The organism is Alteromonas sp. KUL150 (assembly GCF_009811475.1).
Classification (GTDB): Bacteria; Pseudomonadota; Gammaproteobacteria; order Enterobacterales; family Alteromonadaceae; genus Alteromonas; species Alteromonas gracilis.
This window is the reverse complement of sequence record NZ_BLIJ01000029.1, coordinates 1-115,343: the sequence shown is the minus strand read 5'-3', so window position 1 is coordinate 115,343 and position 115,343 is coordinate 1. Positions and strand designations below refer to the sequence as shown.

Here is a 115,343-nt window from a genome sequence, read left to right as displayed (position 1 = left end):
TAAGCACTCGCTTACATCGTGACACCATGCTGGCTGATTTAACCAACCGAAACCTTCACTTAGTTATTGATATTGGCCGCGCCGTTGCAGCACCAATTTCCCATTCTCTATTACGTCGGGATACCTACAAGGTGCTTATGAATAAGCAAAACCCCTTAGCGCAGAATTTAGATAAGAAAAAGTACGTGGCTGCACGTCATATTACAGTATCTAACCGCGCTAAAGGCGCGTCGGTAGAAGAAATTGCGCTGCAACAATTAGGCGTAAGTCGGCCCTCTTTATGGCGTTGCCAAAATTACCGGGCGGCAGCAGATGTGGTGGCTAATACAGAAGCGCTATTAACCTTGCCGGGTTCTGTAGCCGATGCAGTAAGCGACGATAAACTGATAAGCACTAAGCTGCCTTATCAAATACCTGCACTGGAAACGCACCTTTACTGGCATAGCCAGCAAGAAGGCGAACCTGGGCTGATGTGGCTTCGCGATTTAATGCTACACTTGTTCGCTGAATCTGGTCTTACCAGATAGGTTCTGATAGGATTTGGTGTAATTATGAGCTCTAACCCGCTGCCAGTAGTAAACGGGTGTAATACGCTATGTAACCGTGTATCAAAAAGCGCCTAGAGAACAAATTCACAGTTGCAGCAGTTGTCACTGTTGGTAAGCTCGCACGTACTGGTGAACAGGAAGCAGTAATGAAAATTCATACATTATCAGGCTACATACAGCATATTTATCTTGTTGAAGACAGCAATGGCTTGCTGTTGCTTGATGGCTGTAGCCGAGCCGACGCAGACAATGTGTGCAAATACATTACCCAAACCTTGGGCCGACCGTTAACTGACTTAAAGCTTATTGTGGTTACCCACATGCATCCCGATCACGCAGGTGGTGCTATTAAGTTGCGTCAGCGCACAGGCGCGCAAGTGGCGTCTCATCCTAAAGCGGTCAATTGGTACGCTGGTTTTGCAGGGCGTACTGCTCACGGTATCGATTTGCTGTTAACCTGGTGGGTGGCAAATCGTATTGGCAAACCAAGAATGCCCATTTGGTATAACCCAATTTTAGCGCCAGACATGACGCTCAAAGACAACCAAACGTTGCCTGGTTTTCCCGACTGGCAAGTAATCTACACGCCGGGTCACACCGATCATGATTTAACCCTTGCGCACATTCCTACGCAGCAGGCTTACATTGCTGACGTGCTGGTGCAGGTGAAGGGCGAACTCGTTCCACCGTATCCGTTGTGTCATCCGAATCAATACCGTGAAAGCTTGAAAAGGCTGGCGCAGTCACAAATTGATACATTCTTTTGCGCCCACGTTCCGCCCACCAAAAAATCAGATATCGATTTTGAACACGTTATCGAAAATGCACCGCGCAAGCCAAAGAATCACTGGCATTCCAGTAAAAATCGCATAAAGAAAAAGCTCTTCAACCAAACCCGCGAGCATTAAATAAACAACGCGTTTTTTGTTTCACAGTGATAACTTAGCTGGCACTGCCCTTGCTTTTACCTCTTAATAACCACATTACTCTTTAGGTCGTACCTAAAATTAGGTGAGAGCAGTGAAGTGAGAGCAATCAAGCGAAAGGCGCGCTCTCAGAACGTTATTTTTAAGCTATAGGTTTAAGGGAACAGGAACTGCAAAGGCAGCAAACAAAAATAATGCAAAAGAATATCGCTACGCTTTTTGACAAAACTCGGGCAATGGCGTCGCTAACTGGCGACAAGCTAAGTAGTGCGTTTAATAAAGAAACCCACCGGTTCACTATTACCGGGCTTAGCCGAAGCGGTAAGTCCATGCTGTTTACCAGCCTTATCACTATGCTAAAAAGCCGCAGTGAAGAAGGCTATGCGTGTTTGCCCCTACTACGTTATTTACCGCCTTCTCAAGTGCTAGACATGCGAATAGAGCCCATTGAAGGCTATAAACCCTTTCCTCATTTGCAGAATATTACTGATCTTGAAAACGGCCAGTGGCCGAAAGCTACCGAAGAAGCATTTGGTTTTAAACTAGTAGTACGACTTAAAGAAACAGCCTCGCTAAAACGTCATGTACTGCCTCATAGCGATGTAGTGTTTGAGTTTATCGATTACCCAGGGGAATGGGTGACCGATATTCCTATGCTAAGTAAAACCTACGCCCATTGGTCAGACTCTGCGTGGGCGCAGTTAAGCAGCGGGCCCCAGCAGTATTTTGCCAGTCAGTGGAAAGCGTATGTTAATCAATTCGATTTCGAGCAAGAGCCTACAGAGCAGCGTATTAAGCTACTCGTTAACGCCTATCGGGATTACCTTATTGACGCCAAAGCGAACGGTATATCACTACTTCAGCCAGGCAGCTTTTTATTAGAGTCGAGCGATTTCGACTGGCAGGCGTTTGGTTTCACGCCACTACCGTCTAGCATTACCAGTGATGTATCGCACCCATGGTTTAAAATTTTTGATAAGCATTTTTCGAAGTTTCAAAGTCGATGGTTAACGCCGTTAAAACAGTCCATTTTTAAGGAAACCGATAAGCAAATTATTCTGGTGGATTTGTTTGAAGGGCTTAACCACAGCAGGCAGCACTTGTATCAGTTAAAGGAAACTTTAAGCCATTTGGCCGACACTTTTGTGTACGGGCAAAGCACGTGGTTTTCGCGCAATGTGCTGAAAAAAGAACAAATAGGCAAAGTGGCGTTTGTAGCGACCAAGTCAGATCTCGTGCCAGTAAGTCAGCGTGCAAACTTACTCAGTTTACTTACCCAAATTACTGAAGGGGCCAGAGCCCGGTTCGATGATAAGCCTATTCAATTCGAACACTTTTTAGTATCTAGCATGCAAGTGACCGATGATGGCAGTAACGAAGATGCTATTCGCTATCAAGACACCGATGGCCGCTATGTCGAATCTATGTTTGAACCCATTCCAAGCACGCTGAAAGAAATGGAAGAAGGCAGCCATTTTCCAGTACCTGATGTGACTGTGCCCAACGATTTTAAGGCGCGTATTTTAGCGGGTAAGGGCGTAGACAGACTGCTTCAGTTTTTACTGGGCAAAGGAGAGCAAGAATGAGCGATAAACCTTATAAATTTGATGAAAGCCCAGAGCCTACGCGCCCGTCTACACTTAAAAATAATGGGTTTGGCGAGCAAGACGGCACGGCTTATTCGGAACACGTGTCTCAACAACGTGATAAGTACGATGAGCAGCTAAATGAAACAACTGCTGATGACGGTAATGATTATCAAGATGGCGAGCCAATGCACAAATCAGGCTCCGTGAATAAACCGCAGTACAAAACTAAGGTAAAAACACAAACCTTAGATATTGCACAGCCTAAGACCAAGCTTCCACAGCAAGTTAGTGAAGACGTGTGGGAAGTAGATGTAAATAAAGATGGCATTTCTTTAGGTGCGGCAACCTTGGGGTTTGGTGTTGTTTCGTTAATTGGCTTTTTTGTATTTGAAGCCTATACCACCCTTGCTGCTAACGTTTCTGACCATCCCATTGGAACAGGCGTATTAGGTGCGCTACTGGTGGGGTTTGTTAGCTGTTTTAGCTTTTTAAGTTTCAAAGAGTGGCGCGGCTACAAGCAAGTGAATACGGCGATGGAAGATGCTGGTGTTATCCGAAATTTGCTGGCTAATAAGCGAAATGAAACTTCACCACAAAAAATAGACCGGGTGTTAAGTCAGCACGGAAAACGCTTTTCCCGGGGCTCTTACGCAGCGCACTGCTTCGACCGCTATAAACAGCAACTTCAAGACGATATGACAGGGCCAGAACGGCTTGGTCTTTACGAAGATACGGTGTTAAAACCTGTTCAGGAAAAGGCCCATAAGGTACTCAATAAAGAGTCGGTAACGGCTGGAAGCCTAGCGTTTATTAGCCCAAACAACCTTATTCAAACCTTTGCTGTGATTTGGATTAGCTTTCGAACCATTCGCCGTATGGCCCGTGTATATGGGCTCAGACCGAGCACAGCAGGAAACTGGAAGTTGCTAAAAGTGCTGGCTCAAAACATTGCGGCGCAGGGCGTATTTGACTTGGCTACCGATGAAGTTGCCAATCAAATTGGTGGCAGCTTGTCGGCCAAGTTTATGGAAAACTCGGCCGAAGCCATAGCAGCAGGCGCACTTAACGCCCGTTTAGGGCGTGCGCTAATTAAGCTGCTTAAGTAGCGCGACTTTACCATTTGTTAGGCTGCGCTATGGACGTTGTGCATCCTAACTGCCAGTGGTGCATTACGTAATTTAGCGCGAAATCTACTCGCTGTCGTAACAGTGTTATAGCGCCTTTTTAGTGGGTACAACCACGTTAGCAAAAATAAGCCCCGCTACTAGCGACATAAAAATAAGAAACACTTCCTGGCCTAAATGATCGGCCTTCACGAAGTCTTGGCCGGTCATAAACGAGTTCAAACCAATATAGGTTTTAGACCCCGGCACCAACACGATAAGCCCGTGCATGGCAACAATGGTAGCTGGTTGGTTGGCAATGCGAGTGAACGCATTAGCAAAAATACCTAATGCGAATGCACCCACGAATGCACCTAGCCCCGGGCTCATGTAATCTGAGCTCCATGCGGTAGCGCTGTAGGCAATAAACGCGGCTGCCAGCGCCCAAGGAATATGTTTAATACGCGTTCTGAATATCGCAACTAGGGCAATACACAGTAAGAATACCGCGAGCCACGTTGCCCAGTAAGGCAATGATTCTGCTGGCGTATACACGTTTTCACCGAACGCGCTAAAGCCCACAGATACACCCAGAAACGCGCCAAAGTACAATTTAAACAGCTGCATGATAGCGTCCATGGTGCGGGCGGTACCCGACACCATATTACGGGATGACAGCTCTGCAAGGCCCATGGTTAGGGCAAGACCTGGCACAAACACAATGACCGATGAAAGCACAACCAGCGGAATGTTGATGCCTGGGTCAACGTACTGACCGATAGCGCAGGCAAGAATACCGCCTACAAATGCGGTAACTGGCTCTAGCATTAAGTTTACGCGTTTAGACTGCTGTGCCCATAAGGTCCATAAATAGGCCACAATACCCAGCGCGCCCGACCAGCCAATTTCACTCCAACTAGCTCCCATCAGCATGGCAAATGCACCAGTAGCCATGGCAAAGGCTATGCCGGTTACCCATTTCCCGTAGGGGCTACCCATGGCGTCAATTTCGTCTAAACGCTTGTCTGCTTCACTTAGTGTTAATTTGCCCGATAGGAGTTCGCTGGCTAGTTCGTCGGTGAGGGATAATGCATTCATGTCTAGATCGCCAGGTAACAAACGGGCCGCATGATTGTATTCGTCTTCGTGACGGTCGCTCCAGATAACAAAAGTTAGTGACGTGGGCGTTGAAATAAATGAAGCGTGGACGCCCAAATATTTGGCGACTTCACCAAGGTAAGCTTCAAGACGGAACGCAGGGGTACCGTACTTGTGCAGCATTTTTCCTAGCTTCACTATAAATCTACGAATTTGAATAAATTCAACGGTATCCAACGCACTGCCCTTAAGTTTTGATAACTTTAATATGAGATAAATAAGACAAAAAAGCCAGACGCATAAGAAAAGGGTCTGGCTAAAATTTGTGCGGATTCTACGGAGGGTTTTACGGGAAAGCAAAACAAATTTTTTATTTATTTTGCCTTAAAAAAACTAATCGTTTAACCGATTGCAAAGCTGCCATTTTATTGCGCTTTGCATGCATGTATTCAAACAGAGTTGAACGGCTAGGCGCGGGCTTTAAAGGGCATCCAATCTTTCCAAACGGGCTCTAATCCTCTCGCTGCAATCGCGTTTACCACGTCTGATACCGAACGGTTGTCGTCTATATCAAACTGATTTAACGCCTGTGAAGGCTCGCTATAGCCGCCTGGCTGCGTTTGGGAAGCTGCACTCATTGATGTTATCCCCAGCGGCATTACGCCGTCTCGAAATGCGGCCGATTCGCGGGTAGAAAGCGATAGTTCAGCTTGTTGATTAAACAATCGGTGGGCGCAAATCAGCTGAAGCAAGTCACGTTCATTAGGTAGCTTGCTATTGGTAAGTGCGTTACCGCCAGTATCGTTACCCTCACAACTTCGAAGCCTAGGAAAGGCAATAGACACGCGGCTTTGCCAATAGTGCTGTTGTATCAACTTGCCGTGAAGAGCGGTCATAGCACTATCAACCCGCCAGTCACCTAAACCAAGTAGCGCACCTATACCTATCTTATCTATACCGGCTTGCCCTATACGATCGCTGGCTTCTAAGCGCCATAAAAAATCCTGTTTTTTACCCCGGGTGTGGAAGCTGGCGTAATGCTGTGGCGAATAGGTTTCCTGATACACTAAAACAGCATCTAACCCCTGGTATTTCAGGGTTTCGTATTGCTCCCTTTTTAGCGGCTGCACTTCCATCATAAGGTAGCTTACCTTGTCACGAATAGCGCTCAGGGTTCGTTCGAAATAGTCCATGCCCACTTTAGTTTCATGTTCACCAGTCACCAGTAACACCTGGGAAAATCCCATATCATTAATGGCTTCAATTTCGGTAAGCACTTCACTTATAGATAGGGTTTTGCGCTTTATTTTATTGCTCATGGTAAAGCCGCAGTAGGTACATTCATTGGCACATAGGTTCGACAGGTACAAAGGCACAAAAAGCTGCATAGTATTGCCAAAGCGATGGCGGGTAAGCGCCTGCGCACGACTTGCCATGGCTTCAAGATAGGGTACGCCAGCGGGGGAAATCAATGCCATAAAGTCGTCTAGCGATAGTGTATTAGCGTTTAACGCTCGCTCTACATCACTGTCGGTTTTACTGTTTATCGACAAAGCTAAATGCGACAAATCCTGCTGAATTAGCGCTTGCGCTACCTTCATACCGCCGGCTCCAAAAATGCAGTTAATGGGCTGGAAGCTTGTGCTTGATTAAACGTTGCGCCAAGCCCTGCTTCAAACGCTTTTCGGCCCGTTTCCACCGCACTGGCAAAGGCTTCTGCCATGGCCACAGGGTTTTGGGCGGTGGCGATGGCGGTATTTACCAGTACGGCATCTACGCCCATTTCCATGGCAGCCATGGCTTCACTGGGCTTTCCTATTCCAGCATCAACAATTACAGGAATTGACGCCTGCTCAACAATAATCTGTAAGAAAGGTTTGGTTTGTAAACCCTGATTACTCCCAATAGGTGCGCCTAAGGGCATAACCGCGGCGCAGCCTACATCTTCTAATCGCTTGCATAAAACAGGGTCTGCGCCGCAATAGGGTAAGACGTGAAACCCTTTTTTTGCCAAAATCTCAGCGGCTTTAAGCGTTTCGATAGGGTCGGGCAATAGATAACGCTGATCAGGATGAATTTCGAGCTTTATCCAAGGGCTACCTAATGCTTCGTAGGAAAGCTCAGCCGCAAACACAGCTTCTTGTGCATTTTTAGCCCCAGATGTATTAGGTAATAAAGTCACTCCTAATTCTCGAAGTGCTTTTAACGTTTGGTCTTGCCCGCTGCTGCTCGCTACGCGTTTCATGGCTAGCGTAACGATATTGCTTTGTGCGGCAGCCACCGCATTTTTCATGATGGTGGCGTTACTAAATTTCCCCGTACCGGTTAAAAGACGTGATGTAAACGTGTGGTTTGCTAGCGTTAGCATATTAGCCTCCTGCCACTAAGGTAAAGATATCAACGGTGTCGTTGTCGTTGAGGTAAGTAGTCGGCCACTCTCGTTTGCTCACGATGGCCGCATTTTTAGCGATGGCAGTGCCGTCTACGTCAATTTGCTTAAGCGCAATGAGTTCGCTTAACGAGATGGGTGCAATCACGGTTAAAGGATGATTGTTCACATTTACCTTAATTTGGGTCATGGCATACCTCACAGGTTGAAGAAGGGGGAAGTATGAAGCTTTGGAGCGAGCCTTGACTGGCATTCCCGGTTAGGTAATGGCCCCACTTTATGTCGGCGTTGAATCTTTTAGCTAAATACAGCAAAGCCTGTGTAGCTTGATGGCAGGCGGCCATACCTACTACTGGGCCTAGCACGCCTTTGCTTAGGCAGTCTTCGCGCACGTCTATGTGTTCAACAAGACAGGCGTAACAACCGATGCGTTTGTTGTTTTGAGGTAAGTTCAATGCCTGCCAGCGTAGTCCGCTTGCCGCCGCAATAAAAAGCGGAATAGAAGCACGATGGGTAACGGCATTAATGTGCTTACGCGTTTCGATGTTATCGGTACAATCAAGTACGCAATCGGCAGTAGAAATTAATGTTGGTAAGTTCTTACTATCAGCGTAAATGCTTTTAAATATGATGTTAAGTTTGGAGTCAACTTTGCGTAATTCATTAAATAGCGATTTGGCTTTAAGCTCGCCAAGGTGCATTTCATTGTAAGTCACTTGGCGCTGCAGATTACTTATATCTACGGTGTCGCCGTCAACTAATGTAATGGTTCCTACACCGGCCCCAGCTAAATACCGGGCGACTAAGCTACCTAATCCGCCAAGGCCAATTACCACTGCATGGGAGCTGGCAAGCTTTGCTTGTCCCTCATCTTCAACGCTATCAAGCATGAGTTGTCTGCTGTAGCGCCTTATGTCTTGCGTGTTTAATGAGTGCTCAAATACTTGGCCTGCTATATGGCTAACGGTTTGGCCTGCCGAGTAAGCAGTGGTCTGGGTGAATGAATGGCTATGCAAAACCCGCCTCCTTAGACAAAGCACAAAACGCGTGTAGGGGATCATCGACTTGGGTAATCGCACTGACTACCGCTATGCCGCTAACTCCTGTTTTAGCTACATCGGCAATGCGCGCTAGGTTAATACCACCTATAGCAACGGTAGGAATGCCTTCACAGAGTTCAACGTATTTGGATAAGCGTTCTATGCCTTGCGGTTTAGAAGGCATTTCTTTGGTATTGGTAGGAAATATGTGCCCAAGTGCGATATATGATGGCTTCAGTTGTCGCACTCGCTGAATTTCTGCAAAGCCATGGGTTGAGATACCCAGCCTGGTACCAGCCTTTCGAATAGCGTGCAAATCGGCGGTATCGATATCTTCTTGCCCTAAATGCACACCGAAAGCACCTAGCTCAATAGCCAGCTCCCAATAATCGTTAATGAATAATTGGCAGTGTGTGTGCTTTGTGAGTGCTATTGCCTCTTTTATCTGCTGGCGAATGTTTTCTTGTGTTCCCTGTTTTACACGAAGCTGAATGATATTAGTGTCGGTAGGTAATAATCGTTCTATCCACTCAACGCTATCGACCACAGGATATAAACCTAGATGCGTTTGGGTAAGGGTTTTGAAAGGGCTTATTACTGTATTGCTTTGAGGCAGAGGCGTTTTTTCTGCGTCTAATGAAAAGGTTTGCGTTGCCAGTGGTTCTCGAGGAGAAAATTTTACTAAAGGGAAGCTCGCTGGATTACGCAGAAAGCCAACGCAACGCCCAAAAGCAGGCGTATGTGCTGAGCTTGAGCAAGAGTCGCTTCTGATCTGGCTAACATAAGCGTTTGCCAGGGTGAGCGCATCCTCAATACAGTAATCATGTACAACAAATGCAGCAATAGCACTGGCTAACATGCACCCTGTACCGCGAAGCTTGCCAGTGTTTTTTCTTGGCTGAGTGAGCTGTATAGTTTGTGTTGGGCTCACAAAAGTATCACATGCTTGTGTTTGCCAACTTGCGTGCCCACCTTTCACATAAACAGCGTGTGCGCCGTTTTCAATAAGCTGGTATGCCGCCGCGCGCAGGCTATCATCGGTCTTTACTGGCATATTAGTTAACCAGGAAAGCTCTTGGGTATTAGGGGTAACCAAGTCTACGGTGTTTAAAAGTGCTTCTACCACTGGTTCAGAGAGCTCACTTAACTTTCCACCTGATGAGGTGCGCAATACCGGGTCCCATACGACAAACGGTCGTGGCATAGCCAGAGATTGAATGCGGGCACACAGTAATAACGCCTGCTCATCGTTAGCAATAGCCCCTATTTTTATGGCGCTAGCTTGAGTACTTTCACTTAGCACCTGCCACTGCTGATTCAGCGCCGAGACCGTCATGCTTTCTTTACTAAGCATCACCGTGTTTGACTGCGCCGTGGCCTGTGTAGTAATAACGCAGGCGTGAACCTTTAAGTCGGCAAGGGTAATGGCGTCGCGGGTTATACCCGCGCCGCCACTAGAGTCTATGCCGCCTATACACCATACAACTGGCTGTTTAACCGCCGTTTGCTGCAAAGCGTTGTCTGTCATGGCAATTCAACCTTGCTGTCGGCGGTATGATAGAGTTCAGCGCCAGATTCATTGAACGCGTTTGCCATGTCTTTCATGCCTTTTTCCTTTTCTTCTTCATGCGCATGATGTTCCGCCTGCTTAGCGACATCCCGTACCTCTTGGGAAATTTTCATGCTGCAGAACTTAGGACCGCACATTGAACAAAAGTGAGCAACCTTGCCGGAAGCCTGAGGAAGGGTTTCATCGTGATAGGCACGAGCCGTATGCGGGTCTAAGGCTAAGTTGAATTGATCTTCCCATCTAAATTCAAAGCGCGCTTTCGACATGGCGTTGTCGCGAATTTGTGCACCTGGGTGACCTTTGGCCAAATCAGCGGCATGAGCGGCGATTTTGTAGGTGATTAGGCCTTGTTTTACATCTTCTTTATTGGGAAGACCTAAGTGCTCTTTAGGTGTTACATAGCAGAGCATAGCGCAGCCGAACCAACCAATCATGGCGGCACCAATGCCGGATGTGAAGTGGTCGTAGCCCGGTGCGATATCCGTAGTTAAGGGGCCAAGGGTATAGAAAGGCGCTTCATGGCAGTGCTTTAATTGCTCTTCCATGTTCTCTTTAATCATGTGCATTGGCACATGCCCGGGGCCTTCAATCATTACCTGAACATCGTATTCCCACGCAATTTTTGTCAGTTCTCCAAGGGTTCGTAACTCAGAGAACTGTGCGTCGTCGTTAGCATCGGCAACGCTGCCCGGGCGCAGGCCATCTCCTAACGATAATGCCACATCGTACTTGGCGCAAATTTCACAGATATCGCGAAAGTGCTCGTATAAAAAGCTTTGCTGGTGGTGACTTAAGCACCATTTCGCCATAATTGACCCGCCGCGAGATACAATTCCGGTAACTCGTTTTGCCGTAAGGTGCACGTACTCAAGCAGTACACCAGCATGAATGGTGAAATAATCCACCCCTTGCTCGGCCTGCTCGATAAGCGTGTCTTTAAACATCTCCCATGTGAGGTCTTCGGCAACGCCGTTTACTTTCTCAAGGGCCTGATAAATGGGCACGGTGCCAAGTGGAACCGGACTATTTCGCAGAAGCCACTCGCGGGTTTCGTGAATGTTTCTGCCGGTGGATAAATCCATTATTGTGTCGGCGCCCCAGCGGGTCGACCACACCAGCTTTTCTACCTCTTCTTCAATGGAAGAGGTCACCGCTGAGTTACCAATGTTGGCGTTAATTTTCACCAAGAAGTTGCGGCCAATAATCATTGGCTCTAGCTCAGGATGATTAATATTGCACGGAATAATGGCGCGCCCTGCAGCCACTTCCTGACGCACAAATTCGGAGGTTATAGTCTCGGGTAAATTTGCGCCAAAGTGTTCGCCTTTGTGTTGCTGCGTAAGTTCTGCATCTTTAATTGCTTGGCGACCCATATTTTCGCGAATGGCAATGTATTCCATTTCAGGGGTAATAATGCCCTTTCTGGCGTAGTGCAGTTGCGTTACGTTTTTGCCCGCTTTCGCTTTTAACGGTTTGCGGTTGCGTATAAAGCGAAAATCTTCGGTAAAAATGTCGTTTTCACGCGCTTTAGCAAAATGTGATGAAACACCATCAAGAGCATGGGTATCGCCACGCTCTTCAATCCACGCTTTGCGCAAAGGCGCTAAGCCTTTGTGAACATCAATGTTTTCGTCGGGGTCGCCGTAGGGGCCGGAAGTGTCGTACACGGGAATCGGCGGGTTTGGTGTTAAAATAGGGTTGTCTTCGGTGCCACCGACTAAGCTGTCGTGCTGATGAATAAGGCGCATGGCAACGCGGATGTCATCTCGGCTTCCATTTTCGTAATGGCGTGTGGAATTGGGGTAAGCTTCGCCTGCTAGCTCGTTGATGAATTGTTGCGCCTGTTGGCGCTGTTCGCGTCTGTTCGACATAGCATTTTGGCCTTTTGAGTTTAGGTTTAAAAATGCTTGTCAGGAGTGAAGGAGAATACAATGTGCGAGGGTTAAGGTTTTAAACCCAGCTTTCAACTCGAGGGTAATAACAATTGTGTGATGAGCGTTATCGTTGCTTTAGCCTAGATGCTTGCGCCGCTGTCTGCGTTCGCTTTCTACGCTTAACCTATCCTAACTTTTTCATCACTCACTTTATTACACAAACGAGCAACAGTGTTGTAGGCACTGTGTGCATTGCATTTTCTTGTTCCCTTCGCAGGTATTAGCCTGATCAGGTTCTACGGATCCCACTTTCGCGGTCTCAGCTTACTGGATTACCAGTGAAGCACTCCGACAAGTAATTTATTTTATTCGCGCTTAAAACAAGGTCTGCTCACTAAAACTGAGCGTTTTTAAACGCAAGTTTGGAGCACGAATTTACTGTTCCTTTTTACTATATCTTCAATTTTACACATAATACAAGTACTACCAGCTAAGTTAAATGAAACGTCATCTAACCAGCTAACTGCTGACCCTCTTTATAAAGCTGAAGGGCTGTAGCTGTATCTTGTTGGCGCTCACTGATAGCAGAAAGCAACAGCAAGTCTTCTTTGCGCGATTTCATTTTTGTCGCTTTAAGCAAGGCTTTTTCAGCCAACACATCGTCGCCTGAGTTAAACGCAACTTGGCCTAGTGTTGAGTACAGTTCAACATTTTGGTCGTCTTGTTTAATCCAGCTTTCTAACAAACGTAATGACGGCGATGCATCAGGAATATTAAGCTGCGTGAACAGCGGGAACAAGGTGCTATTCGGGCCACGTTTTTGCCATTCAACCAACAGTTGCTGCGCGTCTGCATGCATGCCTTGGTCAAGTAACTGCTGAACATACGCAGCGCGATATGCATCGTCGTGACGCAGTTTGCGCGGCAGCGTATCCCAATATGATTTAAGCTCAACAGCACCTTGCTTACTGGCAATTTCTGCAAATTTACCTTTGGCAATACGCTGGCTCCACGCTGTGTAATCGTCTTTAGGTAGCGCCTTGCGCCAGGCAGAAAGATTGTCTTGCAATACTTGCCACTTACCCAGCTTGGCAAGAATACGCGCTTTAAGCTGAACAACTTGCTTGTTCTCGCGCTCTTTTTCTTCAAGTTCATCAAGCTTTTCAAGGGCCGCGTCGTATTTCTCTTCGGCCATATCGACACGGGCGTGCATGACTGTAGCGGCTACTCTTGCGTTGGGGAAATCAGAGGCCTGTACTAAGAAATAACGGGCCTTAGACAGGTCATTATTAGCAAGAGCAATTTGAGCTGATGCTAAATAGTTAACGCCTTCAAAATCTCCGTTTGTAGTTTTGCTTAACGACTTTTGAGCGCTGTCGAAATCACCAGACGCCATAGCGTGAAGGCCATCATAAAAAGCGCGTTTGCGCTTGCGCTCACCCAGTGTACCAAACCACTTGTGAGAGCCCGTTATCAGGCTTAACGCCCACACAATAAGTTTCGATAGTACATACCAAGCGATAACGGCACCAATCACCAAAATACAAAAGCTGATTACCGTCATTTCAATGGCAGTACTGCCAAGAGAAATAAGCACGTAACCTTTATCGCCAAGTAGCATTGGTCCAACAATGAGTGCAACAACGAATGCGGCTAATACCGCAAGGGCAATAGCTAACCATTTCATAGTGCGCTTGCTCCTTGTCCAAATACCTGTTTAACACGGCTATCTAGCAAACGCTCTAAAGGCTTTTGCGAGGCCAGCTCAGTAGGAATAGGACGGGAAATGTCAGTGGCAATAAGATTTTGTAGCGCTTCTACAAAGCCGGTCACTTGGCTTTTTTCTGTATCGTATTTTTCGATAATTAGCGTTTGGGCATATTGCAGTGATTGATTATATAAGCCTGCATCGCCTTGAAGCGCGGCAGTTTGTGCGTGCATGAGCTGCAGTCGAAGCTGCTCTTTCGCTAAAAATTGCGCTTCTAAAGAAAGTACTGGCTCAATAGGGCCCTCAATGGTTTTAACGGTTAAGAAATCATTAACCAAAGAGCGCCATACTTTAGCAAGGTTGTCTTGCCAATCGTCAGCAGATTCCGACAAGGTGGTGTCTTCGGCGCTCGCGTCCTCTGGTTTTTCAAAGGTATCAAGGGGAAGCTTGTCAATTTGTGCCATCATGCCGGTAAGCGCAAGGGCGACCGAACTCTGAGAGACAGGGTTAAGCTGCTGCAGTGTTTGAATGTCTTCCGCTAGGCTTGCGCGAACAGGCAGTACCGAAGGGTCTGCTAAAGACTTTAAGCGCTTATCTGCATTAACAAGAAGTAAAATGGCGGTGCGTACGTCGTTTTCCAGCCACAGCTTTCTGCCTGCCATACGCACTAAATAGTCGGCTTCGGCTATTAACCAGTCTGCGGGGCGGCGACCTTCCATATTGTTAAGTTGCTGCAGTGTAGACTCAGCTTGCAGAGAGAGTTGTTCGTTCTGCGTTTTCAGTTCGTCCACAGTGCTTTGTAAGGTTTGGTTTGTTCGCGCTACGTCTTGTAGCGTCGCTAAAATGTCTGCGCGCTCACGTTCAATGGCGTTCAATTTAGTCGCGTTACTTTGCTGGGTAGTGGCAGAGTCAGCGCTTGCCGATTGCTGCTGCATATAATACCAATAACCAGCGCCAGCCATGCCCAACACAATTAAAAATAGGATGATTACAACGAACCATAATAGGCCATTGCCTGATGATTTCTTTTGCTTAGCGCCAGACTTTGTCGATTCGCTCTGTGTGGCAGAAGACTCAATTACTTCTTTTTCAGCATCCACGTTTACGCGTTCCTCTACTTGTGGGCTATTTTCGTTATTATTGGCCATTTAATACTCCCAGTTATCCTTTACCCAGGCGATGAGCGCCTGATCGGTGGCTCGCTGACAAACGCCAACCTTTTTAATACCTTTAACAGTCAGGGTGTTGGCAATACGACTACTTACTGTTAACCATGGAAAGTCGAATAATGCGTCACCATAGTGTGCTATCAGCTGTAGTGCCATTGCTTCGCTTGTAGCGATAATGCCGCTAACGTCGCTCATTTTCCACCGTTTTGTGTAAATTGGACGGCTAAGTAGCTCTCTCTTATAAACGTTAAAGCAATTTACTAGAATTCCTCGTTCGTTTAATCCGTCGGCAATTGCACTTCGCCCACCTTCGCCTTTAATAATAACGACCTGTTGACAGTTTGCCTCATTGAGTTGATGCATTGCCAATATACCTTCCGATGTATGAACGTCAGGCGTAACAATTTTATCTAGCGGAAATACGTCTAGCTCAGATTGTAGTTTACGCAATGTCGCATCGCCCACTGCCACAATGAGCGGTGGGTTATCAAACGCTTTATTAAGGCCTGTTACTGCAGATTTAACTGCGTATACGCTGGTCACTACTACCACATTAACGGGGTTATTCCGCAGAAATTCAGCGGCAGCGCTACTTTCTGAAGAAACCGGCGTAATATCTGAGGTGGCTATGCCCACGGCATCTAAGCCAGCTTTTTCAAAAGCTATCGCACTGGCTTTTAATTTCGGTAAGGGGCGAGTAAACAGTAGCATGTAAACGAAGCTTCATCCTTTTTGGTTTTCGCCATACCGCGCGAAATAAAACAGCGCATGGGCAAATTAAACATAGCTTCCCAATGTGAGTAAAAAGCGCTTTAGTTGTAAAGCGCCTTAAGAATTTCTCCTGCACCTTGTTCTAGAAGGGCTTCAGCAACTTCAACACCTATGTCCTTGGCGTTTTTTCTAGACGCTGTCGCTGAGGCAAAAAGAAGCTCAGTGCCGTCTGGTTTACCTACCATGCCGGTTAGCGTTAGCACGTCACCATCAAGTGTAGCAAAGCTACCAATCGGTACTTGACATCCGCCTTCTAGTCGCTCGTTCATGGCGCGTTCTGCCGTAACTCGGGTATTAGTGTCGACGTGGTTTAAGGCTTGAAGTAAAGCGATTAGCTCTTCGTCATCGTTGCGGCATTCGATCCCTACTGCACCTTGCCCCACTGCGGGTAATGAAATATCCGCCGGTAACGGCATGCGAATTCGAGATTCCATTTCAAGGCGTATAAGACCAGCTGAGGCCAATATGATGGCGTCATACTCACCAGCATCCAGTTTTGCTAAACGAGTATTTACATTGCCGCGCAGGTCTTTAATGACAAGGTCAGGACGGTGTTTGCGAATTTGACACTGTCTGCGAAGGCTTGATGTGCCAACCACCGCACCTTGGGGCAGGGCGTCTAGACTGTCGTGATGATTGGATACGAAGGCATCGAACGGGTTTTCACGCTCGCATATGGCATGCAAACCAAATCCATCTGGAAACGCTACAGGTACATCTTTCATTGAATGCACGGCAATATCAGCGCGACCTTCAAGCATGGCAATTTCAAGCTCTTTTATAAACAAGCCTTTACCGCCAATTTTTGCCAAAGGCGTATCTAATATTTTGTCGCCCTGCGTACTCATGGGAACAAGCTCAACAGTCATTGAGGGATAATGCTCCAACAATTTAGCCTTCACATACTCTGCTTGCCAAAGTGCTAGCGCACTTTTTCTAGTAGCAATTCGAACGGTGCGGGTGGTGTTGAGGTGACTCATGATTATTCCAAACTAGTAAAAAAGATGAACTAAAGCGACGTATCACTGAACGTCATACGAGATACTCGTAGTATACGCATTTTCTGAATTAATGTTTGAAAATAGCAGTAGTTTTCTTCTTTGTTATTAGTAAGTAAACAGTCTATGCTAGGAACTGTCACGAAGTATTTGAGCAATTATGGAGAGCATTCTTTTATGGATAATGCATCGCTGAGGCAGCTTCTTAAAGGCGCCCAGCAAGATCAAGCAGAAAGGAAACGCAGAAGAGCAACCTTATACTTCATTTCCTATGTAGGCGGCACAATTATGGCCTTCATGGCGTGGCTCAACGTGGGTACGGATAACCCACTTTTAGTGGGCATGCTAGCGGGGTCTGCTGCGTTTGTGTACGCGAATGTCATGCTTTCTCACATATTTCCGCGCGCAGATATCTTTTACTACATTGCCGGGCTTGTGGTGATGTTTACGATAAACGGCTTAATTTACACGGGCGGGCTTAATAATACGGGCCTCTATTTTATCTTCCCTTTGCTTTTCGTTCAGATTGTCGTGGTGCAATTTAAACCTGCCTTGGCCTACGTAGCGATTACGGTGGGGATAGCCATTTTCATGCTTTATAACCAAAACCATATTCTGGCAGTCTATCCCGACGAGCATGTTTCACGCTTTCTGATTGCAACATTCTGTTTCATTTGCGTGGCATTTATAGGCGAAAATTTTTGGCATCAAAGCCGTAAAGAAATGCTACGTGAGAATTTTGAAAGAATGCGTCAGGCGAACACCGATCCGCTAACAAAATTACCCAACAGGCGTTTTCTTGAAGCAGTGTTTTTTGAAAAGGCGATGCAAGACCCAGCAGCATACTTTCCGTTGAGCGCTGTAGTGGTTGATATCGATTACTTTAAAAAGATTAATGACACCTACGGTCACGATATAGGCGACGAGGTGTTGATTCACCTTGCCAGCTTGATGAAAGAAACCGTTAGAGCGACCGACGTTGTTGCAAGAACAGGCGGCGAAGAGTTTTTAGTGCTCTTTCCCCATGCATCACTTAGTCAAGCCGTAAAGTTAGCTGAAAAAATGAGAAAAGCGATTGAGGCCAACCCCTTTGTAGAGGGTGACATCAATCACCCTATTACAGCAAGCTTTGGTGTAGCGACCGCACTCACTGACACCAGCTTGCATGCATGCTTAAAGCAGGCAGACGACAACCTCTACAAAGCTAAAAACGGAGGTAGAAACCGTGTTGTCGAGTAGCCCTATTTCAAACGGGTTTGAAGCCACGCGCTAATATCGTTAAGTTCTTGCATGCACACATTGTGTTGCATGGTATAGGTTTGCCACGTGGCATTAAATCCGCATTCGCTTAGCGTTTTAAACGCTGCATTTCCCATGAACACAGGCACTACTTCATCTTGTTCGCCGTGAGCCATCATAATCGGTGTGTCGCGATTGATATCTTTTGCTTCATTACTTAACAATGACGGCTCACACATATAAGTAGAGAGCGCAAGTACACCGGCAAGTTTGTGTGCAAACCTAGGCGCCAAATGAAGCGCGATAACTCCCCCTTGTGAAAACCCAGCAAGTATGATGCGTTCTGATGGTATGCCGCTTTCAATCTGCGCTTTTATGAGCTGTTCAACTTGCTCTGCTGATGCTTTAACACCTTCTAAATCTGCGCGGCTTTCGAAGTCTAATGACTTAATATCGTACCAAGCTCGCATACGCATACCGTTGTTAATAGTGATAGGGCGTTCTGGGGCATGGGGAAAAAGAAACTTAACGGACAAAGATTCGGGAAGTTTAAGTTCTGGCACGATAGGAGCAAAACCGTGACCTGAATCGCCAAGGCCATGAAGCCAGATAACACAGGCATCGGGCGCAGCAGATGGATTAATCTCAACGCACGGCAGAAGTTGCTGAGTCATTCTTTATTTCCTAGTTAAGTTTGTTGCTTTATCACCAATGGTTTTCCTTTCTCACAGGCAATCTCTATGTTTCTACGAATGGTGGCGGCAGAGTTATGATTCTGACCCAACCATGTAAAAACTTATTATTTTTAGTTATTTTGCTACTACCGTACTTCGATTTAAACGAAGGTATACATCTTCCATTGATGGATAAACTGAATAATCAGAGTTACGGCGCAATGGCTTAATATGCTATCATTGCCACCTGAAATCACCACATTTTGATAAATTTTAATATCCTATGGCTTCACTACTTGGCAACTTATTCATTCTTGCAGCTCCGTCTGGAGCAGGAAAATCAAGCCTTATAAAGGCACTAATGGAAAAGTACGAAGGCAATGAAAGCGCGCCTATGCAGGTGTCTGTGTCTCATACCACGCGTCAACCTCGTCCAGGTGAAGTTGATGGCGTCCACTATCACTTTGTCAGTCGTGAGCAGTTTGAAGCGCTTATTGAGCAAGGCGTATTCTTCGAGTATGCGGAAGTCTTCGGTAACTACTACGGCACATCTCGCGTGACTATCGAGCAGACGTTGCACCGCGGAATAGATGTGTTTCTAGATATCGATTGGCAGGGCGCACGCCAAGTTAAAGCACTTATGCCAGATACTTGCGGGATATTTATCTTACCTCCATCATTAGAGGTGCTAGAGCAGCGTTTAAATAGTCGCGGGCAAGATTCTGAAGAGGTCATCGCGGGCCGTATGGCACAAGCGGTGGCTGAAATGTCGCATTTTAACGAGTTCGATAGTGTAATTATTAACGACGATTTTGCTACCGCGTTAAATGACTTAGAGTCTATCGTTACAGCACGACGCCTTCGCACAATGAAACAGCAAATGCGACATCAAGTGCTATTAGACGAACTACTGGGTAACGCGTAGGTTTACCATATCGTGTATGGCGTTTGCTTGAAGGCCTTAAGATCAGCAATACGCCGCCTAGATCTGACTGCTTCAATTTCAAACAAAACACTAGGATCGCGCAGTGTGTTTGTGTATACTACGCGGCCGTTTTTTGAATAAATTGCTCAACCTAATTTCCGGAGAAATACATGGCTCGCGTAACTGTAGAAGATGCCGTAGATAAAATTGGTAACCGCTTTGACCTAGTGCTTGTTGCTGCACGCCGTGCACGTCAAATTGCCACTGGAGGAAAAGATCCTATGGTTGACGTTCAAAACGATAAGCCAACTGTGACAGCACTTCGCGAAATTGAAGAAGGTTTAGTGACTGCTGCTACGCTAGAACAAGCGGATCTTCAAGCTCAAGAACAGCAAGAACACGCTGAGTTTGCCTCTGTTGCGAACATTTTATCTGATCAGTAAAACTTACTTTCAACGGTTTTAGCTGTAATTTGGCGCCAGTGCTTTGAAAAAAGCACTGGCGCTTTGCTTTTGGTGTATTGGCTTATTGCACAATAAAACGTATTCTTAGTGTTATAACGTTTTGTAAAAGTGATTAGGGTAACGCTTCGCTGTGTATTTGTTTGAAGGTTTAAAGCAGAAAGTTTTAGAGTACTTGCCGGCCGAGCGCGTGCAGCTGGTTCAGGATTCTTTTGTGCTTGCGCAAGAAGCGCACGATGGACAAATGCGCTCAAGTGGCGACCCTTATATTACACACCCTGTTGCTGTTGCTGGTATTCTGGCGGATATGCACCTTGATCATGAAACGATCATGGCGGCGCTGCTTCATGATGTTATCGAAGACACCCATTACAGCAAAGAAGACTTGGCTGAAGCCTTTGGTGATACCGTTGCAGAACTGGTTGAGGGCGTAAGTAAGCTAGATAAGCTAGCGTTTAGTACCAAACAAGAAGCGCAAGCCGAAAACTTTCGTAAAATGATGATGGCCATGGTGCAAGACATCAGGGTTATTCTCATCAAACTTGCTGACCGCACGCACAATATGCGCACTCTGGGTTCGCTGCGTCCAGATAAGCGTAGACGTATCGCTCTTGAAACCTTAGAGATTTACGCGCCGATAGCCCATCGATTGGGTATACACGATATTAAAAACGAGCTAGAAGACCTGGGTTTCCAAGCCATGTATCCGATGCGCCATCGCGCCCTAAAATCGGCAGTTCGACAAGCGCGTGGTAATCGCAAAGAAATCATCGAAAATATCCGTGAAGAGCTTAATACCCGCTTAGACGCCTACGAAATCGACTCGAACGTGCTAGGGCGTGAGAAGCACCTGTATTCCATTTACCGCAAGATGAAAAACAAAGAACTGATGTTCAACGAGGTAATGGATATTTACGCATTTCGCATAGTGGTGGATTCGGTAGATAACTGTTATCGCGCACTCGGTGCTATGCATGGGCTTTATAAACCCATTGAAAATCGTTTCAAAGATTACATTGCGATCCCCCGAACTAACGGTTATCAGTCGCTACATACATCATTGATTGGACCCCACGGAATTCCTGTTGAAATTCAAATTCGAACACAGGAAATGGACCAAATGGCTGACAAAGGGGTAGCCGCACATTGGCTTTATAAAGAGCCAGGCGACAATGGCACTACTGCGCAGCTTCGCGCACGCAAGTGGATGCAAAGTTTGCTTGAACTTCAGCAATCGGCCAGTTCGTCTTTTGAATTCATCGAATCGGTGAAAACCGACCTTTTCCCCGATGAAATTTATGTTTTCACACCAGACGGCCGTATTATTGAATTACCAACTGGTGCAACTGCCGTCGATTTTGCCTATGCAGTTCACTCTGATGTTGGTAATACCTGTGTAGGTGTACGTGTAGAACGCAGAAACTTTAGCTTGAGCAAGCCGCTAGAGAACGGTCAAACCGTTGAAATCATTACTTCCCCTAAAGCAAAACCGAATGCGAACTGGCTTAACTTTGTAGTAAGTGCTCGTGCGCGTACGCGTATTCGTCAGTATCTGCGTAAACAGCATTCTCAAGAAGCGGTCAACATGGGGAACCGCCTTCTTCGCCATGCGTTAGGAAGCGTTAAGCTAGATGATATTCCGAACGAAGATATCGAACGGGTTGTTGCAGAGACTAAACACGACAGTTTTGATGATTTACTTGTTGATATAGGGCTTGGCAACGAATTGAGCGCTATTGTCGCTCGTCGTTTACTTGGCGAGAGCACAACTGATTTATCAGATAAGAAAGGCAATGTTGCTATTAGGGGTACCGAAGGCCTGCTTGTTCATTATTCTCGTTGTTGCCATCCTATTCCAGACGATGAAATTGTAGCGGTTTTAAGCCCAGGTCGCGGTATGACTATTCACCAAATTGGGTGTAATAATATTCGCAAACTAACACGTGAAGAGCCTCAGCGCGTACTGCCCATGCAGTGGGACGATAATCCACAAGGTGAATTTAAGGCGTCGCTTCGCATTGAATTGTTTAACCATCAAGGGACACTGGCAACATTAACGAACACCATTTCAGGGTGCGATTCCAATATCATTGGCCTGCAAACTGAAGAAAAAGAGAGTAACATCTACTTTATCGACCTTGAACTTACCACTCACAATCGTGTTCACTTGGCGCGCGTGATGAAGAAAATACGCACCATGCCGGAAGTTCAGAAAGTGTCTCGTCATAGTCAATCTCGACACTAATTACTACACTATTTAGGAACTACTATGTCTAAGTCTATTATTCAGACCGATAAGGCACCTGCTGCTATTGGTACTTACAGCCAAGCGGTAAAAGCGGGTACTACTGTTTACCTTTCAGGCCAAATCCCGCTGGTTGCTGAAACCATGGAAATGGTATCCGATGATTTTGAAGCGCAAGCTGTTCAAGTTTTTGAAAATATCAAAGCGGTGTGTGACGCGGCGGGCGGCACAACGAACGATTTGGTGAAAGTGAACATCTTCCTTATCGACCTTGGTCATTTTGCAACGGTTAATGAGATCATGAGCCGTTACTTCACGAAACCTTACCCAGCGCGTGCTGCCGTTCAAGTTTCAGCGCTGCCTAAAGGTGCGCAAATTGAAATTGACGGTGTAATGGAATTACCGGAGTAAGCCATGTCACCTGAGCGTTACCAGCGCATGAGACAGGTGCTGGAAAGAAGGCAAACCGATCTTACGGTTTGCCTTGAAAATGTGCACAAGCCGCATAACGTTTCGGCGGTAGTAAGAACGTGTGATGCGGTAGGCATTCATCGCGTTCATACCGTTTGGGAAAAGAAATACCAGTTTCGTCGCGGTACGGCTATGGGGAGCCAGCAGTGGGTGCGCCAAACCAACCACGACAATATCAACGATGCGATGGCTGAACTAAAAGGCCAAGGCATGCAGGTGTTGGTCACTCATTTATCTGAGACTGCGGTAGATTTTCGTGATATCGACTATACCAAGCCTACAGCAATCTTGTTTGGTCAAGAGAAGTATGGCGCAACGGATGAAGCAAAGGCTATGGCCGACCATGACATTGTTATACCTATGATGGGCATGGTGCAGTCGTTGAACGTATCGGTGGCAGCCGCTCTCGTACTTTACGAGGCTCAGCGCCAGCGCACTATTGCCGGTATGTATAGCACCCAGCAGTTGCCGGAAGAAGAATGTCAGGCATTGGCTTTTCAAAACGGCTATCCCCGTTTATACAAACTATGTCAGAGAAAGGGTTTGCCTTTGCCTCCTATCAATTCATTGGGCGAAGTTGATGCCGATGAAAACTGGTGGAAAGAGATGCAAATCACCCAGGCAGAAGCAAACGCACTAGAAGTTGACTAAGTCACTGGTTTTGCTTTTACTTTTGCTCTCACTTGTATAGGGGCCAGCCTAACAAACTGGCCTAAAGCGTACTCGCCAACCCCTCAACAATCCTTTACACTTCCTATCCAATAACACGTTGAATAACATTTGCTTGAGCTTTAAAGCGTTTAAGCAAGCAATGTTTAAAAGAAGGATGTCGCTTGATGCAAGCACTGGCCACTACACCCATAACTGCGCTTAAAGGCGTAGGCGCAAAGGTGGCAGAAAAGCTCAACAAAATTGGCTTGTTTACCCTTCAAGATATCTTGTTTCATCTGCCACATCGCTACGAAGATAGAACTCGTATATACAGTGTGGCCGAATGTCGCCCCTTTACTCACGTTAGCGTGCAGGGCGAGGTAATGAGCGCCGATATCCAGTATGGTAAAAAGCGCATGTTAGTGGTTAAGCTAAGCGACGGCACGGGCACTATTACGCTGCGTTTTTTTCACTTCGGTGCTGTACAGCGGTCGATGATGACACCAGGTAACACAGTGCGCTGCTTTGGTGAAGTGCGCACCGGGAAATGGGGCATTGAAATGATGCACCCAGAATTTAAATTGGTTGATGAGGATGCTCCACCTACCGAAGAGTCGCTTACGCCGGTTTACCCCACTACCGACGGGGTTAAGCAGTTAACCCTTCGCAATTTAACCGACCAAGCGTTAGCGCTGTTAGATAAAGGCGCACTTGCAGATTTATTACCTGAAGGCATTTATGACGAGCAGATAAGCCTCAACGAAGCTCTGCATTTAGTGCATCGTCCGCCACCTGATGTAGACGTACATGAGATGGAAGAGGGGCTTCACCCTGCTCAGTATCGGTTGATATTAGAAGAGCTACTGTCGCATCACTTGAGCGTGCTTAAAGTGCGTAAGCTGTCTGACGCTCAGCCCGGTATTCCCATTCAAGTGAATCAGCCACTGATAGATAAAATGCTAGCGCAGCTGCCATTTTCACCCACAGGGGCTCAGGCTCGCGTAGTACAAGACATTCAAAAAGATATGCAGCATGCGCGACCCATGATGCGCTTGGTTCAAGGAGACGTTGGCTCAGGTAAAACCTTGGTTGCCGCACTGGCAGCACTATCAGCCATTGGGGCAGGATATCAGGTAGCGTTAATGGCACCTACAGAGCTGTTGGCAGAGCAGCACGCGAATAACTTTCGCGGATGGCTAGAGCCTTTGGGAATAGAGGTAGGTTGGCTTGCTGGAAAGCTTAAAGGAAAAGCGCGCAATGAAGTAATGGCGCGCTTAGAAGCTGGCGATATTCAAATGTTGGTGGGCACTCATGCAATCTTCCAAGAAAGTGTTAACTATCAACAGCTTGCGTTGGTTATTGTGGATGAACAGCACCGCTTTGGGGTACATCAGCGTTTGGCCCTTCGCGATAAGGGCGAACAGCAGGGCCGCTATCCTCATCAGTTGATCATGACCGCCACGCCTATCCCAAGAACGTTAGCGATGACGGCCTATGCTGATTTAGACACGTCGATTATTGATGAACTCCCCCCCGGGAGAACGCCAGTACAAACAGTCGTGTTACCCGATACACGCCGAGCTGACGTTATAGAGCGGGTGCGACAGGCATGTAAAGATAATGGCCGACAAGCCTATTGGGTATGTACGCTTATTGATGAATCTGAAGTGTTAGAGTGTCAGGCCGCAGAAGATGCCGCAGTTACATTGCGCACCGCGCTACCTGACTTGCAGGTAGGATTAGTACACGGGCGACTAAAACCTGCGGAAAAGGCCCAAGTTATGGCTGACTTTAAAGATGGCAAACTCGACTTACTGGTAGCCACTACGGTTATTGAAGTGGGCGTGGATGTGCCAAACGCCAGTATCATGATCATTGAAAACCCAGAGCGTTTAGGGTTGGCGCAGCTTCATCAGCTAAGAGGCAGGGTGGGGCGAGGTGCGGTAGAAAGTCAGTGCGTACTTATGTATCAAAGCCCATTATCTAAAACGGCGACTCAGCGTCTGGGCGTGTTGCGTGAGTCGAATGATGGGTTTTATATTGCACAGCGAGATTTAGAAATTAGAGGCCCAGGTGAATTTATGGGCACCAAACAAACCGGAATGGCAGAGCTAAAAATAGCGGATTTAGTGCGCGACGCTGCACTTATTCCAAAAGTTCAAGAAATTGCGTATACGCTATGGGACAAATACCCCTCTCACGCTCAAGCCATTATAAATAGATGGATAGGGCACAAGGAGCAGTACGGCCATGCTTAATAGTGTGCCTTTAGTTCTTGCTGAAAATAGCAGTAGTGATGATACTGCGCTAGTGAATGCGGTAACTGAAAAGTGGAATTTCCCTGTTATCACTCATAGTGAAAAAGATAATGAAGGGTTCTACCTTCAGGTCAGAAATGGTGTGCTTGGTCTTGCTGACGCGAGTGATAAAAAGGTATTGCCAGTAGAAGTAGACTTTGCGTCACCAGCCAGTTTATACCGAAAGCAGCATGGCGGTGGCCGTAAAGAGCCTATTGTTAAAGCCATTGGCCTTAAAGGGAATGAAAAGTGGCATGTTGTAGATGCTACGCCTGGGTTAGGACGGGACGCTTTTGTACTTGTGAGTGTGGGCTGCAAAGTGACAATGATAGAACGTTCACCTATTGTAGCGGCGCTGCTTGAAGACGGCATCCGCAGGTTAGCGCTTAGTTTTCCAGAACTTGCTTCACAAATGACCTTACGGCATGGAAATAGTGCTGAGGTAATGCAATACTTCAGTGGTGAGAGTGTGAACGCTATTTATTTAGACCCCATGTTCCCACACAAAAAGAAGTCAGCCTTGGTGAAAAAGGAAATGCGGCTGTTTCAGCAACTGCTTGGTCATGATCCAGACGCAGATGCGCTGTTACCGCCAGCACTAGAGCTAGCCACGCACCGGGTAGTGGTTAAACGCCCAAACAGTGCAGACGTGCTGGCAGGAATGAAAGCATCAATGGCTATTGAAAGCAAAAAACACAGATTTGATGTGTATTTGTGTCAAAAAAATCTAGGAGAGTAGCATGATACAAGTTGGGGGCACTTTGCCTGAAGTAGATTTTAGCCTTTTAGAAAATGGCGAAATAACCAACCCAGGAACGAATGAGTTGTTTTCGGAAAAACGCGTTGTACTGTTTGCAGTGCCAGGAGCATTTACGCCAACCTGTTCACAAGCACACTTGCCGGGCTATGTAGCGCTTGCTGATAAAATCAAAGCGAAAGGCATTGATACTATTATCTGCTTAAGCGTGAACGATGCATTTGTGATGGATGCATGGGGTAAAGCGAACAATGCGGACGAAATTGTAATGCTCGCTGATGGTAACGGTTTCTTCACTAAACAAATTGGTTTGGATATGGGCACTGGAAATTTCGGTGGCTTACGTTCGCTACGTTATTCAATGCTAGTAGAAGATGGCGAAGTGAAAAAGCTGAATGTGGAAGACCCAGGTAGGTTTGACGTAAGCGACGCACAAACCATGCTAGATAGCCTGTAAGCACGCTTTAAAGCATAAACGTCAAGATAAGCCCGCAACCTAGGTTGCGGGTTTTTTTCGTTTAAGCGTTCGTGAATATTCATTAATTTACATATCCGTATACTTAGCATTGAAATTCATTAAAATGTCATCAGAGTATGATCTCCCACTTAACGAATAGCGTTAAATATCAACATGTTCAGCTAACATTAATCTGCTTTAGATTATGGTTAAGAGGGTTTCAGGCGCATGTCATTTAGGCGAGGACGCCAAGCTACATAGCGTGTGGACTCGTTCACTTACCTTTACTTGCTTAATGATAATAAGTATCATTTGCGCGAAAAGACAAACGTTTTAGGAATAATTATGACAACAACACTGAAAAAAATGGGTGCTTTGGTTCTGGCATCAGCGGTGACATTCTCAATGCTATCGTCTCAAGCATTTGCGAACGGTGCGATTGGCGATCACGTGAACAATCTTCACGCACACATTGGTGAATATACGGAAGAGGTGCATTGGCTAGAAGAGAAGTTTGGCGGTGTTGTTGATGCGTATGAAGCAAAAGACAAGTCTGTTAAGTCAGACGCGCTCATCGAATATTGGGAAGAGGTGGACTTCCACTCAGCTATCGAAACCCAATACGTGCCTATCTATGCTTCAATTTGGCAAGGTATTTATGGTGTAAAGGTAGCTATTGATGAAGGTAAGCCAGTTTCTGACGTGCGCGTAGAGCAAGAGAAGCTAAATCATGCCTTGTGGCAGGCGCTAGGCGCAGTTAAACTTGCAGCCCAGTATCAAAAGAAAGGGTTAGTGAACAAGGTTCAAACCACTGAAAAAGAACCGACCACTGGCCCTGAAGTAATCGATGATATTAAAACACGTCTTGATCGCGTGGTTGCGAAGTATGCAGAACAACTGCACGAGGTCGCAACAACACTTGTTCACGATACTTATCTTCAGCGCTTTGAAGGCGTGGAAGGTGACTTGATTGCAAAAGACGCAGCATTGGTTGAAGACCTTGAAAAAGACTTTAACGTTACGCTTCCTCAGGCTATCTCGAAAGACAAAGGCGTAGATGCTGTGCGTAAAGTAGTCGAGTCTATGCAGGTCAAGCTTGATCGCGCCCGAGCGCTGTTAGTCGAAGTAGAGCAAAGTCGCAAAGACGTATTTTAAGGAAGGTGTATGCAACGTAGAACATTCTTACAAGGCTTAGCTGCAGCGGGTGCTTTATCAGGCTTGCCCTTTGGCCTTGCTCAGGCAATGACGCAAACAGGTAGCGTGTCTGTTGAATCATTACCAAAATTAGAAGGCAAGCTTACCTTATATTTAGGTCGCGGCGAGGGCGGTCTATACGAGAATGTTCTAAAAGCTATTGAAAAACGCAACCCAAAACTTAACTTAAAGGTAAGAAGAGGCGGATCGGCAGCACTTGCAAATACCATTGTTGCTGAGACGAAAGCGGGCGTAAAGCGCGCTGACCTTTTCTGGGCAGTGGATACCGGTTCAATTGGTGTAGTCACCGATGCTGGCGCTGCCAAACCTTTGCCAAACGACTTGCGTTCGCAGCTTCGCGAAGATTTTCAGTATCCTAGCTGGTCACCGGTAACAGGTCGTGTGCGCACACTGCCTTATAACACAGAGCGTGTTAAGCCCGAGCAAATTCCAGAAAGCGTAATGGTGCTGGCCGATAGCGATTTGAAAGTGGGTTGGGCACCGGCTTATTCGTCGTTCCAGTCATTTGTAACAGCAATGCGTATTTTAGAAGGCGACAAGGCCACTAAAGCCTGGCTGAAAGGAATTAACAAGCACGCCAAAAAATATGCCGGCGAGCTTGGCGTGGTGATGGGCGTAGAACGTGGAGAAGTGGACATTGGTTTTGCCAACCACTACTACACGCTTCGTCTTAAGTCGGGTAAACCCAACGCCAATGTAGCCCTCGCTTACAGTAAGGGTGATGCGGGCTGTTTGGTTAACGCTTCTGGTATTGTCGCGTTAAGTGAAGGTGACTTACCGGTTAACTTTATTCGCTATTTGCTGTCACAAGAAGTGCAGTCGTATCTTGCTCGTGAAGCTTACGAAATACCTTTAGTCCAAGGCGTTGAACAGCCACAGGGCTTAGCAAGTTTGAGCACGCTCTCTCCGCCAGAAATGGACCTTCGCAAACTGGCTGATTTACGCCCCACCCTTAATCTTATGAGGGAAGTCGGCGTACTGTGACAAACTGGCCAAAGTCGTATCCACTGGCACTACTTATCGCGCTGATGGCTTTATTGCCCGTCGGCGTTTTGTTTTCTTTAGCTCAAGATAGTGCGCAGCTTTTCGATACTCATAATCTAAGGGTTTTAGGCAACACTGTTTCGCTGGTGGTACTTACCATAATTGGGTCTGTGCTTATTGGTGTCCCTCTAGCCTTTCTCACGGCCTATGTGCAAATGCCGTTTAAGCGTTTCTGGCTTATTCTACTCGCAGCCCCTCTAGCTCTACCTAGCTATATTGGCGCGTTTGCGATGTACTTTTCTTTTGGTCGGGGCGGAGAAATAGAAAACATTTTAGGTATTTCAACGCCGCCCATTAGCGGTTTGTGGGGCTCTGCATTAGTAATGAGTCTGTACACGTATCCTTTCGTGATGATGACAACCCGTTCCAGCCTTTTGAGTTTAGATGCTAGTTTAGTTAATGCTGCCCGCACGTTAGGTTTATCCCTAGGCGCTAGCCTTTGGCGCGTTGTGTTGCCGCGTGTCGTTAATAGTGTTGCGGCGGGCGCTTTACTTGCTGCGCTTTATGCGTTGTCTGACTTTGGTACACCAGCCATAATGGGCTTCGACACGTTCACCCGCGTAATTTTTGTTGAATACAATGCGTTCGGATTGAGCCAGGCGGCCATGCTAAGCCTGCAGCTTATGGTTATTGTTGGGCTAATTCTATTTATAGAGAGCCGTGTAAGCGGCGCTCAAGAACGCCCAGGCAGGCATTTATCGTTATTTCCAGCTCGCTGGCAGCGCAACCTGATGCTGCTATCCACCATGCCGGTGGTATTTATGGCTATTGTACTTCCACTTGCTATTTTCACGCTGTGGTTAGTGCGAGAAGGTACAGGTGGTTTTGAATTTAGCTATGCGTGGAATTCTGCCCATGCGTCATTTTTAGCCGCCATTGTTGCCGTCTTACTCGCTATTCCCGTCGCTCATGCTGCGATTGCCGGTAAAGCGGGGCGACTTATGGAGCGTATCACCTATTTTGGCTTTGGTGTTCCCGGTATTGTTATGGGAACAGCCTTGGTTTACGTTGGTCTTAAATATCTGCCAGCCCTTTATCAAACGCTAAGTTTGCTGGTGATGGCTTACGTGCTGCGCTTTATACCCCTTGCTGTTGGTAGCGTAAGAAGCACTGCCGAAAATATTGATTCAGGGCTAGTGAAAGCCGCCCGTGTACTCGGTGCCAGCCCACGGGAAGCGTTTATTCGCGTTACGCTACCGCTAACCCTACGTGGTATGATTGCAGGCGCTGCGTTAGTATTTCTAGAAGCCATGCGTGAGTTGCCGGCCACGCTAATGCTGGGACCTACCGGGTTTGAAACATTAGCCACATACATGTGGCGGGTTTATGAGGCAGGCTACTTTGGTCGTGCCGCTGTGCCGGGGTTATTATTAGTTTTATTATCAGGTGTGGGATTAATACTCATGCTATCGGGCGAAAGAAAAGCCCAATTTACCGTTACTGAGGATGATCGTTCGTAATGCTAAGTGTTAGTAATTTGTCAGTGAATTATGGGTCTACCCGCGTTGTCGACAAGTTAAATCTTGAGCTTGGTCAAGACGAAATCCTCATGCTAGTGGGGCCAACCGGCTGCGGTAAAACTACTATTTTGCAAGCACTTGCAGGGCTTATCCCCATCTCCGAGGGTTCCATGAGCTTGGGTAAATGGCAAAGCACGTCTAGCAAGCATGTTCCGCCTGAAAAACGTAACGTGGGTATGGTGTTTCAAGATTTTGCGCTTTTTCCACACCTTACCGTGCAGCAGAATGTGTGCTTTCGTTTAAAAGATACGAAGCTGGCTGATCACTGGTTAGAACTTTTAGGGCTGGATAACTTTCGAGATGCCAAACCCGCGCGTTTATCTGGCGGACAAAAACAACGGGTAGCATTAGCAAGAACGTTGGCCCACGAGCCGGCTTATGTATTGCTTGATGAGCCGCTTTCAAACTTAGATGCCGCGCTTAAAGATAGTTTGCGTTGGGAAATTCGCGATGCGCTTAAAAAAGCAGGTGTGCCCGCTATTTGGGTCACCCATGACCAAGAAGAAGCGCTTAGCGTTGGCGACAGAGTGGGAATTTTAAATAGAGGCGTGCTAGAGCAATTAGATACGCCAGAAGCCTGTTACTCTTCGCCAGCTAGCCGTTTTGTAGCGCGCTTTATGGGAGAGGCAAGTTTCTTAAGTGCAACTTTCGACAACAGCGAAGCAAATACTGATAAAACGGTTGTTACAGAAATTGGCAAGGTGCCAGGCACGCCGCTTCAAGGTGCCAACGGTAATGTTGATTTGCTGGTTCGCCCTGATGATTTAAGCTTAGACGCTACGCTTAATGAAACTAACTGCACCATTGAGTGGGTACGATACGAAGGCGAAAGCCGACTGTACGCAGTGGGGTTAGATAGCGGCGACGAGCTAAAAGTACGTGTTAGCCACGAGAATGCTATAAAGCCGGGTAACCGCGCTTTCGTTCAGCTTATTACTACACACCCGCTAGCGGTGTTTCCAAAGGACCACCGTGATTAAGCGCGATGTGATAGTTATTGGTGCAGGTGCTGCAGGGCTTTTTTGTGCGGCCCAGGCTGGGGCTCGCGGACGTAGCGTAGAAGTGCTCGACCATGCAAAGAAAGTGGGGCGTAAAATCCTTATGTCTGGCGGCGGCCGCTGTAACTTCACAAATATGTATGCCAGCCCCGAGAACTTTCTATCGCAGAATCCACATTTTTGTAAGTCAGCACTTAGCCGCTACACCCAATGGGACTTTATTAGCTTGGTTGCCGAACACGGTATTGCCTATCACGAAAAGACCTTGGGCCAATTGTTTTGTGACGACAGTGCCAAAGATATCGTCGACTTATTGCTTAAGGAATGTGATAAAGCCAACGTGACTATCACCACGCGCTGTGAAATATCGACGGTAGAAAAAACTGAAAGTGGGTACTTACTTTCTACTACAAATGGGGATTATGAGTGTGAGTCGCTGGTTATTGCGACTGGCGGCTTGAGTATGCCAAAGCTTGGTGCTACCCCATTCGGTTACAAAGTTGCTGAACAATTCGGACTTAATGTTTTACCTACCCGTGCTGCTCTCGTTCCATTTACTCTGCACGATAAAGACAAAGAAACGCTGGCTGAACTTAGCGGAATTGCCGTAGACGTTTATGCGAGCTGTAATGACACCACGTTTAAAGAGGCTATGCTTTTTACCCATCGGGGGTTAAGTGGCCCAGCTATGCTGCAAATTTCCAGCTATTGGGAGGCGGGGGACAGCTTAAGTATTAACACGTTGCCCAATGACGATGCCGCTAAACTTTTGCAAAACGCGCGCACAGAAACGCCAGATGCGCTGCTGGCTACCTGCCTAAATAAAGTATTCCCCAAGCGAATGGTCCAGAGCTTTATTGAGTATCATAACTGGCGCAACGTACCGGTAAAACAGCTTACTCATGGGGAATGTGACGCCATTGCTGACACGCTTGAAAATTGGCAGGTAAAACCCAACGGTACAGAAGGATATAGAACCGCCGAAGTTACTATAGGTGGTGTAGATACTAATGACCTATCATCAAAAACCATGATGGCTAAAAACGTAGAAGGCCTTTACTTCATTGGCGAAGTGGTTGACGTTACCGGCTGGCTCGGCGGGTTTAACTTCCAGTGGGCGTGGAGCAGTGGCTGGGCTGCCGGGCAAGTGGTTTAAAACGACATACCAATAGCAAGCCCTGCAACCACTGCGCTTTTATGGTTGCGGTGATAATCGTAATGAAGCTGTGGTGAGATGGTAAAGCCAGACACTTCAAACTCGTACAAAAAGCCTAATCGAACCACTTCCATTTTATGGCTGCCATGAAATTCTACGCCAGGGCCAATTTGTGCAATAAAATTGTGAGTAATGTGAAGGTCTGCGACCAATAGATAAGTATACGCATCCAGGTCTTCATAAGCGTACTCTGCGACAATCCCCACCCCTAAAAAATCGCTCACCCGGTATTCGTAGTCTATGCCTAATGTGAACGCGTTCCCGTGATCTTTGGTGTAGGTTGTACCTACCAGTGCAGACAAATGGTGGGGTGCTGACTGCCAGTGATGTCCCGCGTCTTTGGCATAAGTAAATGGGGAGCATGACAAAACAGCTAACAGAATTATTACTTTAATTTCTTGCATAACGCGCCTCATTTACCTTCTCACCGTGACTTCATAGAGAGCAGTCGTCTCTAACCCTAAGGTGGACTGGCTGATGTGAGATTAAGCATAGGATTCGTGAGGCTTTTGTGGTAATGAACTTTAGTCGAAAATTATTGAAACTAAGGATGTTTATGGTGTTATTTTATAGACGTTGTTATCTATCTATATACGTTGAAACTCGCTAGAGTGGAGTTTTTAGCGTCTGTTTTAAAGGAAAAGAATGATGTCGAGCCATGGTGAAAAAGCGCGTTTTATTGAAGCATGCACAACACAACTAATGCGACTATATTCGGCAAGTAAAGCGGGTAAAAACGTGGATGCAGACAAATACAGAGTGCAAGGCTTTATGCACGCTGGTGAATTAATGGGGCTGCTCACTAAGGAAGAAGGAAAAGCACTCATCGCCGACTTGCACATTGAAGTGTTTGGAGAAACCATTGATGCGCGTGCCGACAGAAAACGAAAGCTCAATGCGTTAAAAGAGTCAGACCCTGACGCCTACTTAGAAATTCCTGCTATAGAAAGACGCTAAATACCATCCTCACAGCCAAAGACGTTTCGATTCACGTTGGTGAGTTTTTAAGTAATGTCTATACTGAAGTAGTGTCGTTAACATTAACTCTGACGGCATGCCCTTTAATGTATGGCAAATCCACCACATGGAAAGTAGCAATCTTAAGTGAGCGGGGCATTAGTGCTTAAACAGCTAATTTATAGAAGCAAAGCAACGGCAAACTTTAGTGAGGATGACTTACTAAAGATCACATCAGACTCTCTACCTTTTAATCAAGAAAACAACATTACAGGTATCTTGTTATTTGATGGTGACTATTTTTTTCAGGTACTTGAAGGGAAGAGCGAAGTTGTTCAATCGCTTTTCGAACACATCAAAGAAGACAGCCGGCACACCAATATTGCAAAAGTGACTGAACTTGTCGTTCATAAAAGAGATTTTGGTGAATGGTCGCTAAGGACTCTGGCCGTGAACGAGGGCAGTCGTTGCTACTGGCTACCACCAGACCTCAGCCTTAGTAGAGAAGGAAGAATGTTTGCGTTATTAAACAGCTTTGCCTCTGGAAAATGGCGCACCTGTTTGAGCAATGAGGAACGCAAGCGGGTAAGTGCTAAAGTCATCACTAAGGCTACCTCGATTGCTCAGTTTGAGAGCTCACACATCCAATTTGCATTCCAGCCAATCATCGACACCTTTAAAGGCAAAATCACGTCATTAGAAGCCTTGATAAGAAGTGACGATGGCAAGTTTCCTGAAGCGATACTCGATTGCTTAGACGGTGAAGAGAAGTATAAGTTTGACCTTGAAAGTAAAGCCATTGCTATTGCTCAAGGGGCGAAGTTACTCAACCCAACTCAGTCACTCTCTATTAATTTATGTCCCGGCGCAATTACTTACTTACCTGATGTGGGCGAATATTTATATAAATTATTGAAGCAAAGCGGACTCAAGCCAGATCAGTTAGTGTTAGAGGTAACCGAAACAGAAATAATCAAAGAGAACGACGCTTTTTTCGAAGCTATTGAGTGCATTCGGTCTCGCGGTATCAGAATTGCCATAGACGATTTTGGCGCCGGCTACGCAGGGCTATCGCTGCTTGCTGACTTTTCCCCAGACAAAATAAAGCTAGACAGAAAAATTACCACAGGAATTCACGAGAATGGCCATCGGCAAGCCATTACTGAAGCGGTATTAGAGTTTGCTAATGCAATGGGGATTCCGCTTGTCGTTGAAGGGGTAGAGACAATAGAAGAGTGGTTGTGGTTACAACACATTGGCGTGCAAAGATTCCAAGGTTTTTTATTTGCAAAGCCTTGTCTTAACGGTATTGCAGAGGTCAAATTTCAGGTGGACGGCGAAACTCTCTAGCAGGAAGCTGTATCAAACCTGGCCGCTGAGTTAATCTTCGGTGAGATTTTGCTGTGTTTTCTCATTTCTCAACTACGCTTTATAGGTATAAAATTTTTATCATTAACACCCGCGGTGCATAACACTCGTTATGTGATGCTTTACAGGGATATGCTTGCTATACGGATTTGGCAGTAGTACCGGTAGGAATTCATTTATGACAAGTAATGTCTCAAACGTTTTTTCCCGCTTATGGCTTTGCCTCGGACTATTAGTCGTTAGTTTTCAAGCGGTCGCTGCATGTGAAATGGCCGGAGAAGATGGGTTTGCTATTACCGCTAAGGTGCCAGTAGAGGCGGGGCAGCAACGTTTTTCTTTTGTCTGTGATATTGACTCGCCCCACATACTTTATTTTTCTGATAATTCCATCTCGTTCAATCAGTTATATGATCAAGATATGCGCAAAATCTCAGCCCTCCCCGGCGCTTTTCAAGCTTACCCGCTCGACCCATCAAATAAGCTATTTTACTTAGACTTAAGCTCTCAAGTTGAAAGGTTTTTAACGTTAAATGTCTCTACGCTAGCCGATTATCAAAGGTTTTCTTCTGTTCACACCCTTACCATGAGCTTGTTTATTGGTTTTTGCCTCGCGCTCGTGCTTTACGTAGGCATGTTAGGAAGCAGCATGCGCAACTATGGCTTTTATTCCTACAGTTTTTACGTGTTCAGTGCGGCCATTTTTTTTTCCCTTCAAGAGGGACTGTTAAACATTGTTTTCCCCGATATAAGTCTTTTTTCCAATTTTAAGCTTATTTTGTTGTTTGCTGGGCTCACTGTTTTTGCTGCTGTTAGATTTCTTGATCAACTACTCGATTTCAAAGTGTTATTAATGGGTTGGCAGCGTCATTTCTTACTTGGAATGGCGAATACAGCTTTAGCGTTATCTCTGTTGCAACTTGTACTTCCTTACAGTGGGGCAGCGCTCGTTAATCACATGCTAAGTCTGATAACGCTAATTACTATGACAGGTACGCTATCAAGTTGCGTATATGCCACTTATCGAAAAGTTCACTGCTCAGCCCTTGTTATGACTGGCATTGCGGTAATGGTGCTTACCATGCTTTTCCGTTTGGTCTTCGTAGACACGTCAGAATTTATGTATCGATACGGACTGGTTGTTAGTATCACACTGGAAGCGTTTATATTTGCTATGGCGACGTGCAGAAAAGTAAAAAAACTAGACGATGATAGAGTGGGGGCTTTTAAGCGAGCTTCGACAGATGCTTTGTGTAACGTGCTCAATCGCAGCGGATGGGAAAGCATGGCGAATACTATACTGTCTACCTACAACAAGGAGCGAGGGTATCTCACGCTTCTCTTTATTGATGTTGATCACTTCAAGGAAATTAATGATCAATATGGTCATCATGCCGGTGATAAAGTGCTTCAGGTAATTGCCAAGATTTTAAAGAGTCGGTGTCGAGAACAGGATGCAGTTGGTCGTTTGGGTGGGGATGAATTTGTGGTGTTGAGTCATTGTTACAGTGAAGGGCAGTCGGAGCGTTTAGCGGCTCGCGTAGAAGCGAGTTTGAGCGACAGAGACATCAGAACAGATAACTATGTTATACCCGTAACAGCCAGTGTTGGCGCCTATATCACACAAGAGCGATGTAAGGATTTAACCAGTTTGCTGGATAGAGCGGATAAAATTATGTATCACGTTAAAGCGCAGAAAAAAGACGAGGCCCCCTTGGTCTCTTAACCAGTTTCTATATTAATTGAGCTTTAGCTATGTGTTTAACCGCTCTGGTCAAATCGGCAAGTGCAGCAGACTCAAGCGTTGTCCAGTGCCAGAATAGAGGCACGCCTAATTCCTGATCAGGGAATAGGGGAACAAGTTCACCTTTTTCTACCTCTTGCGCAACTTGTAGTGTTGGAAGTAGTGCCCACACCACGCCATCTAACGCCATTTTTACAAACCCATGAGAAGAGGGGTACCAATGACAGGAGGTAAAGGTTGGCGCAATGTTATGGCATTCCCTCTGATAGTCAGCAAGTAAGGTGACGTCATACTCATCGTAAAGTAACCCTGGTGTAGCCATAACATGTGCTGGTGATATACCTTTGCGTAAATAGCGGTCTATGAAGCGGGGAGACGCGTAAAGTTGATAGCGCATAGTGCCCAGCCTTACTGACTGGCCGCCGGTGATCGGTGTGCCCGTTTGGCTAATGCAGGCCATAACGCGCCCCTGCTGAAGGATATCACGGGTTTGTGTTTGGTCTGCATTAACGATATGGACGGGGTTAGCGCGTTTATCACAAAATGCAGCCATCACTTGGGAAAACCACGTCGCCAATACATCATTGTTCACCGCTACACTTAGCGGTGCTGCGGATGCTTCAAGCCCGCTTTTAATATTTAACGCTTCTTCTAACACACTAACCTTTTGTATGTGCGCGAGTAGTTCTTTTCCTAGTGGTGTTGGCTTTAAGGGCTTTGTTCGCACCATAACCGGGCCACCGACGCTTTGCTCTAGCCGTTTAATCTTTTGCGAGACTGCAGATTGAGTAAGGTTGAGGGCCTGAGCACCCTTCTCAAAGCCACCATAGCGAAGCACTTCGTGAAAACACCGCAACGCATCATAATCAAGCATAAAAAAGCCACCTGTGAAAAGAAGGTTATAAATATTAATTTTGCTTATCAAAAACAAATATCATTAATTTAATTTAGTCCTCCAAGGTGTATAAAATCAAGACAATTATTTGGTTGTACAGCTTCTTTGCTTTTAAAGCTTCACCAGCCAGTGCGTTTTAAATTTTATAATTGTTTTACTTAAGAGGCAGGTAACATGTTAGCGGCAGTAACAAGTGGTTTCGTGATGGGCGGTACCCTTATCATCGCGGTGGGTGCGCAAAATAGCTTTCTTATCGAGCAATCAATGAAGCGACAGTGGACAAGCTTATTTGTGCTGCTATTTATCTTAAGTGACGCAATATCCATAAGCTTGGGCGCTATGGGGTTTGGCCTATTACTGCAGGAATACCCTATGCTGGTGACCATTACAAAATGGGCTGGCGTGGCATTTTTGTTATGGATTGCCTTCAACAAGATTAAATCCTCTATGGCAAATGATGCGTTAGTTTTGCAAATGGCAAAAAAACAGCTTTCGTTCAAAAAAGCCCTTTTAATTGCGTTAGCAGTCACTTGGCTTAACCCTCACTTTTATTTAGATACCTTGCTGCTAATGGGTAATTTGGCAAGTCAGTGGCAGGAAAACAAATGGTGGTTCGTTGGCGGCGCCATTGGCGCATCAATTGTTTGGTTTATTGGTTTAAGTACGCTGACTGCACGCTTTGCGCATCATATGCAGCGTCCGAACTTTTGGCGCTGGTTCAACCGGTTAAATGCGGCAGTTTTGGGTATGGTCAGCCTTCAATTGGCTAGTCTGTAAATAAAAAGGTTAGGTAACCGAATTTCAAGACGCGTAGAGTGTTCATTTGAATCTTAACGGTTACCCTAGTGCTGATATGTACAGACGTAAAAGGATAGAATTGTGAGCTGGATGTATTTGATTGTTGCTGGCCTACTTGAAATCGGCTGGCCTTTTGGGCTTAAAATGTCGCAGGAAGCGGAAACCCGAGTGATGGGGATTTTACTTGCGATTGGGTTTATGGCTGCAAGTGGCTTTTGCCTGTGGATGGCACAAAAACACATTCCTATTGGTACTGCCTATGCCGTATGGACGGGAATTGGAGCGGCAGGTACGTTTTTAGTTGGCGTCATGTTTTATGGCGACCCTTCGTCGTTAGCGCGTTATTTTGGCGTCGCACTTATTGTTGCGGGCGTGGTGGTGTTAAAACTTGCGCATTAAAGCCTTCTGCAACGTGGTTAAAATTGACCCACAAATTATTGAGTAAAAAAAGCCCGACAGAATCGCTGCCGGGCTTTTTCGTTTTGTTTGCGCCGCACACAAACAGGCAATGCGTAAAACTTAGTTGTAGCCCAGCTGGTTTCTAAGCTCGGCCATAAAGGTTTCGATACGCTCTGCATTTTTACCTAAATCACTTTTTCCTACTCGTGATTTACTGCGCACATCAACCAGGGTGTCATCGCTTTTCGCCGTGAGCCTTATCACCACGTCATCTTTAAATCCAAACCACGTGGTAGTGTCGGTCGCTTCAAGGGTATTTGGTAAAGCACCTTCGGTGACTTGCTCCCAGCCTAGCGCCGCAATCGCGCTTTCGGCTGCAACATAGACTTCGTTAATTGGTTGAGGAAGAAGCTGAGTTTTGATCTCAGGGTATGCTTCTAGCTGTTGTTTGGTTACATCACCGCCTTCATAGGCAACCGAATTAGGTGCACCTTCTCGAAGTGGAGCGATGGCCACGAATTCTGGCGGGTTCGTAACATCGGTGGTGATATCATGAATTGGCGGAACAGCGCTCGCTTTACTCATCATGCTAACGGGCATGGCAACCGCAACTAAAGCCAAGATGGCACATATTAATGTACTTCCCCAACTCACGTTTTTACGATTAATTAATACCTGCAAGATGATCAATATTATGGCGGCTCCGCCTACATAAACGCCAAAGCGCAATGAGGTAAACGCTGTGCCAAGGCTCACGCCGGCGTATTGATAAAGTGGGCCGGGCAATACGACCATGAGAAATCCAACGATACTGGTAAGGGCAATGAGTGCTTTCAAGTGAACTCCAAGGTTGTTATTTTAATTTGACCAACCTACTTTAACAGTCAATCGGGTCTTTTGGATTAGTTTCTTATAATAAATGTCGTCGCCGCTACTTATGGGGCAACATTTTGAGATGCAGCCAGAGGAGCCTGTCTTTCAAGCAGGAGAAAATGAATTTGCACGCAAACACCGACAATGAAAGTATAGGTACTCAGCAAGCTGACCTATTATTCGATGTATTGTCGACGCAAAAAGCGTTATTTAGAGAGGGATTAAGCGAATACGCTCTCATTGAATTATTAAAAAAAGTACCTTATCAATTTTTCGATGAAGACGCACTGCGAGACCCTCTGGTACTTTTTAAAACACATTTTGTTTTGTTTCATGTGCTCTATAAGCTCAAACATTATTGGCGAAGCCAAAACGAGGGTGAACTCAGTATTCACGCCCTCAATATTAAGTTAGTAGCTAAACAATCGGTGGTAGAGAAAAAACGCGATGGCACAGTTCACAGCGCTCAGTTAGATGAGGTCGATACCCTCGCTGATTACTATTTGGATTGGTCTAATTTTGAGAATGCGGACCGCAATAGCGTTGATAATTTACTCGATGAATTCTGGCAGCGAATGGCCGGGGAAAAGGTCACGGTTGTGCAGCCGGGGGAAATTGATGAGGCTCACCAGTTGCTGGGCTTGTCTCAAGAAGGAACCATGACGCTCGCTATATTGAAGCGCGCATACAAGAAAAACCTTCAGTTAGTGCACCCTGACAAGGGTGGTGAGCAAGAAAAAGCCCAAAATGTAATTCACGCTTACCAAGTGCTTTTAAAGTATTATTCGTTTAAATAGGACGCCCGTACCTTAATGATTTCGTATTATTCGTATAAAGTACAAACCCTCCGGTGATTGACCGACAACATCGGTAACTTCAACTTCATTCTCTTTTATTGTGATGTATAAATGCGCACAATATGAGCTATCTACGTTTAGATTCGTAATAAACAGTGCTTATTTATGCCTAGTCTCCTTCGAGCCTTCTTATTGAGATTTCAGTAGGCTCAAAAAGATTCGGCATATCACAAGCAAAAGTCACTGAGTTTATATTGGAAGCACAGAGCACGTATCGTGCTCTGTAATTGTTATTGGGAAATAGAAGATTTATGGGTCGCATTTTTTATGTTACTGCAGCACTGATAACACTAATTGGTGTTGTTGGATGTTCAAACGAAGGTGAGCAAGCACAGGCGGGCGCTCAGCAAGGTATGCCAGCGCCGTCGGTATCGGTGGTTACACTGAAAAAGCAACCTGTAGTACATGAAATGGTGTTGCCTGGGCGGGTAAGTCCTTCTCGACAGTCGCAAGTTCGTCCTCAGGTAGACGGCGTTATTACGGCCCGTTTATTTGAGGAAGGTGCTCAGGTAGAAAAAGGTCAGCAGCTTTATCAAATTGACGAAGCACGGTACTTAGCGCAATTAAATAGTGCTAAGGCCGATCTCAAGAGCGTGGAAGCAAACCTTAAAACGTTGGAAGCGAAGGCCCGTCGTTACGATGACTTAGTGGCCCAAAATGCCGTAAGTAAGCAAGAGTATGATGATGTTATCGCCCAAAAAGACCAAGCGCAGGCAGCGATCAGTGTAGCAGAGGCCGCTGTTGATGTGGCTAAAGTAAACATGGGTTATACCAAGGTTTATGCACCTATCAGTGGCCGTATCAGCCGTTCGTTTGTTACCGAAGGTACCTTGGTTACTACAAATCAAGCGCAGCAATTAGCGACCATAACTCAATTAGACCCAGTGTATATCGATATGCAAGAGTCTGGTTCTTCTATCATTACCCTTCGTCAGTCTATGCGAAAGCAGGGCTCAATGGACGTTGAAGTAACGGTAGACGAGGTGACAGGTGAGCGTTATGACCAGACGGGCAGCGTGAAGTTTTCTGAAGTTACCGTAGATGAAACCACAGGCTCAGTTACCCTTCGAGCTGAAATGCCGAACCCCGACGGTGTTTTACTTCCAGGTTTGTTTGTGAAGGGCCATGTAATTACAGGTCGCGAGAATGCGTTGTTAGTGCCTCAACGGGCCACAACCCGTCAGCCAGATGGCTCGCTGTCAGTGTATGTAGTGAATCAGAATAATGAAGTTGTAGGTCGCACCCTAGACATTGGCAAAATATATCGCGACCAATACGTTGTGAAAAGCGGTGTGAGCGAAGGTGAAAAGGTTATTGTAACCGGTTATCAGAAGGTTAAGCCTGGCGCGAAAGTGAATCCATCAGAGTGGCAACCTTCATCACGTGGCTCTCGATAGCAAACAAGGAATTTAAGTAATATGGCTCGTTTTTTCATAGACAGGCCCGTGTTTGCATGGGTGCTCGCAATTATCACTATGATGGCTGGTGTTTTAGCCATTACTTCACTGCCAATTGAGCAGTATCCAAAGGTGGCGCCACCGTCGGTAACCATCTCTGCATCTTACCCTGGAGCGTCAGCCGAGACCGTTGAAAATTCCGTTACACAGGTTATTGAGCAAAGCCTAACCGGTATTGATAACTTGCGTTATTTCTCGGCAAGTAGCTCGAACAGCACAATGTCGATTACTTTGACATTTGAGCCTGGCACAGACCCAGATATTGCGCAGGTACAAACACAAAACAAGGTGCAGGGTGCGTTGCCGCTGCTGCCTACACAAGTACAACAGCAGGGTGTAACTGTTACCAAAGCGAACAGTGCATTTGCGCTGGCCGTGGGATTCTACTCAGAAGATGACACCATGACACAGTACGACTTAAGTGACATGCTGGTGTCTAGTTTCCAAGATCCTATCTCGCGCGTTAACGGTGTGGGTAATGTGCGTGTCTTTGGTGCACAGCGCTCCATGCGTATTTGGTTAGATCCTGACAAATTATATAGCTATAACCTAACGCCTACCGACGTACAGGCCGCCGTACAGGTGCAAAATACTGATGTTTCTGCGGGGCAATTAGGTGGTATGCCGGCTATTGAAAACCAACAGATTAATGCGACCATTCAGGCGCAAAGCCGCCTGCAAACTGTCGAAGATTTCGAAAATATTGTTCTTCGCGTAAATACCGATGGCTCCCAAGTGCGTGTGCGTGATGTAGCTCGCGTTGAACTTGGCGCGCAGAGCTACGACGTTATTGTTCGCTACGACCGCAAGCCAGCCTCCGGTATGGCTATTAGTCTAGCCTCTGGCGCGAATGCGCTAGACACCATCAAAGCGGTGAAAGCACGCGTAGAAGAGCTGCGCTCAAACCTGCCTGATACGGTGAAAGTCGTGTATCCCGTAGACAGCTCACCGTTCATTGAACTGTCAATTGAGTCGGTAGTGCACACGCTGATTGAAGCGGTGGTGCTGGTGTTCTTAGTCATGCTGCTTTTCTTGCAGAATTGGCGCGCGACGCTCATTCCTACCATTGCGGTACCAGTGGTATTGCTTGGTACGTTTGCTGTGCTGCTTGCTTTTGGTTTTAGCATAAACGTGCTTACTATGTTCGCTATGGTGCTTGCTATCGGTCTGTTGGTCGATGACGCCATTGTTGTGGTAGAAAACGTTGAACGAATTATGGAAGAGGAAGGTTTATCGCCTGCCGAAGCCACTAAGAAGTCAATGACACAAATCACAGGCGCACTGGTCGGTATTGCTGCGGTGTTATCCACCGTGTTCATTCCCATGGCTTTCTTTAGCGGTTCAGCCGGAGCCATTTATCGCCAGTTCTCGGTAACTATTGTGTCAGCCATGGCGTTTTCCGTGCTGGTGGCTATCGTTCTTTCCCCGTCTTTATGTGCCACATTGCTGAAAAAACACCCGGAAGATCATGATAAGAACAAAGGCTTTTTTGGCTGGTTCAACCGAACGTTCAACAAGGGCCGCGACCGCTATCAACGCACTACCACTCATATGGCTAAACGGGCGAAGCGCTATTTCGTTGTGTACGGCTTATTAGTAGGCGGTATGGTGTTTATATTCAGCCAATTGCCGGGTGCATTCCTTCCAGATGAAGATCAAGGCCGCATGATGGTACTTGTTAGTACGCCGCCGGGCGCGACCGCTGGTCGAACCCTTGAGTCTATCAAACAGGTTGAAGACTATATTCTCGAAGAAGAGCAGGAAGCGGTAAACGGTATGTTCGCTGTGGTCGGCTTTAGCTTTGCTGGTCAGGCACAAAATGCGGGTATGGCGTTTTTGAATTTCAACGACTGGAGTGTGCGGGATGAAGATAATTCAGCCTTTGCGGTCACGCGAAGAGCATTCGGCGCTTTCAGTCAAATTCAAGATGCATCAGCGTTCCCAATTGTGCCTCCGCCAATTATGGAGTTAGGTAACGCCACAGGTTTTGATATGCAGCTGGTGGATAGAGGCGGAAATGGTCATGAAGCCTTGATGAATGCTCGAAATCAACTTTTAGGTATGGCCGCTCAAAACCCTAAGCTCTCGGGCGTTCGACCAAATGGGTTAAGTGATGTACCTCAATTTAAAATAAATATTGATAGCGAAAAAGCGTCAGCGCTAGGTCTTAATCTAAGCGAGATTAACAACGCGCTGCAAATTGCGTGGGGCTCTAGCTACGTTAATGACTTCATTGACAAAGGCCGAATAAAACGGGTTTATATGCAGGCAGACTTGCCCCATCGTATGACCCCTGAAGATTTAGATAAATGGTTTGTTCGTAACAGTGACGGTGAGATGGTTGCTTTCAGCACGTTCTCAACGACAGAGTGGGTATACGGCTCGCCCAAGCTAGAGCGTTTTAACGGTATATCTTCAGTAAATATTCAAGGTAGTGCAGCCGAAGGAGTGTCTTCGGGTGAGGCAATGGCCGAAATGAAGAAGCTTGTGGAGCAGCTACCCCCGGGCTTTGCCATTGAATGGTCTGGTTTGTCTTTTGAAGAGCAAGAAGCGGGCTCTCAAGCGCCTATGCTTTACGCGCTTTCTATCCTTATCGTTTTCTTATGCCTTGCGGCGCTATACGAGAGTTGGTCTGTTCCCTTTGCGGTAATGTTGGTAGTACCGCTGGGGATTTTAGGCTCCGTAACGGCGGCATTTATCTTCAACTTGCCCAATGATGTTTATCTTCAGGTCGCGTTTTTGACCACGGTGGGTCTTGCCGCAAAGAATGCGATTCTTATTGTCGAATTTGCAAAAGAGCAGTATGAAAATGGTGAAGATTTGATGACTGCTGTTTCTAATGCTGCGTCGCAACGTTTCCGCCCTATATTGATGACGTCCATGGCGTTTATTTTAGGGGTAACACCCCTCGCATTGGCGAGCGGCGCTGGTGCGGCAAGCCAAAATGCGATCGGTATTGCGGTGATGGGTGGCATGTTTGCAGCCACGTTCTTGGCTATCTTCTTTGTGCCTATGTTTTACGTAATGGTAGAAAAACTGTTTCATAAACAAGACAAGCAATAAGTAAGTGCGCTAGAGTGAGAAAAAAACGCTTATTTCAAAAATAGGGATATTGGTAATGACCACTGTAGTATTTTCTCACGGCAAAGAAAGTGGCCCTTGGGGCAGTAAAATCACCACGCTTTCAAACGTGGCGAATGATATGGGCTTTGGCGTAGAGAGTATCGACTATCAAGACCTCGACTGCCCTGAAGCCCGTTTAGAACGTTTGAAAGAAACCATTGCAGAAAAGTGCAATGACGTTATTTTAGTTGGTTCGAGCATGGGCGGTTATGTCTCTTTGGCCGCGGCAAGTCAAATATCAGCAAGAGGCGTATTTCTTATGGCGCCTGCTCTGTATCTGCCGAACTATAAAATTCAGCGGTTCCCCTATGATGGTTATGTGAGCCTGGTACATGGTTGGAATGATGATATTGTGCCAATTGAAAACAGCCTGAAATACGCCAGACACCAAAAAGCTCAGCTTTTACTATTAAACGACGGCCACCGACTGGCAAACAGTAAGTCTGTCATATCACCCTTTTTCAGAAATTGGTTGGAAAAGTTCCGATATCAGTAAACGTGCCTTGTAAATTTGCACGGGTGCGCTTGATGTTAAGTTAAAGAACCTGTGGCGAAACTTAGCCTGGACATTTCAGAGGCCTAGCAGTGAATACTGCTGGGCCTTTTTTGTCGATTTATATTGCCTATGTCTACGACCAATCGCTTATCTATGCGGATTGGTATAATGCAGGAAATCGTTTGTTTTTGTGGCATGATGAGATATTGCGAGAAAAAGGGCGGATGGATATGGCATTTAGTTTACCTCAAGCACCACAGTGGTCATCATTAATAAAGTCTGGCTGTCGCGTCTTTGTGGGCGGCAATGCGTCGGTTCCTCATGCACTTGTACAGCATCTAATTGATAACAGCGAAGGCTTTAGTGACATAGAGCTTGTACATATGCTGGCCTTAGGCGATACCCGCTGGGTTAAAGAAGAATATAAAAACCTGTTTAAGGCGAATACTTTCTTTATCGGTGGAGAGGCCATGCGTAAAGCTGTCGATGAGGGACGCGCCGACTATACTCCGGTTTTTCTATCAGAAATTTCAAGCTTATTTAGTGATGGTACTCTAGCGTTAGATGCTGCCTTAGTAAATGTTAGCCCACCTGATGAGTTTGGCTATTGCTCACTAGGTCCAGCGGTAGATATCGCTATGTCAGCAATCAGGCAAAGCAAGAAAGTTATTGCTCAAATTAATCCTCAGGTTCCCAGAACCGCCGGACATTCCTACATTCATATCAGCGAAATTACTGCCTGTATTGAAGCGGAAGAGCCTTTGGTGGAAGTAACGCCGCCCCCGATTGATTCGGTTGCCGAGCGTATCGGTCAGTATGTATCAATGCTTGTTGATGATGGCGCAACGCTGCAATTTGGTATCGGAAAAATCCCAAGCGCTACCCTTAAATATCTGTGTAATCACAAGGATTTGGGGATTCATAGTGAAATGCTCACAGACAGCATTATTGAGTTGCTAGAGTCGGGCGCTATTACTAATAAAAAGAAGACCTTCCACCCCGGTAAAATTGTGACCAGTTTTGCCATTGGTACCCGTAAGCTCTATGACTTAATTGACAGTAACCCGCACATTGAGTTTTACCCTAGTAGCTATGTGAACAAACCCACCAACATTGCCAAAAACGATAACATGGTTGCAATAAACAGTGCACTTGAAGTTGACTTGACGGGGCAAGTGGTGGCGGATTCGCTGGGGTACGATTTCTATAGCGGCATAGGCGGGCAGGTAGACTTTGTCACCGGTGCGTCTATTAGTAAGGGCGGTAAAGCCATTATCGCACTGCCGTCTACAGCAAAAAACGAAACGATTTCTCGTATAACCCCGCGTATCAGCGAAGGCGCAGGGGTCGTCACCTCACGAGGAAACGTTCAGTATGTTGTAACGGAATACGGCATAGCATCGCTAAAGGGAAAAAGCATTCGAGAGCGAGCGCTCGAGCTTATACGTGTGGCGCATCCTAAATTTCGTGCAGCACTGCTTGAAGATGTTCGCCAGCACTATTGGGTGCCTCATTACCAAGAAAAGTACCCGACTGACATTCCTGAATTGGGCGTAATTCAGTTAAAAAAGCTAAATATTCAGGGCGAGACATTCTACATGCGGCCTTTGAATCCAGCCGATGAAAGACGCCTTCAAGAGTTTTTCTACTCTCACACCAAGGAAACGCTCAGACTCAGATACAACTATGATCCTAAGCAAATGTCGCGTGAGAAGTCGTGTAACTTGGTCTCGGTTGATCAAAGTTCAGATGCTGCGTTATGTATTGTAAGACAAGAAGGCTCTCGAATTACTATTCACGCGGTAGGGCGTTTTTACTATAACCCTCACGACAATACGTGCGAGGCAGCTTTTGTAACGCGAGAAACCCAGCAAGGCAAAGGTATGGCGAGCCGGCTTCTAAACGAATTGATTAATGTTGCAAAGGTGCGTGGCATAGCAAAGATGATGGCTTATGTCCGCGGTGACAATAGTCCGATGATCGCCATTTTTGAACAGGCGAAATTTAAAAGAAAGTTCACTGGCGACCCCAGTGATATAGAGTTAGTTTTAGATGTGGCATCATTGACATGACAGTAAAAATATTTCGAGGCAAGCACGGTACAAAACACGATTTAGGTAAAGACCACCCAGAATCACCCGACCGGTTGTTTGCGATAGATGACCAGCTGCTTTCCTCTGGTTTAGACATGGTGTGTGAGCACGCTGATGCTACACCGATTGCTGAAGCTCACCTGTCGCTAGCGCATGATCCTTACTATGTAAAAAGCGTGTTTGAGCACGCTGCGCAGGCAATGTTTAGTGATCACGAAAAAACGCAATATTCAGAAAATAAAGACACTGTGGCTTGGCTTGATGAAGACACTGGTCTTATGCGCCACAGCCTAACGGCTGCGCTGGAATCGGCTGGGGCAGGCTGCAATGCCGTAGATTGGGTTATGGATGGTGACGATAGGCAAGCCTTTTGTGCTACCCGACCACCCGGGCACCACGCCACCTACGACAGCGCTATGGGGTTTTGCGTCTTTAATAACATCGTTATTGCTGCTCGTTATGCCCTTCAAACCTATGAGTTGAAACGGGTTGCCATTATTGACTTCGATGTTCACCATGGCAACGGAACTGAACAAATTGTAGCTGGTGATCAGCGCATAATGTTGTGCAGTAGCTTTCAACATCCCTTTTATCCACATAGTGGCTCACCAGTATCAGCAAGTAATATTTTATCCGTTCCCCTAGAGGCTGGGGCCACAGGTGATGTGTTTAGAGAAAAAGTGCAGCATTGGTTTGATGCACTTCGCAACTTTCAACCAGAGCTCATTTTTATCTCTGCAGGCTTTGATGCTCATGCAGAAGATCCTATGGCGCATTTGCGCTTAGTTGAGGACGATTACTTCTGGATAAGTGAGCAATTGCGTTTCATCGCCGATGAGTGCTGCCATGGTCGCATTGTTAGCATGCTGGAAGGGGGCTATGACTTAAGCGCACTGGGTCGCAGCGTTGTATCGCACATCAAAGGAATGAGCCGCCCTTCGTCAGTGACCGCATAAAAGCGTGGTGTTATCTGCTACATACTGGCTGCGCTAGAGAGCTAGCCAGTTCAAAAGCATATATGAGCCCGCGCCAAACATTGCCAGATTCTCTGTTAACGAAATAAAACCTAGCGGCAGGTCTGAGTTACCACCAACGCATGCACATTTAAGCTCTCGTTTATCTATATAGACCGCTTTTATAACGGATACAGCGCCGATTGCTCCGATGAAAATAGAAATGGGTGACACCATAAGTGCGGGCAAACCCGAAAGCATACCTAAACCAGCGTAGGCCTCAGCAAAGGGGTATACATAAGCGTAGCGGACGTGTTTCATTGCTAACAAGTCATAAGTGATAAACTGATTTGAGAAAGCAACGATGTCCTGCAGTTTTTGCAGAGCAAGTATCACCATAGTGATACCAATAAAGTTCATGATAAAAGACGTTGTATCGGCTGCTATACCGCCTTTTAGCATAAGCGCACATACTATCAGGGCGGCTAATGAAAAAATAACGAGAATAGGCGTGTAGCGAGAGCCAAATTCGCTTTCCTGCTTTAAATTAAAGTAATCTCGCAAGTCGTCATAACCGCCAATGCGCTCATCTTCAATAAAGGTTTGGGGCGTGGTTTTCACCTCATACTTTGCTTTAAACCTGTCGGTTTCGCTGCGGCTTGTCAAATGATAATCGTTAACGACAAAACCTTGTCTTTCTAGTAAGTCTTTTGATTTTAGTCCGAATGGACAAATATGACTGGGCGTGACCATACGATAAAGTGTGGCAGATTTTGACATTATCGACTCCTTGTAAACCTTGCCCGCGTTTAAAGGGTGTGCGTAAAAAATACACACATTTCGTTGCAGGTTTAGCGGTAATTAACATTACTAGGAGAGATTACATAATTTGTGCCAGTCGTTAGCAAAAGCAGCCTTCAGCATCGGCATTAATAACTGCGCCTGTGTATGGAGATTGACGGGAATAGCTCACTACTTGATCTACGAGGTCCTCGCCGGTAAAGCAACCGTAACCCGTTGCATAAGGGCCTAAATATCGCAGATGGTTGAGTTCGTCCACCACAATCAGTGCGGGTACAGCAGGAATTATGTTTTGTAATTCTGGAACATCTTCTATGTTAAGGCGCACCATTTCATAATTGGTACCAAGCTTGTTTGAAAGCTGGCTTTGGTGAGGTGCAGTCAAAGATTCACAATAGCAACGAGAGGACGTGCCGACGTGCAAAATGGACCCCGCTTCGATACTTGCATCATTGAGTATTGCTACAAGTTGCGTATCAAACTCTGTGGCGGTAGTAAGGTGAAGGAGCTTTCCGTCTGGATCAAATAGCGACAGTTGACGTTGCCCATAAACTAAGAGGGCGGTAAGTAGACTCACCGCCCATAACATTAAGAGTACCCAGCCCCAACGGGTGCGCATTCTGTCTAAGGCCTTAATGCAAGGCTACACATTACAATCTGAAACGCTCAATGGCGCTTCGCATGCGTTTTGAAATCTCAGACAGTACATCAACTTCTCTAGCAAGACCTTCTGCAGTTGCAAGCTCTTCAGAGGTAAACTCGCTTAATCGAGCTGTACTCTGTGCGATAGAAGCCGATGCGGTTTCTTGTTCTACTGCCGATGTTGCAATTTCTGTCATGCTCTCGCTGGCATCTCGAATTTGCCGCATGATTTCGGTCATGGCAGACGTAGCGTCATTGCTGGATATGACCGCTTCATCAACAAGCTTAATGCACTTCTGCATTTGTTCAACAGAGCTTGCTGTCTGAGTGACCAGTTGTTCAGTAACGCTGGTAATCTGGTCGGCACTTTCTTTAGAGCGAATTGCCAAGGTGCGAACTTCGTCTGCAACTACGGCAAAACCGCGACCATGTTCCCCCGCACGCGCTGACTCAATAGCTGCATTCAATGCTAGAAGGTTCGTTTGCTCCGCAACCGCAGTGATTGAGCGCATCGCTTCTGAAATATGAGAGCATTGTTCATTGAGCGCTGAATTTGTCTGCGCCGCCGCATTCAGAGTGTTGCGCAATGAGTCGATGGTATGACTTGTATTAGAAATGGTGTCACGTGTGCTTCTTGAAGACGCCTCAGCAGATGATGCCTTATCACTTGCGAGGGTTGTTTGTTCAGTAGAAAGCTGCATAGTTTGTGCAATCTCTTCAGACGATGCAGACACCATCGCGATCTCTTGGTCAGTATTGCGACTTATCTCGAACATGTTATTGGCGGCGTGCTCCATTTTTCCACATCCGCGGACAACATCTTCAGTGAGGTTTGAAGCTAATTCTACGAGCGCTCTCACTTGGTCGATAAGATCGGCAAACGGTCTTATGATTTTATGTTCGCGGTTGAGCGCAACGCCCAAATCAAGCTTGCCATCGCTTTTCTGCATGGTTTCAATGGCTAAACGCAGTTCCGCTGCACCAGCACCCTCTTGGTGGCTTTGTTTGGCTATGTACATTAATACGCCACCTTCAGCGAGTGCAAAGGCCGCATGCATCAGTAGAATAGAAAAGCTAACGTGACCCTCTTCGAATATGAAAAGCGGTGCGCCACCGGCTTGTAGCAAGAAAAAAGAGATATGATGAACAGCAACTACTGCGGTACCCGTAGCCACGACTTTCCAATCTCTAAAGCAAGATAAGAAGGCGAGCAACACGAAAATTTCAAAATGAACTTCAATCAAGCCAAATGACTGGTGTATGTGCAACGCCGTCAGCAACTGCACGCCTATGGCCATGGCGTGGCGACTCAGTGACGAGTAAGGGTCTTGGAAGCTTAACATCAAGGGCACAGCGGCAATCGGAATTCCAAAAATAAATGCGGCAAGGAGTTCCCCGGTAAAGAGCCCAATTGCGACAGCAATAATTAGCTGCACAACGATAACAACTCGGAAAATCTTGTGTCCATCAAGAAGCCAAGGGTACTGCATGTCAATCTCCGACGAGTGTTTGAACTGAAATTGTAGGTTAGAAGTTCAAACTGTGCTAATTTTCGCTATTTTACGAAAACTGACGTTTTTTAACCATTTAACTTTTGTCTAGTCGTCTTTATTCTAAAAGGCCCAGCGCTATTTTTTTGAGGGAGAGTTACATGCCTTCGGTTGCTTTTCTTTCCACTGACAACCTCGAAGATTTCTTTGTTTATGACGAATTACTTGTACCCTATTTCAATCAAAAAGGTTGGAAAGTAGAAACCGTATCGTGGCATACGAATTCGGAAAACTGGGGGCGGTTTGACTATGTTATCGTGCGAAGTACATGGGATTACCAGCAACACGCCGAAGCATTTCTCGCCTGTCTAAAACAGATAGATGCATCAAGCACGACGCTGTTAAACCCGCTGAGGCTTATGCAATGGAATATAGAAAAGTATTATCTGAAGGACTTGCAGCATAAAGGTGTTCCTATTGTAAAAACAATATGGGAAACAACGTTTGATAACGGTGTTATTGATAAGGCCTTTGATGAATTTAGCAGTGATGCGATTGTCATAAAACCCGTCTTAAGTGCTAACGCTGACGACACGTTTAAGCTTGAACGCGAAACCTGGAAAGAAAGCGCTGGTGTTCTAAGCAACACCTTTGAGCACCGAGGCTTTATGATCCAGCCTTTTCTATCTAACATTGTGGAAGAAGGTGAATACTCATTGTTTTATTTTGGCGGTGCGTTTAGTCATGCCATTAGGAAAGTGCCACAAAAAGGAGACTTTCGCGTGCAAGAAGAGCACGGCGGAAGCTTGCAAACGGTTAGTGTAGATAATGTTCAACTCGCCATCGCTGAAAAGGCGCTTTCGGCTATGCCCTGCAATGCGCTTTACGCTCGTGTTGATTTGGTGCGACAGGATGACAATTGGGCCATTATGGAGCTTGAGTTAATTGAGCCCTCTTTGTACTTTAATTTAGATGAGGACTCCCCGGTGCGCTTTGTTGAAGCACTTTTGACATTCCATGAAGCAGCAACCAATAAGTAACCATGTAATTGCGTCTGAGGCTTATATCTTAAAGGAGGCGCTGGTTGCTAGCTAGCGCTTGTGTCTTAGCTAGCGGCCCCATAGAAGTTCTAACGCTTTTCATAGTTTCTTTTAGCAACACTTCGCTCACCCCGCATAACCTGTTTTTGCGAGTTACCATTTTGTTTTGATGACCGTGTATAGGCATTGCTAGTTCGCTCAATGCGCTTTGGCTCACTACTTTCTTTGGCCACAGAGCGAGGTTGCGGGCTTGCTCTCACCACTCGTTCTTTGTTGGTGTATTGTTTTGGCAAGCGTGATTCCTTAATGTTTTGCTCTATCCGTTTTGGCGCTTTCGCATCAGACGCTATACGGACAGGCTTATCTTTTTTTAGCTTTGTTAAGGTGTTTTCCTTCGTTGGCTTGTTAATTTTCGCCACTGCCTGATTACGCTTTAACGCGTGCTCAATAGACTGTTTGCGGTTTACTGTGCCTTGCCCATTTTTAAATCGACTTTCCCTAATAGGCGTTACTGTTTTGGGCTCAATAGTGCGCGTTGAGGGAGTCTTATCAACAGTGCGAGTAGCTAGCTTGCCTGCCTGTTTTTCCCCTTGGCGACTAGGTGAGTTCATTGTTCTAAATTGCTTATTCGATACATATTTTTCTCGCCTTTGCCCCGCTTTTTCATAGCGTGACGGGGCGCTATGAACCACATGATTAGAGTAACGTGCTCGACGATGTGTCGTATTATGTTCCCAACGACGATACTCTCGATTGATCACGCGTTTTCTCGGGCTCCCGTGATAATAGCGACGCACGGGTTCACGGTGTATGACCACGTGCCGATTGTGCCAGTGAACACTTCCGAAAAAGAAGAACGTTGAAAGACGAATACTGGGTGACCAAAATACATTGCTATGATGGTGATAGCTCACATTATGGCGCCATTGCACTGGCGACGTAGCATGCCACCAATGCCCATACACTGCGTGTGGATTGTAATAAGGTACGTAAACGACTTCGCGCTGACGAGGCTCTATATAGATAATTTCCCTTGTGTTTTCTCGCTCGGTTTCCACCTCAATGTAGTCATTGGTTACTAAGTTACCCGTATTGTGTGCGTGTTGACGCAATACTTGCACACGGTCGAGCACGCGGCCTTGATTAATAAGTACGTTATCGCCAAGCTGTTGCAACCAGTCAAGATCACTGGCCATGGTGTTTAGCAACTCGGTAAAAGGGGCGAGTGCTTTCACACTGGGATCCCAAGAAACACTGGTCAGTACGTTTTCTACTTGCTCAGGTGTTAAGTGCTTGTTGCTTTGACGCCAGCGATCGGCAGCCACCACATCTAGAGGATAGGTTGAGGCAATCAATATATGGGTAAGCAGAGTGTCTGGATAAAGTGCAATAGGGGCAAGTATGCTGTCTAGCTGAGCATCAGAGTATTGCTCGGTGGACGCTGTGGCTTGCATTAAATTCGTGTTTGATTGCGCCAGCGCGGGAAGTGCGGTAGCACTAGAAAGTGCCACTATCACGGTTAGGGCTATGTTTTTCATACATTCTCCTTACATTGCGCAGCGAGAAAAAGCCATTCGTAATGCGCAATGTGGTTAGTCTGTATACGTTATAACCGCTTTATGATTAACCGAAGCTGAATAGAAAACGCCCACTTGGAGGTGGGCGCTTTAACAAAGAATATGGGGAGGACCTGATTTACAGGCAGATTATTTAAAAACGTGAGGGTCGAATGCGTGACCTAATTTCTCTGTTTTTGTTTTCAGATAATGCTTGTTGTCTTTGGTAATGCCGTGGTCGATTGGCTTTCGTCCTACCACGTCAATACTCAATGCCTTAAGCGCGGCCAACTTTTTAGGGTTGTTAGTCATTAGCTCAACGTGTTTCACGTTAAGCGTATCAAGCATAAGTTTGCAGATATCGTAGCTTCTTAAGTCGGCATCAAAACCAAGGTGCTCGTTTGCTTCTACCGTGTCCATGCCGCTATCTTGAAGGTTATATGCGCGTATTTTATTTAGAAGGCCTATACCGCGCCCTTCTTGTCGTAAATACAGCAACACACCGTAACCGTTATCGACAATATTCTGCATGGCTTTTTCTAGCTGGAAACCACAGTCGCATCGAGTGCTAAACAAAGAGTCGCCAGTCAAACATTCCGAGTGAATACGAATAGGAACAACGTCATCTTCTTTCCATTCACCATAGGAAAGCGCGACGTGCTCTTGTCCGCTGGCTTCTACAAAGCCGTGTATTTTAAAGTCACCCATACGTGTGGGTAATTTTGCGGTACTGACATATTCGTATTTAGGCTGTTTGCTACTCATGTTACTTCTACACTTTGAACAGTGGGCATTAAGTGGGGATGACTTCTCTTTTTGCAAGTCTATCATTTTATTATACGCGAGTAGACGCTTGTGCTATCACTTTTTTCGTATAAAACCTATCAAGGATGGTTATCACAAAGGCTGAAAGTCACGCAATGGAGCTGGTTTGGCGACGCCATACCCTTGGGCGAAATCGATCCCCATTTTTCCCAATTGGGTCATTGTGCTTTCGTCCTCAACAAATTCGCCAACGGTCTGCATACCCATCGCTTTCGCAACATCGTTGATTGAAGCGACCATAGCCGTATCGATGCTGTCATTCAGCATGTCCTTAATAAACATGCCGTCAATCTTAACCTGACTAACGGGCAAACTTTTAAGATAGCTATAAGAAGAGAATCCGCTGCCGAAATCGTCCAGTGCAAAGGAACAACCCAAGCGATTAAAAGTACTCATGAAGTTAAGTGTATCTTCCATCTTAATGATGGCGACAGACTCAATGACCTCAAAACAAATTTTGTCATAGGGAATTTTAAACGTTTCAAAGGCGTTCAGAATAAATAACGTAAAGTCTCTGTCAGCGAGAGAGTGGCAGTTTAAGTTAATACTGCATCGTCGCAATTCAGCGAGGTGTTCAGGGTTTTCTGATAGCCATTTAAATGTGTTTGTTACAACCCACTTGTCTACACTCACGTTCATCTCGAAACGCTCTGCAGTGGGCAAGAAGTTAGCAGGCTCCACCAAGGTACCGTCTTTCTCTCGTAGTCTTAATAATACTTCGTAGTAATGACCGTCGCTGGTTTTATTTAAAGGACGCAATGATTGATAGTACAGCTCGAAGCGGCCTTCTTCTAAGGCGTTGTTAATGGACGAGACCCAGTCTAGTTCGCGCTGGTAGCGCTGCATACTTTCGTCGTCTTTATTGTATCGGTGAACCTGATTCCTGCCTTGCTCTTTCGCGAAATAGCAGGCGGCATCTGCCATGCTCAAGTACTGACCCGGACTGACTTCGGTGTCGTCGCATACTACCATGCCTATGCTTACCCCTAGATTGAAAATGCGGTTGTCCCACATAAATCTATAGGCCTGCACAGCGTTCAATATTTTGACAGCGTTTAGGTATACTTCATCAACGCTAAGTTTCGTATACATAATGCCAAATTCATCGCCACCAAGTCGGCCTATTTGTGCATCAGAAGTAAGGGTGTTCTCAATTAAGCGCGATATGTCTTTTATCAGCACATCGCCCGCTTTGTGCCCGCACGTGTCATTCACCACTTTAAAACGATCTAAATCTAAGAAAAGTAAACAAACAGGGGAGGCGCTTGGTGCGGTTACCTTCTCTTTAAATAAAGTTTCAAACTGACGCCTGTTGTATACCCCTGTGAGCGAGTCGTGGGTTGCCAAATATTGAAGGCTAAGATCAGACTGCTTTTTCTCGGTAATATCAATAATAGAGCCATACAGAAAATTACCTTCTTCGCTTTCCCGCATCTGACATGACAGAGAAAACCAAAATTCGCTGCCGTCTTTGCGTCTTCCACGAATTTCCTTACCTGTGACATGGCCTTGTTGGGATACCTTACCTAATAATACTTGCCTGTCTTCGGGTGATGCATAAAACGTTAGCGTACTGGCCGCTTTCAGAAGCATTTCATCTTCGCTTTCATAACCAAACACCTTACACATAGCGGGATTGACAGATATTAATTTGCCATCCCACGTCGAGGTATAGTGTCCCTCCGCCGAGTTTCTGAACAAATCGTAGAAATGATTCAAACTCGCAATGGTCTCTGCCTGCGTTGATAGCTTGCGCTGATTCTTTGCTTGCTCTCTGGCGATGACAGAAAACCCAAAACATAAGAACCCGAGAGTGACGAATATCAGCATGCCTGTAGCGACTTCAATCGTGTAAATAAGGTCGCTGAAAAGGGTGAGCGTAACTAATGCGTAGAAAGCGAAAAACGATAGCCACGCGAGTATATATGTGGTGCTAACTACGCGGGTGTTTTTGTCTTTGAAAATAAGTGCAAGAGCGACGTGATAAAGCCCCATGGCAGCAGTAAGCAGTAGTAACGAGATAGTGGTGTTATAGGCGTTGGTCGTTAAGCAATAGACGGTAGCTGCGATTGGAACAGCGTAATTAACCAACCGCAACAGGAGTGGCACGGGTGAAAAGAGGTGATGATTCACTTTCGCAATACAAAGAAGAAGCATACCTAGACATACCGCGTAAAAACGTTCACTGGCATTAGTCAAATTAGGCCAGAGCGCAAGCCCCCCTTCTGTAATAAACAACAGAGCAATGATTACGAGGGTGGCCATGGTGAGCCAAAAGCGAGTAGGGATGCGCTGTGTCAAATAAGAGAATAAATAGTAAAGTGCAATGAGTGTTAGCGCGCCGAATACCGCGCCGAGCAACACCAACATGTTCGTGTCATGCTGTGCTAGCAAGTCTCTTTCCCATAGGGCAATGGGGAAATATTCAAGACCATCATCTTTTACGGAAATCAAAAGTTGAGCATTTTGATAGGGCTGCAGCGTAAATCCAAGCCGTATGTTGGGAATGGGTTGTTTTAACGAAAAGTCGCCCTTACCTGCTTGGTAGCGATAAGACTTGATAATACGTTGACTGCTATCGAGTAAATAAATTTGTAAATCATCGACGTTTAGTCGTTCCATATTAAGCACTAGAGGGATAGGGCTATAGCCAGAGTGAGTTAGCTTTGTGGAATACCAAATTTGCTCACGCGCTTTTGGGCTTGCCAAGGACGGCTTAGACGCATTGCCGTTTAAAATATCAAAATAGGTAGCACTGTTTGGCGCAAGAGAGAGCTCTGCATGTTGGTTGATGATGGCTCGCTCAAATGATTCATTGATAACAAGTTGGCTGCTAGCCAGCGCGTTACAACAAACCATCACCCAACCAATGATTATTGCTATTGCATACTTTGTTAGCCGGGCTATTACCACTTGTTAATTCCTTAGAGCACGCTTTTTTGGGGTCTTTGGTTTGGAAATGCGATTAGCCGCTAAGTCTACTAACCCCAAGTGTTTTTCTAGAATAATACTAGTCAGCGTAAAAAGCCAAGCACAAAGCAAATCACCCTAAGCGTGGGTAAGATAATCAAAAATAGCGCGAGTAGACTGCTGCGTGCCAATGGGTTCTAGCCAGATTGCTTCGCACAGCCACTCTATACAAAGCATGCATTGAAATGCAGTATCGCTAGATTGTGTTGTGATGATGGCTTGAAAGCGATCTGCTCCCCAGTCAGTTTCAGATATCGAGAAATTAAATAGCGAACAGAAGTGCGATACCCACTGTTGGGTTTTTAGTGGTGTGGCAGGTAGTTCAAGGCAAATTTCGACGCTTTGTTCGCTAATTCTGGTATGTTGTTGAACATCTTGAAGAGTAAAAGGTTGCATAGTTCTGTCAATTTATTGGTTTATGTAAACCTGCTAGCATTAATAAGTGTATATAGTACAACACAATAACAACAGCGTTAATTCAAGCGCATTAAGGACGGGGTATGCTAACACTACATCATTTAAATAACTCTCGCTCACAGCGAATACTTTGGCTACTTGAGGAGCTGGGTGTAGAGTATAAAATAGAATTCTATCAACGAGATAGCCAAACTAATTTGGCGCCAGACTCGCTGCGGGCAGTACATCCGCTAGGTCGCTCACCTGTTCTAACCACGCCCCACGGCCCGATTGCTGAATCTGGCGCTATTGTAGAGTATCTCGTGCGCTATCACGCGAGTGAGTCGTTTGCTGTTCCGCAAGATCCAGAAGCACTTCAGCAATATTGGTTTTGGCTCCATTTCGCAGAAGGCTCGCTAATGCCGCCTCTTGTTGCGAATCTAGTATTAGAAAAAGCACGCCAAAAAGGGTCTAAGCCATTTTTTATAAAGCCGGTCACTAACAAACTGATAGACGGTATTTTAAATGCTTATTATGGTCCTAATTTAGCGCAGAGCTTACGTTACGTAGAATCTTATCTATCGAAAAATACCTGGTTTGCCGGCAATGAACCCACCGGGGCAGACGTGCAAATGATCTTTCCATTGGAATCTTTAGTTGCGAGCGGTAGAGCCAAGGATTTTAGCGCAATTCAAGGCTATGTTAAGCGCGTCCATGCGCGAGAAGCATACAAAGCGGCGTTAGAAAAAGGCGGCGAATACGCGTACGCTTAAATGCAGCGCTTCTCTTTAAGGGTTTAACAGAGGGGTTAGGAGGGAAATTTCCCCTAATGCTCTCGGTTAATATAACCATCGATTAACTGAATAAACGCGTCGCCATACCGCTCTAGCTTGGTTTGACCTACGCCGCTCACGTCTAGCAATGTGTTGCGTGTGGTGGGGAGTTTGCAAGCCATATCAACGAGGGTGGCGTCGCTAAACACGACGTAGGGCGGCACCTCGTTTTCTTCTGCAAGAACTTTTCGCAAATGCTTAAGGCGAGTGAATAATGTTCTGTCGTAATTAGCTGGAGCCTGCTTGGCTTTTTGCTTATCAGGCTTGAACTCCAACCGAGGTACAGCAAGTTGAACAGCAACTTCGCCTTTTAGCACCGGGCGGGCGGCTTCAGTTAGACGCAATGCCGCGTGTGCTGTGATGTCCACACGAATAAGCCCCTTGTGTACCAACTGATTGATAATATTGTGCCAGTAGCTATCAGACTTATCTTTGCCTATGCCGTAGGTGGAAAGCTGATGATGACCTGCCTCTTGTAGGCGTCGCAACTGCTTTCCTCGCAATACATCGATAACATATTGGCTAGCAGCTTGTTGAGAAAGCCGAAGTACACAGGACAATACTTTTTGCGCAATCACTAAACCGTCAATCATCTTCGGCGGGTCGAGGCAAATATCACAGTTACCGCAGGCGCTATCGCTGAACTGCGAAAAATAGTTGAGCAATACTTGACGACGACACGTTTGTGCCTCTGAAAATGCCTCCATGGCAGCAAACTTTTGTAGCTCGATTTGATTTCGCTCGGCAATCTCGCCTTGTTCAATCCATTGCTTTACGCGAGCTGCATCTTTTTCATCAAACAATAGTAGCGCTTCAGACGCCAAGCCGTCTCGCCCAGCACGGCCTGTTTCTTGATAATAACTTTCCACACTGCGGGGCACATCGTGGTGAACAACGTAGCGAACGTTTGATTTATTGATGCCCATTCCGAAGGCGACGGTAGCCACCACAATGTCGACCTTGTCGTTGAGAAATTGGCGCTGAACCAACTCTCGCTCATCACTGTCCATGCCTGCGTGATAGGCCGCACAGCGAAAGCCTTGTCTGAACAGCTTTGCATGTAGGTCGTCTACTTTAGCTCGGCTATTACAATAAATTATGCCGCTGCCTTCTTGCTGTTTTACATACGCAACCACCTGGTCGAAAGCTTTATACTTACTCATAACGCGGTAGCGAATATTGGGCCTGTCAAAGCTTCCCTTATAAACCAACGGGTCTTGCAGGTTCAGTTGGGTAAGTATGTCTGCTTGAGTTGCAGTGTCTGCTGTGGCGGTTAGCCCGATAACTGGGATATGAGGAAAGCGAGACTTTATTTGACCTAGCGCGCGGTAATCTTGCCTAAAGTCATGGCCCCAGTGCGACACACAGTGTGCTTCATCAATGGCAAATAGGCTAATGTCAGCGTGTGAAAGTGACTGCTGAAAGTAATATTGCATGAGCCGCTCAGGTGAGACGTAAAGCAGCTCAAGTTTACCGGCTTGTAATGCATCGTTGATGCGCCCTTGCTCATCAATGTCTAGTGTAGAATTGAGATATGCCGCCTTTACACCTAAGGCTTTAAGTTGTTCTACCTGATCTTGCATTAAGGAAATTAGGGGAGAAACAACAATGGCCGTGCCGCTTCGCACCAGAGCAGGAATCTGATAGCACAGAGACTTACCACCGCCTGTGGGCAGTAGTACAAGTGCGTCTTTACCTTCACATACTTGGTGAATGACTTCGCCCTGACCGTCGCGAAATGCGTCGTAACCGAAGACATCTTTTAAGATAGTTTCAGGTGTTTTTGCGCTTCGCGATTGAGGCTCGGATTCTAATGAAGCTATTGCAGTAGTCATGGCGCTGGATTTTACGCGTTTTTGGCGATGTCTTCACGGGGCAATTGCAAAAACTAGACGAAAATTCAGTGTAAGCATGATTCAGCAACCGGAAGGCGGTTATAGGTGTTTGGATTTTGAGCAGGTTGGGAGTTCTCACGTTTTGTAAACTCACAGGCGGATCAAATCGTATAACTTATCTTGATTAACTAACATTGGTTGGATGAATTTCCCTTCTCGTTATCTTCAATAGTAACGTTATTGATACTTTGACAATAAAGGGATTCAGCATGTCTCTCAGTGAGCATACTAAGGTTAGTAAAAAAATAGACCACCAAGTTATGATCAATCATGTGATTGCGCTTTTTCGTGATAATATGCCGTTTAACCAGTTGTTGGGCTTAGAATTTATTACGCAAGGCACTGGGGTAGAAACGCAGATTTCTTTGCATCTTAATTGGCAGCCCACGCTTACCGGCAACCCAATGCAAAAAATTCTACACGGTGGTGTAACAGCGACTATGCTAGACACCATCGGCGGTTTAGTTTCGATTGTAGAAACCATCAAACAAACCGCACTTGAACACCTTGCGGACCTTCAAGTTAGATTGCCTACCATGGGCACGATTGATATGCGCGTTGACTACTTAAGACCGGGAAGAGGTGAGCGTTTTATCGCAACAGCGGCGGTCATACGCAAAGGCAGTAAACTAGTGGTTTGCAGAATGGAATTGCACAATGAAAAAGGCGATCATATAGCCTTTGGGACAGGTACTTACATGCTCGGGTAATATGCTTGAAAGTAAGCTTTCACCAATCCCGTATAGCGGTACTTGCGTTGTGTAAAGGAAGTGAGTGGTATTAACGGGAGGTGCAGCATGGCAGAGCCATTACCAGATTTAATTGAAGAGATTGTTACTGACAGTATGAGTGATGATCCAGCAACCTTGTTGGCCGCTTTAGCAGGACAAGACGAGGTATACATTGCGTCTCTTTTAGAATCACTACCCGTAGAGAAGCGTTTGACGGTGTGGGAAGGCATACCGCGCGACCGCAAGCTCGATGTATTGGTTGAGATGCGTAGCGACCCTCGTGAAATTCTCATCGACAATACACCACATGACGAGTGGGCATCTATTTTTAACGGCATTGACGCCGAGGACTTACTAGAGCTTCTCGATTCACTCCCAAAACGCTTGGTCGATATGGCCTATGAGTCTCTTGACTCTAAAGAACGTAAATATTTTAGAGAAGCCACGCAGTTTCCTGATAATCAAATTGGTCACTGGGTAAATCACGAGCAGCTAGTTCTGCCGTCCAATGCAAAAGTGCGTGAGGGCTTGCGTTTACTGAGAAGAGAGATACCACAGCATTGCGACAGTATTTTTCTGGTCAACCGCTCGGGGCAATTTTCTGCACTGGTAAAAATTAGTCATCTCTTTACTGCCCAAGATCACGTGTCGTTGTTTGATTTATCCGAAGAAAACGTAACAACTATTCAAGGCGCCGACGACACCATGAATGCGTCGCTTCTTGTTCAACGCTCTGGGTTGGCATCATTGCCGGTGGTTGATGAGAACAATAAGCTGCTTGGTCGCTTGGATGTGACGTCGGCTAGCGAATTAGTGAATGAATTTTACGAACGTCAGGTGATGGCGTCTGCAGGTATGGATGAGGACGAAGATTTGTTCTCGCCAGTGGCGAAAAGCGCACGCAACAGAGCACTGTGGTTGGGCATTAACTTACTCACAGCATTTCTAGCTTCGTGGTTTATTGGTCTGTTCGAAGGCACGCTTCAACAGGTTGTTGCCCTTGCCGTACTAATGCCAGTAGTGGCGAGTATGGGAGGGATTGCTGGAAGCCAAACGTTAACGCTAATTGTGCGGGGGCTAGCGCTAGGACAGGTGACCCCAGCTAACTTAAGGGCGCTGATGGTGAAAGAGCTCAAAGTCGGTGGTGTGAACGGCGTTATCTGGGCGTTAGTGATAGGTGTTGTTGCCTATTTTTGGTTCACTGATGCCATGTTGGGTCTGGTTATTTGCTTAGCTATTTTATTCAATATAGTGGCAGCAGCGTTGGCTGGTGTATTTGTGCCCGTAATTCTTGATAAACTCAAAATAGACCCTGCCTTATCGGGCTCGGTTATCCTAACAACGGTTACAGACATTGTAGGGTTTGTGGCTTTCCTAGGTTTGGGTACCTTGTTTTTACTTTGAACTAGGTTTCTTTATTAGGCCGTAAACAGCAGGTTTGTCAGAACATGCGTAAACGGAGCGCCGAGTTAGCGAGGCATGCCTAAGCGGACTAGATTAAAAACGGCAGGCAAGAGTGGTTAATCTTCGTCTAATGCCTGCTTATCTCTTTTGGAAAGCGGTAAAGGTTGTGTATTTCTTGAAGCTGATAAACAATACGCGCCTTGTTATCTTGACAGTCTATGGAGCCAGCCTTGTCTAAGCAAGCCAGTGCCGCTCAAGTCGGTGTAATATGTGCTATTGCCGCATACAGTATGTGGGGCGTAGCGCCTGTTTACTTTAAACAGCTTATGGTATTGCCGGCTGCTGAAATATTGATGCACAGGGTGATATGGTCAGTCATTTTATTAGTTGGTCTTATCGCCGCGTTGAAACAATGGCCCAAAGTGGGCGCCGCGTTTCGCAACAAACGGGTTATGCAAATATTATTTGTTGCTGGACTTCTGCTTGGTGCAAATTGGCTTTTGTTTATTTGGGCCATTAATAACGACCATATTCTTGACGCAAGCTTAGGCTATTACATCAATCCCTTAATCAATGTTTTCTTGGGTCGATTGTTTTTAGGCGAGAGGCTGCGCAATCTACAGCGTGTAGCCGTTGGGCTTGCCGTTATTGGCGTTGCTATTTTAGTCTTCTCTTACGGGCATGTACCGTGGATTGCCCTAGTGTTAGCCGGTAGTTTTAGCGTATATGGTTTGCTTAGGAAGCAAGTTGCGGTCGATTCTCTACCTGGTCTTTTCATTGAAACTCTTATGCTATCTCCGCTAGCCGTTTTTTATTGGGTGTTTTTTGGCTCCGAGTACAGCAATTTACTCAATAACGATGTCTCATTGAACATGCTTATTGTGGCGGCAGGCATCGTAACTACCGCCCCGTTGCTGTGTTTTACTGCTGCGGCAAGGCGAATTATGTATTCAACATTAGGCTTCTTTCAGTATATTGGGCCAACGCTGATGTTTGTGCTGGCTGTCTACTTGTACGGAGAACCTCTTGAGGAGTCGAGACTTGTGACGTTCGGCTTCGTATGGGTAGCACTTATCTTATTCAGTGCCGATTCTCTAATAAATTATCGCAGTCAGCGTCAAGCTCGTAAGCTCGCAGTAGAGCAGTAAATCAGTTTAAAATGTCCGTACTATGTACTATTTGTTGTTTCACTTTGATATAGAACCACTATACCTGTGGCAACACGCCGCGATTACGAACATTTTAACTCTCGCTGAGAGGGTAATTATCTATGCGGACAGGTATTACATAGCGGTTCGTGTGGTTCGAGGTGTAGGGCGGGGGGCCATATCGTCGAGGGGTTAAAGCAGTGTGCCTTGTTCTAAGTTGGGCGCGTCAGGTGGTTCGCACTTGACCTGATTACGGCCGCTATTTTTTGCTGCGTATAGCTGCTTGTCAGCAAGGCTTAGCAGCTTATCGACCCGCTGCGTGTGGGCGCCGCTTACCCCAATACTGCACGTCACTTTAATGTTCGTTTTAGGAAGCTGTATCACTTCGGCTTCGACGACCTTTCTGAAGTCTTCTAAGCGTTCACAAGCTTCGGTAAGCGAAGTTGATGGCATATAAATGCAAAACTCTTCGCCACCAAATCGAGAAATGATCTCGTCAGGAAAATAAAATTCAATCAGCGCTGCGACTGCTTTTAAAACAATGTCGCCAGCGTCATGTCCATAAGTGTCGTTTATCGATTTAAAAAAGTCTAAATCGATAAGAGCAAGTGCGTGATCTTCTGATAGGTTTTGATGCTGAACCGTAAGCATGTAGAAAAAGTGACGCCTATTGGGTAAGCCTGTCAAATAATCCGTATTGGCAACCCTGCGAATTTCCTCAACACTCTCAATATACTCAACATTTTGCATTACGCGGCACAAAAACTCCTCATGACAGTAGGGCACACGAAGGAAATCGTTAGCTCCACTTTTAATAAAGTGGGCAGACATGAGCATGCCTTTTCCTCCCGCTATGCCCATTATCGATAGCTGTTCTTTTGAAAAAGCCTTTCTTAAACCCGCCACAAAATGTGTACCAGTCATATCGGGAAGCGTGTTATCTGTAATAACAAGGCGCACGTTTTTATTTTCAGATAAGCACTGCATAGCATCGGTGGCAGTTAAGCACTCGAAAGCGATAAAGTTATGGCGCTGAAGTAGAGATACGGTTCTTGTACGAAGCACTCGGTTTGTGCTGACTACGACTACGCCGGTGGACTTGTTTTTCTCAAGCCGACTAATAAGACGATTTAAATAATCGTAATTCTGAGAGTTTTCTTTCGGAATATAATCGACAACATCCCGTTCTAGTACTTTATCGCGAATAGTGTTGTCTAGGCTTTCCGTAGTAGCTATGGTGGGAATGAAAGACTCAACTGCAAAGTCGATAGCCTCGCCTTTAGGCGCATCAGGAAGTGAATAGGCAACAATGGCGCATAAAAAGGTTTCGGGCATGTTTTGCGAAAATCGTGCTTTTCCCTCTATCAGCGACGTTGCACCAACAGGCGTAAGGCCTGCACGTCGCACGAGTTTCGCAATGAGTTCAAGGTTGCCTTCACCATTTTCGATGATCAGCACATGTTGCTGCATACATTTCAACTAAGGTTAAGGCTGCCTTGCCACATTAATAAATTACGCCTTCTCCAGCTTTGCGTAAGCAAGTACCAGCCACTTGCTGCCAAATTCATCGAAGTTTACTTGAACTCGGCCGTGCTCACCACTACCTTCGTAATTAAGCACTATACCTTCGCCGAATTTACGGTGTACAACGCGTTCGCCTAAACTAAATCCGGTTTCTTCAAAACTCGCATGTGAGGTAGCCTGGCTGAATCGGTTATGTACCGGGCGCGAGATCGTTGACTTTAATCTCACCTCTTCGACGCAATCTGCTGGCATTTCGCGAATAAATCGAGAGGCAGTGTGATACTTGTCCTGCCCATATAATCGACGACTTTCAGCATAAGTGATATACAACTTTTGCATAGCCCTGGTCATTCCAACATAGCAAAGCCTGCGTTCTTCTTCCATTCTGCCAGGCTCATCGTTGGTCATTTGGCTAGGGAACATGCCTTCCTCCACACCGGCCAAAAATACCAGTGGAAATTCCAAACCCTTCGCGGTGTGAATAGTCATCATTTGCACGGCATCTTGATCTTTGTCTGCTTGTGTCTCGCCGGCTTCTAAAGATGCGTGAGCCAAAAACGCCGCAAGAGGCGTCATTTCCTCAGCTTCGTCAGGCACGATAAAGGTTTTACATGCGGTAACCAGTTCTTCTAAGTTTTCCAATCGAGCTTGCGCTTTTTCACCACGTTCGGCTTGATACATCGCGTAAAGACCCGATTGTTTTATGGCTTTATCCGCTTGTTGATCAAGCGATTCATCCAAGGTCGATTGTTCAAGCTCTGTAATAAGTAGCACGAAGCTTTGCATTGCATTCAATGCTCGACCTTTGAACCCGCCTTCGTTGATAAGCAGTTGGCAGGCCTGCCACATAGAGCAGCTGTGCGCGCGAGCTGTTTCGCGCACCTGTGATAGGGTTTTTTCACCAATCCCCCGACTTGGGGTATTTACCACACGTTCAAATGCGGCGTCGTCATGCGGGTGGCTTACCATGCGCATGTAGCCTAGGGCATCTTTAATTTCTTGACGTTCGAAGAAGCGCAAGCCGCCGTAGATACGGTAGGCTAATCCCTCGTGGAGTAACGCTTCTTCTAGAACTCGGGACTGAGCGTTGTTTCTGTAAAGAATTGCGGTATCGCTTAGGGCATTGCCTTGGTTAAGCCAGTTTTTAATCTTCGAAACAATAAATCGCGCTTCGTCTAGTTCGTTAAAACCTGCATATACAGAAATTAGCTCGCCCTGAGCGTCTTCGGTCCAAAGCTCTTTCCCTAAACGGCCCGTGTTATTGTCGATAACCGTGTTCGCCGCTTTCAGGATGTTGCCGGTTGAACGATAGTTCTGTTCAAGACGAATGGTATTAGGTTCATTAAAATCTTTGAGGAAGTGCTGAATATTATCGACATTTGCACCACGCCAGCCATAGATAGATTGGTCGTCGTCTCCAACAATCATAATGTTGTTATTACCGCCACTACAAAGCATGCGAAGCCAAGCGTATTGAATATTGTTGGTATCTTGAAATTCGTCGACCAGCACTGCGCGGAAACGGCGTTGGTAGTGAGCGAGTACTTCTGGATTTTTAGCCCACAGTTCATGAGCCCGTAATAGCAACTCGGCAAAGTCAACTAAGCCAGAACGGTCGCAGGCATCCTGATATGCAGCATATACTTCACGCATGGTTTTTTGGATATGATCGCCATGGGTTTCTATGTGCTGAGGGCGTAAACCCTCGTCCTTATTGCCATTGATATACCATTGGATTTGGCGGGGAGCCCAATGTTTTTCATCTAGGTTCATGGCTTTAAGAATTCGACGAATTAAGCGGTACTGGTCGTCAGAATCGATAATTTGGAAATTTTCCGGAAGATTTGCCTCTGCGTGATGGGCACGTAGTAAGCGATGTGCTAGTCCGTGGAAGGTACCAATCCACATATTGTGTAGACTGCGCCCCATAAGCGATTCGATACGGCCGCGCATTTCTTTGGCCGCTTTATTCGTAAAGGTTACTGCTAATATCGAGAAAGGCGCGATGTTTTCGACTTCCATCAACCACGCAATACGATGCACTAATACGCGGGTTTTACCACTACCTGCGCCGGCAAGTACTAAAGCGTTAGACAATGGGGCTGCTACAGCTTCACGTTGTTTGTCGTTAAGCTCGTCTAGCAGTCGAGATACATCCATAATGTGGTACCTGTTGGTTGATAATTTTATACATTCAGCAGCCGATTATTATGCCATCTGACTGTGAATTTATACAGTCTAGTTTTCTACACACCCTTTATCGTAATGTTTTACCTTTTAACGTTTATTACCAAGCAGTAACACAACAAATTACAAAAGAGGGGAAGGGGCTATATTCAGTAGCAACGGTTAGATCTTGTAGGCCTTTGCTATAACAAATTAATCAGATAGATTGATCGATTTTAACGCTAAGGCGGTATCACATCGGTATTGCACCACACCAAACTCAGGTAAACTTTGTACCTGAATCGATATGCTTTACTTTGCAGCACTCAATCGTAGATTGATATTGTTAAGCAGTGGCTAACAGACCGAATCTACCATACGTGATACTTATACATTAACGGAACATGCTCATGACCGCACTTTCTACGCCAATCGACTTTTGGTCGACGCTAAAACAAGAAGCGCAAGTTGTTGCAGAAAAAGAACCTTTGCTGTCTAGTTATGTGCATGCCAGTGTGCTTGCTCATCATAACTTCGAGTCATCGTTGAGCTTTATCTTGTCGAACAAAATGGCAGATGACGTTATGCCTGCCATTGCGATCCGCGAAGTATTTGATGAAGCCTACCTGCTAGAGCCTGGGATAAGTGAAGCCGCTACGGCAGACATTCTCGCAATTAAAGCGCGAGATGCAGCAGTAAATGATTACCTTACTCCGTTACTGCATTTTAAAGGCTTTCACGCTGTACAAGTGCACAGAATGGCGCACTACCTTTGGATGCATGGTCGCCATCAACTCGCACTGTTTTTGCAAAGTCGTAACTCAGCAAGTTTTGGGGTCGATATTCATCCCGCAGCGCGCATTGGCAAAGGCGTTATGTTCGACCACGCAACGGGTATTGTAGTGGGTGAAACCGCAGTGGTTGAAGATAACGTGTCAATCTTGCAAAGCGTTACCCTTGGTGGGACCGGCAATGAATCGGGCGACCGCCATCCTAAAATTCGCCAAGGCGTGTTAATTGGCGCTGGAGCGAAGATTTTAGGCAATATCGAAATAGGTGAAGGCTCTAAAGTTGGCGCAGGCAGCGTGGTACTTAATAACGTACCAGCCCACGTTACCGTGGTGGGCGTTCCCGCTAAAGTGGTCGGCAGACCGGTTTGTGAAAGCCCCTGCGAATCTATGCGCCAAAACGTACTAGAAGATAACTAAGATTTGCGGGTTTGAGTTCATTTCGCCTTCACCCTTCGTCAAAGGTTAATGTACCCTAGCCCCAGATTTAAACGGTTAAAGTACTCTGACCCCCCAAATTCATAGGAATTGGGTGAGTTCGTTGAGGTTGTCTAGCGCTACGTGAGGAAGCACGCTTACAGGTTCATTCGCTAATTTCATCGGTCTGTTACAGGCATACCAAGCTGCCTGATAGCCAGCATTAATCGCCCCTTTTACATCCTTAATAATATTATCCCCTACGTGAAGAATATGGGGGGGCGCGATACGCAAGCATGTGGCTGCTTCATCAAACATATCTCGAGCCGGTTTCATCGGTCGCGTGGTGCTGGCGTGTAGTATGGTCTCGAAATAACCATCAATACCTATTTTTTGGGCATTAACATTGCCATTCGTGATACCGACTAACGGCAGTCTATCGCTCAGCTTTTTAAGTGCTTGATGTACATCTTCAGCCAGCTCAAAGTTGCTCCTAGCGTCATAAAAGCAGTTGAAACAGGCTTCTACCGCTTCCCTAATATCATTACTTTTGCTTACGTCAATCTCGACTTTATCTGCCGAGGTGCCTGAAAGGGCGGCGGTCAAAACAACACGTCTAAGCTGCCCCATATCTGAGGCTAAACGTCTATCCTTAGCAATCGCAGCACGTTTAAGATGTTGCCAATCGTTTGGTGTGAGGGCCGCCGCTTTTTTGTGATGCTTCGCAATATGCGCCTGCAGCGCCTGCTCAGCCCGGCGAATGATAGGTTCATTATCGTAGAGCGTGTCGTCAAGGTCGAATGTCATGGCATCGACGTGGTTGATAGACCTAAAAAACTGCATGGATAACCCTTAGTATAGCTTTACTTCTTGTGCGCGCGTGGATGAGCCGCATCATAGACGTTGGCGAGATGCTGAAAATCGAGATGGGTATAAACCTGTGTGGTCGACAAATTAGCGTGACCCAATAACTCTTGAACCGCCCGCAAATCACCGCTTGATTCTAATACGTGCGTGGCAAAAGAATGGCGCAGTTTGTGAGGGCTAACTTTTTGTGAAAGCGACTGCTCTTTTGCCATTTTATCAAGACGATTAGCAACCTGTCGGTTTGAAATGCGGGTTTTGCGTTTACTTACAAATACCGCACTTTCATAGGGTGATGCATAGGCAGGACGCACTTTTAACCATGAATTAAGTGCTCTTTGTGCGTGTCGACCTAGTGGCAGAATGCGTTGTTTGCTGCCTTTCCCCATGACTTTTACTGTGCCGTCTTTGAGGCAGTCTGCTAGGTTTAAGCCGGTCAATTCGCTTAAACGCAATCCGCAGCCATAAAGAAGCTCAAACATGGCGATATCTCTGAGCTGCATACCTTCATCATCTTCACCACTTGTTGGTGCGGCGTTGAGCAGCTGCTGCATTTCATCAACACTAAGCTGTTTAGGGAGGGGTTTTCCTTGCTTGGGCGCTTGAATTCCTTCTACGGGATTACTGAAAAGCTGTTGGTGATCGATTAAATACTGACAGAACGTTCTCAGTGCTGACAATCTCAGTGCAATGCTGCGGGCGCTGTGCCCCGACATTTTCGCATCCGCCATAACGCGCTTTATATCGCTTGGAGTAAGTCCAGACCATTCATAAAGGCCAAGTAACTTGGCAACCTCAGTGAGTTGGCGCTGATAGTTTTTGATAGTGTGGAGGGATAGACCTCGCTCTACCTGAAGGTGGAGTAAAAACTTATCTAGCCACGCCTGGCAAGACTCACTTACAAGCGCGTCCGCAGACACTGACGTTAATACCCCATCATTTCAGGCAAGATAATATTAAGCACTTGCTGAAGTTGTTGAAGCAAGAGGGTATCCATATCTGGCGTAAAGTGACTTGCGTCGCTGCTGCTTATCCCCAAGATACCTAACTCTCGATTATCGCCAAGCAACATCAGTGCAACAGACTCAGCGGGACTTTCTCCGAATAATAGCTGGCGCTCGTGCTGGGACAATCGACCAAAAAAGAAATTGGTATTTTTAAAGCGTTTCTCTGTGAATAAACGCTGCTGTAGCTCCGGAATGGCGTGTGGACCCTTGAAGCTTTTTATCACGGCTGAAGAGAGTTGCAAACGTTCTTGAAGGACATCTTCTAGCGTAAACTGTACTTCGGCTACGCTCTCACAGCGTAAGAGTTGTACGTTTAAGTCGGTATAAACCCGATAAATTTTTTCGTTTTGCTTGGCAATACTCACTAACTGGTTAAGTTTGAAGTTAAGTTGCCTTACTTTCTGTCGCAGCTGCTCACTTTGTATTTCTACCAGCGATACGCTACCTTTGTGCTCATGAGGAAGCTTAATTTTTTCCAGTAGGTCAGGGTGTTGGGCAAAGAACTCGGGGTGTTCTAGCAAAAACCTGCGCACATCTGAACTCGACAATTCAGATGTGTCGTTAAATGGCTCAATTAATTGCGTGGCGTTAGACTGCCCCGATAAGTCGCTCATATATTTATCTGTCCGTCATATACGTGTTCGGCAGGCCCTGTCATTTTGAGTACGTTATCTGGGCCGGGCCAGCGTATACGTAAACTGCCCCCGGGTAAGTCTACCCTTACATCTTTTCCTAATTTACCCTGTATTTGACCAATTGCAACTGCCGCGCATGCGCCACTGCCACAGGCAAGGGTTTCGCCAGAACCCCGTTCAAAGACTCTAAGCTTTATGTGAGATTCATTGATAACCTGCATAAAGCCTACGTTTACGCCTTCGGGAAAGCGCTCGTGTCTTTCAACAAGAGGGCCAAGTTCTGCGACATTTGCAGTATCAACGTCGTCAACTTCCATCACACAATGTGGGTTGCCCATTGAGGCCGAGCCGATAAATAAGGTGCTTTCACCTACGCGCAAGATATAGGTATTTTCTTGTTTGTTAGCTTTTAAAGGAATATTGGCCGGTTCAAATTCTGGTTTACCCATATTAACGGTTACTTGACCGTCTTTTTCTAGGTAAAGCACCATTTTTCCCGCTTTGGTGCTAACCACAATTTTGTTACGGTTAATCAATCCCTTCTGTTTGACAAAGCGCGCAAAACAGCGTGCTCCGTTTCCACACTGTTCTACTTCTGAGCCATCCGCATTAAAAATACGGTAGTGAAAGTCTTGCTCTGGATCGTAAGGCGGTTCAACCATCAACAGCTGGTCAAAGCCAATGCCGAAATTACGGTTAGCCAATTGCTGAATTTTTTCTTTAGAGAAAAATACGTTTTGAGTAACGTTATCAATAACCATGAAGTCGTTACCCAAACCGTGCATTTTTGAAAATTGGACCTGCATTAAACGCGCATCTTTCTTGTTAGTTTGTCTCTAGTTTACGGAAGTTTATGCTCACCTTGCCAGAGATCTTTTTGTTTTTCTCTTTCGCGAACCACAATTGCCTTTTCACCATCAACCATGATTTCTGCTGGACGACAGCGACTGTTGTAGTTTGACGCCATGACAAAACCATAGGCACCCGCACTGCGAACAGCAAGTAGGTCGGTGGGTTCAATGGCTAATTCGCGGTCTTTGCCTATGAAATCGCCGGTTTCGCATACGGGGCCAACGACATCATAAATGCGGGGTGTTGCCGAGCTTTCCTGCTTCACAGGAATAATTTTTTGCCAAGCGGAGTAAAGCGCTGGACGCAATAGGTCGTTCATTGCTGCGTCGACAATCGCAAAGCTTTTCTCTTCACCCTCTTTAATAAACTCAACCTCGGTAACCAGAATGCCTGCATTAGCGGCTATAGCGCGGCCAGGTTCTAGAATAAGCTTCAGGTTTTCGCGGCCAACCATTTTTTCAGCCATGGCTTGAGCATAAGCTTTCGGATGAGGAGGCTGTTCGTCGTTATACGTTACGCCAAGACCACCACCTACATCTAAGTGTTCAATAATGATATTGCGCTCGGCCAGCTCATCAATAAGCAGAAGCAGGCGTTCTAGTGCATCAACAAACGGACCAATTTCCGTTAGCTGTGAGCCGATGTGGCAGTCCATACCGACTACATTTAAGTTGGGCAAAGACGCAGCCAGTTCATAAGTTGCGAGGGCGCGCTCCCGGGCAATGCCGAACTTATTGGCTTTCAAGCCGGTTGAAATGTAAGGATGCGTTTTGGCATCTACATCAGGATTAATACGAAGCGATATTGGCGCTTTAACGCCCAGTTCACCAGCCACCTCGTTAATACGATGCAGTTCAGGCTCTGATTCTACGTTGAAGCACATGATGCCCTGTTCAAGGGCATAGCGGATTTCGTCGTGCTTTTTACCCACGCCGGAAAATACCACTTTACTGGCGTCACCACCTGCCTCGATAACACGGGCTAGTTCACCAGCAGACACGATATCAAAACCTGAGCCTAGCTTAGCGAGAACGCTTAAAACACCGATGTTTGAGTTAGCTTTGACGGCGTAGCACACAAGATGAGGATGCTCACCAATTGCATCGTTAAACGCATGCCAATGACGTTCTAACGTAGCACGTGAATATATATAAACGGGTGTTCCGTATTGCGCTGCAATATCAGAAACAGCCACTTTTTCAGCATGTAGCTGACCTTCGCTGTAGGCAAAGTAATCCACTAGTTCTGTTCTCCAGAGGTAGGTGCGGGGGAAGTGTTGTTATCGCCAAGTGAAGTGTCGGTTTCTAGCGTGCTAGAAGACGCTGGTTCAGCCGACGTGTTTTGTGCAGGCGCTTCAGGAATATAAAGCGCCCCTTTGTAACCACAGCCACACAATGCTATGAGTGTTAGCAAGAAAACTACTGACTTTTTAAGCACGAAAAATCCCGCGAAGAATACGACAAATGCCGCTATCATCGCATTGCGGTATTAAATTGCAAGAGCCAATAAGCGTTCTTGCGTTTTATCACCGTATCGAACGTTTTTCCATAGCGCATCACATAGGCTCTGGGTATCAGAAAAGTCTTTGTTTTTAAGCCAATCAATCAGAATGTGGGGATTGTCTGGGAAAGCAATCGCTTCGTTTCCGGGCGCCTCAAGCCACTCTTCCACAATGTCAGTGTCTAATTGAAAAAGGGTTTGGCATAGATCAAGTTTGTCTAAGGTAAGTACATTCGACAACTGCTCAAATTGACCGTGCAATGGCTTTATGAGGAGTTTTTTGCCTAGCTGCAATGCCTCGCTAGACAGTTCAAAGCCCCCATTTGCAATTACACCATTGCAATGCTGGAGGGATTTCTGAAAATGTTTTTTAGACGTCGGGTGCCAATGTATATGACCCACTTCTCTTGCTTCGTCGATATCAGGATGAAAGCAGTGAAAGATTTGATCGCTTAGTGGCTCTAGCATTTGTTGGACATCGTCTATGTCTTCAAAGGGTAAGTATACTAATACATGCCCATTACCCGGAGAAAAAACCGGCTTTTCAGCCACAAACGGAGGGATGATAGGTTGATTGAAGTGATACCAATGTACACCTAATTGAAGTTCAGTAGGTGCGAACACTTTCATCAACAATGTATCAAAAATGGTATTGCCACTTTTAGGTACGTCATAGGCGAAGGCGGCTTGGTGACTAATAGAAATAGACGGCAAACCCTGCCGTTTGGCGGCCCACGCCGTCACTGGCTCGAAATCGTTAACCAGCAAATCGTAGCCGCTGGTATCAAAGGCCTTTACGTCTTTGATTAAACGGCTGACGTTAGCCTCCTTAACGGTAGCCCACTTATCCACGCGGCCGGCTTTTGTTATGAAGCTCAACCCAGTAAAAGTACGGTATTCTCCAAACACTTCCATATCGAAGTATTTTTCTGGCGCGCGGCCAGTAAAAACAAAGTCTACGCTAATGTCGTCGCGCTCTTCGAGCGCTGACGCCATTATACGAGCTCTAGCAATATGCCCATTTCCGGTGCCTTGCACACCATATAGTAATTTCATGCTACCCCAGAATTGAAATACTCAGTGTTGCAATTGTGGCACCAAGAAGTGAACCTGCTACCACATCAGATGGATAGTGAACGCCCAATAACACCCGTGACAACCCAATTAGCGCTGCCCAGCAATAGGCAAGTACCGCAAACGATGGGTAATAATGCGCAACAATACATGCCATCAGTGTGGCTGCGGCAGTGTGACCGGATGGCAGTGAAAATTTGTCTGACGGGGTGACATGTGCCGTTAAATTCATTAGAAAATCGCAAGGGCGCGGGCGCTTGAACATTTTCTTAAGCAGCACATAAATGGGTAACTCAAGCGCGTAAGCCATCAGCGCTGTGTAAAGGAAGAGCTCACCATGTTCAGGCTCGAAAGCCCAAAGCAGCATACCGATAACGAAGTACAGGTATCCGTCGCCTGTTTTAGAAAGCCAAATAATGCTGCGGCAGTCTCTTTTTAGCGTCAGTTTGTACAGGCGATAAAATAAGTCAGTATCGTATTTGGTCAAGGATTTCATTAGCATCGCCTTGTCCCCTATCGGTTAATTACTGCACAGGCTAAAGTTAATCTGTGACCAGTGGGTGACGAAAAAAAGAAACTTTTTTGACAGCAAAATGGGTTCACGTCGCCCTTCGGGTTCAGATGGTAAAAATGGCTAAGTGGACTGAGAATTTATCAATGATCTTTAAGGCCTAAAAGAGACGTCATATACATGCTATTTGTGCCCGCTAATCCAATTAGCGTTTAACGCGTTATTAAGGCAAAAGTTAAGCAAAATACGTGCTCAGTGATGCACAGGAGTGAAAAGAAAAAGATTAAGTTTCACAAAATAATAAAATAAGGCGAAAGGCACTAAATCAACCGTTTGCAACGCTTCGTTTAATGCTATGCTAGATTGAACTGCACAGAGAGCTTTATCCCTCTTCTCAATTTTTAGTAAGGCAAAATCATGGAATACAACACATCTGAATTATGCGATTTGTTTGCTGATAGCGTTGACGTGGTAGACCCAATTTTCGCGAGCTTTGGTGGCCGGTATTCTTTCGGTGGTGAAATAACCACTGTGAAGTGCTTTGAAGATAGGGGTCTTATCGATCGCGTTTTAGCACAGCCCGGCGCAGGCAAAGTGCTGTTGATAGACGGCGGTGGCTCTAATCGTCGAGCCCTATTTGATGCGTCTTCTGCACAAGTGGCCATTGATAACGATTGGGAAGGGGTAGTGATTTACGGAAGTGTGCGTGAAATAGACAGCCTTGCCGAATTAGATCTTGGTGTGCTGGCGGTGGCGGCTATTCCTGTAAACGCTGAAAGCGAAAGTATTGGTGAAGTAGACGTGCCGGTGAACTTCGGTGGCGTTACGTTCTTACCGGAAGATCATTTGTACGCTGATAGTACAGGGGTCATTCTTTCACCTGAACCACTTGACTTAGACTAGGTTGCGCTAGGCTCTGACCCTGTGACGAAAGCTTAACAGAAAAAATAAAAAACGGAGGTTTAGCCTCCGTTTTTTATTTATATTGTGGCTAATGCTAATTGTTAGCCTCATCGAAGACCATATTTAAGTACATCGCAATGCGTATACCGGCCATTTGAAGGCGCTTTTTGGCAGTAGGAAGATGGTGATATAAATAGTCATAGCTCATGTTATTCGCATCTTCTGGATAAATGGTATCGCGAATAGTGGTGCTTTCTTCAATCCATACCAGAGGGTCGGTGGTTGCCCAACTGCGAATATCCTTCGCCGCTATCGTTTTTGTTAGCCATTCAGTCCACTCAGAGTAAGACAAGTCGCGCTGGTCCAGCATTTGAGAGTCCCAAACGCGGTGAAGATTAGAGTCTTGCCAGAAAAACCGCACTTTTACGTCATTACCACCACGATCAGTGCCATTGCCTGCATGTAGGGGTTGATGAAGATCACCAATAATGTGCACGATAAACTGAAGGGCTAAACGCTTTTCCTCAACACTGGCTGCATCGCTTTTTAGCGTTTGGGTAAATTGCTTTAAAGCGGTAACCGCGTCACCTTGCTTAGGTGCGCTTACTTCGTTATACGCTTTGCCTTCAGGCACAGTCACATAATGCCAAGGGCTTGCTGTTTTCTGCCAAAATTCGCTGGGATTTGAGCGCATTTCATCTGCATGGGTAGAAGCTTCAGCGAGTGAGCCATGCGGCAATAGTTCCATAAGTGCGGCTTGTGAGAGTGGGCTCAGGTACTGCTCAGCGATAGCGCCGGTTACTCGGTGGCCCGTTTGACCCCACCCAAAGGCGGGAGAAGCAATGCATAATGTTATAAGTGTGCTTAGCGCAACTGCGCATGTCCTGTTTTTAAGCGCGAACATGGTTAATCCTTAGAATGTTTGGATGATTGGTAGCCCCACCTAGCAACAAGAGATTGTTCAATGCCAAGATGGTCAAGTATGCGCGCCACGACAAAGTCAACTAAGTCATCGATAGTCTTGGGGTTGTGATAAAAGCCTGGCGCGGCGGGCATAATAGTAGCACCCATTTGTGACAGCTTAAGCATATTTTCCAAATGTATAGAAGAAAGTGGCATCTCTCGCGGAACTAAAATAAGTTGGCCTCTTTCTTTTAACACCACATCTGCCGCACGCTCTATAAGGTTGTCACTCGCACCGATACTGATGGCAGACAAGGTGCCGGTAGAGCAGGGGCATACCACCATTTTGGCAGGCGCAGCTGAACCAGACGCAACCGGGGAAAACCATTCTTCTTTACCAAACACTTTTATTTGGTCGGGTTTGGCACCGCAATGCTCGGTAAAAAATGCGGCAGCGTCCTCAGGACGCCCAGGTATTTTTACATTTTCTTCAGTGGCAAAGACTACCTTGGCCGCGGAAGAGATAAGTACGTAAACTTGATAATCTGCATTAACCAGCGATTTCAAGAGTGTAAGTGCGTAAGGTGCGCCAGATGCACCTGTGATAGCAAGTGTGACTTGCTTGTCATGTTTCATTACATTGCCTCTGTAGACACTATGTCTTAGTGTTAGCTTTTTAGCTGTGGCTAATTTTAAGACTGGTGCTTTTTATAATTTAAATTTCGATTCTAAGGCATCTAAAAGTCGGCCGTGGATCCCTTCGAAGCCGCCGTTACTCATTACAAGTACGTGATCGCCTGGTTGTGCTACGTTACAAACACCTTGAACGATCTTCTCGACTTCTCTAAAGCAATGAGTCGGGGCGCTGCTATGGGCAACGGAATCAACAAGTGACCAATCCATTCCCTCTGGCTCGTAAAGATAAACCTCATCGGCTTTCTGCCACGAATTTGCTAACGTATCTTTGTGAACGCCCATTTTCATCGTGTTTGACCGAGGTTCTAGCACAGCCAGAATACGTGCATTACCCACCTTTTTGCGCAGTCCATCTAGTGTGGTTGCGATAGCGGTAGGGTGGTGTGCAAAGTCGTCATAAAGGGTGATGTTGTTTACTTCACCTTTTACTTCCATGCGGCGTTTAACATTCTTAAAAAATGATAAGGCTTCTATGGCATCCGGTAAGGTGACACCAGCATGGTGAGCTGCGGCTATGGCCATTAAGCCGTTGTCTACATTGTGCTGACCTACCAAAGGCCATGAGACGGTTCCTGCAGTAACGCCGTTATGCACTACGTTGAACGCACTGCCGTCTTTTTTGAGCAGTTCAGCATGCCACTCTTTGCCTAGTAATTGGCGCGACGACCAGCAGCCTTTCTTGAGCATATCTTCTATAGCAGGTGTATTGTTTGGCGTAAGAATAAGTCCGTTTTCAGGTACCATTCGCACTAAATGGTGGAACTGGGTTTGAATAGCAGCAAGGTCAGCAAAAATATCCGCATGATCAAACTCAAGGTTGTTGATAACCAAGGTTTTCGGGCGATAGTGCACAAATTTCGAGCGTTTGTCGAAAAATGCGCTGTCGTACTCGTCAGCCTCTATCACGAAAAAAGGGCTTTCACCCACGCGTGCTGATACGCCAAAGTTTTCTGGCACGCCGCCAATTAAATAACCGGGATTAAGACCCGCGTGCTCTAAAATCCACGCGACCATGCTGCTGGTGGTCGTTTTGCCATGGGTACCAGACAGCCCAATTACCCAACGATCTTTGAGTAAGTTATCAAGCAGCCATTGAGGGCCGCTGGTGTAGGGTAAATTGCGATTTAACACGTATTCAACGGCGGGGTTACCGCGCGACATGGCGTTACCAATGACCACAATATCTGGGGCTGGGTCAAACTGGCTCTCGCCGTAACCTTCGGTAAGCTCAATGCCTAATGCTTCGAGCTGGGTGCTCATTGGCGGATAAACGTTTTTATCTGAGCCTGTAACTTTGTGGCCGAGTGTTTTGGCAATGGCGGCAATGCCACCCATAAAACTTCCACAAATGCCTAAAATATGTACATGCATAGCGCATTCCCAATGAATTTTCATGTTATCGGGGTACTTTATCAGAACCCTGCAACCTATAGATAATTCAATTTTTGTATTTAAACATATGCGTCATGCCTTTAAATTACGCTCACCTCAGGACATCTGCGGGATGCAAACTGGTATGGTGTGTGTATGTCATTGAACTGGTATGTTCCACTTCGCAGTGAACACGGTTACAATCTAACCGCAGGTATAAAAACCTGTGCGTGCTTGCTAATAAAAAAAGCCGGTAAGGAAAGCTGAGCGATGGCTAGCACGACACCCTACACACGAAAAAAAGGCTTACATTCAATGAAACGTTTAAATTCCCAATTGCAACAAGACGGTGCACCACTTGAGTTAATTCTGCTCATTCGTACACTGCTAGCGGGCTGTAAAGAAATTTCTTTCCGCGTGAGTCAAGGCGCACTTGCTGGCGTGCTCGGTTCAACTCTTTCAGAAAACGTACAAGGCGAAACACAAAAAAAGCTCGACGTTATCTCTAACCACATTTTAAAAGACACGCTAAGGGAATCTGGCTACGTTAAAGCCATTTCGTCTGAAGAAGAAGACGACGTAGTTCCATGCAATCCAGAAGGTAAGTACTTAGTGAGCTTCGACCCACTTGATGGCTCGTCAAACACTGAAATTAACAGTCTCATCGGTACCATATTCTCAATTGCTCATGCGCCACAGTGGATGGAGCCAGACGATCCGTCAGCTTTCTTGCAGCCTGGTACACAGATGGTTGCAGCGGGATATGTGCTTTATGGCCCGTCTACAATGTTAGCGCTGACGACAGGTCGCGGTACCCACATTTATACACTTGATAAAACCCACGGTGGCTTCCTGCTGACTCACCCGAATATACAGGTGCCTGAGCAAACCTCAGAATTCTCGATTAATGCGTCGAATCAGCGTCATTGGGAACCGGCAATGCAGGCGTATGTTGCCGATCTGCTAGCAGGTAAAGAAGGTCCACGTGGTAAAGACTTTAATATGCGCTGGGTAGCTGCCATGGTGGGCGATATTCATCGTTTGCTTTGTCGTGGCGGTATCTTTATGTATCCATTCGACAACAGGGACCCGTCGAAGCCAGGTAAATTACGCTTGCTCTACGAAGCCAACCCAATGGCGTTTTTGATGGAACAAGCCGGTGGTAAAGCAGAAACCGGTACTGGCCGAATTTTAGAAGTAATGCCTGAAGAAATTCATCAGCGTGTACCGTGCATCATTGGCTCTAAAGACGAAGTTGATATGTGCTTGAGCTACAACGACAACGCGAAGTAATGAAAAAATGGCCCGTTAGGGCCATTTAATTATTAAAAAGCGGCAAAATTTAACGAAAAATAAAGAGATTAGTACGACATGGGTCGTAAAGCGTTTTTATTTTGCTGCTGTCACCGTATACTTACGACCAAAATTTTTAATCCATTACTGAAAGGACCTAAGAATGAGCTTGAGTGCTATTTCTGCTGGTAAAAACGTACCAGATGAAGTGAATGTAATCATCGAAATTCCAGCACACGCTGACCCGGTGAAGTACGAAGTAGACAAAGACACAGGTGCGCTATTTGTTGACCGTTTCATGGCAACTTGCATGCACTACCCAACTAACTACGGTTACGTTAACAACACATTGTCTGAAGATGGCGACCCAGTTGACGTACTAGTTATGACACCTTTCCCACTGCTTGCAGGTTCTGTAATTAAGTGTCGTCCAGTTGGCGTATTAAACATGACTGACGAGTCTGGTAAAGATGCAAAAGTTCTAGCGGTACCAGTAGACAAGCTTTCTACTATTTATCGTGACGTAAAAGAGATTGCAGACGTACCTCCGCTTCTTCTTAAGCAAATCGAGCACTTCTTCGAGCACTATAAAGATCTTGAAGAAGGCAAATGGGTGAAAATTGACGGTTGGGCAGACGCTGCAGCTGCAAAAGAAGAAATTACCGCAAGCATCGCGCGTTTCGAAGCAGAATAATTCACGCTGCTTTAAATTGATGATACAAAGGGCTGGTGCAATACCAGCCCTTTTTGTATGTGGCTAAAAAGTGAAGATTGAAAACGACAAGCCAAAGCCGATACAAAAAAGAGAAAAAAATACTCAACGATAGAGAGCAGTATGATCCACCATAAATTATCCATGACTTCATTGTTTGCTGTAATAATGATGGTTGTAACTTTCAACGCACTGGCAGATGAAGCGCCTGTCAAAGCTCCTGTAGAAGTATATTGGGAGGACCTAGTGCCTGAAGGCTTTAACGAACTCGCGCCGCCTGCTGTTCAGCACAATGGTGAGATGAGTCAGCTTCAGCCTGACGCGCCGATTGTCGATACCTTTGATGGTAAACGGGTGAAAATCCCAGGTTTTGTTGTGCCGCTAGAAGGTACGGCAGAGCTAACCACCGAGTTTTTACTTGTTCCATATTTCGGAGCCTGTATTCACGTGCCACCGCCGCCGTCTAATCAAATAGTGTACGTAAAATTTGAAGAAGGTGTGCGCATAGATAATATTTACGACGCGATCTGGGTAACCGGCGAATTATCGACTGACGGTTGGAAAGGCGATATTGCGTCTGTTGGTTACCGATTAAAAGGTGAGATGGTTGAGGGGTTCTAAATAAAGAATATTCCGACTACCTCCAGCTTCACGGGCTTCTTGGCGTAGAGACTTCACATAAGCAATGCGCTAACGTTATGAAGAGCTAAACGTTTTAAAAAAGGACATCAGGTGTTTACAGGATTATCAGCGTTTCCCATTACTCCATTCAACCAAGAAGCTATTGATTACAAAGCACTTCAAGGGCTTGTTGAGAATTTAGCTTCGGCGAACGTAGATTCAATTTGCGCGATAGGCTCTACTGGGCTGTATCCTTATCTAACGCGAGAGCAAAAGTACGACGTAGCCAAGCTCGCCGTCGACCACGCAAATGGGATTCCTGTTATGGCAGGCGTTGGGGCGCTGCGTACCTATGACGTGCTAAAAAACGTTGAAGCTGTGCAGCAAGCAGGTGTTAATGCTGTGTTGTTGGCACCGGTATCCTATCAAGTGCTTAATGAAGAAGAAGTGTACGGCCTATATGAGGCAGTGAGTCACGAGGTATCTGTGCCTATCTGCGTTTACGAAAATCCTCGTGTGACTAATTTTACCTTCAGCGATGATTTGTATCGCCGCATAGGCAAATTACCGAATATCGGGGCGATTAAAATACCCGGTACTCCGTTTGCCAAAAGCGCAATGGATAATAGTTCCAGCAAGGATATCCCACCCTCTGAAGCAAGCAGTAGCGAAGGCGCTCGTCGATTAGCATCATTACGAGAGATAATGCCTGCACACATTGCTATAGGCGTGAGTGGTGATAGTTTTGGCGCAGCAGGAATGAGTGAAGGTTGTGACCTATGGCTCTCTGTTATAGGGGGAATATTTCCGCGAACCGTAATGCGTATTATCGACGCCGCTCAGTCTGGTAATGCTGTGGATGCACAGGCTCAGTCGCAAGAGTTAAACGAAATATGGAGTATGTTTGCGAGCAATGGCGGCGGTTTGCGTGTGGTTGCTGCCGCGGCAGAAATTTTGGGCTATTGTGAAACGCCTAGCTTGCCTGCCCCCTTCTTACCTATCGACAAGAAAGAGTACAGCGAGCTGGAACGTATTATCGCGCAGTTGTCGTTAAGTTAGCCCTGCGTATATATCTGCTCAGCGCGGTTAAACAGAAGCCACGACGTTAAAATGTACTTGTCGTTACTTTTTGGAATTTGGCCGCGGTGTGTGTGAGTAAAATAGGCAGGCGCAATCACCATTCTGCCTGCTTTGGGCTTAACCGCGCGGTTTTGATAATAAAATTCCGTCTCGCCGCCTTCTTCCACATCATTTAAGTAGTACATAAACAGCAACACGCGGTGCAGCGCATCGTTATGTTGAAGTTGTGGATAGACTTCTGAATGCCAGTATGGGTAGCCACCATTGCCCGCGGTGTAGCGCTGTGCATTTACATCGCCAATCCGAAACAGGTAGTTCACCAAATTCGCCAAATTGGGTTTACCCACTTCATCAAAATTTTCACCTGTTACTTTCACCGGTTCGCCGGTTTTAGGGTGGCGTACGGTTAAGCCAATAGGCCCAACAAGCGCAAAATAGTACTTTTCAATGTAGGAGACCAGCTGCTGCCCAGTGTGCTGCATCACTTGCTGAAATAAGTCTTTAAACTCCGGGTTGCGGCTTATCGACACATCCATGCTGCGTTTTTTATCTAAGTCGACGCCGCCGCCAGTACGGCCTTGAGACAAATTAGGGCTGCTTTCAAAGCGTTCCATGAGTTGTTTGCACAGCTCCGGTGGTAACACATCATCAATAACTTCAATTAAATCGCTCATGGAGACCTCGTACTGCGCTCTGTTACTTAGTTGGTATTTCTTTAAAGTGTGACTGTAGTTCTGATTTCACTTCATCCGGTATAGGCGCAGAGCGCTGTGTTTTATAGTCAAAATGTACCATGGTGGTCACGCCGGTTGAGCAAAGCTTGTCGTCTTGCCATACCTCTTGAAATATATCGAATGCACTGTTGCCTAAACGGCTAACGAAGGTTTTTACCGTTACCGGTTTGCCGTAAAAAATTTGAGCTAAAAAATCGACCTTATAACTGGCTAAAATTAACGGCCAGTTATTTAAGTCTAGTTCAGGGGTGAACATTCTGAAAATAGGCTCTCTGGCTGCTTCAAACCAAGTAACTAACGCCGTATTGCTAACATGCTGTAAGGCATCGGTTTCACAAAAGCGCACGTCAAATGATTTAACTAATGGTGCTGAATGGCTCATACTTCTTAGTAGGGTTCGTTGTTTATTTGGTTTTCACTTTAGCATTATGACGCGGGTATTTCAGTGATTTATCAAAGACCATGTAACTCAGTTGGAAAACATTTTTAACACCTAACCAAAAAAGGCGAGTTCAAAAACAAGTTGATTTATGAAAACTTTTGCGCAAATATTTGCGTAATTGATTTTATGTAATGAATCGTAAAGGTATTTACCATGATCAGAAGCCCTCAGTTTGGCGCGATACTATTGCGTGCTAGCGAGCTTATTGCAACTCAAGGTCAAGAGGTATTTGAAGCGCTTAATATTAGTCTGCCTGCAAATCGTATTTCTCTGGTACTGGCGATTCATACTCAAGGGCCTCTTTCGTCAACTGAGTTAGCAAGCCACATCGGTCTTTCACGTCAACTTATTGAAAGTCGATTGAAGCAAAGTGTTGCAGACGGCTTTTTTGTTTCTGTGCCCGATGAGCGAGATTCGCGGAAACGCGTATACGATATTGCACCTGCAGCGAAGGCCGAAGCGGTGCAGATAGTGGAGATAATGCAAGAATTTGAAGACGTATATGATGCCCTCTGGAAAGAAATAGAGGTAAATCTTGAAGCATCACTTAAAACGATGGAACAGGCGCTAAAAAAACAATCACTTCTTACGCGCTTAACTGAACAATTTCCTCATCACTCCAATTCATAATAGGGAACATTATGATTTATCGAATTATTATATTGCTGTCATTACTCCATCCGCTAAGCAGCTGCGCACAAAGCCAGGGTTTCAATACGAAAGAAAGCTGGCAAGCTTTTGTTCAAACTGTTGAAGACAACTACGCCTACTTAGATACGGCGCCTACCGACTGGGAAGTTTTAAAAGCGTATTATCAACCCCTTGCATTGAGCGCCACAACGCAAGAGGAATTTGTCGATGTATTGCAGGTGGTGAAGCAGTTTTTTATCGACCCGCACTTTAACGTATCACCGCTTAATGAGGCAGACTACAGCGTCACGCCAACGGGTTCTGATGTTTGGGTGGAAAAGCAGGGTGATGACTTTGTTATAACACGTATTAAAGCGGGCAGTGCTGCTGCCAATAGCCAGTTAGCCTTAGGTGACGTGATTGTGGGTATAGACGGCGAGTCTACTGAAGCCGCAATACATCACGTTTTTGGAAACACATCACTACCGCTTACTGACGCACACAAAACGTGGGCGGTTAACGTGGCTTTAGGTGGGCGTCGCAATCAAGGAAGACTTATTGAAGTGGCGTCTGATTTTGATGATGCCAAACGCGTGCAATTATCAGCTAGTTACGATGCTATTAATCTACTTCGAACAAAAGCTCCTCTGGTAGTTAAGCAGAAAGAGGAAATAGGGTACATCCGCTTTAATAATAATCTAGGTAATTCTGAAACCGTTCGTGCGTTCAAAGAAGCTCTTGAGTCACTTGAATCAACACAAGGGTTAGTGATTGACCTGCGCAATACGCCGAGCGGGGGAAACACTGGCGTAGCTGAGCCTATCTTGGGGCACTTTGTAAATGCCAAAACCGCATATCAAGGTTACAGAATTCAAAATGCGGGTAAACCCTATCAAGAAGCAGAGCTACACTTGGCCCATGTTACCCCTTCATTACCTTATTACAGTAAGCCAGTAGTGGTACTCGTTGGTCATTGGACCGGCAGTATGGGAGAAGGTATGGCTATTGGCTTTGATGCCATTGGTGCAAAGGCGGTAATCGGCACACCCATGGCTGATTTGCTTGGCGGGATAAATCAATTTCAATTACCTGATTCGACCATAACTTTAGAGCTGGGTTTTGAACGTCTTTACCATGTGAACGGCTCATATCGAGAGGACTTTGTGCCCCAGGCGGTATCTTGGGACGGGCATACAGCCAGTGACTCAGAATTAAATGCTGCAATAGCTCTGTTAAAAGCAATATAGCTCAATTACATACAAAGCTAGAAAGCACTTTAGTATTTACTTACAATCCGCTTCTAACTTTTTGAGCGAACATACTATGACTGCGATTGGGATTGACTACGGTACATCAAATTCTGAGGTTGTGTATTTTGATGGAACGGCCCATCAGCACATCAAACTTGACCCGTTAGATAAGAAGGGCAATAAAATCCGTTCTTCGGTGTTCATCTATTTTGAAGATGAACTGCCGCCGCCTCCTGATGCCATGGTTGAAGCGAAAGTAGCGCAGTTACAGCGCGTTATCAGTGAGCAAATAGATAAGGCGAAGGACGGCTATTATTCGGCAAAAGATCCAAAAGAACAGGCGATGTACAGCGACCGTATCGACTCGCTGCGCGGTGATTTGCACAACAAGCCTGCACTACAGCGTAAAGCGATTGCACAATTGATGCATGCCATGTCGCTAGACGAAATCCCTTTGCTGCGCTTAGTAGAGCACGGCCAGTTTGCGTTTGGTGAAGAAGGGTTTAGGCGCTTTCTTAAAATGCCGGACAAAGGCCGTCTAATTTATTCACCTAAGAACTTTCTAGGCGCCTCGCTAGACGGTGACCAAAAACAAGCATTCATCGGTATTATTGCTAAGCAGTTGGCGTACTTTAAACAGTGTGCAGAGCAGCAGCTAGGCAAGGCTGTTAATAATGCGGTTATTGGCCGTCCAGTTAAGTTTCACGGTACCCGTGGTGAAGAAGGGAACGCGCAGGCCATTCAAATAATGACTGAAGCGGCGACGAAAGCCGGGTTTACAGGGGTTAATTTCCTAGATGAACCTATCGCCGCGGCGTATAAAATTGAGCAAACCCTACCAAGGGATACCACTACGCTGATTGTAGATATTGGTGGGGGTACCACGGATATTTGCTGTATTAAGCTTTCTCCCGAGCGCTCCAACCAGCTTGATCGCAAAGATGATGTTCTGTCGGTAACAGGCAGACGTTTAGGCGGTATGGATTGCGATAAAAGCTTGGTGCTTAAGGCTATTGCCCCAGAAATGGGAATGGGCCTTAAGATGATTAACGGGCTTCCTGTTCCGCCCACGTACTTCTCTGATATGTGTGCGGTTGATAACATTCCTGCACTCACCCGCTTTTTCTCTGACGATTACGGGTTAGATATTTCTCAAACCATGTCTGTGATTAAAGAGCCTGCCCAACTAGAACGCTTGCTAATTGTTCAGGAGAACAAGTTGTCTGCCCGTGTAGTGAATTCGGCTCGACTAGCCAAGGAACTACTGTCGAGTAAGCAGAATATCACCTTGCCGCTACACTATATCGAAGATGATTTTGATGTGGAGATTTCGCAAGAGTCACTTAAAAAGGCGTTAAAACCTTGGCTTGATAAAGTGAAAGCGCTAGTGGTGGAATGCTTGGAAAACAGCAGTGAAAAGCCAGAAGTGGTGATGATCACAGGTGGTATGAGTTTATCGCCAATCGTGGTTGATGCGCTATATGAAAACCTACTTACCGGTTTACCTCGATTAGAGAATGACGCTTTCAACTCGGTGTGCGAAGGATTAGCTATTCAAGCGGCGAAACACGCGTAAAATCGCGCACTTTGTTTAGATAAGAAATGCTAAGCCTTAGCGTAGTAACCCATACTACGCTAAGGCTTTTTTGATCAGTGCTTAAGGATATTGTGTTCTTTTAGATAAATCGCGATGGCCTCAGGCGACTCGAAGGCTTTTAACAGCATTTCTTGTGCGCGTGCTTTCACATCATTGTCTTCTGATGATGAAAGTAGGTGATACCATGTTTTCACTAAGGCTAATGGCGGCGTTTGGTTCATTAGTTGTCGCTCCAGCAATTCTTACTGCAAAAATACACAAAAATCATCGTAACGTATGATTTGCCAATACAAGCTCTGACCAGCAAGGAAAAACGTGTAAATAAACGTCAACGCGCACTTCTTACAAGCTGTTGTGTAAATTACACAGCAACAAAATAGAAAACGAGTGCGCTCTACGCTAACGGATTTACCTCGTTACCGGCTCAAGCTTGTGTGAGCATGGGTTTCAGGAACCGACCTGTATGTGAAACTTCTTGTTGTGCCACATGCTCAGGTGTTCCCTCTGCAATAATCTGGCCACCTCCGGATCCACCTTCAGGTCCAAGGTCAACAATCCAGTCTGCGGTTTTAATCACATCTAGGTTATGCTCAATAACCACAACGGTATTACCGTGATCGCGCAGTCTGTGAAGGACGGCTAATAACTGTTTAATATCGTGGAAGTGCAACCCGGTGGTTGGCTCATCCAAGATATAGAGTGTTTGCCCAGTGTCTCTTTTTGACAACTCTTTCGCCAATTTCACGCGCTGCGCTTCACCACCTGATAACGTAGTGGCGGCTTGGCCTAGTCGAATATATGACAAGCCTACGTCCATGAGTGTCTGCAATTTACGTGAAATAGCCGGAATAGCATCGAAGAACTGACGGGCATCTTCCACCGTCATTTCCAACACTTCGTGAATGTTCTTATCTTTGTACTTTATCTCAAGGGTTTCACGGTTATAGCGTTTGCCCTGACACACGTCACAAGGCACATATACGTCTGGCAAAAAGTGCATTTCCACTTTAATTACACCGTCACCCTGACACGCCTCACAGCGACCGCCTTTCACGTTAAAGCTAAAGCGACCAGGCTTGTAACCCCGTGAACGCGACTCTTGAGTGCCGGCGAACATTTCACGAATTGGAGTGAAAATGCCAGCGTAAGTCGCCGGGTTAGAGCGGGGTGTTCTGCCGATAGGGCTTTGATCAATATCTACCACTTTATCTAGCTGGTCTAATCCGGTCATCGACTTATGCGGCGCCGGTTCAGAAGTGGTCGCCTTGTTCAGCTCGCGCTGCGCAATTTTGTAGAAGGTGTCATTAATCAGCGTTGATTTACCCGAGCCCGATACACCGGTTACACAGGTCATTACACCAGTAGGTATACGTAAATCAACAGACTTCAAGTTGTTGCCGGTAGCGCCTAAAAGCTCTAGCCACTTGTCGTCTTTTACCGGCGTGCGTGTTGCAGGGATATCTATTTTCTCTCTGCCAGATAAGTATTTTCCAGTAAGTGAGTGTTCACTGTTTTTGATATCTTCAAGCGAACCTTCGGCGATAATCTCACCACCATGCACACCCGCCCCCGGGCCGATATCTACAATGTAATCGGCTTCGCGAATGGCATCTTCGTCGTGCTCTACAACTAACACGGTGTTACCTAGGTCGCGCAAGTGCGTAAGCGTGCCAAGTAAGCGTTCGTTATCCCGTTGATGAAGACCGATAGAGGGCTCATCCAGCACGTACATAACGCCCACTAGGCCTGCGCCGATTTGACTTGCCAGTCGAATGCGCTGAGCTTCACCGCCCGATAGAGTATCGGCGCTGCGCGACATCGAAAGATAGTTAAGACCTACGTTTACCAAGAAGCGCAAGCGGTCCATGATTTCTTTCAAAATCTTTTCGGCTATCTGAGCACGTTGACCTTCAAGTTTTAGTGTCTCGAAGAATCCATACGCATCGGCAATGGACATGTCAGCAATGGCTGGCAGATTGGTGTCTTGTATAAATACATTACGTGCTTCAACACGCAAACGCGTGCCGTTACAGCTGCTGCAGTGCTGCTGGCTTAAATATTTTGCTAGCTCTTCACGCACCGAATTCGACTCGGTCTCGCGATAGCGACGCTCCATATTAGGGATAATGCCCTCAAATGGATGCTTACGCTCCATCACGTCGCCACGCTCGTTTATGTACTTAAATGACAGCGACTTGCCTTTAGACCCGTAAAGCACAATATCTTGGTGCTTTTTATCGAGCTCTTCAAATGGCGCGGTAAGGCTAAATTTATAATGGTCTGCTACTGCCTGTAGCATTTGGAAATAGTAATAGCTGCGCTTGTCCCATCCGCGAATAGCGCCGCCAGACAAACTCAATTCGGTATTGCCGACTACGCGTGCAGGGTCAAAGAACTGCCTTGTGCCTAAGCCGTCACAGGTAGGGCAGGCGCCCGCAGGGTTGTTAAATGAAAACAGGCGCGGCTCTAGTTCGCTAATGCTGTAACCACAATGTGGGCAGGCGAAATTAGCAGAAAACACAATTTCTTCTGCGTCTTTATCGTCCATATCAGCCACAACCGCGTTACCGCCAGCAAGGCTGAGCGCCGTCTCGAACGATTCCGCTAAACGCAGCGCCATGTCATCGCGCACTTTAAAACGGTCGACCACAACTTCAATGGTGTGCTTCTTGTGCAAATCGAGAGGCGGCGGATCAGATAGATCACACACTTCACCGTCGATACGCGCGCGAATAAAGCCTTGAGCAGAGAGGTTTTGCAGCGTCTTAACGTGCTCGCCTTTACGATCTTTAACAATAGGTGCTAGCAGCATTAGCTTGCTGCCCTCGGGCATCGCTAATACTTTATCGACCATTTGGCTGACCGTTTGTGCATCTAGCGGCACATCGTGGTCAGGACAGCGTGGCGTGCCCACTCGCGCGAACATCAAACGCAGGTAGTCGTATATTTCAGTGATGGTACCCACCGTTGAGCGGGGGTTATGCGATGTTGATTTCTGCTCAATGGATATTGCTGGTGATAAACCCTCAATATGATCAACATCTGGTTTTTCCATCATAGATAGAAACTGACGGGCATAAGCAGACAAAGATTCAACGTAACGACGCTGACCTTCTGCATATAGCGTGTCGAAAGCAAGAGACGATTTACCCGAGCCAGAAAGGCCGGTTATCACCACCAGTTTGTCTCGTGGCAGTGTTAAATCGATGTTTTTCAAGTTGTGGGTGCGAGCACCGCGAATTTCGATTTTATCCATTGAAGCCTAAATGAGAGAAAAAGAATCAGTATGCCATAGGTGTCAAGTAAAGTGATATGACATTCAAGTTATACTGTAAGCGGAGTAAGCAGATCACCTCACGGACATAAGCTTACGGTTAGTTCTCGCTTAACGTCATTGCAAAGTGGTGATTTTATCCCCACTTTTAAACCCCTAGTAAGAAAAAGGGTAGTGCGAGAGGGCTAAATCTACCTCGCGAGCAGAAGAAAATACCAATTGTATTATGCTACACTTCGCGACCTTATTCTTAATGCAGCAGAAACAGGTGTTCTCTGCGCGCTTTTTTGTTTTTTGATTTTATCTATTGAGGGAAACAGACGCTTTGAACGCTTTGGAATTACGCGCCGCGCTTGCACTCGCCTCCGTTTACGTATTACGCATGATGGGGCTGTTCATGGTTATGCCCGTGTTGGCTGTAGCCGCAATGGACTACCCAGATTACTCGCCGCTGTTGGTAGGGCTTGCCGTGGGTGGATATGGCCTAACCCAGGCTGCGCTGCAAATTCCTATGGGCATGATGTCTGACAAATGGGGGCGTAAACCCGTTATTTTGCTTGGACTTGCTGTATTTGCATTAGGTAGCTTTGTAGCAGCAAACGCCGACAGTATGGCCATGATGATTGTTGGGCGTATTCTCCAGGGCGCTGGGGCTATTGCAGGTGCGATAATGGCGCTGGCTACCGATGTCAGCCGGGAAAGTCAGCGTGCCAAAGTGTTAGCTATCATAGGCATAGCCATTGGCTTTTCATTCTATTTAGCGGTTATTTTAGGGCCACTTATTGCTAACAGCTACGGGCTTACCGGTGTGTTTGGTATTACTGGTATTTTGGCGATTCTTTGTATGCCGCTGGTTAAATGGGTAGTGCCAAACGGTGTGCAGTTGAGCAGTGGCGATACACTGCCACAAAAAGACCAGCTGAAGCGCTTAATCTTTTCCTCTCAGTTATGGCGTTTAAATATCAGCGTGATGATTCTACATATGATGATAACGCTGTTGTTTGTTCAACTGCCCGTAACGCTACTGAACTTTGATATGACGCTAGACAGTCACTGGACGGTTTACTTACCCGTTCTAGGCGCGTCTATTGTAGGTCTGATTATAATGATGGGAGCAGCAAGGGGCCGTACGCCTAAATCACTCCTTGTAACTGGTGTGGTATTAATGGGCGGCGCGTTTTTGGCGCTGAGTCTAGAAGACCATAGCTGGTGGTGGGTTTGTGCTGCCGTAGTACTTTTCTTTACCGGCTTTAATTATTTGGAAGCGAATTTTCCTGCATTGGTGTCGAGCATTGCGCCTGCGGGACAAAAAGGAACGGCCATGGGCCTCTACGCTAGTTTTCAATTTTTTGGTGCGTTTTTGGGCGGTGTAATTTCAGGTTTAGTCACAGATATTTGGTCGCAAGAGTTGGCTTATGGCATTGGCGCTGCTAGCACTTTGCTTTGGCTGTTCATTATTTTTGGGGTTAAAGAAGTGAGCCGCGTTAAGCGCGTAATGATGCATGGTGAATTTAACGGTTCAAATGTTTCCACTATCGAAGCTGAATTGATGTTAGTACCTGGTGTATTAGAAGTGACACTAAACAGTCAAAATAACGCGGTATACCTGAAAGTAGATCGTGATTTCGATGCAGTTAAAGCGCGAGACGTGTTGTCAGCATAATTGCTCATCGCATCGCAACCATGAAGGGCTAGCACTACACCATTTTAAAAAGGAAGCGAACACCATGATTGACCTAAGCCGCTATAAAGCCATTATTTTTGATATGGATGGCACTTTGGTCGATTCTATGGGGGCGCATATTGATGCATGGCAGCTTACGTGCACCGCGTTTGGCTACCCTTTTGACCGAGACTATCAATACAGTTTAGGTGGTGTTCCTACCTTTGAAACCGTACATCTTATGAATGCCAAATATGGCAAAAACCACGATCCAACAGAGGTTGCTTCATATAAAAAACAGGCTTTCGAAGGGCTAGATCATGTGCCAAGGCTTATTCAAGATACCCTTAACGTGTTTAATCACTATAAGGGAAGTATGCCCATTGCTGTGGGGACGGGCTCAGATAGGCAGCACGCGCAAATGGTGTTAAATGAGCATGGCTTGCTAGCCCAATTATCTGCGCTGGTTACAGCCGATGACGTCACTCAAGGTAAACCTCACCCTGAAACCTTTGTGCGTGCGGCAGAATTAATGGATGTAGCACCACAGCATTGTGTGGTGTTTGAAGACACCGACATGGGCCGAAAAGCGGCGGTTGACGGCGGCATGGCGTGCTTTATGGTCGATAATGGGCGGCTTATCTACTAAATCTTACGCTGAGTGAGCCTTCGAGCTTAGCGCTAACGCTAAATCAATCGCGCTCACTCTATAATTTCTTAGGCTTATACCGCCTCCATTTCGCCGAGCGCATCGCTGCAATTATGCAGTAGTGAAGACTTAATGCGTTTGGTGGCATCATCTATGGCCGTTTTCATTGCATCAATGGCAATTTGATTACTCTGTTCTTCGCTGATATTGGCATTCACATTCATGCTTTGCCCTCTAAAGGTTGTAGCAGGTGAATACTCATCCGCATAGTCTGGCTTATACCTTACCTTAAGCACAACGGTGGCAACCATATTACTTCCCAAGCTTTTTATAAACGCTCGGTTTAATACCACTTTTACGCTATTAGCTGCTTCAATATCTGGACTAACGTTCATATCCTCTAAGCTTTGTTGTAACAGCGTATAGAGCGTATCTTCCGTTACATTACTGTTCCCAACTAATAGGTCCTTGCTCGAACGTATATCGCTCAGTTCAGCTAAGTTTATAGGACATGCTTTCGCTTTAGACATAGTTAGTTGGTAGTCTTTTCTTTGTGATGCAGGAATTAACGACGAGTCCATCTCAGGCGGAGTCGATTCACAGGCAATCAGCAAAGGTAGGGTGCAGCAGGCAATAAAAAGTCGCGCTGGTGATTTAAGGCAAGGTATAGAAAATATTTTACTTTTCATTAAATTATTTTTGTTTTAAGCAGATAGATTATGCAAGTAATATTGACCGAGTATAAGTAAGTTTGTTCCGCTAAGAAATAGAACAACTGTTGCAAACTGTTACAGCTCGTTTAGCCTAAGTGAGGAACGGTCCATTTTGCTATACGGATTTTTTGATAGCGACACGACCACTAAGCTTTAATAACCAAAATATAAATTTCGCCATAACCATTCAACACGGACAGTTCTTAAATGATGACTTTTAAAAACGCAGTAATCAGTGTAGTCGCCAGTGTGTCACTCATAGGGTGTGCGATTAACGTGTCGCCGTCGGCCTTTTTTTATCAAGATGCTCAGCAAAAGCCCCTCGATACCACAAAGCTGCATGCCGCTATTCAAAAAGATAAAACCTCGGCGGGCATAACCCGTGTTGAAATAAAAAATGAGACAGGATTAACCTTAAGAGGGGTAGCCGTGTCTTATCCCGATCCTATCGTTAACATCGTTTTCTTTGCAGACAATCGTATGCCTGTTAGCGAGAATAATAGTGTTATTCATAGGTTGGGTAAGCTGCCTGCCAACATTCTGTGGCTCGATTATCAGGGAGTTGGGGCAAGCGATAAAGCTAAGGACTTAAGTATTAACGCGATTAAGCAAGACGCGTTGACACAGTTTGATTATGTACAGAGTGCTTTTGATGGCTCAATCCCCACCGTTGTTCATGGTCGAGGTATAGGTAGCTATTTTGCAAGCTATGTTGCTGCAAATAGAAAGATCGACGCTTTGGTGTTAGACGGTGCTTTCAACAACATTTCTGATTTAATTGCCAACATGGTGCCGGGTTTCTCTAATTCTTTCACAAGCATGAAACTTCACGATGAAGTTCATAGTATGCAAATTGCTCCAATCTTACGTCATTACGAGGGGCCGCTTTGGCTGGTGGTAGGTGAAGAGGACAAAATAACGCCTTACCCAATTAGCCAACAGTTGTTAGAAGACGCATCAAGCAGTGAGAAGTATATTTCTGTTATTCCAGGGGCAACGCACAATGCAACGCTAAAAAGCGATTATGCCATACAGGAGTACAAACAATTTTTAGCTAGATTTGCTCAGTAATTGAAACCTTACACGCTGTGGATAAGTGGTGGAAAACCTTGTTGGTAAGTCTGTTAATAGCCATATAAAACAATAGATCACGATCTCACTGTTGCTTTCTGGTCGGATCACGAAATATCAGTTAAATCAAGCGCTGTAGAGCAATTACTTCCGATCTTAATCTTTTTTGATCGTAAAGCTGTGCAGGATCAGGCATTTTTCCTCATTGGGGATAAAAATCTGAGGCGAAACGATCAAGTGGTTATTTTTGTCAATAGTTTCATGTCATGAAATTTTTAGAACACAGTTGCACAGTAATACATCGAATTACGATTAATCGTCCACCAAACTGGCTTATAAGTGATTAAAAAAATACCCGCATTGGCGGGTATTTTTTTAATCTTATCTATTTCGTATGAAAAGCGAAGGACTATACCCTTACCATTGAGTCTCGTTTTACTACAGTGGGTGTATACTTAAATGTTAGGCCTTCTTCTGGTTTGCTTCCCGATGCATACTTCAACGCAAGCTCCGCCGCTTTTGCAGCCATCATTTCTACGGGATAACGCAGGGTAGTTAATTTAGGACGACAATACTTTGCTAACAGTACATCATCGTATCCCATCACAGAGACTTGTTCTGGAACTGAAATACCATGGTCTTGCAACATGGTCATTGCTCCGGATGCCATCGCATCGTTGTAGGCCAAAACCGCAGTGAACTTTGCGCCTGTAGCAAGCAAGTTTTGCATTGCTAGTTCGCCCCCTTCTTGGTCTGGGGTGGCGTATTCAATCATGCTTTCAGGCAAACTTAAGTTGGCGTTATTAATTGCGTTTCTAATACCTTCTAATCGGTGATTAGGGTCGTCAATGCGATACTGACTGCTTATCACCGCAACATGTTCGTGACCTTGGTTTATAGCATATTCAGCCATAAGTCGGCCGCCGGTTACGTTGTCTAACCACACACAACGATTCGCAATTTCTGGTATATAGCGGTTAATTAAAACAAACCCAGGAACTTGGTTTGCAAAGCCGATAAGAGTTTCGTCATCAAGTGCTTTGCTATGCACTACCATAGCTTCTACACGATGTTCTAAAAGGGTTTCAATTGCACGAAGCTCCGTCTCTTTTTCAATAGAGCCGGCACTTAACAGGATTTGCACATTGTTCTTCCGGGTTATTGACTCAACGCCGTGGGCCAACATAGCGAAAAACGGGTCATGGAGCTCAGCTATGACAACACCTAAAGACGCACTGCGTTTGGTTACAAGGGCCCGAGCATTTGCGTTAGGACGATAACCCATCTCTTCCATGATCTTTTTGACGCGCTTGCGAGTTTCATTGCCCACTTTAGGGCCATTATTAATAACTCTTGATACGGTCGCCAGTGAAACCCCTGCGGCTTGGGCGATATCTTTTATAGTTGCCATTTTCTTTCAAACTTCGTTTTTAGTGCGTGGAGGGTCGTAAGACCTGGTTGTCATAGCGTACATTATATTTACAAAAAAAGATAAAATTCTAACTATAACCTTGTGTTGTCTTTCTTAGTATAAGGAGCCAGTTCGAGAGGAGGAAAAAGACTATTAAGCGAAGTGGTTTTACCTTTCATTATTGTTGACCAAAGCGCTGTGAAAAAGAGTGGAAAACGTATAACCTCCTTGGCATTCTGATAAATTACATTATCCATCAATGTATAAAAATATGTGGTAGGTTGGGAGAGCGCCAATTTACTAAGCATGTTTTAAGGTAAAAATTTTGTTATGAAAATAAACGTATCTGCTTTTGGTGAAGTAGCAGGCGAAGTCGTAAACGCCTTTACTTTATCTAACGACAACGGCATGTCAGTTACCTTGCTCAATTACGGCGGAATTATTAAAGAGATTCAGGTTCCGAATGCAGAAGGCGAACTGGTGAGTTGCGTTCAAAGTTACAACACACTGCAAGATTATATTGACGACCCAAGTTATCGTGGCGCTATTGTAGGTCGCTATGCAAACAGAATAGGCCACGGCACATTTACCTTAAACGGTGTTCAATACGCGTTAGACAAAAATGGCGGAGAGCATAATCTCCATGGTGGACCAGCAGGCTTTCACAAAAAAGTATGGGCGGCAAAAAAGCAAGAATCTGATGCCAAAGTTAGCGTTACTTTTACCTTAACTAGCCCAGATGGTGAAGGTGGCTTTCCTGGTACTGTTAACGTTGAAGCCTGTTACTCCCTCAATCAGGACAACGAATTATGCCTTGTGATCACCGCAAACACGGACCATGAAACCCCACTGAGTTTTACACAACATGCTTATTTCACATTGAGTAATGACGCTAAGGTTGGTAATACGCTGTTGCATATAGATGCCGACAAAGTAACAGATGCTGATACCACTTTATTGCCAACAGGGGACTTGGTCGATGTCGCCAACACGCCCTTTGACTTCACAACGCTAACGGCCATAAAACAAAGAGCAGAACAAATTAATTCCCACCCATTGTTCGACCGGGTAGGAGGTTACGACCATAATTATGTCTTGCGCAATGCGCCGGAGCATAGCCCCCAAGCAATAGTAAAGGCACTTGATACAGGTATTACTATGGCACTATTTACTAACTTGCCTGGACTGCAGTTCTACACCGGTGGGCTTAAGAGTGATGATCAGCTTGGTGCCCTGTGCTTAGAACCCCAGCACTTCCCGGACGCACCCAACAAGCCTGAGTTTCCAAACTGCTTTGTTAAGCCAGGAGAAACGTTCACGGCAAGCATGCGATATAAGTTCAGCGCGTAGTATTAGTGGATAAACGACAAAAGAAAATTATTTGTTATTAATTTAACAATTAATTTTCTTTGTTCCGTAATTGATAAACATAGACGCTTGCTATATCATTATCAGGGTAAACGTTTAACCCTATTTGATGTTGCGCATTTCGGCGTAGCTGGCTAATTCAGAGAGAGTGATTATGGGAACCCCTTTCGACCCTACCAACGATCCACATCGCCGTTACAACCCTTTGTTGGGTGAGTGGGTGTTAGTGTCGCCTCACAGAGCTAAGCGCCCTTGGCAGGGAGCGTCTGAAGAACCAAATAACGAACAAAAGCCATCTTATGACTCGACGTGCTATTTGTGCCCGACTAACACACGGGTGAATGGTGAAGTTAATCCAGACTATAAGGGTACGTTTGTTTTTCAAAACGATTTTGCAGCCCTGAAGCAAGATACAGAACAAGCGAGTGAGAAAAAGGGGCTTTTCCAATTCGAGACTGAGCAAGGCTGTAGCCGCGTCATTTGCTTCTCCCCTGACCACAGTAAAACACTTCCTGAACTTTGTGACGAAGAACGCCTGGAAGTCGTGAATACATGGAAAGCGCAAACCGCTGAGCTTGGTGAAACCTATCGCTGGGTGCAAGTTTTTGAAAACAAAGGCTCGATGATGGGGTGTTCGAATCCTCATCCTCATGGTCAGGTTTGGGCTCAGCAACATGTGCCAACTGATCCGGCGAAGAAGGTCGTGCAGCTAAAGCAGTACTTCGGTGAAAACGGCACGCCTATGCTGTTAGACTATGCCGAGCAAGAAGTAGCAAAGCAAGAGCGAGTCGTTTGTCAAAATGATGATTGGGTTGTAGTTGTACCATACTGGGCCGCTTGGCCTTTTGAAACGTTACTTTTACCGAGATTTGACGTGCAATCCATGCACATGCTTTCAGATTCTCAGTCACTATCTCTTGCTAAGATCATTGGCGAAATCACAACTAAGTACGACAACTTATTTGATACATCTTTCCCATATTCCATGGGATGGCACAGTGCCCCATTCGATAGCGAAGCGCACTCAGAGTGGACGCTACACGCGCATTTCTTCCCGCCACTTCTGCGTTCAGCAAGTGTCCGTAAGTTTATGGTTGGGTACGAAATGATGGCAGAGGCACAGCGAGATTTGACCCCTGAACAAGCGGCAGACAGATTAAAAGCACTATCCACAGTGCACCATAAGAAACGTGAGAATGCGAATGGATAATCAAGTACTTTCTTCTAAATTTGAAACGCATTACGGCGAGGCGCCAGCGTTAATTGCACATGCGCCGGGGCGAGTAAACATTATTGGTGAGCACACCGATTACAATGAAGGTTTCGTATTTCCTGCTGCAATTAACTTTGGAACATGGGTTGCGGCTAACAAGCGCGAAGATAATGACATCGTGGTCACTGCGATGGACTATGAAAACCAGCAAAATAGGTTCTCGCTATCAGAAATTAATTACGACGAAGAGCAGGGGTGGGCTAACTATGTTCGCGGCGTAGTAAAAGTACTAAAAGAGGCCATTCCAGATTTTGGTGGCGCTAATTTACTAGTAACGGGCAATGTGCCACAAGGCGCAGGATTAAGCTCTTCGGCATCGTTTGAAGTGGCTATATTAAAAGCGTTGAGTGCGCTGTATGAGTTACCCCTTGATGGCGTAAAGGCTGCACTGTTAGGCCAGAAAGCAGAGAACACGTTTGTTGGCTGCTCATGCGGAATTATGGACCAGTTAATCTCTGCTATGGGTAATGAAGGTATGGCAATGCTGCTTGATTGCCAGTCGCTAGCCATTGAGCACTCACCACTACCAGACTCGCACCAAATCGTCATCATCAATTCGAATGTTAAACGTGGTTTGGTTGACAGTGAATACAACTTGCGTCGTCAGCAGTGTGAACAAGGCGCGTCCTTGCTGGGTGTGTCATCGTTACGCGAAGCAACTATGGAAATGCTAGAAGGCGCTAAAGCACATATGCCAGAGGTGGTTTATCGCCGCGCGAAGCATATTGTTACCGAAAACGCTAGAACACTGGCAGCAAGCCAGGCGTTAAAAACTGGCGACATCGAAACGGTTAGTGAAACCATGGCGCAATCTCACATCTCCATGCGTGACGACTTTGAAATTACCGTTCGCCCAATCGATTACTTGGTTGAGATCATTGGTGACGTGCTGGGTAAATCTGGAGGTGTTCGCATGACTGGAGGTGGATTCGGCGGCTGCGTTGTAGCCCTTGTACCTACCGACAAAGTCGACGCGGTGAAGCGCGTGGTTGCCGACAAGTACTTTGATGAAACCGGTTATAACGCTGATATCTATGTATGTACGGCTACACAGGGTGCATTCGCCTGATAGTCGAACCAGATAGAACCTAATGCACAAACCTCTCCCCTTTCTAAACAATCCTATTCTTTAGAATTGTTTGTGTCCCTTAAGCCGCATCCATTGGTTGCGGCTTTTTTTTTACAAAAAGTGCACATTTCTAGTTAAAAAAAGTAAACAAAGTGTGATACTAATACTACCCGCAATAACGCGATAAGTTTAACGGTGAGTTTTTCACCCATTTATGATTTATTGTGCTTTGCGAAACGCGTTTTAATAACGTGACACTGGTGTGGCAACAACCAATATAATAATAAAAACAATTTTTCACCTGTGTACCCTGCATAACAATCGCCGCACCCAAAATAAGAACTTTGGGAAAAACTATGAAATTAGCATCAATAGATATCACGTTGTTCGTGGTATACGTCGTCGCGCTTATCGGAATTGCGTGGTGGGTTTCTCGCGAAAAGCAGGGTCATCAAAAAGATACAAATGATTACTTTCTAGCGGGCTCAAGCCTGCCATGGTGGGCAATTGGCGCATCACTCATCGCTGCCAATATCTCTGCCGAGCAAATCATCGGTATGTCTGGCTCGGGTTACCAATTAGGGCTTGCCATAGCGTCGTATGAGTGGATGGCAGCCATTACATTGCTTATTGTAGGCAAGTTCTTCTTACCTATCTTTCTAAAGCATAAAATCTACACCATGCCTCAATTTCTAGAGCAGCGATACGACCATCGCGTGCGCAAGGTAATGGCAATATTCTGGCTAGGTGTTTATGTTTTTGTAAACCTAACTGCTGTGCTGTGGTTAGGTGCATTGGCCATCAATACCATCGCGGGTGTTGATATGGTTTACGGCATGATGTTCTTAGGCCTTTTCTCGTTAACCTATTCACTTTACGGCGGTTTGAAAGCGGTAGCACTCACCGACATTATTCAAGTCGTGCTGTTGGTTATTGGTGGTTTGTTCCTGTCGTATACGGCGTTAAACCTAATCAGCGACGGCAATGGGGCCATCCAAGGTTTTGTTGACCTAACTAACAAGCTACCTGAAAAATTCGACATGATTTTGTCAAAAGACAATCCACACTATATGGACTTGCCGGGCATTTCTGTATTGATTGGTGGCATGTGGATCATGAACCTGTCGTACTGGGGCTTTAACCAATACATCATTCAGCGCACGTTGGCGGCAAAAAGTGTCCAAGAAGCGCAAAAAGGTATTGTGTTTGCGGCTTTCCTAAAACTACTAATGCCGTTAATTGTGGTATTGCCGGGGATTGCAGCAGTACTTATTGTGCCTGACTTAGCTAAGCCAGACCAAGCATATCCAAGCCTAATGACACTAATGCCTGTTGGCCTTAAAGGCATTATCTTCGCAGCGCTTGTGGCAGCGATTGTGTCTTCGCTAGCGTCGATGACAAACAGCGTTTCTACTATTTTTACCATGGATCTCTACAAAGATAAGCGTCCTAACGAGTCGCAACAGCATTATGTGAAAGTGGGTCGTATCATAAGCTTGGCAGCGCTTATTATTGCTATGGTGGTGGCCAAGCCGCTGTTGGGTAATTTCGATCAAGCATTCCAGTATATCCAGGAATTTACGGGCTTCTTTACACCAGGTATCTGCGCGTTGTTCGTTTTAGGTATGTTCTGGAAGAAAACCACAGCAAACGGTGGTCTGTTGGCGGCATTAGGCTCATTTGTTTTAAGCATTGTGTTTAGAAAGTTCTGGCCTGAACTGCCGTTTATTGACCGTGTTGGACTTGTGTTCCTGCTTTGTGTTGCTTTAGCTGTGGTTGTTTCTCTGCTAGAGAAAAAAGGTGTCAGTGAAAACGCTGTCGACTTAAACGAAGTGCAGTTCAGAACAACAAGCGGATTTAATGTAGCATCTATCGCTGTAGTTATCCTTACAGCGGCGTTTTACATAACGTGGTGGTAGCAGACAAGGAAGGGCGTTTTTAATCGCAACGCCCTTGCTAAAATTAGCTAAAAACAACGCGAAAGTTCAGAAGACGCTGACAATAAATTTTGTTAAGTTCTAGAACGTGTTGCAGTTAGTAGCGTAAACCTGTGGCGAAAAACTTCAATTTTCCCTCATAAAATACGGTATACTAACCGGCTAATATTCGATGAACTTTCGCGCTTGCTGATGTCTTACTAAGAAGAGTTATACAGCAAGCCACTAAAAACGTTACAGGAGACATCAATGGCAACGAAAGGCGTTAATAAGGTTATTCTTGTTGGAAACCTTGGCAATGATCCTGAAGTTAGATACATGCCTAACGGAAACGCCGTTGCGAACTTAAGCCTAGCAACTAGCGAAAGCTGGAAAGACCAACAGGGTCAGGTTCAAGAGCGCACTGAGTGGCACCGCCTTACAATGTACCGTCGCTTAGCAGAAATTGCCGGAGAGTACCTGAAAAAGGGCTCGCAAATTTATGTTGAAGGTAAATTGCAAACGCGTAAGTGGCAAGATCAGCAAGGCCAAGATAAATACACCACTGAAATTATCGTAGACCAAATGCAAATGCTTGGCGGTCGCGGCGGTGAAGGCGGTGGTGGTAACGGTGGTTACCAACGTCCTCAAAACAACCAAGGTGGTTACAACCAGGCGCCTGCACAAGGCGGTTATAACCAAGCGCCACAGCAAGGTGGTGGTCAGCAGGGCGGCTACAACTCAAACCAAGGTGGCGGCTACAATCAAGCGCCTCAGGGTGGCAATCAAGGTCAGCCAAAGAACCCACCAATGGCTGAGCCAGATTTTGACTTCGACGATGACATTCCGTTCTGAACTAAGACAAAATTAAAAATGTTTAAAAATTCTCTAGAAAGCCGCTCCTTAGCGGCTTTTTTTTGAGCTAAATTCAGCGAATTATGAGACTGATACCGACTAATTTTGTATCCGACTAATGTAAGATCACATTCTAGTTATATCCATAGCGCCGCATGTAGACAGGTGATGGATAAACGTCAATAAATTTCACATCCAAGGGTAGTCTTATAACGTGTCGGTATTAGCAAGATTATTCGTTTTTGCATTTTTCAGTATTAACATCAGCGCTTCAATAGCTCAAAATAATGTTGAGTGCGACGTTGAAGGTTGTGATGAGAAGAAGCCTACCATTATTTGGATGCGTCCACCTGAACTTGGTGTTGAAGGGCCTGGTATTACTATTACATCTGGCCCAGTGTATGATCTCATGGTTCACCTTTCTAGTTATCTTGAAAGTTATAGCCACCAATTTGAAGCCTACCCAGTTAAGCGTGCCTGGTCGTTAATTCAACATGAAAAGTCGTCTCAAAAGGTCTATTGTTTCTACGGCGCGTCATACCAAGAAGAGAGAACGAAATGGGGGTATTATTCTGAACCTACCTCTATCAATTTGCCTTTACTTGTTGTGTCAAGAAAAGCGCTCCCACCTTTAATCGATGATGAAGAAAATGTCGGCTTGTCACAAAGTGTGAAAGGCTTGTTTGAGTCAGTTTCTTTGCAAGCTTTACTCAATCAGAACTTAAAAACAGTGCTCTACAGCGACGTGAGTAACGCTTATGCACGAACCGTCGAGCAGTGGGCAACGCGGTACAATGTGTTAAGAGTGCATAGTCTAGGTAGAGACTTAGGCATGCATACCATTGCATTACTGAAAAGTGGGCGAATTGACTTCGGTTATGTTGGTCCTCGCGAGATTGCTACATTATCAAGAGAAGAGCTCGACACCTTGAGTGTGTATCAAGTTAGCGAACTGTCGGAAGAGTTAAGAGGGACAAAGCGCTTGCTATGTTCAAAGACAGCGCTAGGGCAAGAGGTAACAACGAGTTTAAATCAAACGCTAGCGCGTATTTTTGCGAATCCTGAAAAAAGTGAGATTTTGAGAGATACTAATTTCAGGGCCGATGGTTATTCTCATCGCCTTAAGCCTTTATTTGATGAACGATGGGATACTTTCCTGTCGAAAAAGTAAACGTTAGGTGGCACGTTTAACCTATTTTTCAGTACCTTTCTTACAGGGCTATGTGGATCTTTTTAAATAGTCCCTAATCTATTCCCTATACCCTTTAACGTAACCTGTATAGCTTTCGGCGTTGTTGCTAAGCCCTTATAATTGCAGTTTTATTACTGTTTCTTATTTCGTTTAATCAGCAATAATAATGGTGGTTTACTTGTATGGAATTCGTGAGGCGGTATTATGATTTTGTCTTTCAATAACAAGAAAATCAGCCAAATTATGAAAACGTTATCCCTGTTCTGTGGCGCTGCTGCACTCGCGTTTAGTACTTCAATGTTACCTACATCGGTTTCTGCAGCTCAGACCCTTTATAAACCTTTTCCAGCGGATGTTATGCCATCGCTAAGCGAGAAAGGCGCTCACGTTGTTGGTGTAAAAACTATTGAAGCGACCTACCCAGAAAAAGTCAAAGATATTGCTGGAAATGATGTCGAGCGTAAGTTGACCCTAGAGGTCTGGTATCCTGCTTCAAGTGCTGCTGAGACGGCAACGTATGTGAATGAAACACGAAGTGGTCAGGTATTTGAAATTGAAGCTGATGCAAGCCGCGATGCGCCAATTGCCAAAGCAGAATCTAGCTACCCTGTGATTGTTATATCTCACGGCTATACTGGCTATCGCACACTTATGTACTATTTAGGTGAACACCTTGCGTCTCACGGTTATGTAGTTGCGGCTATCGACCATACAGACTCCACAAACAAAGACGTTAATTTTGCAGAAAACCCGTATTCTGGTTTTCCTAGCACATTGTTAAATCGCTCTCGAGACCAGGTTCTAACCCTGAACAGCATCAGCGAACATGAGTTTTTTAGAGACAGCGTTGATGCAAGTAAGGCAGGGGTTATTGGTTACTCAATGGGAGGCTATGGAGCGGTAAGCACAGTAGGCGGCTGTTATGCTTTTAACGACCAAGCGGCAGCGACCTTCACCGGTACACAAGATCCTAAAGTGGCAGCGCTTATTAAAGACGTACTAAACACCTGCGCAGGTGGTAACGACAGTGGTAAAGATGTGCTTCCAGCTTGGAAAGCAGCGCTAGCGCTGGCCCCATGGGGTGGGCAACATCAGCTATTTGACGTTGAATCACTTAACAATATCAAGGTGCCGGTTCTTTATGTAGCGGGTGATAACGACGATATATCTGGTTACGAGGGCATTAAGTGGCTATTCGAAAATACGGGTAGTGAAGGCTCTAAACTACTTACCATCAAAAACGCCCGCCATAATGTAGCCCCTCATCCGGCGCCGAAAGAAGCCTATGGCAGCGAATTTGATTTGGGAAGCTATATAGAACCTGCGTGGGAAGTGCAAAAGCTTAATGCTATCAATGAGCACTTTGCCTTGGCACTTATGAACTGCCATGTGAAAGGTTTAAAAGATGATTGTGAATACCTGAACGTGAGTGGCAGTAGTGCCCAAGTACCCGTAGACGGTAAGAAGCCAGAGCCTTGGAAGGGCTTCGACGACCGATGGGCATTGGGGCTAGAAATGGACAGTAAATAACAGTTTGAAAAGGGTGCTTCGGCATCCTTTTTTAATTTTGTTACATATTTATTTTCTAACTTTACGCATAGTGGCGTAATGTGAGACTGCTTCTATCAATCATTGATAGTAAAAAGCGCTTTAAAGCGGCATTTCGGGCTACCCATAAACTAAACCATAAGGAAGTGAAAATGCGTAAATTTACTGTGTCAGCACTATGTGCCTGTTCTATTTTGTTAATGCCTTCCATAACCGTTACCCAAAGCTATGCGGCAGCACAAAACGTTGCTACAGCAAGTGCCGACGATGTAGAAACGCTAAAGGCCTACTTCAAACAAGGCGACTATAATTACGTTGTAGAATCCCTTGAAGCCGTTGAAGGCAAATCGCCAGAGCAGCACAACATGCTTATTTCTTCCCTGATGAACATAGATTTAGATGATGCCGAAGAGGCAGCAGAGCAGTTTGTTCAGGATTACAGTGATAACTATAAGGCTTATCATACACACGCCAGCGTAATGGGAGCCCAAGCCTCAAGTAGTATATTTTCAGCACTAGGCTATGCGAAAAAAGCAAAGAAGAGTTTAGAAAAAGCAGTGGAAATTGCCCCAGAAGAGGTTGCTGTTTACCAAGCCCTAATGCAGTTTCACTTAATGGCTCCCTCTATTGCTGGTGGCGATTTGGATGAGGCTACAGCACTTGCGCAAACTATTTCAAAACTTGATGCTACCGAAGGTCAGTTTGCCTTAGCTAAGGTTTATTTGGAGAAAGATAAACAGGCAGAAGCAGAGGCTATCTTTGCCTCTTTAATTGATGATGACAGCACCCACATTCGCGCCAGGGTTGAGCTAGGTAGTTTCTATTTAGGTAATGAGCAGTACGCCGCATCTTACGATACTTTGTTGCCGTTATCAGATACTGATGTGACTGCAGTTTCGAAAGCGGATACTGAGGCTTGGGATACGTATCAAAAGCGTAAAGCCAGTCTTATGTATGGAAAGTATCGCTTAGGGCAAGTTGCTGTTGAAAGTGGCGAGTACACAACTTCAGGTATTAATGCGTTGAAGAGCTATTTGGAAGACTACCAGGTTACGACCATTGATACTGAAGGCTTACCAGGAGCTAATTGGGCCCAGCTGCGCTTAGCTGAACTTCTTCTTAACGCAGACAAAGTGAATGAAGCGCAAAACCTTGTTGAGACGATAAAAGAAGACAGCGATGAACGCTTTGCTAAGACACTTAAAAAAATTAAAAAGGCACTAAAAAAGCGAGCGGCGGTGTAATACCGCACAGCTCGCTTACTCGTATTTTCTTTCGGCTGCGCTTAAAAGGCCACAGCGATTAGAAAGCCATAACGTTTAGAAAACTACAGGGCTTTAACAGTATAAATCAGCGCTGTTTGCGGGAAGAGTACCGGCAGCTGCATACCGTATTTCATTAAGACTTCGCCAGAGAATACTTGCCCTTCAGTTTGTTGCAAAATTGAAGGAGTGTATTCTTTCAGCTTTTCAGGCCATACACGCTCAATGGTGTATTGTTTGCTAGCATCAAGCCCTGCAAAGTAGAAACGATTCGGCGTAGTGCGTACGGTTTCTGTAACACTGTTATAAGCAAAAATACCTTCCTGCTTGTCTTTCGACACATAACCAAATTTCACATTCATGCCGTCATCATCCATGCGGAATAGGTCGCCGCCGTGGGTAATATGACGATATTTCTTATAAAGCGAAATGGCGTCTGTTAGCACGCTTTGCTCGTGGTCTGTCAGTTCACGCGGGTCCATTTCTATGCCCATATGACCAAACAAGGCTACTGCTGAACGAATTTCAATAGGTAAGTTACGACCCGTAATATGGCAGTCACGCGGGCCTACGTGGGCGCCCATGACTTCAGATGGGAAGAAATAAGAGCAGCCGCGCTGAATATATAAGCGGTCTAGTGCATCGTTAGAGTCTGACGTCCAGAAGCGATCTGTGTGTGGCAATATGCCTAAATCTACACGTCCGCCACCTGAACAACAGCTTTCTATTTCAATGCCTGGCTTCGCCGCTTTTACGCGGTCAATCAAGCCGTAAAGCGCTGCCATTTGGCCATGCATTGCCGGTTTGCCTTGAAGGTTGCCTGGATGGTTTACGTCGCGGTTCATGTCCCATTTGATGTAGCTTATTTTTGGATAAGCTTTTAGTACATCCGTAATCACTTTATACAGGTACTCAACCACTTCTGGGTTGGTTAAATCCAATACGTACTGATTTCTGAAAGGGACGTGAGGGTTATTCTCGGTTTGCAGCGCCCATTCAGGGTGCGCGCGGTACAAATCACTATCTGGGTTCACCATTTCCGGTTCAAACCAAATGCCGAATTCCATGCCAAGACCAGTAACATGGTCAATCAATCCGTCTAGTCCTTCTGGGTAGATGGCTTCATCTACAAACCAGTCACCAAGCCCAGCTTTATCGTTTCTGCGCCCTTTAAACCAGCCATCGTCTAATACGAAGCGTTCGATACCTAGCGGTGCTACCTTGTCAGCCAACGCTTTAAGTTCATCTTCGTTGTGATCGAAGTAGATTCCTTCCCACGTGTTGTAGTGAACTGGGCGAGGCTTAGACTCAGCGCTATGGTTTAGCACATTGCTACGAATGAAATTGTGAAACTGTTGCGATAGCGAAGAGAAACCTTCACAGCCATAGCCGGTATAAAGCACGGGTGATGTATAGCTTTCGCTAGCGTTAAGTACCACTTCACCCGGAAACAATAGTTCACCGAATTGAACATAGCTTCTGCCGTCGGCCATCAACTCAGCGCGAAGCTTGTGGTTTGCTGATGCGCCAAGGTGGTAACCGAAACATTCACCGTTAAGCTCGCCTGTACCTTCAGGGAACGCAATTAAACCAGGAAAAGTATCGTGAGACGTTTTGCCACGACGGTTTTCACGCACGTAGCTGCCAAAGAATAAGTCGTGATCTTTGGTTTGGAATTCAGCAGACCAACGACCTTCGAATGTTTTAATTTTACTAACCGTAGTAGGAAGTGGAAGGCTTGCTGCGTTTAGATAGTTTAGGTTTAGTGCACTGCTGCCGGTGTTTTCCAAGCGAGATACATACTTAGCAATACTCGTTTCACCGTCTAGTTCAACGGTAGTGATTAGACGCATTCCGCGGTGGGTATCTTCAGCGATGAAAGACACCGATTGCGCGCTTTGGTTTATGTCCACCAAACTAAAGCCTGCTGACCATTGGTCAGCATCACCGGAAACTTCAAGGCCTGGCTGTCCTGTCCAACCTTCACCATGGGTAGGCACTAAGGTAATGGGTGGCTCGATTACTGGCGCACACTTAGCTTCTTGGCGTGTGTTTAAAACGCTAAGCATTTCAGGCGTTGTGCTATCACTTAATGGCGCACCATAGTAAATGACTTTTGGCATACGACCCTGACAGTCGAATATTAAGGTGACTTTTTCGTTCGACAGGCGCACGAATTGAGAAAGTGACGACATAAAAACCTCAGCGTTAATAAAACGTAAATTTGGTGGTAAAGCTAAATATTTACAACGTAGGCAGTGACTTTTCACTGTATACCACGCCGTATTAAATCACGTCCAACTTGCGGATTCTACACTTAAAGGGTAAACGTTTAACTTTCAATGGTAGTCTGCATTGCAAGGGGAATGAAGTCTGACCAACAGGTATAAAATATAGACGATAAAATTTGTAAAAAACAAAAAGGATGCCCAGTGACATCCTTCTTTTATGTGTTTCTAAAATGTTAAACTTCTTTTCTATAAAGCTCTAACGAAAACTCTGCTTTTTGGTTGAACACCACGCGGTTCACAATTAGGGCAAAGGCGACACAGCCAATAAGGGTTGCGAACATTAGGTGTATGTAATGAAGTCCAAATGGCGCATATAGAGGTGAAGCTTCAAAGCTCATTAATGCGTAAATTGAAACGCCGAACAACACTGCGCCAATAGCTGCGAATGCATGAACGTTTCTAAACAGTAAGCCAACGATAAATACCGAAAGAATAGGCATGCTCAATAGGCCATAGAGCTTCTGAACTAGGTTTATAATACTATCAGCTTGTTGGTATACAGGGATTAGTGCTAGCGATACTACACACAATAAAACCGTAACATAGCCACTTAGCTTAGGTACGTTTGGCGTTTTGTTGATGTAGCTTTCGTGAATGTCGCACACGTAAAGGGCTGTTGCAGAGTTTAGGTTACTATTAAACGTGGTTAATACCGCAGCTGCCATGGCCGCTGCGAATACGCCAGATAGCCAGTCAGGTAATACCGTTGCCACGATTTTTCCGTAAGCACTATCACCAATATCACCAAATAGCTTATATGAAACGATACCTGGAATAACGATAATGGCAGGTACAATCAGCAGGCGAATACCGGCTGCGGCAAACACACCCTTTTGTGCTTCTTTTAAAGAAGGTGCCGCCATTGCGCGCTGAGTAATGACTTGGTTAGTACCCCAGTAAAACATTTGAATGAAGATCATGCCAGTAAGCAACGTATGCCATGGGATCGGAGACTCATCATCGCCAATAAGCGTGAGTCGCTCTTGCGGAATGCCGTCAAAGTTATAGTCGATGGCTTGTAGTGCTAGAATAACCACTAATACGGCCATGGTTAAAAGAAGCACGCCTGAGTAGGTATCAGACACCGCTACCGCACGTAGACCGCCGAAAATAGCGTATAGGGCACCAACGATAACGAAGATAACTGCAATGTACATCAGCGGCAGTTCAACGTTAAACATAGACTGCATAAACAAAGAGCCAGAATAAATTACCGCAGGGCAGAATATCAGAGCGCTACCAGCGAAGAACAAAGCACTAATAACAGCGCGAATATGCTTATCGTGATAACGCTGCTCTAAAAGCTCTGTGGTGGTTGTGCACTTGAACCTGTAATACACGGGTAAGAATACCTTGGCCAAGACGAAAAGACCTACCACAGCAGAAAGCTCCCAAAGTGCAAGTAAGGCCATTTGGTTACCGTTCATACCAACAAGCTGGTCGGTACTCAAGTTGGTGAGTGTAATACTACCGGCAACGAAATACCAAGCTAGGCCACCGCCTGCCAAGAAATATTCGCGATTTTGATTTTGTGCATTTCTATTTTGCCCGCGGCAACTTAAATAGGTAAGAAACCCAATTAAAGCAGTCACAAAGACAAAAACAGACACCTGAATAGTGCTGGAAAACATGTATTACTCCTAGGGGCAGTTATGACTTGCTGGTTTCGAACTTAATATTGTTAACAGCGCGACCAGGGAACTTGGTGTTATGAAGGCGAATAACGCGGTTTACTTGAAAAATTGAGCTGAGAATACTGAAAAGCACATTCAATAGCCCTTTTTGGTTGAGGGTAGCAAGCTCATCGCCACTAAGATTTTGTAAGCGCTGCTCGTTTACTGTAGCTAAACCTCCAACTCGCTGATTTGTGTTATCTTTATATTCAATAATCAAATCGACGGCGTGTATCAGCCCCATTTCGTTTAGTTGGTTGAGCATGACAGCGGTTTGCTGCATAGCAGTAATACGCTCTTCAAGTAGCTTTTTCTTATTATCTAAATAGGCAGTTGGGCGCTTTGATTCTAAGAACAGTGCCTCGCCTGTTTGTGAAGAAACAGCAGGTGATTCAACATCAACGAGAATTTCTTGCTGCTGAGAGTCATTGTCCACACGGGCTATAAAAGGTAGGGTACGCAAGCTCAAGGGAGCATAATGACCTAGCCACGTGCCTTGGGTTTCAAATACATTTTCCTGCGGCGCTAACCCACAGAGTGCCGAGATAGTCCAATATTTTGCATCGGGTGATTTACTAAAAAACAGCGGGAATTCACTCGCTGCCTGCACGGCCTCTTTAATTTCAATATTAACTAAATGGAATTTAGAGAAAGTCGTAGCTAACTTGCTTTCATCAATAGTGATATTGCTGTGGGCATCGGCCGATAAAACTTCAAATTTTGGCATATTATAATTCTCGTTAGCTTGCCAACCACTGCTCGATATAGTCGCGGTGGTTAGGTAAACTGCTTAGTTTTTGCTGCGTAATAAGCTGATTTTGTTTAATAACTTTATCTGCTAGATCGCGCTCGTTATAAAAATGGGATTGCAAAGAAAAGTCTGGAGAAAATCCCATTCCGTAAAGTACATACTGATAGCTAGCGGCGGGGAATAGCTCAATCGCCGCTGAAAAATCAGCAATTTGGGGGCCGCGATACTTCCATATTTCCAAGTCTTCTTTTAAAGAGTCGGGGATAGAAGCCGCATCGCGATTGGCAACCCAATAAGGTTCACTGCGTTGGTTAAAAATATAATGGAGCTTTAAGAAATCGATAATACGCTGCCAGCGATAATTCATTTGCTTGTTAAAGCGCTGACTAACGATAGGCATGGCCGACGTAGGCAACGGCATCTGCTCTGCAATATAGCGAGCCGAAATCTCAATAAGCATAAGAGCTGTGGCTTCTAAAGGTTCTACAAAACCCGCAGAGAGTCCAACAGCAATGCAGTTGCCTTTCCAAATTCGTTTCTTATAACCAGAATTAAAGCGTATTGTGCGGGCTTTTAGGTCGCCGTGCTCGTCGCCTACGTACTGACGCAATACTTCTTCTGCCCGTTCGTCGGTAGTGAAATCAGTGGAATAAACGTGACCTACACCTCTTCTGGAAGATAAGCCAATATCCCAAATCCAGCCTGCTTCTTGTGCTGTGGCTTGGGTATAGGGCTTTATTTCAAAGTCTTCTTCGTGGGGCACATGAAGGGCAAGGGCAGAGTTGTTGAATAGCACATTGTCTGCAGACACAACGCTTTCGCCTAGTGTTTCGCCAAGCAGTAGTGAGCGAAAACCAGAACAGTCGACGAATAAATCGGCTTTTAGAACCATGCCGTTGTTGAGGGTAACGCTTTCGACATGCTCACTTGATGACGCAGCCACGCTCTCAACTGTGGCGACAATATGCTTTACGCCTAACTCAGTCTTGCTGAAATCTCTTAGCATATCGGCAAAAGCACCAGCATCTAAGTGATACGCGTAGTTCGATTGTGCACTGCTGTATTCTTGTTCGCTGAGCGTGCGTGGTGCCATATTGCGTTCACACACGTGCTGCTGAAAGTTAGTAGCATTGGCAAAATTTGCAATGTCACCTACGTAGGGCGCCATCTCAACACGGCCGTAGCCTAACGGTACAGTAAACGGGTGGTAGTAAAAATCACCATCGCCATTTACCCAGTTAACAAACTTTCCGCCTTGCTTAAATGCTGCGCTGCAGCGTCTAAATACTTCTTTTTCAGATAGGCCAATGTCTTTAAGCGTATTTCGCATTGTTGGCCAAGTGCCTTCGCCCACGCCAACGGTAGGGATGTCACTGGACTCAACTAGTGTAATGTCTAAACCACATTCACCCATTGCTACTTTATGCTTAGCTGCGACGATAGCAGCGGTAAGCCAGCCTGCTGTGCCGCCACCTACGATAACAATACGCTGTTTTTTAGATGTATCAGATGAATGGTTCATGAAACAACACTACTTAAATGGAATTATAACTGCTTTCTACATTTATCCATAAACGTACTCGATTTGCCAATAGGCTTATGGATAAATGGCAGGGTTTTACCCCTGCCAAAACACACACACAAATTTTAGAATGAGCCTCGGATACCTACAGAGTAGCGAGCACCATTGTCTTCAATTGAGTAAATTTGGTCTGGGAAGCGGCCTGTTTGTGTAAGCTCTTCTTCAGTTACGTTTATGCCTTCAACAAATACCGTCAGGTTTTCGTTGATGTCGTAACTTGCGCTTACGTCCCACTGACCATAGGTTTCAGTAGTGGTCGGCTCACCAGATAAACCATTATCAAGTGAAAACAGGAACGACTCACGATTATTAAACGCAACACGTGCTTGGAACGCATCGCGCTCATAGAACACGATAAGGTTTTGCGAATCGCCTAGACCTTCCAATGCAAACGTTTGGCTAGTATCGCCAGATACCTCTGCGTCACTGTTAACTACCGTAGCGTTAGCCGTTACACCGAAGCCATTGTCCCACACGTGAGTAATAGCAACTTCGTAACCGTTAACCGTAGCAGTTTCACCGTTTTGCGGACGAGTAACCGTATAAACTTCACTAGCACCGTTTAGCTCTTCAGTGTCTGCAACTACATCTCGATTAGGGTCTTGTGGATCCAGCGATACGCCTGGTGCACAGTCTGCTGCAGCACAACGGAAATCACCTGGGAGGCGGTCAGTCATGTTATAAGTTTCTGCGCCTGAAAGAGTAACGATGAAGTCTTCTACTTCTTTACTAAATACTGCAAACGAGAAAACAGAGTCGTCGCTGTAGTACCATTCAAAAGATAGGTCCCAGTTTTCAGCACTAAATGGCTTAAGGTTAGGGTTACCACCGCTAGCCTGAAGATTCTGACGGCGAGGTTCACCAAAGGTCGTTGCCGGTGACATCTGAGACATAGTAGGACGTGTCAAAGAATCATAGCGAGAGAAGCGAACAATCATGTCTTCTTGCACTTCTAACTTCACGTTTAGGCTAGGCAGAAGGTTAGAATAAGACGTTGTTCCAGTAATATTCTCTGCTGGAGCAAATACGTTTGAGAAAAGCGTTAAGTCAGTGGTTGGAACAATGTCAGAAACAAACGCTTGTACCGCTGAAACAGCCACGTTTGTCTCTTCATAACGTGCACCGAAGTTCATGGTTAGTGGCATATCACCGATGTCATAACCAAATTCGAACTGTGCATAAAGTGCAGTTACTTCTTCTTCAATGTTATAGTAATTGTTCTGCAACGTTGGCGTTACCGGCGCCCCCTGAGAGGCAAGATAGTCTAGGTACGCATCACCGTCGTATGTATACCAAGTGTCAATCAGACCGCTGAAGAAGTTGTTCGCGGTAAACGGGCGGATATTCAATTCGTCAATAGGCGCTGGTGTGCCGTAACCACAGAATGCACATTGTGACGCAAACTCTTGGAATACGAATTTTTCACGCTCTGAGCGCAAAATACCGAAATCTACTTTACGGAACACGTCAGAATCAGCTAGATAGGTGAAATCTGCTTTGTATTCTGTTACTTCGTCT

Annotated in this window: 101 protein-coding genes and 1 riboswitch (1 of these 102 running past the window's edge); of the genes, 54 read left to right on the top strand and 47 right to left on the bottom strand. The window is 45.8% G+C overall.

Translation table 11 applies throughout. The annotated features are described in order from the left end of the window. The 4 genes from GVO62_RS06675 to GVO62_RS06660 all read left to right on the top strand — a co-directional run. Positions 1-527, top strand: the 3' portion of a protein-coding gene (locus tag GVO62_RS06675) for a LysR family transcriptional regulator (RefSeq protein ID WP_159118283.1). 397 nt of this gene lie to the left of the window's left edge; only the last 527 of its 924 coding nucleotides appear in the window; its start codon lies beyond the left edge, outside the window; it ends in the stop codon at positions 525-527. A gap of 167 nt (positions 528-694) precedes the next feature. Beyond that, positions 695-1,456 (top strand): MBL fold metallo-hydrolase, encoded by a 762-nt coding sequence (locus tag GVO62_RS06670; protein ID WP_159118282.1) that lies wholly within the window; start codon positions 695-697, stop codon positions 1,454-1,456. A 212-nt stretch (positions 1,457-1,668) separates the two neighbouring features. Further along, positions 1,669-3,060 (top strand): YcjX family protein, encoded by a 1,392-nt coding sequence (locus GVO62_RS06665; RefSeq protein WP_159118281.1) that lies wholly within the window; start codon positions 1,669-1,671, stop codon positions 3,058-3,060. Further along, complete coding sequence (locus GVO62_RS06660) at positions 3,057-4,169, top strand: YcjF family protein (protein WP_159118280.1); 1,113 nt, start codon at positions 3,057-3,059, stop codon at positions 4,167-4,169. The genes GVO62_RS06665 and GVO62_RS06660 overlap by 4 nt, the downstream gene beginning before the upstream one ends. Before the next feature lie 105 nt (positions 4,170-4,274). On the opposite strand, the gene GVO62_RS06655 is transcribed toward GVO62_RS06660, so the two are convergent. The 11 genes from GVO62_RS06655 to hemC all read right to left on the bottom strand — a co-directional run bounded on the left by GVO62_RS06655 (position 4,275) and on the right by hemC (position 16,765). Beyond that, positions 4,275-5,501: a threonine/serine ThrE exporter family protein gene (locus GVO62_RS06655; protein ID WP_159118279.1), complete on the bottom strand. Its 1,227-nt coding sequence runs from the start codon at positions 5,499-5,501 to the stop codon at positions 4,275-4,277. Positions 5,502-5,731: 230 nt separating this feature from the next. Then, on the bottom strand, positions 5,732-6,865 hold the full coding sequence (gene thiH, locus GVO62_RS06650; protein WP_159118278.1) for a 2-iminoacetate synthase ThiH: 1,134 nt from the start codon (positions 6,863-6,865) through the stop codon (positions 5,732-5,734). Next, entirely contained in the window at positions 6,862-7,632 is a 771-nt protein-coding gene (locus tag GVO62_RS06645; RefSeq protein ID WP_159118277.1) for a thiazole synthase, read from the bottom strand. The genes thiH and GVO62_RS06645 overlap by 4 nt, the downstream gene beginning before the upstream one ends. A 1-nt stretch (position 7,633) precedes the next feature. Then, positions 7,634-7,843 carry a sulfur carrier protein ThiS gene (gene thiS, locus GVO62_RS06640; RefSeq protein ID WP_159118276.1) on the bottom strand — a complete coding sequence of 70 codons (210 nt, stop codon included), beginning with the start codon at positions 7,841-7,843 and terminating at the stop codon, positions 7,634-7,636. Continuing rightward, on the bottom strand, positions 7,830-8,669 hold the full coding sequence (locus GVO62_RS06635; RefSeq protein WP_236547090.1) for a HesA/MoeB/ThiF family protein: 840 nt from the start codon (positions 8,667-8,669) through the stop codon (positions 7,830-7,832). The genes thiS and GVO62_RS06635 overlap by 14 nt, the downstream gene beginning before the upstream one ends. Continuing rightward, positions 8,662-10,221 (bottom strand): thiamine phosphate synthase, encoded by a 1,560-nt coding sequence (thiE, locus tag GVO62_RS06630; RefSeq protein ID WP_159118275.1) that lies wholly within the window; start codon positions 10,219-10,221, stop codon positions 8,662-8,664. The genes GVO62_RS06635 and thiE overlap by 8 nt, the downstream gene beginning before the upstream one ends. Then, on the bottom strand, positions 10,218-12,134 hold the full coding sequence (gene thiC / locus GVO62_RS06625) for a phosphomethylpyrimidine synthase ThiC (RefSeq protein WP_159118274.1): 1,917 nt from the start codon (positions 12,132-12,134) through the stop codon (positions 10,218-10,220). Before thiC ends, thiE begins: the two co-directional genes overlap by 4 nt. A gap of 252 nt (positions 12,135-12,386) precedes the next feature. Beyond that, a riboswitch (TPP riboswitch) is annotated at positions 12,387-12,498 on the bottom strand. Positions 12,499-12,648: 150 nt separating this feature from the next. Continuing rightward, on the bottom strand, positions 12,649-13,824 hold the full coding sequence (locus tag GVO62_RS06620) for a heme biosynthesis HemY N-terminal domain-containing protein (RefSeq protein ID WP_159118273.1): 1,176 nt from the start codon (positions 13,822-13,824) through the stop codon (positions 12,649-12,651). After that, on the bottom strand, positions 13,821-14,993 hold the full coding sequence (locus GVO62_RS06615) for a uroporphyrinogen-III C-methyltransferase (protein WP_159118272.1): 1,173 nt from the start codon (positions 14,991-14,993) through the stop codon (positions 13,821-13,823). Before GVO62_RS06615 ends, GVO62_RS06620 begins: the two co-directional genes overlap by 4 nt. Continuing rightward, complete coding sequence (locus tag GVO62_RS06610) at positions 14,994-15,725, bottom strand: uroporphyrinogen-III synthase (protein WP_159118271.1); 732 nt, start codon at positions 15,723-15,725, stop codon at positions 14,994-14,996. It lies immediately after the preceding gene. A gap of 101 nt (positions 15,726-15,826) precedes the next feature. Next, positions 15,827-16,765 (bottom strand): hydroxymethylbilane synthase, encoded by a 939-nt coding sequence (hemC, locus tag GVO62_RS06605; RefSeq protein ID WP_159118270.1) that lies wholly within the window; start codon positions 16,763-16,765, stop codon positions 15,827-15,829. A 195-nt stretch (positions 16,766-16,960) separates the two neighbouring features. On the opposite strand from hemC, the gene GVO62_RS06600 reads away from it, so the two are divergent. Then, positions 16,961-18,022, top strand: a complete 1,062-nt coding sequence (locus tag GVO62_RS06600; RefSeq protein WP_159118269.1) for a GGDEF domain-containing protein — start codon at positions 16,961-16,963, stop codon at positions 18,020-18,022. Between the two features lie 2 nt (positions 18,023-18,024). Here GVO62_RS06600 and GVO62_RS06595 read toward each other — a convergent pair whose 3' ends face one another. Continuing rightward, entirely contained in the window at positions 18,025-18,696 is a 672-nt protein-coding gene (locus GVO62_RS06595) for an alpha/beta hydrolase (protein WP_159118268.1), read from the bottom strand. A 283-nt stretch (positions 18,697-18,979) separates the two neighbouring features. Between GVO62_RS06595 and gmk the strand changes: the two genes are divergently transcribed. The 13 genes from gmk (at position 18,980) to GVO62_RS06530 (ending at position 32,893) form a co-directional block, all read left to right on the top strand. Further along, positions 18,980-19,621 (top strand): guanylate kinase, encoded by a 642-nt coding sequence (gene gmk, locus GVO62_RS06590; protein WP_105929870.1) that lies wholly within the window; start codon positions 18,980-18,982, stop codon positions 19,619-19,621. Positions 19,622-19,791: 170 nt separating this feature from the next. Continuing rightward, on the top strand, positions 19,792-20,064 hold the full coding sequence (gene rpoZ, locus GVO62_RS06585) for a DNA-directed RNA polymerase subunit omega (RefSeq protein ID WP_105929871.1): 273 nt from the start codon (positions 19,792-19,794) through the stop codon (positions 20,062-20,064). Between the two features lie 151 nt (positions 20,065-20,215). After that, positions 20,216-22,327, top strand: coding sequence for a bifunctional GTP diphosphokinase/guanosine-3',5'-bis pyrophosphate 3'-pyrophosphohydrolase (gene spoT, locus GVO62_RS06580; protein WP_105929872.1), 2,112 nt, complete (start codon positions 20,216-20,218; stop codon positions 22,325-22,327). A gap of 24 nt (positions 22,328-22,351) precedes the next feature. Beyond that, complete coding sequence (locus GVO62_RS06575; RefSeq protein ID WP_014975316.1) at positions 22,352-22,738, top strand: RidA family protein; 387 nt, start codon at positions 22,352-22,354, stop codon at positions 22,736-22,738. A gap of 3 nt (positions 22,739-22,741) precedes the next feature. Further along, positions 22,742-23,449, top strand: coding sequence for a tRNA (guanosine(18)-2'-O)-methyltransferase TrmH (trmH, locus tag GVO62_RS06570; protein WP_159118267.1), 708 nt, complete (start codon positions 22,742-22,744; stop codon positions 23,447-23,449). Between the two features lie 185 nt (positions 23,450-23,634). Then, positions 23,635-25,707 carry an ATP-dependent DNA helicase RecG gene (gene recG / locus GVO62_RS06565; protein ID WP_159118266.1) on the top strand — a complete coding sequence of 691 codons (2,073 nt, stop codon included), beginning with the start codon at positions 23,635-23,637 and terminating at the stop codon, positions 25,705-25,707. Further along, complete coding sequence (locus GVO62_RS06560; RefSeq protein WP_159118265.1) at positions 25,700-26,485, top strand: class I SAM-dependent methyltransferase; 786 nt, start codon at positions 25,700-25,702, stop codon at positions 26,483-26,485. Before recG ends, GVO62_RS06560 begins: the two co-directional genes overlap by 8 nt. A 1-nt stretch (position 26,486) precedes the next feature. Beyond that, positions 26,487-26,960, top strand: a complete 474-nt coding sequence (locus GVO62_RS06555) for a peroxiredoxin (protein ID WP_159118264.1) — start codon at positions 26,487-26,489, stop codon at positions 26,958-26,960. Positions 26,961-27,305: 345 nt separating this feature from the next. Further along, positions 27,306-28,115 (top strand): hypothetical protein, encoded by an 810-nt coding sequence (locus GVO62_RS06550; RefSeq protein ID WP_159118263.1) that lies wholly within the window; start codon positions 27,306-27,308, stop codon positions 28,113-28,115. 9 nt (positions 28,116-28,124) lie between these two features. Next, positions 28,125-29,159 (top strand): extracellular solute-binding protein, encoded by a 1,035-nt coding sequence (locus tag GVO62_RS06545; RefSeq protein ID WP_159118262.1) that lies wholly within the window; start codon positions 28,125-28,127, stop codon positions 29,157-29,159. Beyond that, positions 29,156-30,679 (top strand): ABC transporter permease, encoded by a 1,524-nt coding sequence (locus GVO62_RS06540; protein WP_120962939.1) that lies wholly within the window; start codon positions 29,156-29,158, stop codon positions 30,677-30,679. The genes GVO62_RS06545 and GVO62_RS06540 overlap by 4 nt, the downstream gene beginning before the upstream one ends. Then, positions 30,679-31,719: an ABC transporter ATP-binding protein gene (locus GVO62_RS06535; RefSeq protein ID WP_159118261.1), complete on the top strand. Its 1,041-nt coding sequence runs from the start codon at positions 30,679-30,681 to the stop codon at positions 31,717-31,719. Before GVO62_RS06540 ends, GVO62_RS06535 begins: the two co-directional genes overlap by 1 nt. Continuing rightward, complete coding sequence (locus tag GVO62_RS06530; protein ID WP_159118260.1) at positions 31,712-32,893, top strand: NAD(P)/FAD-dependent oxidoreductase; 1,182 nt, start codon at positions 31,712-31,714, stop codon at positions 32,891-32,893. The genes GVO62_RS06535 and GVO62_RS06530 overlap by 8 nt, the downstream gene beginning before the upstream one ends. On the opposite strand, the gene GVO62_RS06525 is transcribed toward GVO62_RS06530, so the two are convergent. Then, complete coding sequence (locus GVO62_RS06525; protein WP_159118259.1) at positions 32,890-33,357, bottom strand: hypothetical protein; 468 nt, start codon at positions 33,355-33,357, stop codon at positions 32,890-32,892. The genes GVO62_RS06530 and GVO62_RS06525 overlap by 4 nt on opposite strands. 241 nt (positions 33,358-33,598) lie before the next feature. Between GVO62_RS06525 and GVO62_RS06520 the strand changes: the two genes are divergently transcribed. The 3 genes from GVO62_RS06520 (at position 33,599) to GVO62_RS06510 (ending at position 37,001) form a co-directional block, all read left to right on the top strand. Then, a complete protein-coding gene (locus tag GVO62_RS06520; protein WP_236547089.1) occupies positions 33,599-33,910 on the top strand; it encodes a hypothetical protein in 312 nt (103 codons plus the stop codon). A 162-nt stretch (positions 33,911-34,072) separates the two neighbouring features. Continuing rightward, a complete protein-coding gene (locus tag GVO62_RS06515; protein WP_159118302.1) occupies positions 34,073-35,260 on the top strand; it encodes a diguanylate phosphodiesterase in 1,188 nt (395 codons plus the stop codon). A gap of 196 nt (positions 35,261-35,456) precedes the next feature. Beyond that, positions 35,457-37,001, top strand: a complete 1,545-nt coding sequence (locus tag GVO62_RS06510; RefSeq protein WP_159118257.1) for a GGDEF domain-containing protein — start codon at positions 35,457-35,459, stop codon at positions 36,999-37,001. A 7-nt stretch (positions 37,002-37,008) separates the two neighbouring features. Here GVO62_RS06510 and GVO62_RS06505 read toward each other — a convergent pair whose 3' ends face one another. Next, entirely contained in the window at positions 37,009-37,893 is an 885-nt protein-coding gene (locus GVO62_RS06505) for an ArgP/LysG family DNA-binding transcriptional regulator (RefSeq protein ID WP_159118256.1), read from the bottom strand. Between the two features lie 195 nt (positions 37,894-38,088). Here GVO62_RS06505 and GVO62_RS06500 point away from each other — a divergent pair, with 195 nt between their 5' ends. Both GVO62_RS06500 and GVO62_RS06495 read left to right on the top strand, forming a co-directional pair. Beyond that, positions 38,089-38,691: a LysE/ArgO family amino acid transporter gene (locus tag GVO62_RS06500; protein WP_105929884.1), complete on the top strand. Its 603-nt coding sequence runs from the start codon at positions 38,089-38,091 to the stop codon at positions 38,689-38,691. A 102-nt stretch (positions 38,692-38,793) separates the two neighbouring features. Then, a complete protein-coding gene (locus tag GVO62_RS06495) occupies positions 38,794-39,111 on the top strand; it encodes a DMT family transporter (protein ID WP_159118255.1) in 318 nt (105 codons plus the stop codon). A 120-nt stretch (positions 39,112-39,231) separates the two neighbouring features. On the opposite strand, the gene GVO62_RS06490 is transcribed toward GVO62_RS06495, so the two are convergent. Then, a complete protein-coding gene (locus tag GVO62_RS06490; RefSeq protein ID WP_159118254.1) occupies positions 39,232-39,948 on the bottom strand; it encodes a DUF1499 domain-containing protein in 717 nt (238 codons plus the stop codon). Between the two features lie 155 nt (positions 39,949-40,103). On the opposite strand from GVO62_RS06490, the gene GVO62_RS06485 reads away from it, so the two are divergent. The 6 genes from GVO62_RS06485 (at position 40,104) to GVO62_RS06460 (ending at position 48,966) form a co-directional block, all read left to right on the top strand. After that, positions 40,104-40,781, top strand: a complete 678-nt coding sequence (locus GVO62_RS06485; RefSeq protein WP_201282647.1) for a DNA-J related domain-containing protein — start codon at positions 40,104-40,106, stop codon at positions 40,779-40,781. A gap of 311 nt (positions 40,782-41,092) precedes the next feature. Then, complete coding sequence (locus tag GVO62_RS06480; protein WP_159118253.1) at positions 41,093-42,238, top strand: efflux RND transporter periplasmic adaptor subunit; 1,146 nt, start codon at positions 41,093-41,095, stop codon at positions 42,236-42,238. 21 nt (positions 42,239-42,259) lie between these two features. After that, positions 42,260-45,361, top strand: coding sequence for an efflux RND transporter permease subunit (locus GVO62_RS06475; protein WP_105929889.1), 3,102 nt, complete (start codon positions 42,260-42,262; stop codon positions 45,359-45,361). 55 nt (positions 45,362-45,416) lie between these two features. After that, on the top strand, positions 45,417-45,917 hold the full coding sequence (locus GVO62_RS06470) for a YqiA/YcfP family alpha/beta fold hydrolase (protein ID WP_105929890.1): 501 nt from the start codon (positions 45,417-45,419) through the stop codon (positions 45,915-45,917). A 230-nt stretch (positions 45,918-46,147) separates the two neighbouring features. Then, positions 46,148-47,989 (top strand): bifunctional acetyl-CoA hydrolase/transferase family protein/GNAT family N-acetyltransferase, encoded by a 1,842-nt coding sequence (locus tag GVO62_RS06465; RefSeq protein ID WP_120963115.1) that lies wholly within the window; start codon positions 46,148-46,150, stop codon positions 47,987-47,989. Continuing rightward, positions 47,986-48,966, top strand: a complete 981-nt coding sequence (locus GVO62_RS06460) for a histone deacetylase family protein (RefSeq protein ID WP_159118252.1) — start codon at positions 47,986-47,988, stop codon at positions 48,964-48,966. The genes GVO62_RS06465 and GVO62_RS06460 overlap by 4 nt, the downstream gene beginning before the upstream one ends. A gap of 33 nt (positions 48,967-48,999) precedes the next feature. Here the strand turns inward: GVO62_RS06460 and GVO62_RS06455 are convergent, their stop codons facing one another. From GVO62_RS06455 to GVO62_RS06445, 3 genes are all read right to left on the bottom strand, one after another. Continuing rightward, positions 49,000-49,743, bottom strand: coding sequence for a MauE/DoxX family redox-associated membrane protein (locus tag GVO62_RS06455; RefSeq protein WP_159118251.1), 744 nt, complete (start codon positions 49,741-49,743; stop codon positions 49,000-49,002). 121 nt (positions 49,744-49,864) lie between these two features. Further along, positions 49,865-50,383 (bottom strand): DUF6436 domain-containing protein, encoded by a 519-nt coding sequence (locus GVO62_RS06450; RefSeq protein WP_159118250.1) that lies wholly within the window; start codon positions 50,381-50,383, stop codon positions 49,865-49,867. A 31-nt stretch (positions 50,384-50,414) separates the two neighbouring features. Beyond that, complete coding sequence (locus tag GVO62_RS06445) at positions 50,415-51,896, bottom strand: methyl-accepting chemotaxis protein (RefSeq protein ID WP_159118249.1); 1,482 nt, start codon at positions 51,894-51,896, stop codon at positions 50,415-50,417. A gap of 161 nt (positions 51,897-52,057) precedes the next feature. Here GVO62_RS06445 and GVO62_RS06440 point away from each other — a divergent pair, with 161 nt between their 5' ends. After that, a complete protein-coding gene (locus GVO62_RS06440) occupies positions 52,058-52,936 on the top strand; it encodes an ATP-grasp domain-containing protein (RefSeq protein ID WP_159118248.1) in 879 nt (292 codons plus the stop codon). Positions 52,937-53,025: 89 nt separating this feature from the next. On the opposite strand, the gene GVO62_RS06435 is transcribed toward GVO62_RS06440, so the two are convergent. From GVO62_RS06435 to GVO62_RS06420, 4 genes are all read right to left on the bottom strand, one after another. Next, complete coding sequence (locus tag GVO62_RS06435) at positions 53,026-54,474, bottom strand: DUF3300 domain-containing protein (RefSeq protein ID WP_159118247.1); 1,449 nt, start codon at positions 54,472-54,474, stop codon at positions 53,026-53,028. 168 nt (positions 54,475-54,642) lie between these two features. Continuing rightward, positions 54,643-55,257: a GTP cyclohydrolase II gene (ribA, locus tag GVO62_RS06430; protein WP_159118246.1), complete on the bottom strand. Its 615-nt coding sequence runs from the start codon at positions 55,255-55,257 to the stop codon at positions 54,643-54,645. A 132-nt stretch (positions 55,258-55,389) separates the two neighbouring features. Next, on the bottom strand, positions 55,390-58,230 hold the full coding sequence (locus tag GVO62_RS06425) for an EAL domain-containing protein (protein ID WP_159118245.1): 2,841 nt from the start codon (positions 58,228-58,230) through the stop codon (positions 55,390-55,392). 135 nt (positions 58,231-58,365) lie between these two features. Continuing rightward, positions 58,366-58,683: a hypothetical protein gene (locus GVO62_RS06420; RefSeq protein ID WP_159118244.1), complete on the bottom strand. Its 318-nt coding sequence runs from the start codon at positions 58,681-58,683 to the stop codon at positions 58,366-58,368. Positions 58,684-58,787: 104 nt separating this feature from the next. Here GVO62_RS06420 and GVO62_RS06415 point away from each other — a divergent pair, with 104 nt between their 5' ends. Next, positions 58,788-59,456 carry a glutathione S-transferase gene (locus GVO62_RS06415; RefSeq protein WP_159118243.1) on the top strand — a complete coding sequence of 223 codons (669 nt, stop codon included), beginning with the start codon at positions 58,788-58,790 and terminating at the stop codon, positions 59,454-59,456. Positions 59,457-59,509: 53 nt separating this feature from the next. Here the strand turns inward: GVO62_RS06415 and recQ are convergent, their stop codons facing one another. Then, on the bottom strand, positions 59,510-61,351 hold the full coding sequence (gene recQ, locus GVO62_RS06410) for a DNA helicase RecQ (RefSeq protein ID WP_159118242.1): 1,842 nt from the start codon (positions 61,349-61,351) through the stop codon (positions 59,510-59,512). A 269-nt stretch (positions 61,352-61,620) separates the two neighbouring features. Between recQ and GVO62_RS06405 the strand changes: the two genes are divergently transcribed. The 3 genes from GVO62_RS06405 (at position 61,621) to rarD (ending at position 64,694) form a co-directional block, all read left to right on the top strand. Beyond that, positions 61,621-62,121: a thioesterase family protein gene (locus GVO62_RS06405; RefSeq protein ID WP_159118241.1), complete on the top strand. Its 501-nt coding sequence runs from the start codon at positions 61,621-61,623 to the stop codon at positions 62,119-62,121. A gap of 87 nt (positions 62,122-62,208) precedes the next feature. Then, on the top strand, positions 62,209-63,546 hold the full coding sequence (mgtE, locus tag GVO62_RS06400; RefSeq protein ID WP_105929902.1) for a magnesium transporter: 1,338 nt from the start codon (positions 62,209-62,211) through the stop codon (positions 63,544-63,546). A 230-nt stretch (positions 63,547-63,776) separates the two neighbouring features. Then, positions 63,777-64,694 (top strand): EamA family transporter RarD, encoded by a 918-nt coding sequence (gene rarD / locus GVO62_RS06395; protein WP_159118240.1) that lies wholly within the window; start codon positions 63,777-63,779, stop codon positions 64,692-64,694. A 192-nt stretch (positions 64,695-64,886) separates the two neighbouring features. On the opposite strand, the gene GVO62_RS06390 is transcribed toward rarD, so the two are convergent. Both GVO62_RS06390 and uvrD read right to left on the bottom strand, forming a co-directional pair. Continuing rightward, positions 64,887-66,164 carry a GGDEF domain-containing response regulator gene (locus GVO62_RS06390; protein ID WP_105929903.1) on the bottom strand — a complete coding sequence of 426 codons (1,278 nt, stop codon included), beginning with the start codon at positions 66,162-66,164 and terminating at the stop codon, positions 64,887-64,889. 42 nt (positions 66,165-66,206) lie between these two features. Then, positions 66,207-68,378: a DNA helicase II gene (uvrD, locus tag GVO62_RS06385; protein ID WP_159118239.1), complete on the bottom strand. Its 2,172-nt coding sequence runs from the start codon at positions 68,376-68,378 to the stop codon at positions 66,207-66,209. A 416-nt stretch (positions 68,379-68,794) separates the two neighbouring features. Between uvrD and cysE the strand changes: the two genes are divergently transcribed. Then, positions 68,795-69,592, top strand: a complete 798-nt coding sequence (cysE, locus tag GVO62_RS06380) for a serine O-acetyltransferase (protein WP_105929905.1) — start codon at positions 68,795-68,797, stop codon at positions 69,590-69,592. Positions 69,593-69,691: 99 nt separating this feature from the next. Here cysE and GVO62_RS06375 read toward each other — a convergent pair whose 3' ends face one another. From GVO62_RS06375 to GVO62_RS06340, 8 genes are read right to left on the bottom strand one after another with little or no spacing between them, the layout of a single operon-like run. Continuing rightward, positions 69,692-70,432, bottom strand: a complete 741-nt coding sequence (locus GVO62_RS06375; RefSeq protein WP_159118238.1) for an HAD-IA family hydrolase — start codon at positions 70,430-70,432, stop codon at positions 69,692-69,694. Positions 70,433-70,452: 20 nt separating this feature from the next. Beyond that, positions 70,453-71,373, bottom strand: a complete 921-nt coding sequence (gene xerC, locus GVO62_RS06370; protein ID WP_159118237.1) for a tyrosine recombinase XerC — start codon at positions 71,371-71,373, stop codon at positions 70,453-70,455. A gap of 5 nt (positions 71,374-71,378) precedes the next feature. After that, entirely contained in the window at positions 71,379-72,074 is a 696-nt protein-coding gene (locus tag GVO62_RS06365) for a DUF484 family protein (RefSeq protein ID WP_159118236.1), read from the bottom strand. After that, on the bottom strand, positions 72,071-72,901 hold the full coding sequence (gene dapF / locus GVO62_RS06360) for a diaminopimelate epimerase (protein WP_159118235.1): 831 nt from the start codon (positions 72,899-72,901) through the stop codon (positions 72,071-72,073). The genes GVO62_RS06365 and dapF overlap by 4 nt, the downstream gene beginning before the upstream one ends. Before the next feature lie 35 nt (positions 72,902-72,936). Next, a complete protein-coding gene (gene lysA, locus GVO62_RS06355; RefSeq protein WP_159118234.1) occupies positions 72,937-74,187 on the bottom strand; it encodes a diaminopimelate decarboxylase in 1,251 nt (416 codons plus the stop codon). Next, positions 74,187-74,384 (bottom strand): LPS translocon maturation chaperone LptM, encoded by a 198-nt coding sequence (gene lptM / locus GVO62_RS06350; RefSeq protein ID WP_236547088.1) that lies wholly within the window; start codon positions 74,382-74,384, stop codon positions 74,187-74,189. The genes lysA and lptM overlap by 1 nt, the downstream gene beginning before the upstream one ends. A gap of 51 nt (positions 74,385-74,435) precedes the next feature. Beyond that, positions 74,436-75,503, bottom strand: coding sequence for an MJ1255/VC2487 family glycosyltransferase (locus tag GVO62_RS06345; protein WP_159118232.1), 1,068 nt, complete (start codon positions 75,501-75,503; stop codon positions 74,436-74,438). 1 nt (position 75,504) lies between these two features. Next, positions 75,505-76,017: a phosphatase PAP2 family protein gene (locus GVO62_RS06340; protein ID WP_201282646.1), complete on the bottom strand. Its 513-nt coding sequence runs from the start codon at positions 76,015-76,017 to the stop codon at positions 75,505-75,507. A gap of 432 nt (positions 76,018-76,449) precedes the next feature. Between GVO62_RS06340 and rraA the strand changes: the two genes are divergently transcribed. Further along, a complete protein-coding gene (gene rraA, locus GVO62_RS06335; RefSeq protein ID WP_105929914.1) occupies positions 76,450-76,935 on the top strand; it encodes a ribonuclease E activity regulator RraA in 486 nt (161 codons plus the stop codon). 94 nt (positions 76,936-77,029) lie between these two features. On the opposite strand, the gene GVO62_RS06330 is transcribed toward rraA, so the two are convergent. The 3 genes from GVO62_RS06330 to mpl form a co-directional block, all read right to left on the bottom strand. Beyond that, positions 77,030-77,839: a S1/P1 nuclease gene (locus GVO62_RS06330; protein WP_159118230.1), complete on the bottom strand. Its 810-nt coding sequence runs from the start codon at positions 77,837-77,839 to the stop codon at positions 77,030-77,032. A 2-nt stretch (positions 77,840-77,841) separates the two neighbouring features. After that, on the bottom strand, positions 77,842-78,474 hold the full coding sequence (locus GVO62_RS06325) for a flavin prenyltransferase UbiX (protein ID WP_105929916.1): 633 nt from the start codon (positions 78,472-78,474) through the stop codon (positions 77,842-77,844). A 72-nt stretch (positions 78,475-78,546) separates the two neighbouring features. After that, positions 78,547-79,905 carry a UDP-N-acetylmuramate:L-alanyl-gamma-D-glutamyl-meso-diaminopimelate ligase gene (gene mpl / locus GVO62_RS06320; RefSeq protein WP_159118229.1) on the bottom strand — a complete coding sequence of 453 codons (1,359 nt, stop codon included), beginning with the start codon at positions 79,903-79,905 and terminating at the stop codon, positions 78,547-78,549. A 315-nt stretch (positions 79,906-80,220) separates the two neighbouring features. On the opposite strand from mpl, the gene GVO62_RS06315 reads away from it, so the two are divergent. The 4 genes from GVO62_RS06315 to GVO62_RS06300 all read left to right on the top strand — a co-directional run bounded on the left by GVO62_RS06315 (position 80,221) and on the right by GVO62_RS06300 (position 83,590). Further along, the gene (locus tag GVO62_RS06315; protein WP_159118228.1) at positions 80,221-81,198 is read left to right on the top strand and encodes a class 1 fructose-bisphosphatase; all 978 of its coding nucleotides are present in this window, start codon (positions 80,221-80,223) and stop codon (positions 81,196-81,198) included. Positions 81,199-81,361: 163 nt separating this feature from the next. Beyond that, positions 81,362-81,892, top strand: a complete 531-nt coding sequence (gene ppa, locus GVO62_RS06310; protein ID WP_014947861.1) for an inorganic diphosphatase — start codon at positions 81,362-81,364, stop codon at positions 81,890-81,892. Positions 81,893-82,033: 141 nt separating this feature from the next. Next, the gene (locus GVO62_RS06305) at positions 82,034-82,531 is read left to right on the top strand and encodes a DUF3299 domain-containing protein (protein WP_159118227.1); all 498 of its coding nucleotides are present in this window, start codon (positions 82,034-82,036) and stop codon (positions 82,529-82,531) included. Between the two features lie 111 nt (positions 82,532-82,642). Further along, positions 82,643-83,590, top strand: coding sequence for a dihydrodipicolinate synthase family protein (locus tag GVO62_RS06300; RefSeq protein WP_159118226.1), 948 nt, complete (start codon positions 82,643-82,645; stop codon positions 83,588-83,590). On the opposite strand, the gene GVO62_RS06295 is transcribed toward GVO62_RS06300, so the two are convergent. After that, positions 83,587-84,285, bottom strand: a complete 699-nt coding sequence (locus tag GVO62_RS06295; protein ID WP_159118225.1) for a 2OG-Fe(II) oxygenase — start codon at positions 84,283-84,285, stop codon at positions 83,587-83,589. The genes GVO62_RS06300 and GVO62_RS06295 overlap by 4 nt on opposite strands. A 22-nt stretch (positions 84,286-84,307) precedes the next feature. After that, positions 84,308-84,727, bottom strand: coding sequence for an acyl-CoA thioesterase (locus GVO62_RS06290; RefSeq protein WP_159118224.1), 420 nt, complete (start codon positions 84,725-84,727; stop codon positions 84,308-84,310). A 213-nt stretch (positions 84,728-84,940) separates the two neighbouring features. On the opposite strand from GVO62_RS06290, the gene GVO62_RS06285 reads away from it, so the two are divergent. The 3 genes from GVO62_RS06285 to GVO62_RS06275 all read left to right on the top strand — a co-directional run bounded on the left by GVO62_RS06285 (position 84,941) and on the right by GVO62_RS06275 (position 88,243). Continuing rightward, on the top strand, positions 84,941-85,417 hold the full coding sequence (locus GVO62_RS06285) for a MarR family winged helix-turn-helix transcriptional regulator (protein WP_159118223.1): 477 nt from the start codon (positions 84,941-84,943) through the stop codon (positions 85,415-85,417). 11 nt (positions 85,418-85,428) lie between these two features. Continuing rightward, positions 85,429-86,664, top strand: coding sequence for a S41 family peptidase (locus tag GVO62_RS06280; protein WP_159118222.1), 1,236 nt, complete (start codon positions 85,429-85,431; stop codon positions 86,662-86,664). Positions 86,665-86,740: 76 nt separating this feature from the next. Continuing rightward, a complete protein-coding gene (locus GVO62_RS06275) occupies positions 86,741-88,243 on the top strand; it encodes an Hsp70 family protein (RefSeq protein WP_159118221.1) in 1,503 nt (500 codons plus the stop codon). A 74-nt stretch (positions 88,244-88,317) separates the two neighbouring features. Here the strand turns inward: GVO62_RS06275 and GVO62_RS19340 are convergent, their stop codons facing one another. Both GVO62_RS19340 and uvrA read right to left on the bottom strand, forming a co-directional pair. Next, positions 88,318-88,485, bottom strand: a complete 168-nt coding sequence (locus GVO62_RS19340) for a hypothetical protein (RefSeq protein WP_012516741.1) — start codon at positions 88,483-88,485, stop codon at positions 88,318-88,320. Positions 88,486-88,688: 203 nt separating this feature from the next. Further along, on the bottom strand, positions 88,689-91,520 hold the full coding sequence (gene uvrA / locus GVO62_RS06270) for an excinuclease ABC subunit UvrA (RefSeq protein ID WP_159118220.1): 2,832 nt from the start codon (positions 91,518-91,520) through the stop codon (positions 88,689-88,691). Between the two features lie 343 nt (positions 91,521-91,863). Between uvrA and GVO62_RS06265 the strand changes: the two genes are divergently transcribed. Next, the gene (locus GVO62_RS06265; protein ID WP_159118219.1) at positions 91,864-93,201 is read left to right on the top strand and encodes an MFS transporter; all 1,338 of its coding nucleotides are present in this window, start codon (positions 91,864-91,866) and stop codon (positions 93,199-93,201) included. 64 nt (positions 93,202-93,265) lie between these two features. Further along, positions 93,266-93,850: an HAD family hydrolase gene (locus GVO62_RS06260; RefSeq protein ID WP_159118218.1), complete on the top strand. Its 585-nt coding sequence runs from the start codon at positions 93,266-93,268 to the stop codon at positions 93,848-93,850. 74 nt (positions 93,851-93,924) lie between these two features. On the opposite strand, the gene GVO62_RS06255 is transcribed toward GVO62_RS06260, so the two are convergent. Beyond that, positions 93,925-94,539 (bottom strand): hypothetical protein, encoded by a 615-nt coding sequence (locus GVO62_RS06255; protein ID WP_159118217.1) that lies wholly within the window; start codon positions 94,537-94,539, stop codon positions 93,925-93,927. Between the two features lie 231 nt (positions 94,540-94,770). On the opposite strand from GVO62_RS06255, the gene GVO62_RS06250 reads away from it, so the two are divergent. Continuing rightward, positions 94,771-95,634 carry an alpha/beta hydrolase gene (locus tag GVO62_RS06250; RefSeq protein WP_159118216.1) on the top strand — a complete coding sequence of 288 codons (864 nt, stop codon included), beginning with the start codon at positions 94,771-94,773 and terminating at the stop codon, positions 95,632-95,634. 409 nt (positions 95,635-96,043) lie between these two features. Here GVO62_RS06250 and GVO62_RS06245 read toward each other — a convergent pair whose 3' ends face one another. After that, entirely contained in the window at positions 96,044-97,045 is a 1,002-nt protein-coding gene (locus tag GVO62_RS06245; RefSeq protein WP_014996928.1) for a LacI family DNA-binding transcriptional regulator, read from the bottom strand. Positions 97,046-97,375: 330 nt separating this feature from the next. Between GVO62_RS06245 and GVO62_RS06240 the strand changes: the two genes are divergently transcribed. The 8 genes from GVO62_RS06240 to GVO62_RS06205 all read left to right on the top strand — a co-directional run bounded on the left by GVO62_RS06240 (position 97,376) and on the right by GVO62_RS06205 (position 107,510). Then, entirely contained in the window at positions 97,376-98,395 is a 1,020-nt protein-coding gene (locus GVO62_RS06240) for an aldose epimerase family protein (RefSeq protein ID WP_159118215.1), read from the top strand. Positions 98,396-98,567: 172 nt separating this feature from the next. Further along, entirely contained in the window at positions 98,568-99,623 is a 1,056-nt protein-coding gene (locus tag GVO62_RS06235; RefSeq protein ID WP_159118214.1) for a UDP-glucose--hexose-1-phosphate uridylyltransferase, read from the top strand. After that, the gene (gene galK / locus GVO62_RS06230; protein ID WP_159118213.1) at positions 99,616-100,755 is read left to right on the top strand and encodes a galactokinase; all 1,140 of its coding nucleotides are present in this window, start codon (positions 99,616-99,618) and stop codon (positions 100,753-100,755) included. The genes GVO62_RS06235 and galK overlap by 8 nt, the downstream gene beginning before the upstream one ends. Positions 100,756-101,111: 356 nt before the next feature. Then, positions 101,112-102,674 (top strand): sodium/sugar symporter, encoded by a 1,563-nt coding sequence (locus tag GVO62_RS06225; RefSeq protein ID WP_159118212.1) that lies wholly within the window; start codon positions 101,112-101,114, stop codon positions 102,672-102,674. 267 nt (positions 102,675-102,941) lie between these two features. Next, positions 102,942-103,526 (top strand): single-stranded DNA-binding protein, encoded by a 585-nt coding sequence (locus GVO62_RS06220; RefSeq protein WP_014947881.1) that lies wholly within the window; start codon positions 102,942-102,944, stop codon positions 103,524-103,526. Positions 103,527-103,740: 214 nt separating this feature from the next. Next, on the top strand, positions 103,741-104,697 hold the full coding sequence (locus tag GVO62_RS06215) for a hypothetical protein (protein ID WP_236547087.1): 957 nt from the start codon (positions 103,741-103,743) through the stop codon (positions 104,695-104,697). Positions 104,698-104,922: 225 nt separating this feature from the next. Then, positions 104,923-106,248, top strand: coding sequence for an alpha/beta hydrolase family protein (locus tag GVO62_RS06210; RefSeq protein WP_159118211.1), 1,326 nt, complete (start codon positions 104,923-104,925; stop codon positions 106,246-106,248). A 170-nt stretch (positions 106,249-106,418) separates the two neighbouring features. Further along, a complete protein-coding gene (locus GVO62_RS06205; protein ID WP_236547086.1) occupies positions 106,419-107,510 on the top strand; it encodes a tetratricopeptide repeat protein in 1,092 nt (363 codons plus the stop codon). An 83-nt stretch (positions 107,511-107,593) separates the two neighbouring features. On the opposite strand, the gene GVO62_RS06200 is transcribed toward GVO62_RS06205, so the two are convergent. From GVO62_RS06200 to GVO62_RS06180, 5 genes are all read right to left on the bottom strand, one after another. Beyond that, a complete protein-coding gene (locus GVO62_RS06200) occupies positions 107,594-109,723 on the bottom strand; it encodes an alpha-galactosidase (RefSeq protein WP_159118210.1) in 2,130 nt (709 codons plus the stop codon). 269 nt (positions 109,724-109,992) lie between these two features. Then, positions 109,993-111,450: an SLC5 family protein gene (locus GVO62_RS06195; protein WP_159118209.1), complete on the bottom strand. Its 1,458-nt coding sequence runs from the start codon at positions 111,448-111,450 to the stop codon at positions 109,993-109,995. Between the two features lie 19 nt (positions 111,451-111,469). Beyond that, positions 111,470-112,219, bottom strand: a complete 750-nt coding sequence (locus GVO62_RS06190; protein ID WP_159118208.1) for a SapC family protein — start codon at positions 112,217-112,219, stop codon at positions 111,470-111,472. 13 nt (positions 112,220-112,232) lie between these two features. Further along, entirely contained in the window at positions 112,233-113,765 is a 1,533-nt protein-coding gene (locus GVO62_RS06185) for a tryptophan halogenase family protein (RefSeq protein WP_159118207.1), read from the bottom strand. A 125-nt stretch (positions 113,766-113,890) separates the two neighbouring features. Further along, positions 113,891-115,343: TonB-dependent receptor (locus GVO62_RS06180; RefSeq protein ID WP_159118206.1), on the bottom strand; the 1,453-nt coding region annotated here is incomplete at its 5' end.

Bases quoted from the DNA above. Each gene is read 5' to 3' on its own strand.
- GVO62_RS06670 (WP_159118282.1), top strand. From the start codon at position 695: ATGAAAATTCATACATTATCAGGCTACATACAGCATATTTATCTTGTT.
- GVO62_RS06665 (WP_159118281.1), top strand. From the start codon at position 1,669: ATGCAAAAGAATATCGCTACGCTTTTTGACAAAACTCGGGCAATGGCG.
- GVO62_RS06660 (WP_159118280.1), top strand. From the start codon at position 3,057: ATGAGCGATAAACCTTATAAATTTGATGAAAGCCCAGAGCCTACGCGC.
- thiH (WP_159118278.1), bottom strand. From the start codon at position 6,865: ATGAAGGTAGCGCAAGCGCTAATTCAGCAGGATTTGTCGCATTTAGCT.
- GVO62_RS06645 (WP_159118277.1), bottom strand. From the start codon at position 7,632: ATGCTAACGCTAGCAAACCACACGTTTACATCACGTCTTTTAACCGGT.
- thiS (WP_159118276.1), bottom strand. From the start codon at position 7,843: ATGACCCAAATTAAGGTAAATGTGAACAATCATCCTTTAACCGTGATT.
- thiE (WP_159118275.1), bottom strand. From the start codon at position 10,221: ATGACAGACAACGCTTTGCAGCAAACGGCGGTTAAACAGCCAGTTGTA.
- thiC (WP_159118274.1), bottom strand. From the start codon at position 12,134: ATGTCGAACAGACGCGAACAGCGCCAACAGGCGCAACAATTCATCAAC.
- GVO62_RS06620 (WP_159118273.1), bottom strand. From the start codon at position 13,824: ATGAAATGGTTAGCTATTGCCCTTGCGGTATTAGCCGCATTCGTTGTT.
- GVO62_RS06615 (WP_159118272.1), bottom strand. From the start codon at position 14,993: ATGGCCAATAATAACGAAAATAGCCCACAAGTAGAGGAACGCGTAAAC.
- GVO62_RS06610 (WP_159118271.1), bottom strand. From the start codon at position 15,725: ATGCTACTGTTTACTCGCCCCTTACCGAAATTAAAAGCCAGTGCGATA.
- hemC (WP_159118270.1), bottom strand. From the start codon at position 16,765: ATGAGTCACCTCAACACCACCCGCACCGTTCGAATTGCTACTAGAAAA.
- GVO62_RS06600 (WP_159118269.1), top strand. From the start codon at position 16,961: ATGGATAATGCATCGCTGAGGCAGCTTCTTAAAGGCGCCCAGCAAGAT.
- GVO62_RS06595 (WP_159118268.1), bottom strand. From the start codon at position 18,696: ATGACTCAGCAACTTCTGCCGTGCGTTGAGATTAATCCATCTGCTGCG.
- gmk (WP_105929870.1), top strand. From the start codon at position 18,980: ATGGCTTCACTACTTGGCAACTTATTCATTCTTGCAGCTCCGTCTGGA.
- rpoZ (WP_105929871.1), top strand. From the start codon at position 19,792: ATGGCTCGCGTAACTGTAGAAGATGCCGTAGATAAAATTGGTAACCGC.
- GVO62_RS06575 (WP_014975316.1), top strand. From the start codon at position 22,352: ATGTCTAAGTCTATTATTCAGACCGATAAGGCACCTGCTGCTATTGGT.
- trmH (WP_159118267.1), top strand. From the start codon at position 22,742: ATGTCACCTGAGCGTTACCAGCGCATGAGACAGGTGCTGGAAAGAAGG.
- recG (WP_159118266.1), top strand. From the start codon at position 23,635: ATGCAAGCACTGGCCACTACACCCATAACTGCGCTTAAAGGCGTAGGC.
- GVO62_RS06560 (WP_159118265.1), top strand. From the start codon at position 25,700: ATGCTTAATAGTGTGCCTTTAGTTCTTGCTGAAAATAGCAGTAGTGAT.
- GVO62_RS06555 (WP_159118264.1), top strand. From the start codon at position 26,487: ATGATACAAGTTGGGGGCACTTTGCCTGAAGTAGATTTTAGCCTTTTA.
- GVO62_RS06550 (WP_159118263.1), top strand. From the start codon at position 27,306: ATGACAACAACACTGAAAAAAATGGGTGCTTTGGTTCTGGCATCAGCG.
- GVO62_RS06545 (WP_159118262.1), top strand. From the start codon at position 28,125: ATGCAACGTAGAACATTCTTACAAGGCTTAGCTGCAGCGGGTGCTTTA.
- GVO62_RS06535 (WP_159118261.1), top strand. From the start codon at position 30,679: ATGCTAAGTGTTAGTAATTTGTCAGTGAATTATGGGTCTACCCGCGTT.
- GVO62_RS06525 (WP_159118259.1), bottom strand. From the start codon at position 33,357: ATGCAAGAAATTAAAGTAATAATTCTGTTAGCTGTTTTGTCATGCTCC.
- GVO62_RS06520 (WP_236547089.1), top strand. From the start codon at position 33,599: ATGATGTCGAGCCATGGTGAAAAAGCGCGTTTTATTGAAGCATGCACA.
- GVO62_RS06510 (WP_159118257.1), top strand. From the start codon at position 35,457: ATGACAAGTAATGTCTCAAACGTTTTTTCCCGCTTATGGCTTTGCCTC.
- GVO62_RS06505 (WP_159118256.1), bottom strand. From the start codon at position 37,893: ATGCTTGATTATGATGCGTTGCGGTGTTTTCACGAAGTGCTTCGCTAT.
- GVO62_RS06500 (WP_105929884.1), top strand. From the start codon at position 38,089: ATGTTAGCGGCAGTAACAAGTGGTTTCGTGATGGGCGGTACCCTTATC.
- GVO62_RS06485 (WP_201282647.1), top strand. From the start codon at position 40,104: ATGAATTTGCACGCAAACACCGACAATGAAAGTATAGGTACTCAGCAA.
- GVO62_RS06480 (WP_159118253.1), top strand. From the start codon at position 41,093: ATGGGTCGCATTTTTTATGTTACTGCAGCACTGATAACACTAATTGGT.
- GVO62_RS06475 (WP_105929889.1), top strand. From the start codon at position 42,260: ATGGCTCGTTTTTTCATAGACAGGCCCGTGTTTGCATGGGTGCTCGCA.
- GVO62_RS06470 (WP_105929890.1), top strand. From the start codon at position 45,417: ATGACCACTGTAGTATTTTCTCACGGCAAAGAAAGTGGCCCTTGGGGC.
- GVO62_RS06465 (WP_120963115.1), top strand. From the start codon at position 46,148: ATGGCATTTAGTTTACCTCAAGCACCACAGTGGTCATCATTAATAAAG.
- GVO62_RS06460 (WP_159118252.1), top strand. From the start codon at position 47,986: ATGACAGTAAAAATATTTCGAGGCAAGCACGGTACAAAACACGATTTA.
- GVO62_RS06455 (WP_159118251.1), bottom strand. From the start codon at position 49,743: ATGTCAAAATCTGCCACACTTTATCGTATGGTCACGCCCAGTCATATT.
- GVO62_RS06450 (WP_159118250.1), bottom strand. From the start codon at position 50,383: ATGCGCACCCGTTGGGGCTGGGTACTCTTAATGTTATGGGCGGTGAGT.
- GVO62_RS06445 (WP_159118249.1), bottom strand. From the start codon at position 51,896: ATGCAGTACCCTTGGCTTCTTGATGGACACAAGATTTTCCGAGTTGTT.
- GVO62_RS06440 (WP_159118248.1), top strand. From the start codon at position 52,058: ATGCCTTCGGTTGCTTTTCTTTCCACTGACAACCTCGAAGATTTCTTT.
- GVO62_RS06435 (WP_159118247.1), bottom strand. From the start codon at position 54,474: ATGAAAAACATAGCCCTAACCGTGATAGTGGCACTTTCTAGTGCTACC.
- ribA (WP_159118246.1), bottom strand. From the start codon at position 55,257: ATGAGTAGCAAACAGCCTAAATACGAATATGTCAGTACCGCAAAATTA.
- GVO62_RS06420 (WP_159118244.1), bottom strand. From the start codon at position 58,683: ATGCAACCTTTTACTCTTCAAGATGTTCAACAACATACCAGAATTAGC.
- GVO62_RS06415 (WP_159118243.1), top strand. From the start codon at position 58,788: ATGCTAACACTACATCATTTAAATAACTCTCGCTCACAGCGAATACTT.
- recQ (WP_159118242.1), bottom strand. From the start codon at position 61,351: ATGACTACTGCAATAGCTTCATTAGAATCCGAGCCTCAATCGCGAAGC.
- GVO62_RS06405 (WP_159118241.1), top strand. From the start codon at position 61,621: ATGTCTCTCAGTGAGCATACTAAGGTTAGTAAAAAAATAGACCACCAA.
- mgtE (WP_105929902.1), top strand. From the start codon at position 62,209: ATGGCAGAGCCATTACCAGATTTAATTGAAGAGATTGTTACTGACAGT.
- GVO62_RS06390 (WP_105929903.1), bottom strand. From the start codon at position 66,164: ATGCAGCAACATGTGCTGATCATCGAAAATGGTGAAGGCAACCTTGAA.
- uvrD (WP_159118239.1), bottom strand. From the start codon at position 68,378: ATGGATGTATCTCGACTGCTAGACGAGCTTAACGACAAACAACGTGAA.
- cysE (WP_105929905.1), top strand. From the start codon at position 68,795: ATGACCGCACTTTCTACGCCAATCGACTTTTGGTCGACGCTAAAACAA.
- GVO62_RS06375 (WP_159118238.1), bottom strand. From the start codon at position 70,432: ATGCAGTTTTTTAGGTCTATCAACCACGTCGATGCCATGACATTCGAC.
- GVO62_RS06365 (WP_159118236.1), bottom strand. From the start codon at position 72,074: ATGAGCGACTTATCGGGGCAGTCTAACGCCACGCAATTAATTGAGCCA.
- dapF (WP_159118235.1), bottom strand. From the start codon at position 72,901: ATGCAGGTCCAATTTTCAAAAATGCACGGTTTGGGTAACGACTTCATG.
- GVO62_RS06345 (WP_159118232.1), bottom strand. From the start codon at position 75,503: ATGAAATTACTATATGGTGTGCAAGGCACCGGAAATGGGCATATTGCT.
- GVO62_RS06340 (WP_201282646.1), bottom strand. From the start codon at position 76,017: ATGAAATCCTTGACCAAATACGATACTGACTTATTTTATCGCCTGTAC.
- rraA (WP_105929914.1), top strand. From the start codon at position 76,450: ATGGAATACAACACATCTGAATTATGCGATTTGTTTGCTGATAGCGTT.
- GVO62_RS06330 (WP_159118230.1), bottom strand. From the start codon at position 77,839: ATGTTCGCGCTTAAAAACAGGACATGCGCAGTTGCGCTAAGCACACTT.
- GVO62_RS06325 (WP_105929916.1), bottom strand. From the start codon at position 78,474: ATGAAACATGACAAGCAAGTCACACTTGCTATCACAGGTGCATCTGGC.
- mpl (WP_159118229.1), bottom strand. From the start codon at position 79,905: ATGCATGTACATATTTTAGGCATTTGTGGAAGTTTTATGGGTGGCATT.
- GVO62_RS06315 (WP_159118228.1), top strand. From the start codon at position 80,221: ATGAAACGTTTAAATTCCCAATTGCAACAAGACGGTGCACCACTTGAG.
- ppa (WP_014947861.1), top strand. From the start codon at position 81,362: ATGAGCTTGAGTGCTATTTCTGCTGGTAAAAACGTACCAGATGAAGTG.
- GVO62_RS06305 (WP_159118227.1), top strand. From the start codon at position 82,034: ATGATCCACCATAAATTATCCATGACTTCATTGTTTGCTGTAATAATG.
- GVO62_RS06295 (WP_159118225.1), bottom strand. From the start codon at position 84,285: ATGAGCGATTTAATTGAAGTTATTGATGATGTGTTACCACCGGAGCTG.
- GVO62_RS06290 (WP_159118224.1), bottom strand. From the start codon at position 84,727: ATGAGCCATTCAGCACCATTAGTTAAATCATTTGACGTGCGCTTTTGT.
- GVO62_RS06285 (WP_159118223.1), top strand. From the start codon at position 84,941: ATGATCAGAAGCCCTCAGTTTGGCGCGATACTATTGCGTGCTAGCGAG.
- GVO62_RS06280 (WP_159118222.1), top strand. From the start codon at position 85,429: ATGATTTATCGAATTATTATATTGCTGTCATTACTCCATCCGCTAAGC.
- GVO62_RS06275 (WP_159118221.1), top strand. From the start codon at position 86,741: ATGACTGCGATTGGGATTGACTACGGTACATCAAATTCTGAGGTTGTG.
- GVO62_RS19340 (WP_012516741.1), bottom strand. From the start codon at position 88,485: ATGAACCAAACGCCGCCATTAGCCTTAGTGAAAACATGGTATCACCTA.
- uvrA (WP_159118220.1), bottom strand. From the start codon at position 91,520: ATGGATAAAATCGAAATTCGCGGTGCTCGCACCCACAACTTGAAAAAC.
- GVO62_RS06260 (WP_159118218.1), top strand. From the start codon at position 93,266: ATGATTGACCTAAGCCGCTATAAAGCCATTATTTTTGATATGGATGGC.
- GVO62_RS06255 (WP_159118217.1), bottom strand. From the start codon at position 94,539: ATGAAAAGTAAAATATTTTCTATACCTTGCCTTAAATCACCAGCGCGA.
- GVO62_RS06250 (WP_159118216.1), top strand. From the start codon at position 94,771: ATGATGACTTTTAAAAACGCAGTAATCAGTGTAGTCGCCAGTGTGTCA.
- GVO62_RS06245 (WP_014996928.1), bottom strand. From the start codon at position 97,045: ATGGCAACTATAAAAGATATCGCCCAAGCCGCAGGGGTTTCACTGGCG.
- GVO62_RS06240 (WP_159118215.1), top strand. From the start codon at position 97,376: ATGAAAATAAACGTATCTGCTTTTGGTGAAGTAGCAGGCGAAGTCGTA.
- GVO62_RS06235 (WP_159118214.1), top strand. From the start codon at position 98,568: ATGGGAACCCCTTTCGACCCTACCAACGATCCACATCGCCGTTACAAC.
- galK (WP_159118213.1), top strand. From the start codon at position 99,616: ATGGATAATCAAGTACTTTCTTCTAAATTTGAAACGCATTACGGCGAG.
- GVO62_RS06225 (WP_159118212.1), top strand. From the start codon at position 101,112: ATGAAATTAGCATCAATAGATATCACGTTGTTCGTGGTATACGTCGTC.
- GVO62_RS06220 (WP_014947881.1), top strand. From the start codon at position 102,942: ATGGCAACGAAAGGCGTTAATAAGGTTATTCTTGTTGGAAACCTTGGC.
- GVO62_RS06210 (WP_159118211.1), top strand. From the start codon at position 104,923: ATGATTTTGTCTTTCAATAACAAGAAAATCAGCCAAATTATGAAAACG.
- GVO62_RS06205 (WP_236547086.1), top strand. From the start codon at position 106,419: ATGCGTAAATTTACTGTGTCAGCACTATGTGCCTGTTCTATTTTGTTA.
- GVO62_RS06200 (WP_159118210.1), bottom strand. From the start codon at position 109,723: ATGTCGTCACTTTCTCAATTCGTGCGCCTGTCGAACGAAAAAGTCACC.
- GVO62_RS06195 (WP_159118209.1), bottom strand. From the start codon at position 111,450: ATGTTTTCCAGCACTATTCAGGTGTCTGTTTTTGTCTTTGTGACTGCT.
- GVO62_RS06190 (WP_159118208.1), bottom strand. From the start codon at position 112,219: ATGCCAAAATTTGAAGTTTTATCGGCCGATGCCCACAGCAATATCACT.
- GVO62_RS06185 (WP_159118207.1), bottom strand. From the start codon at position 113,765: ATGAACCATTCATCTGATACATCTAAAAAACAGCGTATTGTTATCGTA.